Genomic DNA, 115343 nt, shown 5'->3' on the forward strand with positions numbered 1-115343 from the left:
TGGGTCGCCGCCTGCAGGCGGACGTTGACGCCATCGACCACCGGGTCGGCGGACGGATCGGAAAGGACGGCGGCGTGCTCGGGATGTTCCCGTTCTGTCACCGTGAGGAAGGAACTCTCGTCGTCGGCGTCGAAGTCCGGCCCGGGAATCTCCGGTAGCGCGAACATCCGGCGGGCGAAGACCTCGTCGGCGTCGTCGCGTTCCGGGTCGATGTCGGCGAGCATCGACTCGACCGCGACCCGGGCGGGTCCCCAGCGGTCCGGATCGTCGTACGCCTCGACGAACTGGGGTGCGAAGGTCTCCGCCGCCGTCAACGTCTCGGCAAGTGGTTCGGCGGAAAGGGAGGTACGCCTGGCCGCGAACCGCACCCAGGCGGGAAGCACCGCAGGCATGTGGCTCGCGAAACCTCTGTCCAGCAGCCCGGTCATGGGCAGCCAGCCGAGCAGGAAGACCTCGAGCTTCGTCGGGCTGACCCGGAGCGGGCGCCCGCGGTCGTGCTCACTTCCGTACGCCACCAACTCGAGGGCGATGGCCTCCAGCGCGTCGCTTCGCGCGTCGGCCTCCTCCGCCAGGGCCGCGGCCTCGGGTGAGGAGACGAACTCGGCGACGAGGTCGTGCTGGTCCTGCTCCGACCACGCCGGAACGTCGGGTCGCGTACCGCCGTCGGGCAACGCGCGGACCCGGGCCAGCAACAGCGCACGCAACTGCGGGAAGTTGTCGCTCACCGGCGGTTCGACCGCCTGGTCGGTCGCGGCCATCGCGTCGGCGAGCAGCGGCCGGAGCGCGGCCGGATCGGCGTCGGCCAGCAGCACCCCGGGGTCCTCGGCGGCCGTCGCCCGGACCCTTTCCACGAGGGGAACCGCGTCGGTGACCCAGATGTCCTTGGCGATGCCGCCGAGGTTGTGGTCGACAAGGACGACGACTGCGTGCGCGGGTTCGTCGGCGTAGGAATAGGACAGGATGACCTGGCTGGCATCTCCCAGTTCGTCGTCGACGGTGAAGCACTCCCGCACCTGCGCACGCCCGACCGTCGTCGCCCATGCCGGCGCGGGAAGGTCGTGTTTCGCGAGGTCGTCGAGGGCGGCTCGGGCCGCCGCATCGAGGCCGGGTTCGGTGACGGCGGCGAGACCGTGCAGGAGCGCCGCCGCCTCCGGCGTGGCCGCCTGCTGGGCGCGGGCGACGAGTGTGGGGCCGTACGCCGCGTTCCCGCTCTGCTGCCACCACGCCCCCGCCACACTGGAGGCGAACGCCTCCGCTTCGAGTGGCGACGTCAGGGTGGTGAGTTGCGCCGCCGCCTGGAGGACCTGGGAGACGAACGCCGCCGTCTGGTCGACTCGCTCGCTCGACGCGGCGGTACGACGCTGGGCACGGCGGCGGTCGGTGGGACGGCGCTGATCGCGCCGGCGACCTCGACTCTTCGGGCTCATGCGCGACCTCGCTTCGCTGCGAGCGCGCATGAGGCACATTGCGCGCTGTGCTGACCGATCCGCTCGCTCATGCGGCGAAGCCTTTCATGCCCGCCGCGAGACCCGCATCGGCCTCGCTGCACGGTGCGCCGGAGTCCCCACTGCCCGCACCGTGGGATGGCCGGGTCAGGCCGAAATACGACAACTTCGTGCGATTCTCGGTCAAGCGGGCAATCTGTGCTGGACTACCGCAAAGGTCACGGTCCCACGCTTCTTACGCAGGCACCCGGTTTCGCACACCGTCCGGCAGCCGTGGAGGTGGTTACCGCATGAACTCGTCGCCGTCGACGACAGACCAGACACCGCTGGGCCAGGAGATGGTCTCCGCGGCGGAGGAACGATTCGAACGGGGCCGCAAGACGCTCGGACTGTTCGTCGCGCCGGCCCTGCTCGTTGTCTTCCTTCTCCTCCCGCTCGGGCTCGACGACGCCCAACAACGGCTGGCCGCGGTGCTGGTGTTCGTCATCACCCTGTGGATCACGGAGGCCGTCCCGCTGCCGGTGGGCGGCCTGATCGGGGTCGTCGTCGTCACCCTGTTGGGAGTCGCGCCGGCAGACGAGGTGCTGGCGCCGTTCGGCTCGTCGACCATCTTCACCTTCATCGGCGCGTTCATCCTCGCCCAGGCGATGTTGCGGCACGGGTTGGCGCGGCGCTTCGCGTTCCGGATCCTCGCCGTCCGCGGTGTCGGCGCCTCGACGACGCGCACGGTCGTGGCGTTCGGGCTGATCACGTGTGCGTTGTCGGCGTTCGTCTCCAACACCGCGACCGTCGCCATGCTGCTGCCGACGGCGGTCGCGATTCTCGGCACCGTGGCGGGTGCGACTGGGCGTTCGCGGCGGACCGGCGACACGACCAACCAGAGCGGCGCGAACGCCGACGCCGCGGCTCCTGCGACAGTGCGCGAGGAGCTGCTGGCTCGGCGTACCAACCCGCGGGTCGCCGTCGCCCTGCTGCTCATGCTGGCCTACGGCGCGAGCGTCGGCGGCCTCCTCACCCCGGTGGGATCCCCTCCCAACCTGATCGGCCGCGGTCTGATCGAGGAGGCCACCGGGGAGCGGATCAGCTTCTTCAGCTGGATGGCGGCCGCGCTGCCCATCTCGGCGGTGATGTTCGTCGTGCTCGCCGTCGTCCTCCTCCTGCTCAACAAGCCGGAGGTGAAGCGCCTGGACGGCCTCGAGGAGTACGTCGCGGAGGAGCGGCGCAAGCTCGGCCCGCTGTCGGCGTACGAACGCAACACGCTGATCGCGTTCGGCACCGCGGTGACACTGTGGCTCCTGCCCGGCGTCGTCGGGCTGATCGCGGGTGACGACTCGCAGGTGTACACCAGTGTGGGCGACGTCCTCGACGAGGGCATGGTCGCGGTGCTCGCCGCCTCACTGCTGTTCCTGCTGCCGGTGAGCTGGCGCGAGCGCAGGTTCACGATGACGTGGAGCGAGGCGAGCCGGATCGACTGGGGGACGATCCTTCTGTTCGGCGCGGGCATCGTGCTCGGCACCCTGCTGAGCAGTACCGGTCTCGCGAAGACGATCGGCACGTCGTCGGCGGAGGTGTTCGGAATCGACTCGGTGGTGCCGATCACGATCTTCGCGATCCTGTTGGCGATCGTCATCTCCGAGACGACGAGCAACACGGCGTCGGCCACCGTGGTCGTGCCGATCGTCATCTCGGTGGCGGTCGGCGCCGGCGTCGATCCGTTCGTCCCGGCCTTGGCGGCGACCTTCGCCGCGTCGTTCGGCTTCATGCTGCCGGTCTCGACACCACAGAACGCGATCGTCTACGGATCGGGCATGGTGCCGATCACCACGATGGCGCGGTCGGGTGTGTCCTTCGACGTTGCCGGCGCCATCCTCATCGCCCTGCTTCTGCCGCTGATGGTCGTGGTCACCGGGATCGGCGGCTGACCTGGCCGTCAGCTCTGCTCGTCACCTCTGGTCGTCGGTGCTGGAGTCAGTCGTTGCCGTCCGGTGAACCAGGTTCGTCGGCGCTCTCGATGGACGCGACGAGGCGCGCGGTGCGTGTCTCGCCGAGATGATGGCCGGTGGCATGGTGCAGCGTCAGGGCAGCTTCGGCCGCCCGCCGGGCACGTGCGAGCTGTCCACTGGAGAGGTACGCCTCGGCGAGCACCGTCCTCGCGCGGGCCTCGTGCAGGCGGTAGCCCGACGCCTCGGCATCGCAGGCGGCGGCCTCGGCGGTGTGGATGGCCTCGGCTGCGCGACCGAGCCTGGCCTGCGTGGCGGCGATCCCGATCAGCACCATGACGCGTTCATAGTGATAGCCGCTCTCGCGGGTGAGTTCGGCCGCGCTTTCGTACTCGCGGAGCGCGTCGGTGTTCCGACCGGTGTGCAGGTGGGCGTCGCCGAGCAGGAGGTGCAGGTCCAGGGCCATCTGCGTGTCGCCGGTGGCACGCCACGTGCGTGCGCAGACCGCGATGTGGCGTGCGGCGTCGGCGGGCCGGTCGAGGTCGAGGTCGAGTTCGGCCAGGCTGAACGAGGTGGCGAAGACCCCGAACCGCGATCCGTTGCGCTCATGGATGTCGAGCGCACGTTGGAGATGCTCGCGGGCGAGGTCGACGTTGCCCCGCAGCCGATGAACCTCGCCGAGGTCGGTGTAGGTGGTCCCGGCGTCCGGACCGTCATCCGCCCCGGATCCGGCCAGCAGGGCGAGCACCTGGCCGTGCCTGTCGATCGCCTGGTCGAGCTGACCGGTACGGGTGTAGGCGATCGCGAGGTTGCCGAGATAGGTCAGCCCGTCGCGTCCGAGCGAGCGGGCCATGGCGAGGGCGCGTTCCCACCGGTCGACAGCAGGTGGGACCTGACCGATCTGCAGGTGGCTCACTCCGAGCAGGTTGAGCGCGAAGATCTCCGCCTCGGTCCAACCCGCCCGCTGGCTGAGCTCGAGTGCACGATCGCTTTCTGCCTGGGCGACCGGATGGTTCCCCATGTGGTAGGTGACCTGGGCGAGGCTGAGCTGCGCCGCGACCTGGCAGTGGAGGTCACCGTTGGCGGCCGCCGCCAGCGAGCCGAGTCGGGCGACCGCGAGCCAGTCCGCATGCTGGCTCCCCAGGTGGAAATAGCAGCGCAGCGCGTCGGAGAGCAACCATGCGTGGCGGTCGTCGGCGCGTTCGGAGGAGAGCTGGGCGGCGGCGACGAGGTTGGCGCGTTCGGCGTCGAGCCAGGCGAGGGCGCCGGACCGATTGCGCGGACCGGTGATCGGGTGGGTGGGGGTGCGGGTTGCTGAGCGGTTCGCCGGGTGGCCGGCGGTTCGTTCGGTCTCGGGCAGCCGGAGGAAGAGGGGATTGAGGAGCTCGACGCACGCGTACGCCTGGCCCACGTACCAGTCGAGCAGCCGGGCCACGGCGTCGTCGCGTTCGGGCTCGCTGGTCTCCTGCTCGACCCGTTCGGTCGCGTAGTGGCGCATCAGGTCGTGGAAGGCGAAGCGGTCGGCGCTCCTGCGTTCGATCAGGTGGACGTCGACAAGGTGGTCGAGGAGGCGGGCGGCCTCCTGACGCGTGGTATCCAGCAGTGCTGCCACTGCGTCGGCAGTGAAGTCGCCGCCGGGCACCACGCCCAGTAGCCGGAAGCACGCCCGCTCCTGCGCGCCGAGCTTGACGTAGGAGAAGTCGAAGAGGGTACGTACGGCGCTCTGCAGGTCGCCGTCGATCTGCAGGTGGTCGAGCCGGTTGTCCTTGCGGAGCTCGCTCACGAGGTCGGCGATCTCGCGGTGCGGGTTGGCGGCAAGGTTGGCGGCGGCCACCCGCAGGGCGAGGGGCAGTCCGGCGCACAGCTCGGCGAGGTCGGCCGTGGCGTCGGGTTCGCGGCTGGTCCGTTCGGACCCGAGGACATGGCCGAGGAGTACGACGGCATCCGCGGTCGGCAGCCGGCCGATGTCGAGGGAGTGGGCGCCGTCGACCGCGACCAGCCCGGCGAGGGTGCTTCTGCTGGTCACCACGACGGCGCAGTGGGGGCTCGCCGGCAGCAGTGGGCGTACCTGTTCGGGGCTGGTGGCGTTGTCGAGGACCACCAGGACCCGCTTGTCGGCGAGGAGTGAACGGTAGAGGCCCGCCGCCTCCTCGACGTCGACCGGAATCGCCTCGGCGTCGACGCCGAGCGACCGGAGGAACCTCGGCAGTACGTCGGCTGGTTCGAGCGGCGCGCCATGGGCGTACCCGCGAAGGTTGACGTAGAGCTGTCCGTCGGGAAAGCGGACGGCGACCCGATGGGCCCAGTGGATCGCGAGTGTCGTCTTGCCGACACCCCCACTGCCGGCGATGGCGCAGATGAGCACCGCGCTCCGCTTCCGTGACGGACGTCCGGGCGGGCTCGTCCCGGCGAGGAGAGCGTCGAGGTCGGCTAGTGCGTGGGCACGTCCGGTGAAGTCGGCGATGTCGGCGGGCAGTTGGCGGGGGAGCGGGAGTGACCGACCGGGCGTGGGTGGTGGTTCGCCGGCAGAACGTTCCGGCTCGCTCGGGGGCACCGGGACGACGTGGTCGAGGTCGGGATCGGATGTGAGGATCCGCAGCTGGAGGTCGCGTAGCGGCTTACCCGGCTCGATGCCGAGCTCGGCGTGGAGGGTGCGATAAAGCTGTTGGTACGCATGGAGTGCGTCGGCCTGGCGCCCGGCGCGGTAGAGGGCAAGCATCAGCTGTCCCCAGAGACGCTCGCGCAGGGGGTGCTCGTCGAGGAGTGACCGGAGCTCGGGCACCAGCTCGTCGTGGCGGCCGCGGAGCAGGTCCGCCTCGACCCGGGACTCGAGGACCCCGAGCCGCTCCTCCTCCAACCGGTCGACCTCGGACTGGAGCCAGGTCGTCGCGCTGACGTCGGCGAACGCCGGTCCTCGCCACAGCTCCAGCGCCTCCGCCAGCAGCGTGGCCGCGCGGTCGGAGTCGCCCTCGGCGAGAGCCATCGCCCCCTGCTGGGCCAGGTCGTGGAACCTGTCCAGATCGATGTCACCAGGCTGCGCGGCGAGCTCGTAGCCCGGTGACCGGGTGCGCAGCAGCTGGCTGTCGGTGTCGCCGAGGGCCCGGCGGAGCCGCATCACGTAGCCGTGGATCTGGTTGACCGCACCACGCGGTGGCTGGTCGTCCCACAGCTCGTCGATGAGTCGTTCGATCGAGACGGGGTGGCCGGTGTTCACGGTCAGAGTCGCGAGCAGGGACCGCCACTTGGCGGCTCCGAGGCGCCGCCACTCAACGCCGTCATGGACCTCGAGTGGTCCGAGGATTCGGATGCGCATCTCTCACCCACGCCCCCGCCCACGATCGCCTCTGTTGCCCGATTGTTACGTACGCCGGATGGCTCGAACAACTCGATACACCCATGGGCCCCTCGTCTTCGTGCGGCTCTACCGCGCCGACCCCGCCCGCAGCCGCGCCCCCGGTGGCACCGGCCTCGGCCTGGCCATTGCCAAGTACCTCGTCGAGGCACACGGCGGCCGGATCGACGTCACCAGCACTCCTGGGCGGGGGTCGACCTTCACGATCCGGCTCCCTCCCACCCCGTCGGATGCTCAACCGGGTCGGATCCGAGCGACGTCGACTGGCCGTCCTTGATCAACCGGGTTCGGGTTGACACCGAGCACGCTGCAGGACGGGCGAGCCGACGGGTGCGCTACCCTGACCGCGTGCGACTGGCTCTGCTCCTTATCGAGCCGCGCTGACCTCAAGCGGGTGCCCGCAGCGGCGAACTCGAGCGCGCACCGCGTCGGCGCGGCAACCCCTCCTGCGCGAGGGGTTTCTTCATTCTGGGCACCCGGTTCACCGGCGCCCAGGCGTGGCGGCGCGGCCGCCCGGTAGGGCTTGGCTTCTCGCCACGGCAGTCCAGCGCAGCCCACCAGCCTCAGCCTTTCGACGGAGCAGGAAACGATGAGCGAGACCAGCTCAGCCAGCCCGACCGGCCAGCCCGACGGGACCGGCCAGCCCCACGAGACCGGCCAGTCCGGCGGCGGCCCGGAGGCGTACGACTTCGGGACGATCCAGGCCAAATGGCTTCCCGTGTGGCAGCGGATGGACCCCTTCCGGGCGGACCGGCTCGCCGGTGACGACCCGGTGGCAGAGCCTGACCCGAGGGAGCGGCGCTACCTGCTCGACATGTTCCCGTACCCCTCCGGCGATCTGCACATGGGCCACGGCGAGGCCTATGCGTTCGGCGACCTGGTGGCGCGGTACTGGTTCCAGAAGGGCTACAACGTCCTGCACCCGATCGGGTGGGACGCCTTCGGGTTGCCCGCCGAGAACGCCGCGATCCGGCGCAACGCCCACCCGGCCGAGTGGACCTACGCCAACATCGACACCCAGGCCGAGTCGTTCAAACGCTACGGAGTGTCCTTCGACTGGTCGCGGCGGCTGCAGACCTGCGACCCGGCGTACTACCGGTGGACGCAGTGGCTGTTCCTGCGGTTCTACGAGCGCGGCCTGGCCTACCGCAAGGCGTCCCTCGTCAACTGGTGCCCCAAGGACCAGACCGTGCTGGCCAACGAGCAGGTGATCGCCGGCAACTGTGAACGCTGCGGCTCGGCGGTCACCAAGCGCGAGCTGACCCAGTGGTACTTCAAGATCACCGACTACGCCCAGCGGCTCCTCGACGACATGACGCTGCTGGAGGGCTCCTGGCCGGAGCGCGTCCTGACCATGCAGCGCAACTGGATCGGCCGGTCCGAGGGTGCGTACGTCGACTTCCGGATCGACGGCCGCGACGAGCCCGTCACCGTCTTCACCACCCGGCCGGACACGCTGTTCGGGGCGACGTTCTTCGTCGTGGCGGCCGACGCCAAGCTGGCGGCCGAGATCTGCACGCCGGACCAGCGGGAGGCGTTCGAGACCTATCTGGAACAGGTCAAGCGCGAGACCGAGATCGAACGCCTGGCAGCCGACCGGCCCAAGACCGGAGTGTTCCTGGGCGTCCACGCGACCAACCCGGTCAACGGTGAACGCATCCCCGTCTACGCGGCTGACTATGTCCTCGCCGACTACGGCACCGGCGCGATCATGGCGGTCCCGGCACAGGACCAGCGCGACTGGGACTTCGCCAAGGCGTACGACCTTCCGATCGTGCGGACCGTGCAGCCGCCCGCGGACTTCGACGGCGAGGCGTACGTCGGGGAGGGCCCGGCGATCAACTCCGCCAACGCCGAGGTGAGCCTCAACGGCCTCGACGTCGCCGAAGCCAAGTCGCGGATCATCGCCTGGCTGGACAAGAAGGGCCTCGGCAAGGGCGCCATCACCTTCCGGCTGCGCGACTGGCTGATCTCGCGGCAGCGGTTCTGGGGGTGCCCGATCCCGATCGTGCACTGTGCGGCGTGCGGCGAGGTGCCGGTGGCAGACGAGCAGCTACCGGTGGAGCTGCCCGACCTGCGGGGTTCCGACCTGGCGCCTCAGGGGACGTCGCCGTTGGCCGCGGCGGGCGGATGGGTCAACGTCGAATGCCCCAAGTGCGGTGGCCCAGCACGGCGTGACTCGGACACGATGGACACGTTCGTCGACTCCTCCTGGTACTACCTGCGCTACTGCTCGCCGCACTACACCGAAGGCCCGTTCGACCCCGAGGCAGTCCGCCGGTGGATGCCGGTGCGCCAGTACGTCGGTGGCGTGGAGCACGCGATCCTGCACCTGCTCTACAGCAGGTTCTTCGTCAAGGTGCTGCACGACATGGGTGCCGTCGACTTCACCGAGCCCTTCTCGGCGCTGCTCAACCAGGGTCAGGTCATCAACGAGGGCGCGGCAATGAGCAAGACGCTGGGCAACGGCGTGGACCTGGGCGAGCAGCTCGCGACCTACGGCGTCGACGCGATCCGGCTGACGATGGTGTTCGCCGGTCCGCCCGAGGACGACATCGACTGGGCCGACCTTTCGCCGGCTGGTTCCCTGCGTTTCGTCCAGCGGGCCTGGCGGCTGGCTGGCGATGTGACCAGTGAGCCGGGGGTCGACGTCGCGGCCGGCGATGTGGCGTTGCGCAAGGTCACGCACCGGACCATCAAGACGTTCACCGAGCATGTCGAGGCGTTCAAGTTCAACGTCGGAATCGCCCGGCTGATGGAGCTGACCAGCGCCATCCGCAAGGCGATCGACAGCGGGTGCGGTCCCGCCGATCCCGCTGTGCGCGAGGCGGTGGAGGCGCTGGCGGTGATGCTGAGCGTCGTGACGCCCTACACCGCCGAGGACATGTGGGAACGGCTGGGTCACGAGCCCACGGTCGCCTTGGCGGGCTGGCCGGCGTACGACGAAGACCTGGCAGCGGCCGAGTCGGTGACCGCGGTGGTGCAGATCGCCGGGAAGCTGCGGGACAAGTTCGACGTGTCGCCGGACGTCTCGGAGGACGAGCTGCGGGACCTCGCCCTCGCGTCGCAGAAGGTCCAGGCGGCGTTGGGTGGCCGCGAGATCCGCAAGCTCATCGTGCGAGCGCCCAAGCTCGTCAACATCGTCCCCGGGTGAGACCGCCAACGGTTCGTGGTGACCGGCGTAGGGCAGCCACCGGTTTGCCGTGGCCGCCGACCGGGCCTGCACGCTAGATTGGACGTTATGCGACTCGTGCTGCTCCTTAGACAGCCGCGCTGACCTGCAGCGGGTGCTTCTCGCACCGCGTCGGCGCGGCTCGTGGTCGTTCCGATCCGGAAAGCCCAGTCGAGGAGAAGCGAGCCCGATCATGACTGTCGAGGAGACGACTCCGTCCACTTCCTCCCCTTCGTTCCGATACAACGGCGAGTTGGCCGGTGAGATCGAGAGCCGTTGGCAGGCGTACTGGAAAGTGCACCGCACCTTCCAGGTGGCCAACCCGGCAGGCTCGCTCGCCGCGCAAGGCGAGGTTGACACCGTGGCAGGCGGCGCCGTCGCCACCGGGCCGACCAACGCCGACGACAGGCTGCCGACCGACGCCGACGCCACGGTCCCCAGCCGGGTGGACACGAGAAAGTTCTATGTCCTCGACATGTTCATCGGGCCTTCCGGTGCGATGCATGTCGGACATCCGCTGGGCTACGTCGGGACCGACGTCTACGGACGCTACCTGCGGATGTGCGGGTTCCGGGTGCTGCATGCGTTCGGCTTCGACGCTTTCGGACTGCCCGCCGAGCAGTACGCCATCCAGACCGGCCAGCACCCCCGCATCACCACCGAGCAGAACATCGCCACGATCAGGGCGCAGCTGAACCGCCTCGGCATGGCCCACGACGACCGGCGCAGTGTGTCCACCACCGACGTGGAGTTCTACCGCTGGACGCAGTGGATCTTCCTGCAGATCTTCAACTCCTGGTACGACGAGCGGGCCGACAGAGCGCGCCCGATCGCCGAGCTGGTGAAGGAGTTCCAGTCCGGTGTGCGCCCCACGCCCGACGACCGGCCGTGGTCCGAGATGACCGAACCTGAACGCAGGAAGGTGATCGACGCGCACCGACTGGCCTACCTGGATGAGGTGGAGGTGAACTGGTGCCCCGGTCTCGGCACAGTCCTGGCCAACGAGGAAGTCACCGTCGACGGCCGGAGCGAGCGCGGCAACTTCCCCGTCCACCCGAGGAGGATGCGGCAGTGGATGCTGCGGATCACCGTGTACGCCGACCGCCTGCTGGCGGATCTGGACCACCTCGACTGGCCGGAGTCGATGAAGTCCCAGCAGCGCCACTGGATCGGGCGTTCGGTCGAGGAGGAGGAGGCCGGCGGGACAACGGCGCCGAGATATCGGCTGCGGGACTGGGTGTTCAGCCGGCAACGCTACTGGGGCGAGCCGTTCCCCATCGTCTACGACGAACACGGTCCGGTCGCGCTGCCGGAGACGATGCTGCCGGTCGAGCTGCCGCCGACTTCCGACTTCGCGCCCAAGGTCTATGACCCGGACGACAGGGAGGCCGAGCCCGAACCACCCCTGTCCCGCCTGCCGGAGTGGGTGTCGGTACGCCTGGACCTGGGTGACGGCCCGAAGGACTACCGGCGCGAGACGCACACCATGCCGCAGTGGGCAGGGTCGTGCTGGTACGAGCTGCGTTACCTGGACCCCGACAACGATGCGGCATTCTGCGATCCCGCCAACGAAAGTTACTGGATGGGCCCGCAAGCCGCCGTTGACACCGGGGATGCCGACGCCGGCCGGACTGATCCTGGTGGCGTCGACCTGTACGTCGGCGGGGTCGAGCACGCCGTCCTTCACCTGCTCTACGCCCGCTTCTGGCACAAGGTGTTGTACGACCTGGGACATGTCTCCAGTCGCGAGCCGTTCCGCCGGCTGATCAACAACGGCTACATCCAGGCGTACTCCTACACCGATGCGCGCGGAGTCCACGTGCCTGCCGACGAAGTGATCGAGCGGGACGGCGCCTTCTGGTACCACGGCCAGCGCGTCGAACGCAGCCTCGGCAAGATGGGCAAGAGCCTGCGCAACATGGTGACGCCTGACGAGATGTGTGCGCGCTACGGCGCCGACACGTTCCGGATGTATGTCATGTCCACCGGGCCACTGCCGGCGTCGCGGCCGTGGGACCCACACGGAATCGTCGGCATGCACCGGTTCCTCCAGCGGGTGTGGCGGATGCTGGTCGACGAGGACTCCGGCGCCTGCACGGTCTCCGCGCTGCCGGCGTCGGTGGCCACGAGGCGCGTGGTGCACAAGGCGATCGACGCCGTAGGACGAGACATGAACGAACTGGCGTTCAACACCGCCATCGCCCGGCTGACCGAGCTGTCGCGCCATCTGGCCGGCCTGGCCACGGTGCCCCGCGAGGCGGCGGAGCCGCTGGTGCTGATGCTGGCGCCGTTCGCACCTCATCTGGCCGAGGAGTTGTGGTCGCGGATGCACGGCAGCGACGGGGTGAGGGGATCCGTCGCGTACATCCCTTATCCGGAAGCGGATCCGGCCCTACTGGTCCCTGATCGGGTGACCTGCGTGGTCCAGGTGGCCGGCCGGTTGCGTGACCGCTTCGAGGTGGCGCCAGACGTCTCCGGGGACGAGCTGCGGCGGCGCGCCCTCGCATCCACGAAGGTCCGTACCGCATTGGCCGGCCGCCAGGTCCGGACCGTGATCGTCCGCGCGCCGAAGCTGGTGAACGTCGTGCCGGCATGAGGGCAGCTTCGTGCACCGGGACGGGCGACGCCGAGTCAGGTTCGACCCTCAACCGCCGTGCGGGCCGACGGGAACATGGGAGTGGATCAGGCGTCGCCGTTCGCCACGTCGGCCAGGAGCTTGGCGGGTTGGAAGGCGTACGCCACCATCCAGTGCGGAGCGACCCTGAGGTAAACGATGTCGTCACCCCAGCTGGTCGGTGAGCTGCCGTAGTGCGCGGCCAGATGGTCCTCGATCGCCCGCCAGTCGGGATGGTCCTGCGGCACGAACTCCGCCGTGCCGTGCACGAACACCCCGAGGTCGTCGCCCCGGAGGTGCGCGACGCTGACCGCGGGACGCGCTCGCAGGTGGCGGACCTTCACCGCCGTGCCGGCCGTCGAGAACACCCACCGCCCATGCAGGAAGTGTCCGTCGAGCCCGGAGATCCGGGGCTCACCCCTGGCGGTCACCGTGGCGACCGAGAGGGTGCACATCCCGGTGAGGACGGACGTGAGCTGCGAGGCCGTCAGCGTGCGTTCGCCCGGCGTCACGATCGACCGCAGGTGTTCGCTGGAGCGGGGGAGCGAGGTGTCGAGGAGGGTCTGCAGGTCGTGGAGCTCGTCAGCTGTTTCGTACATCCTCCCGAGGATGGCAGAACCCACCGACGCCGACGGGTCGACCACAAAGTTCGACAGCTGGGGCCACCGCCTTCGAGTCCGGCGACGGAGCCGGCGCGGGAAGAGCGCCCCGAGTGGCCGTGGTCAACGATTCCACCGCGACCCTCCCGTTGCCGAGGAGACTGGGATCGGGTCACACGACCAGCACCCGACAAGGACTGACAGGTGCGGCGGTCAGGCTGGACCGCCGCACGTGACATACCCTGGGCCCCCGTGGACCTGCGTGGAGATTCTCGACGCGACGCGCTGGTGGCGATCGCCGATCGGTACCACATCGCGATCGAGGACATCGTGCCCGCTCCCGCCCCGGGCGCGGCCAACTACGTCTACTTCCTCGGCGATCACCTCGTGGTCCGGATCCCCCGCGGCGGAGGTGCACGCCTGGCGGAGTTGGCGAAGGAGGCCACCGTGATCCCGGCCGCGCGGCGGGCGGGGGTGCGGACTCCGGCCGTCGTGACCTACGACGACAGCTGTTCGGTCGTCGGCGTGCCCTACCTCGTGATCGAACGCGTCCGCGGTCGGGACCTCGGAGCTCTCGGCGTGTCGCCGACGGAGGCGGCCGGTGCGTACCGTCAGGTCGGGCTGAGCCTCGCCCGGCTGCACCGGCTCGTGCGAGGCAGGGTGGGGCCACTGCCGGGGCTGGGTGTCGACGACGAATCGGATCCGCGGCCCACCGTGGAGGCGTTGGCGGAGGTGGGGTACGTCGACGTCGATGCGGCACGCTGGCTCATCGGCTGGTTCGACCGGCTGGCTCGTTGGCGCCCGGCGGACGTGGAACCCGTCGTCGTCCATGGAGACGCGGCACCGACCAACATCGTCGTCGCCTCCGACCTGGAGCTGCTGGGTCCGGGCGCTGACCGCGGCGTGGATGGTGTCTTCGACACGGCCACGCTCGTCGACTGGGGAGATGCCGCGTGGGCCGACCCGGCGGTGGACTTCGCGAAGATCCCGTTGCGAGCGGTGCCGTTCGCGTTGGAGGGGTATCTGGCCGGCGTGGGTGCGCGGTCGCGGGCAGAGGCGTTGCAGGGCTGGGCGGCTCGGATCCTGTGGTACCACCTGAGCTGGGCGCTGCACGGTGCCCCCCAGGAACCGCGGACGGACGAACGCACCTGGACGGCACCGCCGCTGAGCCGGTTGCTCGAGGTGCTGCGTTTCTTCGCCCAGTCGCCGCCTGAGCCTTGGGCCTCTCTGGCCTGAGGATTCTGCCGACTGCCTCTCAGGACCTGCCGTCAAGTCCGAGGAGCGGTGACGTCGTGAGGTGGCTTGCCTGCCCCCACGACGGGCCGGGAGCTTGCCGGGGGCGTGAGGTGCCCGGCTCGGCCCGGCTCGGCTCGGCCCACGGCGTCCGGGAGATGCAGGCGCCCGGATTTTGTCCACAACCTGCGAAACAGCTGGTTCATCCACAGGTCTGGCAGCTTCCGCGGACGGCGGGCTCGCATCTCCCTACCGTCGTGGCGTGTTTCGTCGCCACACCACTCGTCGCCGGGTCCGGTCCGACACCGTTCGTGCGGTGCGCCGCGTCCAGGCGCTGTGGCGAGCGCCTGCGCGAGAGTTCCGGGTGGGTGGCTGGTTGCCGAGCCGGGCGGGCGGCCCGGTCCGTGTTCAGGGGGAGCCGGGCGGCGCACCCGACGGGAGGGAGGAGCCCGACGTGCCCGAGGAGCCCGACGTGCCCGATGAGCCTGAGCCGGATGAGCAGCCTGAGCCCGACAAGCGCTTCCCGTATGCCGATCGACTTCGGCATGACGACGGGTTGCTGGGTGACGACCGATTCCGGGATGACGACCGATTCCGGGATGAGGATCGGTTCCGGGATGAGGATCCGTTCCGGGCCGACGGCCGAATTCCGGCGGACGAGGAAATGGCCGGCGGGGAGCTGGGTGGCGTCGCCACCTGGGGTCTGCGGCGAGGGCACCTGGTGGTCATCGCCGTGCTGTTACTGGTCGCCGTCGGCGGTGTCGGCGTCATGGTGCTCCGCGAGCGACCGGTGCGCGAGAGCGTCACTCAGCGTCCGATCGCCACCGCGTCTGTGGTGGCATCGACCAGTCCAAGTGCAACCGCGACCAGCGCCTCGCCGACACCGCCGACGCTGGTCATCCATGTGGCGGGGAAAGTCCGCAAGCCAGGTGTGGTCCGGCTTCCGGCAGGCTCGCGGGTGATCGATGCCGTCTCGGCGTCAGGCGGCGCCCTGAACGGCGTCGACCTGGCCGCACTCAATCTCGCGCGCCCACTCGCCGACGGTGAGCAGGTCCTGGTGGGGGTCACCGCCCCTCCCGGCGTACCCGCCCCGGGTGCGCCTCTCCAAGGCGGTTCGGCGGCAGGCTCAGCCGGCACCGGCCTGCCCGCCACCCCGGTCAACCTCAACACCGCCACGCTCGAGGAACTGGACACACTGCCGGGAGTCGGCCCCGTGCTGGGGCAGCGCATCATCGAGTTCCGCACGTCGCAGGGCGGCTTCACCAGCATCGAAGAGCTGCGCAATGTCACCGGGATAGGCGAGCGGACGTACGCGGACCTTCGTGACCGGGTCACCGTGTGAGGCGTGCAGTGAGTGTCGTTCACCAGGTTCGCGGCCGCCTGGTTCGGAGCGTGACGAGGGCGTTTCGCCCGGGAAGGTCGAGCCGGCCCGGGCCGCCGGCCGCAGCTGGGCGCGGTGGGGCTCCGGCCCCGGCACGCGATCCGGCCGCATCGCGTCAGCCGGTAGACGCCCGGCTGGTGCCGCTGGCCGTAACCGCCTGGCTGTGCACGCTCGTCGTTCCGCTGCTGCCTCGCCGGCCGGTGGTCGTCGCGGCGGCGGTGGGTCTCGTCGTCGTGGCAATCGCGTTCATCGCCCTGGATCGGCGGCGGCGGTTCCACCGGCGTACCGCGGCGCTGGCCGTGGTCTGTCTGGGCGGCGGCGTCCTGTGCCTCGTGACGGTCGCCCACATCGCCGCGTCGCGAAGCGGCCCTCTCCCCGACCTCGCCGCTGACTCCGCCGTGGTGACCGCCGAGCTTCGGGTGGGGACCGATCCGCTGCGGAGGGAGTCCAACCGCGGATTCCGGTCCACCTACGTCGTGGTGGAGGCGGACATCATCCGGGTCGTGGCACGCGGTACGACCACCCGGCTGAAGGCGCCGGTCGTTCTCACCGGATCTGTGGCCTGGGCCGATGTCGACCCCGGCACCGTCGTACGCACCGTAGGAAGGCTCGCCGAGACCAGGCCCGGCGAACGAGAAGTGGCCCTCCTCGCCGCCCGGTCGCCCCCGGAGCTGGTCGAGCCTGCAGGCTGGCTCGACCAGGGGGCGAGCCGGCTGCGGGCCGGTCTTCGCGCCGCGGTTGCCGGGCTTCCGGAGGCCGAACGTGGCCTCGTGCCCGCCCTCGTGGTCGGGGACGTGTCGGGCATGCCCGAGCACCTCGTCGACGACTTCCGTACGGCCGGCCTTTCGCACCTGACCGCTGTGTCCGGAGCGAACTTCACGATCGTGCTTGCGTTCGTCCTCGGTCTCGCGCGTTGGGCCGGTCTTCGATCGTGGGGCCTGCCGGTGCTCGGAGTGCTGTGTGCCTTGGGGTTCGTCGTCCTGGCAAGGCCTGAGCCGAGTGTTCTCCGTGCAGCGGCGATGGGGCTGGTCGGCCTCGCGGGACTCGCGGCGGGATCGCGCCGGTACGGCGTTCCCGCCCTTGCCATCGCCGTACTCGCCCTGCTCCTCGTCGATCCGTGGCTCGGGCGGTCGTTCGGGTTCGCCCTCTCGGTCCTCGCCACCGCGGGAATCCTCGTGTTGGCACCGGTCTACACCGGAAGCCTCGCGGGCTGGCTGCCCCGGTTCGCCGCCGCGGCGGTCGCCGTCCCGCTCGCGGCTCAGCTCGCCTGCACACCGCTGGTCGCGGTCCTGTCCGGGTCGGTCAGCGTGGTCGCGGTCGTCGCCAACCTCGTCGCTGCACCGGCGGTGTTCCCGGCGACAGTCTTCGGGTTGGTGGCCACCATCCTGGCGCCGCTCAGCGTTGGCATCGCCTCGGTTCCCGGCTTTCTGGCCGGAGTGGCGGCCCGGTGGATCGTCGAGGTCGGGGCGCTCGCGGCGCGGGCACCCGGCGCGAGCCTGTCGTGGCCGGCGAGCGGGCCGGGAATCGCGGTACTGGTCGCGCTGTGCGGCGTCGGCGTTCTCGCCGCACCGGCACTGCTGAGGCGGCGCGGTCTCAGTCTCGTCCTCGCAGGCGCGGCCGCCGTGTGGATTGTCCATCCGGTCCGCATGCCCGTCCCCATGACGTGGATCACGGGCTGGCCGCCGCAAGGCTGGATTCTGGTCGCCTGCGATGTCGGTCAAGGTGACGCGCTGGTCCTGCGGTCCGGGCCCCGCACTGGCGTGGTGGTCGACACCGGACCCGATCGCGCGAAGATGGACGCCTGCCTGGCCGACCTCGGCATCACGCGGGTTCCGTACGTCCTGCTCACCCACTTCCATGACGACCACACCGCGGGACTCGCCGGAGTCGTGCGCGGTAGGACGGTGGGGGAGGTCGGTATCCGCCCACACGCGCCCGCCAGCGAAGCCGTACGTGTCGGTGACTCGGAGCTCGGAACCGGCGTTCGGGTCACCGAGGTCGTCGCGGGTGAGCGCCGGCGGTCAGGCGACGTGACCTGGACCGTGCTCAGTCCGCACCCTGCGACGCCAGGGGCTGGGCCGCCTCCGGGTGCCACGTCCGGAACTGCGCACGACGAGGAGGGTTCGGCGGAGAACGACGCGAGCGTCGTGGTGATGGCCGAGATCAGGGGCATCCGGATCCTCCTCACCGGTGACATCGAGCCGCCGAGTCAGCGGGCGCTGCTGCGGTCCGGCCATGACCTTCGCGCAACGGTGCTCAAGGTTCCTCACCACGGGTCGCGCTACCAGGACCAGGAGTTCCTGCGAGCAACTGGCGCGACCATCGCGCTGATCACTGTCGGTGCCGAAAATGACTACGGACATCCCGCACCGACGACCGTCTCGACGGTGGAGGCGTTCGGCGGCACGGTGGCGCGGACCGATCTCGCGGGCTCCATCGCCGTCGTCAAGGACCGTGGTGGGCTGGGCATCGTGAGCCGGGGAGCGGCCGACGAGGGCGTACGAACCGACGCGGGTACGGATGGTGGGGCTGCCAGCGCTGAAGTCGGGCACGCGGAGTCGCAGGCGGGCGCGGGCCGGACCTCCCGGTCGACGGGAGGTGAGACCAGGATTGTCGGACCTTCGTGGGATGCTGACGTCGATGGCAGCCAAATCTCGTTCCGCACCGGCCACTGGCGAAGCTCTCGGCGGGGTCACGCTCGTGCTCGGCGCCGAAGACCTGCTGGCCGATCGCGCGGTCGCGGCGGCAGTCGAGGCCGTCCGTTCGGTCGATCCAGGAGCCGACCTCACCGAGATCGACGCGGTGAACCTGGCACCCGGGAGTCTCGCCGAGCTCACGAGTCCGTCGCTGTTCGCATCCGCACGGATCGTGGTGGTCAGGTCGGTCGAGACGCTGCCGGCCGAATCCACCGACGCGGTCCTCAGCTACGCCGGCAGTCCGGAGCCCGATGTCGCCATGGTCCTGGTCCACCGCGGCGGGCAGAAGGGCCGGTCCGTTGCCGACAAACTCCGCAAGGCCGGCGCACGTGTCGTCGCGTGTGATCCGCTGAGGAGTTACGAGCTGCCCGGTTTCGTCCAACGTGAGGGCCGGGCGGCGGGCGTCCGCATCAACGACGACGCGGCGGGTCTGCTGGTGGACGCGGTCGGAAGCGACCTTCGAGTGCTCGCGGGGGCGACGGCCCAGCTGATCTCCGACAGCGCCGGAACGGCGATCACCGAGGAAGTCATCCGCCGATACTTCGCCGGTCGCGCAGAGGTCAACAGCTTCGCGGTTGCCGACGCGGCACTGGCGGGTCGCACGGCGCATGCGCTGGAGCAACTCCGCTGGGCGATGCGTGCCGGGGTCGCCCCTGTGCTGGTGACCTCCGCGCTCGCCTCAGGCCTGCGCGGTCTGGCCAAGCTCGCCGGTGCACCTCGGGGCCTGCGCGAGGGCGACCTGGCCCGTGAGGTCGGCGTGCCTCCGTGGAAGCTCAAGACGCTGCGCGCCCAGCTACGCGGCTGGAACTCCGAGGGACTTGCGTTGGCGATCCAGGCGGCGGCTCAGGCTGATGCCGACGTCAAGGGGGCCGCCGACGATGCGGACTACGCGCTGGAGAAGGCGGTCCTCGCCGTGAGCCGTGCACGACAGCACTAGCGGGACATCGCCCGGGTCCTGGTCCGTCTCCTCGACCAGAAGGGGCTGCGATTGGTCACCTCGGATCCAGATCACTGCACACTTGACCAGTGACCCTCCGGCGTACGGTGCACCGGTCTCGCTCCGTGCTCACCTCGGGCACGCCGGCAGCCGGGACGCGGGCCGGGTACGCCTAGATCCGGGAGCGGCTGGCGGACAGGAGCCTCAGCAAGTGCCGGCCGCAGTCGACGTGGGGAGTCGCGAGCCCGGCGTGACCTGGAAGAGACGCCGCCGCCTACACGGGGCCCGGGAGAGACGCGCCAGCTAGAGGTGACCTGGGGGGCACGGCCCCGACTAGAGGGAGCCGGCCCGCTTGAAGATGGCGGACTTCTTGTTGGCCGCGTGATTCTTGTGGATCACGCCCTTGGAGGCCGCCTTGTCGAGCAACCGGCCAGCAACGCGGGCGGAGTCCTGCGCCGTGGCGGCGTCGCCGCTGTCGGCGGCCTCGCGGAACTTGCGAATTGCCGTCTTCACCGACGAACGTACCGACTTGTTGCGCTGCCGCCGGCGCTCGTTCTGCTTGATCCGCTTGATCTGGGACTTGATGTTCGCCACTGAGTCAATGCCTCGATCGGACGTTGTGCTGATGGACGATGGGAGCGTGCCGGACCTGGCCGGACACGCGAACGGACAGCTTACCAGCCGTCGGAACCGGGCCTACACTCGCGAACCCGGGGGCGGCCGAGTCGGTGGCCAGCCGGAACCCAGCGCAGACGTGATCAGGTCGATGATCATGAAGGCCCGCGGGTAGAAGCCCCCCTGTCGTGGTCGGAGGTGGGGGCGCGCCCCGGCCCAGACGGTTCATGATCACCGGCATGATCAAGGGCCGCCGAGTCCGGCGGGCGAGCTGGCGGGTCTGGGCGCGCTGCCTGGAGGGAGTGCGGGCGTGCGGGTGTGCGGTGCGGGTGTGCGGGTGTGCGGTGCTGGGTGTGCGGTGCGGGCCGCCTCCCAGGACCGCCGGACCTTCCAACCTCCGGACTAACTCCCTACTCGGTCTCGGTGAGGGTGAGGGAGCGGAGCCGGTGGCCCGCGAACCAGGTCGCGGCCACGGTCACGGCGACGAGGAGCACCAGGGCGGTGCCCGCGCTCATGACCGACTCGATCGCGTCCTGCTTGATCACGCTGTCGGCGACCGCCAGAGCCCACTGCTGGATGCTGAGCGTTTTCGCCCCCGGTACGAATCCGCCGACGAAGCTCTCCCAGATCAGCGCGTAGACGAGCCCGAAGACCACCGCGTGCCGGGTGAGTACGGCCAGGAGCAGGAACACCGCGCTGTAGGTGAGGCCCGCGATCGCCGTGCCCACGCCGAACCCGAGAGCGACACCCCCGTCGAGACCCGACACGACGACCGCGGCGACGAACGTCGGTACGGCCGCGAAGGCGAGCAGGCAGCCAGCCGCGATGGCGAGCTTCGTCACGATGATGATCGGCCGCGACACGGGCTTGGCGAGAATGTAGACGATCGACCCCTCGTCGATCTCGGGCCCGATGACGCCGGTGCCGGCGATCAGGCCGAGCAGCGGCACCATGGTGCCGAGAGCGAACGCCTGCAGCAGCGGCGTACCCACCACCGAGTCCGGACCGGCGACGCCTCTGATGACCGCGGCAAGCGCCAGGAGGAGGACCGGCAGGATGAACAACAGCAGCACTCGGCGCTTGCCGAGGAGCGTGCTCGTCGTGAGTCTGGCGATGGTTGCGTTCATGGCATCCTCGTAGGTGGTCAGGCCGGGCGGGTCGGCGCTGTGGTGCTCACGCGCTGATGAGATAGGCGAAGACGCTCTCGAGGGACTCGTCGGACGGCGACACCTCGAAGAGCCGGACTTCGGCGTCCCGCGCCATCTGCGGCAGCAGCCAGGTGAACCGGGCGAAATCGACCGCCTGCACCCGGAGACACTGATCGCGTACGTCGAGTTCGACTCCCGCCGACGAACCGTCGGAGATGAGCCATGAGGCGAGCCGCCGGTCGTCGCTGGAGCGGATGACGTACTGATGTGGCCGGTCGGCCATCAGCCGGCGGATCTCCCGGAAGTCGCCGGACGCGGCATGTCGCCCCGCGACGACGACCTCGATGTGGGAGGCGACCTGCTCAACCTCCTCGAGGATGTGCGAGCTGAACAGCACGGTGCGTCCCTGCGCCCCCATCGAACGCAGAAGATCCATCAGGTGCAGACGCTGCCGAGGGTCCATGCCGTTGAAAGGCTCGTCGAGGAGCAGGACCGGCGGGTCGTGGACGAGAGCGGTCGCCATCTTGATCCGCTGTTTCATGCCCTTGGAGTACGTACCGACCCGCCGGCCCTGTGCGTACGCCATCTCCACCGTGGCGATCGCGGCTGCAGCGGCCGCCCGCGGGTCGGGCAGTTTGTGCAGCTTCGCGTTGGCGAGCACGAACTGCCAGCCGGTGAGGTTGTCGTAGAGAGCTTCGCGTTCGGGGACCAGGCCGATCCGCCGGTAGGCGAGATGGTTCCGCCATACGGCGGAGTCGTCCAGCGTGACCTTGCCAGCTGACGGCGCCAGGAAGCCGCCCATCATGTGGATCAGCGTCGACTTGCCGGCGCCGTTGGGGCCCAGGAGTCCGGTGACACCCGGACCGATGGTCATCGTGATGTCGTTGACCGCGACGACATTGCCGTACCAGCGGGAGGCACGGTCGATGTGGACGACGCTCATGCTGTTTCCCTTTCGCATGACCACTGCGGTGCCTCACTCCGGCACACCTCGTACCTCGGCGTACCTGCGTGGGGGCTCCTCGCACTCATGCGTTCGCCACCTTCCGGTATCGCAGGAGCAGCAGGCCGAACGAGCCGACGACGACCGCCGCCGCGGTGAGGACGAAGGCCAACAGACCGACGGTCGTGTCCGGTGGCGGAATCACGCCGGAGTACTCCGCCCCGAACGCGGTCACCTGCACGCCGTCGACCAGGGTGATCGGCGAGAGGAGTCCGAAGTAGCCGGCGAGTGTGGTGTTGTTCTCCGACTGCGCGATCCCAGATGCGATCGTGACACCGGAATAGCTGAGAACGAGGACCGTGATGATGGCCGCGACGCCGAATCCGCGCCGCGTCGTGAGGGACGCGATGACGCCGCCGACCCCGGCGAGCACGAGCGCGAGGACCACCACGCCGGCCAACCCGGCGGCGAAGTTCTTCGTCTGCTCACCGAAGGACAACTTCGCCAGCAGGGTGCCTGCGTACAACACGATCAGGGGCCCGAGCACGAGGATCGCGATCGAGGTCGCGAGAGCGGCGAACTTCGCGGTCACGTAGTCGAGCCGGGTGAGCGGCCGGGAGAAGTACAACGTGATCGTGCGGAACCGCAGGTCGCGGGAGAACAACTGCGGTGCCTGCGAGGCCACGAAGATGCCGATGACCGCCTGGGTGACGACGAAGTACCGCTCATACGGAAGTGGCAGGTCCTGGAGCCTGGCGAACATCATGACCGCGACGACGATGACGGCCGGCAGGAGCATCGCCCCGGCGAGCAGGAACGGCAGCACCTTGGACTTTGCCGACCGCCCGAGACCGTAGGTCGACCGGAGGCTCTGTACGTACAACGACCGCAGGATGTACGCCCGACCGAGGCGAGCCCCGTCGTAGTTCCGGTAGCCGATGTCGTGGATGACGCCACCAGGTGCGGGAGCGCCGACCGGACCGGCAGGTAGGGGCTCATGGGGCACTGGCATGCCGTGCTCCTCCGTCGCTGTGGGCTTCGTCGGTGTGCGTTGCGTCGACATGAGCCCTGTCGACATGAGCCCCGTCGGTGTGGGCCCCGCCAGGGTGGGCTCCGTCGACGTGGCTCGGTGCCTGCACTTCGTTGGCGCGGAAGACCTCCTCGATCCGGTGCCGGCGCTGTTGCATCCGGACGAGGCCGAGGTGGAGTTCTGCCGCCGTGTCGCGTACGACGTCGTAGATGCGTTCGTCGGTGGCGTCGATCACCAGCATCCGGCCGTCGGGGGAGACCGAGTGGCCACGGGCGGCGAGGGCCTGGCCGAGCCGGTCACGTCCGGTAGTGGTGCCCGCGCCGGAGTCGTGTGCACTCACCTCGACGAGGAGCATGGGGGTGGCGCGGGTGAAGTCAGCCGTCGAGGACGACCGCAGGAGCCGTCCACCGTCGATGATCACGACGTGGTCGCTGATCTGCTCGAGTTCGCCCAGGAGGTGCGAGGTGACGAGGACGGAGATGCCGAAGTCGGCACCGATCCGGCGGATCAGGGCCAGCATGTCGTCGCGGCCGGCCGGGTCGAGGCCGTTGGTCGGCTCGTCGAGGAAGACGAGGCTCGGGTCATGGACGAGTGCCTGGGCCAGTTTGACCCGCTGTCGCATGCCGGTGGAGTAGCCCCCGATGGGTCGGTAGCGCTCCTCGTACAGCCCGACGTGGCGGAGCGTGTCGGCGGTCCGTTCGCGAGCGCTGGCGGCCGGAAGCCCGGACATCCGCGCCATGTGGACCACGAACTCCGTTGCCGACACGTCCGGAACCAGGCAGTCGTGTTCGGGCATGTAGCCGACCCGGTCGCGGATGGCCGAACCGTCGGTGCTGACGTCGAGGCCGAGCACGCGGGCCGTGCCTGAGGTGGCCGGCGCGAGGCCGAGCAGGATCTTGATGAGCGTGGACTTTCCCGCGCCGTTGGCGCCGACCAGCCCCGTGACCCCTGGGCCGACCTCGATGCTGAGCTGGTCGAGGGCGGTGACGCGGGGGAACCTCTTGGTGAGGTCTTGGGTGGAGATGACGGTCACGGTCACGACGCTAGTGCACAGGGGCGCCTCTGACCGTCCATCTCCAGGACGAGGCGTGGCATTCCTGCCCGTAGGGGTTCCCCTGGTGATCCGGGCGAAGCGTCAGCCGACCCAGCCGCGGCGTATGGCGATCCAGGACAGGCATGCCTGCGCGTACCACGCCTGGTGCGTACGTAGATGCGGCGATCCGGGGACGGCCGGTTCGAGCGACGACCGGGTGAAGTAGCCGCTCAGCCCGGCGAGGGCCGCGTCGACCGCTTCGGGACCCACATCGGCGCCGAGGGGATGTGCGGCGAACAGGGCGTCGCCGTCGTAGCCGTCTCCGCGGGCGGAGATCAGCAGGGAGAGGAGGTCGAGCCAGGGGGCTCCACGGCTGGGCCAGTTCCAGTCGCAGATCCAGACCTGTCCGTCGTCGCCCATGATCACGTTGTCGTCGCGGAGGTCGCAGTGGACCACGGAGTCGCCGGCGAGGGCGTCCAGCGCCTGGTCCTCGAGGGTCGCGAGCTCGGCGACCTGTGGGTCGGGTGCGTCGGCGCCCGCGGAGGCGACCTGGCGCCAGTACCCGAAGTCGTCGGCCAGCCAGTCTCCGAGGGCGGGGACGACGAGATCTGGTGGTCCGGGCGTGAGGGCTTCCGCCATCGGTGTCAGTGCGGTGAGGACGCGGGCGAGTTCGGTGGCGTCCCACGGCCGGGCCGGTGGCTGGCCAGGCACGTCGTCGAAGCACAGCACGACCCAGCCCTCGTGCTCTGAGGTCCAGCGCACACGAGGCGTGGGCACGCCGTCGGGGAGCCGTGGGACGATTCGTGCCTCGGCCTGGTAGCAGTCGGCGATCACCGGGCTGTCCTCGGACGAGGCCGCCTTCACGAACGCGGTCCTGCCCTTGCCGTAGACCAGCCGGGACGCGAACCCCGGGGTGAAACCCGACCCCTGGTTGGCGACGGCGGTGACGGGCCCGCCGAGCCGTTCCTCGATGTGCGTACGAAGGAAATCGGGCAGGTCGGGCCACTCCGGCCGGAGCGCGGTTGCTCCGTGCGGGACCAGGGGTGCGGCTGGCGCGGTCATCGGTCGATCCTGACAGCCCGAGACCTCGCTCAAGTTCAGCGGGGTGGTCGGTCCCGGGTTCGTTCGGTCCGTCGCGACAGCGGGCCTGGGTCCGCGCTTGATCAAATACTGACTGCTTCAATCAGGGTACGGCCGATGGTTGAGGTGGTCGGGTTCTGGATCGCGCCCTGGCGCGCCACCAAGCCCACTCTCCCTCCCAGGCGACGGGGTGCGGGAACGGGGAGTGCTCGACGGGAGCCATGGTCTGCGCCGTCCAGCAGCACGACCCAGTTGACCTTGCGGTAGCGCCGCCTGCGGTGCCTGGCGTTCGTCGCATCTCGTCGTCTATCCGAACGTCGGGCCGAGCCGCCAACAGGCGCCGGCAGGGGCGACCACCGCGATGGTCACCAGCCTGCGTAGCGCACGCTCAGGGAAGCAACGGATATATCTGCTCCCACGTGTCTAGTCGAGCGTCATCGAGGGCGTCCTTCATCATGAGCGCAGGTGTCAACAGATTCTTGATGAAACGGAGCTGGCGTATTTCTTCGATGTCGAGCTCCGTCCATCTTGACGCCAAGGCCCGGGCTTGCTCTGGGGCGATCGGAATCTCGCGAAAGAGCAGTTCCGCGGTCTGCTCAGCGCGCAGCAGATCGATTTCCTCGTTGGGAGAGACCTTCTGGAACAGGGCAGCGGTGAGGTTGAGCCGCCGAACTGCAGTCTCCCCGGGGACCAGGGCGCCAGCCGCACTGGCAGACTCGAGTACGTAACCCAGCGCACGACTGCTGGACCTCCACTCCGCGGCAGTCAATCCTACGCATTCATCAATGATGCGTGTGGTCAGCAACTGCACGAGGCCAAGCCACTCTTCCGAATCCATGCTGGCGACATCGAAGTTCTGAGAAGCCAGGGCTGCCACAAGCTGCTTTCGGTCAAGCCGAACAAGCTCCTGGAACGGACTTCTCATGAGAAGATGATGCCCGCCATTCCAAATGCTTCCTTCCCGATCTGAACACTCCTTGCCGATGCGCTGGCCGGTAGGCCCTGTAAGAAGTGACCGCTGTGCGGGTTGATATCCAGCCCGAAATACCCTCCGGCGGACGAGCCGGCGATGTCTGCCTCTCCGGCTGCGCGTACTGGAGCACCTCGGCTGAGTACCGCATGCGATATCTCTTGTCCATTGACGAACTTCGGCTGGATCACAAGGTTGCCATCTTCCAGAACGGCCCACTTGACCGTCCCTGAGTTTACAGCTTCGTCGAACCCCGATGTTCCGGGCCGCGAAGGCGTCACTCCCAATCCGTCCGCGCGAGCGAGCTCATCATCGAGCTGGTCACCCATCTGGTTCGGGAAGGTGTCGCAGTTGTGGACGAGTACCGGCGTCTCACCCGCCAGCACATAGTACGCATGGGTGGTGTCGACCGAGAGGTCGTAGGTGATCTGCGTACCGGCGTACTCACGTACGGCTCCCACCCGGACGTCGCCGCGGCCGGATGTGAGAAGTCGCTCGCCGCGCCGGAGATCTCCTGCATCGATCCAGCGTTTGCTGGTCTTCGACCAGAAGGGGTGGTGGTCGGTTGTGGTGATCGTGTGCCTGCCACCGGCGGTGCGGACGGTGACGTCGACGAACTGCTTGTCGTGATCGGTCCGGATGGTTTGTGTGACTTGACGCTTCGCGGTCTTCCCGGTTCGGGGGTTGGTGGCAACTATCGTGTCACCTGGCTCGACTTTCTCGATCCGTTTGCTGGTGCCGTCGGCGAGCAGGACCATGGTCCGGGCTACGAAGCTGTTGCATCCTGGGCGTGTTGGGGGTGCTTTGCTCGGGCCGTCGGCGTTGTCGCCGGTCTTCTTGGCCTTGGATCTGAGGGCTTTCGCCTTGGCGGCTGCTCGTTCCGCTGACTCCTTGGCGGCTCGTTTCGCGGCCGCTCTGGCGGCGGCTGCTTTTTGCGCCGCCTTCTTCGCCGCCGCGGCGGCTGCGTCCTTGGCTGCCTTGGCCGCGTTCTTCGAGCCCTTGATGATGGCGCGTGCCCATTTGATTTCCTTGGAGAACGTGATGACGGCCTTGCCGGCGCGGTAGATCGCCTCAGCAATCTTCTTCGCTTTGAAGATCTTGCCCCACGGCAGCATCCCGACAACCAGCGATACACAGCCGACGATGTCGCCCTTGAGACAGTTGAGCAGGTCGTTGATGCCGAGGAACTCCATGAGGACCTGGCCGCCGGCCTCCAGGATCACGTCGGCCCAGCTCTTGCTCTGGATCTGCTGTGCCTTGGCCAGCTCCTCCGGGCTCGGCCCGTTGACCTCGTCCGGGCTCGTTCCAGGGTCAGTCTCAACGGACGAGCCGCCGCCACCTCCGCCGCCGTCTGCGGCCAGCATGGCTCCGGTCGGGTCGGTATGGGAGAGCGGGTTGTTGTTGACGTAGGCGTAGGACGAGATGGCCGTGAGGCTGTCGGGCATCGGGTCGGTGGCGGTGAACCGGCCGGTCCCGGGGTTGTAGTTGCGCGCCCGTAGGTAGTAGTTGCCCTCACCAAGGCTGGAGTCCTGGTACGCCCCGGCGAACCGCAGTGGATTCTTCGGACCCGCCGCCGTGTCCGCCTTGCTCTTCGGTGCTGCGGCCACTGACTTGCCGGGCTTGCTCTTTGTCGCGGTGGGCGTCGGGCTGGTTGTCGGGCTGGCCGACCGGTCAGGTCCGCTGCCGACCACGTCATCGAGCAGCCCACCGTGCGAGCCGTCGGACGACCTGTCGGACGAGCCTCCGAGCACCCCGCCCAGCAAGCTCCCGCCCGAACGGTCCGATGAGCCACCGGACGAGCCACCGGACGAGCCACCCAGAACGCCGCCGAGCAGGCCGTCGTCGTTGCCCTGCTTGTCGCGGTTGTCAGTCTCGCCTTCGGCCGCTTCGGTTTCCTCGCCACCGCCGAGCGTTGGCCCTTCGCGCGGGTTGCCGAACGGGTCGTAGTCGTAGCCCGCCTCCACCTGACCGGTCGGCGACAGCATGGTGGCGACGCCGCCGAGCCAGTCGTGGGTGTAGGAATGCGCGCCGGTCGACGGGTCGAGCAACGCCAGCGGCTCGTCGTCGGGACCGTAGCTGAAGCCGCGCTTTTCCAGCGTCTGCCCGTCGCGCCCCGTCACCGTGTCGAGCGCGATCTGCGGAAGAGCACCGTTGATGTCCCACGCCCAACGCTGCGTGGCGGCGTTCTGGCCACTGCCCATCGTGGCGGACACTCGTAGCCCGGTCGCTTCATAGGCGAACTTGGCGGTCTGCCCGTCGACGCTGGCCTTGGCGAGGCTGTGGTCGAGGTTGTAGGCGAAGGTGTCCTTCCCGGCCCTGATCTGGTTGCCCTGCTCGTCGTAGTCGTAGCCGGTGGCGTGGACACCCAGGTCGACGTCGAGTCCCAGCAGAGCACCGATGTCCAGACTGGCGCCGAAGTCGTCGAGGCCAAGCTCCAGAAGGGCGTCGATGTCCAGCTGCGCGTCGATGGCGGGGCCGGCTAGCTTGACTTGCTTCTGCAGCTGGTCGGCCGCGTCGTAGAAGTAGCGCGTGACGTCGTGACCCGCGCTGCCGGTGCGTTTCTGACTGGTCCGGTTGCCTACCAGGTCGTAGGTGTAGTCGATCCGGCCCGCGGACCTGCCGTCACAGGAGATCGCGCCGTAGCAGGCGGACGTGACCCGGTCTGCCTTGTCGTAGTCGTACGCCACCGACTCCGAAACCCCGCCACGCGTGGTCACCACCCTTGTCGGATTACCGACCTCGTCCAGGTCGAGGGCGAACCTCGAGACCGGATCCTGGACGCCCGGACCCGGTTCTGAACCGGGCGTACGGGTGGTGCCGATGTCGGTGAGCCGGCCAGCGTCGTCGTAGCTACGCCGCTCCACCAGCCCGGTCGCGTCCGGGAGCGTGGTAGACGTACGCCGCCCCGCAACGTCGTAGCCGAATCGCCACGTGGCAGGGTTGCCGCCGGCAGCACCGTCGTCGCTGGTCAGGCTGGTGATCCGGCTGTCCGCGTCGTAGTCGGCGGTGATCCGCGTGCCGTCCGGGTAGGTGCGGGAGCTGATGTTGCCCCGCGCGTCGTAGTCGTAGGAGAACCGCTCCTCCGCGCCCCCCGCCCACTCACGGATGACCTCCTGGATCTGGTCCTCGTCGTCGTAGTTCACGTTGCGACGGCCGGTCGGGTCGCCGTAGGAGGTGATCTTGTCCTCGGCGTCGTAACCCCAGGTGTAGACCGGACCGTCCGAGCCGAGTGCCCGCTTCACCCGGCGCCCGACGATGTCGTAGGTGTCGACGATGGTCCGCTCTGCCCGCTCCTCGTCAGAGAGCTCCTCGTGCCTGCCGATGGTGATCATCGACACCGGGTTGTTCTCGGGGTCGTAGCCGATCTCTGCCCGCCGGCCGAGCGGATCGGTGCTGCTGGTCACCCGACCGGCCTCGTCGTAGTCGAGCCGGGTCCGGTGGTGGTTCGGGTCGCGGACGGAGGCGAGCAGACCGTCGTCGTAGTAGTCGTAGACGGTGGAGCCGTGGGAGGGCAGGTGGCGTCGGTGCGACGCGTCAGGGGCGATCGCGGCACGGATCTGGTCGTCTTCCCGGTAGCTGTAGCGGGTGGTGTTGCCCTTGGCGTCGGTGACCGCTGTCTGCCGGTTGTTGGCGTCGTAGGTGAAGCTCGTGGTGTGGTCGAGCGGGTCGATCACCTTGGCGAGGTTGCCGGCCAGGTCGTACTCGTAGTGAGTGGTGAAGCGCTCCTTGTCGGCGCCATCGACGTTGCCGCGCTGCTCGGTCATGGCGACCATGAAGCCGTCGTCGTCGTAGGTCCAGGTGGTCTTGCCGCCGGTGGCCGTCGTGGCGCTGGTCTTGTTGCCGGCGGCGTCGTAGGTGAAGCGGGTGGAGTTCCGGCCGGAATCGGTGAGGCCGGTCTGCCGCCCGTTCCTGTCATACGTCAGTCGGGTGGTGCGACCCAGCGTGTCGGTGGCGGCCGTCACGTTGCCGGTGTTGTCCCGGCGGAATGCCGAAGTCTTGCTGAACGCGTCGACCGTCGAGGTGGTCCGGTCGAGTGCGTCGGTCTTGATGTCCTCGTGGACGACGCGGCCGTCTGGGTAGGGACGGGAGATCCGTACGAGGCTGTCGTTGCCGTCGTAGCGGTACGTTGTGGTGAAGTCCTTGCGATCCGCCCCCGGTGCGTTTCCGCGCGGTGAGGTGACCGACTGCAGCAGTCCCTTGGCGTTGTAGGCGTACGTCGTCACGATGTCGGGCTCGTCGTCCAGGTGTACACGGGTCTTGGTGCGTCGCCCGGCATCGGAGTAGGCGTACGAGACCTTCCGGCGCGGGTCCTCGACCGAGCGCAGCGGACCGTCGGCGAAGTAGCGGTATTCCGTGTCGACTCCGGTCGGGGTCTCCGTCTCGACAATCCGGCCCACGGCGTCGTACTCCGTACGCGACGAGTGGCGCTTGCCGGGCTCGCGCACGTCGACGATGCGGTCCTGGTCATCGAAGGTGAACCGGGTCGTGAACTCGTCCCGGTCGGCGTCTTCGCCGGTCCCGCGCGGATCGACCACGGCGATCCGCCGACCGGTGCCGTCGTAGGAGAACTCCGTCCGCCGACCCTCCGGTGAGATGATCGCGGCCGGCAGTCCGGCATTGGTGTCGTCTGCGGGCAGGTATTCGTAGCGGGTCACCTTGCCGCGCTGGTCGGTGCGCGTGAGGAGCAGTCCACGCTCGTCGTAGGCGTAGCGGATCTTGTGCTTCTCCGCGTCGACGCTCTCGACCAGCTCGTCGAACCTGTTGAAGGTGTTCTTCCACTTGTTGCCGCGCTCGTCGACGAACTCGATCGGGTTGTTGCGCTCGTCGTACTTCGTCCGCTGGTCGAACTTCATCGGCAGCGGCGCCGACCCGACCGTCTGGTTACCCCGCGCGTCGAATGCCGCTTCGTTCTGGTTCTGCCTGCCGTTGACCACGAGACTGCGGTTGAGCTTGCGGTCGTAGCGGTGGTTGTCGACATCGCCGTTGCCCCGTTGGCTGTGGATCAGCACGTTGTCGTGGTAGCCGTCGTAGGCGACCACGCCGTCGGCGTCGGTGGTCTTCGCCTCCTGCCTCACGGCGTTCCAGGCGAAGGTCGTCCGATGGCCCTGTGCGTCGAACTGCCGGATCACCCGGCCCGACGCGGAGTATTCGTTGCGGATCGCAACGACCCCACCGTCGTCCTCGTCGTGGCCCTCGTCGGTCTCAGGTTCCACCACCTCGGTCAGCAGCCCAGCCGCGGAGTAGTGGTACCGCCACACGTGGCCCCGCGCGTCTTCGACTGCGACCAGCCGGGAGCGCCTGTCGTAGGCGAACTCGACGTTCCGGCGATCCGGGAGGCTGATCCTGCGGATCAGGCCATCCTCGATCCGAGCCTCGGCCTGGCGACCAGAGGCGTCGGTGATCTCCACCCCTTCCGCGGTGTAGGCGAGCCGAACGCCAACCTGGCGGGCGTTGTGGATCGACGTCAACCGGCCCTGGCCGTCGAAGTCGTAGCTGATCTGCCCGGGGGTGACGAGCGTCCAACCTGCATCGGTCTTGCGCAGCGTCGAACGAACGCCAGCCGGGCGCTGGTAGCGACCGTCGGCCAACCGGTACTCCACGATCGCGCCGTCATCGGCACGCACCAATGCGCCACGGTCCGATGCCGCGACCTGCATGCCGTATGACCACGCCCAGCCGGGACCGAACAGACCATTCGCCGGGTTAGCCGAGGAATAGATCCGGGTGGAGACGAACGGCACCCCGAACGAGGCCATCGCCAGGTCCTGCTCCACCCGGCTGAAGGCTCCAGTCGCCGTGTTCACGCCCACGCCGCGCACAGCCTGCCGGGCATCGGTCATGCCCAGGGCGTTGCCGCAGCCACAGCCCGCGGCCTGCCTGTCCGGAATCGGTGGCGGCAGGATCGTGCGGCGCGGATTGGCCCGCTGCGTGGGTACCGACGGCACCTCGCGGTCGGGAAAGACGGCGGTGAAGGTGAGGAAGTACCGCTTGGCCGGGTCGAGATCCCACCCGTCGGACGCACCGAAGGAGCGGCAGTAGTCGCGCTGTGCGGCGCAGCCGGACTGGCGCAGGTCGTCCCTGGTCAGCGACGTCGACGCCTGCTCGGTCTGCGACTCGGCGTCGAAAAGCGTCACCCGCCAGGACGTCCACGGCGCGTCTTCATCGACGTTGAAGTACGCCAGAAGCGACGTGTCGCCGAGCACGTAGCCCGGCCGCAGCAACGTCCGGGTGAAGACCGGGGTGTCGGTCGCTTGCAGGTCCCCACCCTGGCTCGACACGCGCAGCCAGTCCTGAGTGGACAGCTCTCGCGGCTCACTGCTGGCGAAGATTCCACGTGGCACGACCGGCGTACGTTCACCCGGCGCGAACGGCTTGTCCGGTGTCGCCGACGCGGGTGCCGCCCGGTCCACTGGACCGGCTCCCGGCAGCGCCCGCGGAGCCACCGCGGCCTCCGCCTCCTGACGCGTCTGCCCCGGTTGCAGGACCGACGCGATCAGGGCCAGCGCACAGACGACGACGGTCAAACGCACATGGTCAACCCGGCCAGAGACGTGCCCCGTCACCCCCGCCACCCCCCATATCGGCCATCTGACGTATATCAGACGAAAAAGACTTGAAGTGATCTTCTATCTGAAAATCCACCAGCAGGCAACACAGGGCGCCGGAAACGATCAAGGACACCGGCCACGTCGAGACACGCCCTAGGCATACGTACGCACCTGCCTAGGCGCATCTACGTTCCACCGCGGCGGGAAGATACGTCACCGCTGCGGATGTCGGAAGCTCCCCGCCGACCAAGGATGGAGACACCAACGAGACAAGAGAAAGACGAGGGAGACAACGATGTTCGGTCATCCAGCTTTCAGCTTGACCGTAGCGCACGAGCGTCACCAGGCACTGATCGCCGAAGCGGATCGCCGCCGGCTCCTGGCGATTGCTCGTCAAGCACGAAAGGCGCGCAAGGCACGCAGGAAACAAGCCGACACGTGGGGCAACGTGCCGGCGCCGGACGGGGCCAGGGCCGGCGCTGTGGCCGGTAGCGTTCCCTCTGCTGGCGGTAGCCTGACGCCGTGCAGAGAGCGCGCGGCGGCGCCAGCGCGGTGATGGTGGGACGTGACCGCGAGCTGCGCCAACTCCAGCAGCTCGCGGCGTCCAGCCATCCGCAGGTGGCGATCGTCGCGGGCGAGCCGGGCATCGGCAAGACGCGGCTGATCCACGAGCTGCTGGCCGGCCTTCCCGCCGATCCGGTGGTGCTGGTGGGGCGCGCCGAGCCCGGCTCACTGGCGCGCCCGTACGAAGTGCTGTTGGACGCGGTGGACGGTCGGCCAGGCGTCAAGGAGGATCTCCTGGACGCACTGGCCGATCCCGCGCGCAGTCCGGTGGAGCGCCTGCACGCCGGCCTCGCCATCGTGAACGAGCTTGTCAACGACCGGCGGGCGGTCATCGTCTTCGAAGACCTGCACTGGGCAGACTCCGAGAGCGCGGCGCTTTTCGAGCGGATCGCCGGCCAGACCGGGCCGCGACTGCTGATCGGGACGTACCGCCCGGACGAGGTGACGAGCCGCCATCCGGTCGCCGGGCTTCTTGGCCGGTTGGAACGCCGGCACACCGTCGCCCACGTGGCGCTCGAGCGGTTCGGTGAGTCGGACACGGCCGCGCTGCTCGCTTCCGTGGCGGGCGCGCCGATCCCCTATCGCTCGGTGGCGGCGTTGCACCAGCGCACGGGCGGCAACCCCTTCTTCCTCGAAGAGCTCATCCGGGGCCACACCGGGGACGATCTCGCGTCACTGTGCGAGAGCCCGCTGCCGTGGAGCCTCTCGGAGGTGCTCCGGCGGCAGGTCGACGACCTGGAGCCGCGCGACCAGCGCATCGTGGAGGCCGCCGCCGTACTCGGTCATCGGGTTCCGTTCGACCTGCTTGCCGCCGTGACCGGGGCGGACGAGGACGAGCTGATCACGGCGCTGCGCGGGCTCGTCGCCCGAGGTGTCCTCGTCGAGTCCAGCGATGACGAGTTCAGCTTCCGCCACGCCCTGGTCCGCGAGGCGATCTCCGGGCAGTTGCTCGGCCGGCAGCAGCGACGGTTGCATGAGGCCGCACTCGAGGTTCTGCTCGCCACCGGTGGATCTGATCCCGCGATGATTGCCCGCCACGCACGTGCCGCCGGACGGTACGACGACATGGTCGAGGCGGCCCGTCGTGGTGCGGCGCTCTACCTGTCGATCGGATCGGCGTTCCAGGCTCTGCAGCTCGCCGAGATGGGCATGGACGAGGTGGGTGACGACGCGGAGCTGCTTGCTGCGGCGGCCCAGGCCGCCTGGCTGGCGGGCCTTCTCGACGACGCCGTGGGCTACGCCCGCCGGTGGCGTGACCTTGCGCCGACGGCAAGCGACCGCGCCGATGCGTTGTACCTGTTGATCCGCCTGGCCTGGGAGTCCGACGAGACCCGCGAGATGGAGACATTGACCCACGAGGTCGAGCAACTCGTCGCGCAGCTGCCGCCCGGGGCGATCCAGGCCCGGGCGATGACCGCGGTGGCCCAGTCGGCCGAGCTCCGAGACGACCTCGACGCCGCGGTGGAGTGGGCGGATCGGGCTCTGGCGCTGGCCGGCGAGTTCGATCTGCCGCGCGTGCGCCTGGCCGCCTTGGTCGAGAAGGGCTCCGCGCTGTCCGACCGGTCGGTGACCAACGAAGAGGGCCGCACGATACTGGCGGGGCTCGTCGACGAGGCGGAGAAGCTGGGTGAGTGGGTGCTCGCCGCCCGCGCGTTGAACTACCTCGTTCATGATGTTCCGCCGGCGTCGCCGAGCGAGCACGCCGACATGTTGGAACGCATGCGCATCGACGCCGAACGGGCCGGTTTCGAGTCGCTCGCGGTCGCGGCGTACTTCCAGGGCCGGGCGCGGCTGGCGATGCGTGAGGGCAATCTGGACGCGGCGATCGCGACGTTGGAACAGGGCCGGAACCGGGACCGCGGGTACCTCCGCGGCGGACGTCGGGCCGACCACCACGCGGTCTTCCTGGCCGGGCTGTATCTCGAGGCCGGCGAACTCGCCTGCGTCGACGACATCATCGCCGAGCTGCGCACGGAGGCCGCGTTCTCGGGCATCACCATCCCCGGCCTCGCGTTCCATGTCGCCTGCCGGCGAGGTGAACTCGCCACCGCCGAGCGGCACCTGGACGAGATCTTCGTGGCGCTCGCCGAACAGCCATGGCGCAGCGGTGAGCAGGCGCACGACCTGATCTCGGCGGCGTTGTCCGTCGGCCTGCCGCTGCCGCAGGTCGTACGGATGAGCCGCGCGCTGCTCGGGGGCGACGTCCGGGACGACGAGCGGACGTTGGCGGGGGCGCAGGTCGGCGAAGCGCAGGGGGAGACCGCCGCGGCACTCGCCGGCTACCTCGAGGTGTCGGAGTCGTTCGCCATGCTGCCGTCGATCCGGGGTACTGCCCACGTCGGCGCTGCCCGCTGCCTGCTCACGCTCGGCAAGCGTGACGCGGCCGTCCAGCAGGTCACCGCGGCCACCGATCTGCTCGCCCGGTGGGGCGGTTGGCGGGTGGCTCAGCTCGACCAGCTACGTGCCCAGCTGGACCTGGCGCCCACGGACGACCGTTCCGCGGTCAGCGGTGTGGCGGCACTGACCAGGCGCGAACGCGAAGTTGCGCTCCTCGTCGCGGAGGGCCTCACCAACACCGAACTCGCCCAGCGTCTCTACATCTCTCCCAGGACCGTCGCCGTGCACGTGTCCAACATCCTGCACAAGCTCGGCGTCTTCTCTCGTACCGAGGTCTCCAGCGCGATCAGCCAGGACACCCCACCGGCCCGCGACGACACGTAAGGTGCGCGCGCCGGCTCCAGCATGGTGACGGTGGGGCGTGTCCGTGAGCGGGTCCCTCAGTAGGACCAGGACGGCCGCAGGACTAGGACGGCCGCAGGTCCTCACCAGCGATCTCCAGCGCACGGTCCGCCAGGCAGCCGTCGACCATCCAGGGGCGCGGTCCGCCCCGAAGGAGACGGAGCAGGAACGACACGCTGTCGGCCACGTCGGTCTCCCCACCGGTGCCGGCATTGCGGACGCCGCCGTCGGCGACGCCGGTGCTGACCGGTGGCGCCACCTGGTCCGGGACGAGGAGCCTGCCCGCCCGCCGGCAGTGCCGGACGGCCATCGCCTCCGCCACCTCACCGGCCCACGTCCGGTAGGTGTCGTCGCCGAGTACCTGCGCGGCATCCAGCAGGTAGTGCCCGCTGCCTGCCAGGCCGTGGCAGCCGTCGGACCGAACCCGCCACCTGGCCTTGTGCACGGCGACCGCGGCCGCCACGGCGTACGCACCGATGCCTGGCTCGCCGGTGACGGCGTACTGGCGTAGCAGGAAGGTCCCGATCCCCGCCGGTCCTGCGGACCGGTGTGGCGAGGGTGCCGGATGGTCCAAGCCTGCCGGCCACCACGCGGCCCCGTCGGTGTCGGTCGTCGCGGCCTCGCAGAGAGTGTGGCCGGCCGCCACGGCAACCTTGGCGTACGACTCGTCGCCGGTCTCGTGTGCCATGAGGAGCAGGAAGTAGCCGATCCCGGCGACCCCGTGGGCGAACCCGTAGTGGCAGCTGCCGGCGAGCGCGGATCGGGCGTCGGCGGGGACCGGCCAGAGCGGGCCGTGAGCGCCGAGGTGCGCTGCCGCGACAACCGCGTCGGCGTAGCCCTGTGCGCGGTCGAGCAGTTCCTCGTCGCCCGTCAGCCGGCCGATGTGCAGGTGGGCGAGCCCGGCCCCGGCGAGTCCGTGGGCGACTCCCGGGAGCGGCCAGTCGGTCGGCAGGGACGAGACCATGGCGCGCGCCTCGGCCACCAGCGCGGGATCGTCGAGTGCGACACCGGCGTCGGCCAGCGCCCAGGCCGTGCCGGCGCGCCCGGTGAGGAGACCCGGCAGCGCACGCCCGGACTGACCCGGCGGGCGATGCGCGACCAACCGTGCGGACACCTCTCGGACGGCCGCCAGCAGCCGATCCTGGTCACGGGCGCTCATGGACGCCTGGATCAGCGTGCCCAGGACACCTGCCGCGCCGTGTCGCACAGTTCCGGGGTCGGTTCGTACGTCGGTCCCGCTGTCGGTCGGGTCGGCCCTGATGTCACTGTCTGGCGGTACCGCGGCGGCATCCCGCAAGTGGTCGAGCCCGTCGCTGACCAACTGCGCGACCGTGGGCAGGCGAACGCCGGAGTGACCGCCTGCCCCGGTGGACCGCCGCTCGGGCGACGCGAGGTACTTCTCCACCCGCGACAGGCTCCACCGGCAGTCGGGCGCCGTGGCGAGGAGGCCGAGGAGCGGTGGCGCGACGACCGCCGCGGACGGGTGGTCCCGCGCCACGACCGAGAGCCAGGCCGCCAGCCGGTCCCGGATCGGCCGGTCAGCGGGTACGTCGAGAGGCAGGTCGGGTTCGGTTCCGGTGGCGAGCAGGAAGAACAACGCGCCGAGGCTCCACAGGTCCTCGGCGACGGTCGCGGTGAGCGATCCGTCCACGCCAGCCACCTGGCGCGGGTCACGGCACTCGGGTGCCAGGTAGCTGGAGGGCCAGGGAGGCGGAGCCGGCTGCCCCGCGGGGACGGCGGCCTCCAGGTCGACGAGCGTCAACGCCCCGTTGGGTGCCACGAGCACGCTGCCCGGGCTCAGGTTCCGGAGCACGATGCCTGCGGCGTGGACGCCGGCGACGAGCGCGACCAGCCGCCGCGCCATCAGCAAGATGTGACCGGTCGGATTGACGACCGCTTCGCGGTGAGTCGCGTGTACCCAGTCGAGGAACGGCCGCCCCGGCGGGTGCTCGGTGGTGAGGAACCGGTCGCCGTCCTGGTCGAACACCTCGAACACCCGGGGGACCGGCACCTCACCGGCGAGGTGCCGCAGGGCCGCCGCTTCGAGCTGGAGGCGTTCACGCGCGTCGGCACCGGTGTGGTCGCCGCCGCTGTGCGCGCGGGCGTGCTTGACGAGTACCTCGCGATCGTTCGTACGGTCGAGGGCGAGATAGCGGCCACCGGTGACGGACTGGTCGATGATCCGCCGCAGGACGAACCGCCCGTGCAGCACCGTCCCCGGTTGGATGTGCGGGATCGCATGGACCGGTGGCGAAGGACCGAGGACCGCCACCGCGTCGAGGTCGACCGGCCGCAGGACGCCATCGTCGTCGAGGTCGTACGCATCTTCGAAGCGGCCATAGCGGTAGTGCACGAGGCTACTGGAGCGGACGGGGCGATCGGCCAGGATCCGCGGGCCGGGGAGCCCAGCGGTCGCGGCATGGAGTGCGGTCGCGAGGTGGGGGGCTTCCGCGTCGTCGCGGGGATACACCGTGAGGAACCTGCCGCTGACCCGTGGGTCACAGTCCTCGCCGGTCAACCAGCGGACGGCGGCCGTGCTCACCGCGAACCGGAAAGCCACGCCATGCTCGCGGAGCACCGGGACGGCGTGGGCGAGCACGGAGGTTGCCGACGCCGGTGTCGCCGACAGGTGGAGCAACCAGCCGTGGGTCCGCCCCTGGTGGCCAGCTGGCACGACGGCACACCACGGCGGGTCGATGCGGAAGTCCCAGTCGCCCTCGCCAAGGAGTTCGCGGACTGGGTGCACGAGGTCGGTGGACCCGGGCTCATTCGCGCAGCCGGACGCGTTCGGGACGCCAGGGCGGTCCGAGCCGGATGATGTAGCTGGGCCGGTGGATGTGGTTGGGCCGGTGGATGTGGTTGGGCACGTTGACGTGGTGCGGCCGGTAGCTGCATGCCGGAAGGTCGCCGTGCCGTGGCCGGTCAAGGCGTTGAGGGCACGCTGGACCGCTTCCGCTGTTCCCCCCACCGAGACCCCCTGCCGCGCGGACCTGCACAATGCGTACGCATATCACTACCAAGCGCGCACAACTGCGCGCAAGCCCGCCCGGATCTCGACGCGGCAACGAATGCTTGCGGACCGTCGTCAGGACATGCGTCGGCGGATCCACGCCGTCAGGGCATCGGCCACCACGCGCTGGTAGTCACGGATCGTCGGCAGCCCCGGTGGAACCGGTGCCCGGGACCTTTCCGTGAGAGCGCCCGTCACGGTGGCGAGGAGGGCGGTGACGTCGAGCGGATCCGCGTCCCTGGTGCAGGGGTGCCGGCTGAGCAGGTCGTCGACGTCGACGCTCGAACCGCTGATCACGAGGTCGAGTGCTGCGAGCGCGGTGTCGACCCAGCGGGCGCCTCGTGCCGCCCACGCCCAGTCGACGAAGACGACTCCCGTACCGGTGATGAGTACGTTGTCGGCGCGGATGTCCCAGTGCACGAGGGACTCGCCGACAACGGCGGCCCGGGCCCGCTGCTGGTACTCCCGCAGCAGGTCGAGGCGTGCCACCGCCCACGGGTCGAGGTCGGCGGGCGGCGACTCCCGAAGAACGGCCCAGCCGCCACGGAAGATGCCGGCGTCGCTCAGGTCCGGGGCCTCGGGCCAGGGTGTCGGCGTGAGCGCCGCCGTGAGATCGGCGAGAGCGCCGAACACGAGGTCGGTGTCCTCAGCCGTCCAGGGGTGCGCCGGCTCCCGCCCCTCGATGTCGTCGAAGAGCAGGGCGATCCAGTCGCCGTCGTCGTAGGCCGACCGCATACGCGGCGTCCACGGCAACGCGGGCACGGCCTCCATCGTCGTGCGCTCCCGACGCAGCAGGCCCGGGCTGTCGGGGTTGAGTGCACCACCCACGGCCTTGACGAATCCGCGCCGCCCGTCGGCGGTCACCAGCCGGGCCGCCGCGCCGGGGGAGAAGCCACCGCTCTGGGTCGACGCGGAGACGACCGGGGATCCGAGCTCGCGCTCGACCCACCGGCGGACCGGGGCGGGTACCTCGTCGAAGGAGATCCGCACGCCAGCTGCCCGGGTCGGAGCAGCGGAAGGATTGGTGCCCGGCAGGGAGGACATCCGTCGATGCTGACAAACCCCGCCGGACGCCGACAACGCATTTCTCGGTCGACGCGCGTCGTCGGCCAGCACAGTGTCGGTTGATCGAGGCGATTCCGGGCCGCCTGCAGCCGACCTGTCCGATTCGTCCAGTGTCGATCATCGCCGAAGCACGCCGTGAGCGCCGGGCCCGTTGTCCGGGCATGGGATGATGAGGAGCGACCCCCATCCACACTCGAATGGACCGTCCGTGCCCGCTGCTTCTCTGCCTTCCAGGTCCGGGCCAGTTCCCGGCACCATCCCGCAGCCCGGCGAGACCGATCCGGCGCTCATCCGGAACTTCTGCATCATCGCCCACATCGACCACGGCAAGTCGACGCTGGCCGACCGGATGCTCCAGCTCACCGGCGTGGTCGAAGGGCGGGCCATGCGGGCGCAGTACCTCGACCGGATGGACATCGAGCGTGAGCGCGGGATCACGATCAAGAGCCAGGCCGTACGCCTGCCGTTCCGGGCGAGTGCGGGTGCCCACGCGGACACGTCGTACGTCCTGAACCTCATCGACACGCCCGGCCACGTGGACTTCACCTACGAGGTGTCGCGGTCGCTCGCCGCCTGCGAGGGTGCGGTGCTGCTGGTCGACGCCGCGCAGGGGATCGAGGCGCAGACGCTGGCGAACCTCTATCTCGCCCTCGACGCCGACCTGCACATCATCCCGGTGCTCAACAAGATCGACCTGCCGTCGGCGCAGCCGGACAAGTACGCCGCGGAACTCGCCGGCATCATCGGCTGCGACGAGAGCGACGTGCTGCGGGTCTCCGCCAAGACCGGCGAAGGTGTCGAGCACCTCCTCAACGAGATCGTCGCCCAGGTGCCGCAGCCGAAGGGCGACGCCGACGCGCCGCCCCGGGCGCTGATCTTCGACTCGGTCTACGACACCTACCGCGGAGTCGTCACCTACATCCGCGTGATCGACGGCAGCATCGCCAACCGCGAGCGGGTCCTGATGATGTCGACGAGAGCGTCCCACGAAACCCTCGAGGTCGGCGTCATCTCGCCCGAGCCGAAGAAGTCACCGTCGCTCGGCGTCGGAGAGGTCGGCTACATCATGACCGGGGTGAAGGAGGTGCGGCAGTCCCGTGTCGGTGACACGGTGACGGTCACGAGCAACCCCGCGACGAAGGCGCTCGCCGGGTACCGCCACCCCAACCCGATGGTCTATGCCGGCCTCTACCCGGTCGACGGCGACGAGTACACCGACCTGCGCGAGGCACTCGACAAGCTGCAGCTCAACGACGCCGCTCTGCTGTACGAACCGGAGACCTCCGGCGCGCTGGGCTTCGGCTTCCGCTGCGGCTTCCTCGGCCTGCTGCACATGGAGATCGTCCGCGAACGCCTGGAACGCGAGTTCGACCTCGACCTCATCTCGACCGCCCCCAACGTCGTCTACCGCGTGGTCATGGAGGACGGCAGCGAGCACGTCGTGACCAACCCGAGTGAGTTCCCGTCGGGTGTGGGGGTGACGTCGAAGCAGGCTGCGGCGCCGAAGGGCAAGGTGGCAGAGGTGCACGAGCCGGTCGTGCGGGCGACGATCCTCACGCCGGCCGACTTCATCGGCGCGGTGATGGAGCTGTGCCAGTCGCGGCGGGGACAGCTGCAGGGCATGGACTACCTGTCGGCGGACCGGGTGGAGATGCGCTACACCCTGCCGCTGGCGGAGATCGTCTTCGACTTCTTCGATGCCCTGAAGAGCAAGACCCGCGGGTACGCCTCCCTCGACTACGAACCCACCGGTCAGCAGGCCGCCGACCTGGTGAAGGTCGACATCCTGCTCCAGGGCGAGACCGTCGACGCCTTCAGCGCGATCGTCCACAAGGACAAGGCCTATTCCTACGGCGTCACGATGGCCCAGAAGCTCCGTGAGCTGATCCCGCGGCAGCAGTTCGAGGTGCCGATCCAGGCGGCGGTCGGGTCGCGGATCATCGCCCGTGAGACCATCCGGGCCATCCGCAAGGACGTTCTGGCGAAGTGCTACGGCGGTGACATCACCCGCAAGCGCAAGCTGCTCGAACGCCAGAAAGAGGGCAAGAAGCGGATGAAGATGGTCGGCCGGGTGGAGGTTCCTCAGGAGGCGTTCGTCGCCGCCCTGTCGACCACGGACGGTCCCGGGTCGGGTTCGGCCAAGGCAGGGTCGAGTTCCGGCAAGGAATAGGCCTCAGCCTGGCTATTCTGTGCCGAACGTGCCACAGCCCGGTGCCACTCACTACGGTGGAGTGAGCCCGCTCGGGCCGTCGGACGAGCCATCGGTACGACTGCGGAATTGAGGCGGAGGCCTGCGATGACCAGTGACCTGATCTGGGGTACGAATCCAGCCCAGCCTGACCAGTCGAAGGTCGACGACCGCGCGCCCACGGTCGCGCGGATGATCCTCGACCGGATCGCGAGCACGCCCGAGGAGGAGGCCTACCGATACCCGGTCGGTGACCGCTGGGAGTCCGCGACCTGGCAGCAGACCGGTGACCGCGTACGGCGGCTGGCCGCCGGCCTCATCGCGCTGGGCATCCAGCCGGAGGAGCGGGTGGCGATCGCCGCCGCCACGAGCTACGAGTGGATCCTGGCCGACTTCGCGATCATGTGTGCCGGCGCCGCGACGACGACCATCTATCCCACGACCACCTCCAGCGAGGTGGCGTACATCCTCGGCGACTCGCGCAGCCGGGTCGTCTTCGCCGAGGACGACGAGCAGGTCAAGAAGGTTCGCGAGCATCGCTCGGAACTGTCCGAGCTGACGACGATCGTGACGTTCGCCGGAACTGCCGACGAGGGCGACGACGTGATCACCCTCGCCGACCTGGAGGAGCGGGGCAAGGACTTCCTCGCCGAGCACCCGACCGCCATCGACGAGGCCGCGGCCGCGATCGGTCCGGACAGCCTGGCGACCCTGATCTACACGTCCGGAACGACCGGCAAGCCCAAGGGGGTCCGGCTGACCCACGACTGCTGGACCTATGAGGGCGCCGCAGTCGACGCCGTGCAGATCCTGCGCCCTGACGATCTGCAGTACCTCTGGCTTCCCCTTGCCCATTCGTTCGGCAAGGTGCTCTTGACGGCGCAGCTGCAGATCGGGTTCCCGACGGCGGTCGACGGCCGGGTCGACAAGATCATCGAGAACCTCGCCATCGTCCGACCGACCTTCGTGGGCGCCGCACCACGGATCTTCGAGAAGGCCCATGGCCGGATCGTGTCGACGGTGGAGCAGGAGGGCGGTATCAAGGCCAAGCTCTTCGGCTGGGCGTTCGACGTCGGCCGCAAGGTGTCGGCGCTGCGCCAGCAGGGCAAGGAGCCCTCGGGGCTGCTCGCCGTGCAGTACACACTGGCCGACCGGCTGGTGTTCAGCAAGATCCAGCAACGCTTCGGTGGGCGGCTGCGCTTCTTCGTCTCCGGTGCGGCCGCGTTGAGCCGCGACATCGCGGAGTGGTTCCACGCGGCGGGCATCCTCATTGTGGAGGGCTACGGCCTGACCGAGACCAGTGCGGCGACGTGTGTCAACCTGCCGGGCAGGTTCAAGTTCGGCACGGTCGGGCCGGCGTTCCCGGGAACCCAGCTGCGCATCGCCCACGACGGCGAGGTTCTGGTCAAGGGGCCAGGCGTGATGCGGGGTTACCACAACATGCCGGAGCTGTCCGACGAGGTTCTCGACGCCGACGGCTGGTTCCACACCGGGGACATCGGCCAGCTCGAGGAGGGCGGGGTCCTTCGCATCACCGACCGGAAGAAGGACCTGTTCAAGACCTCTGGTGGGAAGTACATCGCGCCCCAGCTCATCGAGGCGGCGTTCAAGGCGCTCTGCCCCTATGCCAGCCAGATCGTCGTCCACGGGGAGAACCGCAACTTCACCTCAGCGCTGGTGACCCTCGATCCCGACGCGATCGTGGGCTGGGCGGCCGAGAACGGGCTCGAAGGGCGGGCGTACGCCGAGATCGTCGGCTCCGACGCCGCACGGGCGATGGTGCAGGGCTACATCGACCAACTCAACGCCAAGCTCAACCGGTGGGAGACCATCAAGCAGTTCGCGATCCTCGACCATGACCTCACCGTCGAGGACGGCGAGATGACGCCGAGCCTGAAGCTTCGCCGCAAGGCCGTCGAGACCCGCTACGCCGAGATCCTCGACTCCTTCTACGCCTGAGGCCCGGCACCTCCTGAGGTCCGCCAGTCCCGCCGTCGCCGTACGCGGGGAATGATCACGCTTCGTGAACATTCCCCACAATGCGCGGCAAATTCGACATGCATCGTGGGGACTTGGCATGCATCGTCCGGGCTGTCGGCCGCACCGATGGCCGTCGAAGGTGACCGGACGACGGACAATGGGTGGGTGCCTTCCACATTGCCCGACGGCGATCCGGCTCCCGCGGACGGAGCTCTTCCGGCGCCCGCCCTCGCGGAGATCACCGCGCGACCGTTCGGGATCTACGTTCACGTGCCGTTCTGCGCGACCCGGTGCGGTTACTGCGACTTCAACACCTACACGGCCGACGAGCTCGGAACGGCGCCCGGTGCCTCCCGCACGTCGTACGCCGACGCGGCGATCAACGAGGTCCGGCTTGCGCGCAAGGTCCTCGGTGATGCCGAGGTTCCCGTCTCGACCGTCTTCGTGGGAGGCGGCACGCCGACCCTCCTCCCGCCGGAGGACCTCGGCCGGGTCCTGCGGAGCGTCGACGCCGAGTTCGGCCTCGCCTCCGACGCCGAGGTGACGACCGAAGCCAACCCCGAGTCGGTCGACGATTCCTCCCTCGAACGCCTGCGTACGCAGGGATTCACCCGGATCTCGTTCGGCATGCAGAGTGCCCGTCCACACGTGCTCGCGACGCTCGACCGGCAGCACACACCCGGCCGCCCAGAAGAGTGCGTCGCCGACGCACGAACCGCGGGATTCGCACACGTCAACCTCGACCTCATCTATGGCACGCCGGGCGAGAGTGACGACGACTGGCAAGCCACCCTTGACGCGGCCGTCGCCGCCGGTGCCGACCACATCTCGGCGTACTCCCTCATCATCGAAGAGGGCACCCGGATGGCCGGCCAGATCCGCCGTGGTGTGCTCGCCGCCACGGACGATGACGTCCTGGCCGACCGCTACCTGCAAGCCGACGAAACCCTCAGCAGGGCAGGCTTGTCGTGGTACGAGGTGTCGAACTGGGCATGGTCTGACGACGCCCGCTGCCGCCACAATCTCCTCTACTGGACCGGCGGCAACTGGTGGGGCGTCGGCCCCGGCGCGCACAGCCACGTCGGCGGGGTCCGCTGGTGGAACGTCAAGCATCCCTTGACATACGCCGAACGCCTCGCCGCCGCCGCGAGCCCCGCGCACGCCCGCGAAACCCTCGACCCGGCCGACCGGAGGGTCGAACGGATCATGCTGGAACTCCGCCTCGCAGCCGGCCTCGCCCTCGACGTCCTCGGACCAGAAGGCGTCGAGGCCGCCCAGCGGGCAGCCGGTGACGACCTGCTGGAGGCCTCAGCTCTGGCGGCCGGTCGCGCCGTGCTCACCAGTCGAGGTCGCCTCCTTGCCGACGCGGTCGTACGCGATCTGCTGGGGTGGAGCACAGAGCCTGCCCGCACCTGACGACCGCGCCCGGCGACGTGCCCGGTTTCTGCGCGGTGATCACGGACCAGCGTCCGCCGGACCGCCCACGGTCACGAAGTCGATGAGCTGCTCCACCGGGCCCAACAGTGCCGGCTCGAGGTCGCGGTAGGTCCGGACACCTCCCAGGATCCGTCGCCAGGCCTGCGCGATGTCCGCCTGCTCGGCATGCGGCCACCCCAGCGCCGCGCAGATTCCGTGCTTCCAGGGTGTCGCCCGCGGAATCCGTGGCCAGGCGTCGAGCCCCAGCCGCTCTGGGCGTACGGCCTGCCAGATGTCCACGAACGGATGTCCGACGACGAGCACGTACGCACCGAACGGCCCGGCCGCCACCTCCGCGGCGATCCGGCTCTCCTTGCTGCCAGGCACCAGATGGTCGACGAGGACGCCGAGCCGCTGGTCGGCATCGGGCGCGAACTCGGTGACCACACTCGCGAGGTCGTCGACTCCTTCGAGGTACTCCACCGCGACGCCTTCGATCCGCAGGTCGTCGCCCCAGACCTTCTCGACCAACTCGGCGTCGTGGCGGCCCTCGACGTAGATCCGGCTCGCCCGGGCGACGCGGGCCCGCGCACCCGAGACCGCGATCGACCCTGACGCCGTGCGCCGTGGTCCACCCGCCGCCGAGCCTCCCGTGGCCGGCGGACGCAGAACGACCGGCCGCCCTTCCAGCAGGAACCCGGGCCCGTACGGATAGCTTCGCCGGGCACCGAACCGGTCCTCCAGCACCACGAGTGTGCGTTCGATGCCGACGACGGCGCCGCAGAAGCCGGTCGTCGCGTCCTCGACCACCATGTCGGGCTCGACAGAGACGTCGACCGAGCGTCCGCGCTTCGGCGCCCGCCAGTCGCTCTCGAGAACGTCAGGTCCGTAACGGTCAGCGGGAGGTGAGGATCCGGCCATGGAGAGCGAGGGTAGCCGCCTCACACGAGCGGCAGTGTCCGCCGTCCGCGAGTGTCGCGCAGTTGTGCGTACCCCCGCCGGATCGCCTCGGCCAAAGCCTCCCGCGACCATGGCCACTCGGCTGCCTCCCATGCCCGCTCGATCGGCACCCGTTCCTCGACCAGGCGGCGGATCGTCCCGGCGACGCCCACGAGGTCGCCGCGCTGCTCCCCGACGTACGCATGGTCCACGACCGTGCCATGCCCGGGCACGACCGCTGTCCGCGTCGTCAACAGTCCCGCCACCACGTCGAGCGTCGCACCCCACTCGAGCGGGTACGAGTCGTCGCCGTACGACGGCGGGCCGGACTCCTCGACGAGATCTCCCACGTAGACCACGTCGGCGTCGGGAACCCGGACCACGACGTCGCCGTCGGTGTGGCCGCGTCCCGGATGCACGAGCTCCACCACCCGGTCGCCGAGATCGGCCATCGCGACCGACGCGAAGGTCCGTCCCGGCGGCACTACCTCCAGTGCGGCCATCTCCGTGGCCCATTCGGCGGACCGCGCCGAGAGCTCCGCACGCACGCCGTCGGCCCGCGCCTCGAGCATCGCGGGCACGGACTCGTGGCCGTAGATCACCGCGTCGGCGAACCGGGCGTTGCCGAAGCAGTGATCGAAGTGCCAGTGGGTGTCGACCACCCAGCGCACCGGCGCGCGGGAGAGGCGACGCAGGTCAGCGCGCAACTCGTCGGCTTCGCCCAGGCTTGCCCGGGTGTCGACCAGCAGGATGCCGACGGCACCCACGACCGCCCCGATCGTGAGGTCGTACGACGGGTAGCGGCGGGCGAAGCAGCCCGGCCCGACCTCGGTCCATCCGTGCGTGTTCGTGTCCACGATCCACAGCCTCGCATCCGCTCAGGACGCACATTCGGGGCCTCTCCCCGTAGACTGGCACTCGGGTTCGGGGAGTGCCAGGCACATGCCGCTGCCCCGCCCTCAGGTCAACCGTGACGCGAGGAGGTGCGGGCTCCATGCTCGACGAACGGAAGCTGGCCGTCCTCCGCGCCATCGTCGAGGACTACGTGCACACCGAGGAGCCGGTCGGTTCCAAGGCGCTTGTCGACCGGCACCACCTGGGCGTTTCCTCCGCGACGGTCCGCAACGACATGGCCGCGCTGGAGGACGAGGGCTACATCGCCCAGCCGCACACGAGCGCTGGCCGGATCCCGACGGACAAGGGCTACCGGCTGTTCGTCGACCGGCTGAGCACGATCAAGCCGATGTCTGGCGCGGAGCGCAGGGCGATCTCGACGTTCCTCGAGGGCGCGGTCGATCTGGACGATGTCGTCAACCGGACCGTACGCCTGCTCTCCCAGCTCACCCGCCAGGTCGCGGTCGTGCAGTACCCCACCTTGTCCCGGTCGACCGTCCGCCATGTCGAGTTGGTGCTGCTGTCCACCACCCGGCTGCTGATCGTCCTCATCACCAGCACGGGCCGGGTCGAGCAGCGTGTCGTCGACGTCGGCAAGGCCCCTGAAGACGCGCTGCTGGGCGATGTCCGGGCCCGCCTCAACGCTGCGGTCATGGGGGCGCGGCTCGCCGAGGTGCAGTCGCTCGTGGTCGACCTGCCTGAGGCGTTCGCGCCCGACGACCAGCCGATCGTCGCCAGCATCGTGTCGGCGTTCCTCGAGACCCTCGTCGAACGCCCGGAGGAACGCATCGCGGTCAGTGGCACCGCCAACCTGATCCCGCTCGGGCACGAGTTCCACTCCTCGATCCGGCCGGTACTCGAGGCGCTGGAGGAGCACGTCGTGCTGTTGCGGCTCCTCGGCGAGTCGACCGCTCCCGCCCGCCTCACGGTCCGGATCGGGCACGAGAACCCCTACGCTGAGCTGGCCGCCGCCTCCGTTGTCGCGACCGGCTATGGTCCTGGGGACGAGACACTCGCCCACCTGGGTGTCGTCGGACCCACCCGGATGGACTATCCGGGCACGATGGGTGCGGTCCGGGCGGTCGCCAGATATGTCAGTCAGATCCTCGCTGAGGAATAGCTTCTCAAAGAGGCAGCGGGGTCTTAAGGAAGATGAGTCCCAAGGGAATGAGTCAGTGCAAGAGGCCACCCACAGCATGAGCCAGGACTATTACGAACTCCTCGGAGTCGGGCGCGACGCGTCCGCGGAGGAGATCAAGAAGGCCTACCGCCGGCTGGCGCGCACCCTGCACCCTGACGTCAACCCGGATCCGGAGACCCACGAGCGTTTCAAGGAGGTCACCCGCGCCTACGAGGTCCTGTCGGACCCGAAGAAGCGTGAGGTCTACGACCTGGGGGGCGATCCGCTCGGTGCGGCTGGACAAGGTGCGGGATTCGGGCAGGGTTTCTCGTTCACCGACATCATGGACGCGTTCTTCGGCGGCACGACCGCCCGCGGGCCGCGACCCCGGACCCGCCGTGGCCAGGACGCGCTCCTGCGCCTCTCGGTCGATCTGGCCGAGGCGGTGTACGGCGCCGTCAAGGAGGTCCAGGTCGACACGGCCGTCGTCTGCGGGAGCTGTTCGGGCAGGGGCGCTGCCCCAGGCACGACACCCACCAGCTGCTCGGTCTGCGAGGGTCGCGGTGAGATCAGCTCCGTCCAACGGTCCTTCCTCGGCCAGGTCATGACGAGCCGGCCGTGCCCCCGCTGCCAGGGGTTCGGCACGATCATCCCCACCCCGTGCCCTGAGTGCGCGGGGGAGGGCCGGGTGCTGTCCCGGCGTACCCTCGCCGTCCGGATCCCCGCCGGCGTCGACGACGGCACCCGGATCCAGCTGGCCGGCCAGGGTGAGGTGGGCCCCGGCGGCGGTCCCGCCGGCGACCTGTATGTCGAGATCCAGGTCGCCCCGCACGAGGTGTGGACCCGGCGCGCCGCCGACCTGCACTGCTCGGTGACGCTGCCCATGACGGCCGCGGCGCTCGGCACGACGATCTCGCTGGAGACGCTCGACAACGACACCGTCGAGGTCGACGTCAAGCCTGGCACGCAGTCCGGGCAGCGCCTGGTCGTCACCGGTCGAGGCGTACCTCATCTGTCCGGTTCGCATCGCGGTGACCTGGTCGTCCACGTCGTCGTGGAGACGCCGACGAAGCTCGACGCGGCACAGCGAGACCTGCTCACCGAGCTCGCCAGGCTACGGGACGAGGAGAAGGCGACCGGCCAGTTCTCGTCCGAACGTCGAGGCGTCTTCTCGCGGATCCGGGACGCCTTCAACGACAGGGGTGTCTGAACCGCCGTGGCACAACGATCAGCCGACTGTGTGTTCTGCGGCATCGTCGCCGGCACGATCCCGTCGGCACAGGTCCGTGAGACCGACCGGACCCTCGCCTTCCGCGACGTGAGCCCCCAGGCACCCGTCCACGTACTGGTCGTTCCCAAGGACCACTACGCCGACGTGGCCGAAGTCGTGGCCGCCGCTCCCCACCTGCTCCGGCTGCTGCTCGAGGAGTGTGTGGCGGTCGCCAGGGACGAGGGGATCGCCGACGACGGCTACCGGATCGCCCTCAACACCGGCGAGCAGGGTGGTCAGGCGGTCGCGCACTGCCACGCCCACGTTCTCGGGGGACGGCAGATGGCTGGTCAGCTGGGCTAGAAGAGCGCCCGTCGGCGGCGGGGCCCCGGGCCGTTGGCGGCGGAAGATCGCGTCGGATCGCCCCGGATCGGGAAAGTACGGAAGAAATACCCGTCCGCATCCGGTCCCGCGCGGGCTACCATGACTGTCGATTCACCGGCCAGGAGCCGGGTGTCAGCACGTTGGGACTACGGAGGAGAGGGCCGACCAAGGCCGCCCATGGGCAAGATCACCCCGTCACAGACCAAGATCGTCGTACCGTCGAGCATCTCCATGGTGAGCCTGCTCGGGCCGCGTGATGAGTTCCTCCGGGTCGCTGAGAAGGAGTTCGACGCCGAGATCCACGTCCGCGGCAACGAGATCACCGTGGTCGCGGAGCCTGACGAGCGGATCCTCGTCGAGCAGCTGTTCGACGAGCTGGTGGCCGTCGTCCGCTCCGGCCACGGCCTCACCTCCGACGCGGTCGAACGCAGCATCGCGATGCTCCGGGCCCGCGAGTCCGAACGTCCGGCCGACGTCCTGACGCTCAACATTCTGTCCAACCGCGGCAAGACGATCCGGCCGAAGACGCTCGGCCAGAAGCACTACGTCGACGCGATCGACGAGCACACCGTGGTGTTCTCGGTCGGTCCGGCCGGAACCGGCAAGACCTACCTCGCGATGGCGAAGGCGGTCCAGGCGCTGCAGGCCAAGCAGGTCAACCGGATCATCCTCACCCGCCCGGCGGTCGAGGCGGGGGAGCGGCTCGGGTTCCTCCCAGGCACCCTGTCGGAGAAGATCGACCCGTACCTCCGGCCGCTCTACGACGCGCTGCACGACATGATCGACCCCGACTCGATCCCGCGGCTGCTCACGGCCGGGACGATCGAGGTCGCGCCCCTGGCGTACATGCGTGGGCGCACCCTGAATGACGCGTTCATCATCCTCGACGAGGCGCAGAACACCTCGCCGGAGCAGATGAAGATGTTCCTCACCCGGCTCGGGTTCGGATCGAAGATGGTCGTCACCGGCGACATCACCCAGATCGACCTGCCGGGTGGCGGCACCTACTCCGGACTGAAGGTGGTGCGGGAGATCCTGACCGGTCTCGACGATGTGCACTTCTGCTCGTTGACCAGCCAGGATGTCGTACGCCACAAGCTGGTCGGACGGATCGTCGCGGCCTACGACGCCTACGAAGGGCGGAGCGAGTCCGACACCGCCGCCCGTCCGGTCGACGTACGCCGGCGGAAGCCCGGACCTCTGCGGCCCTGAGGGGACCTGGACGGACCCGTGCTGACGAACCCAGCCGACGAACGCGAGCTGAGGCGACGACCTGACGACCGGAGGAAACCGTACGGGCCCGTCAGCCGTCTCTTTCCCACCTGAGATCGACATCATCGAGGCATTTGCGTGAACCTTCCATGAGCATCGACATCGCCAACGAATCCGGCATCGACGTCAACGAACGCGAGCTCGCCCGGCTGGCCCGGTTCGCCCTCGACCGGATGCGGGTGCACCCCCAGGCCGAGCTGTCGGTCGTCCTCGTCGACGAGAAGACGATGGCCGAGCATCACCTGCGCTGGATGGACGAGCCGGGCCCGACCGACGTGCTGGCGTTCCCGATGGACGAGCTCCGTCCGGGCCGAGAGGGCGAGGATCCGCCGCAGGGCCTGCTCGGGGATGTCGTCCTCTGTCCGCAGGTGGCCGACCGGCAGGCCAAGGACGCCGGACACTCGCGAGAGGATGAGCTCCACCTGCTCACGGTGCACGGCATCCTGCACCTGCTCGGCTATGACCACGGCGAGCCGGAGGAGCATCGGGAGATGTTCGCGTTGCAGGCGCGGTTGCTCGGCGAGTGGCAGCCACTGCGGCAGGGGGCGGGCCGCTGATGGACGATCGCGCCCCTGGACGTGAGGCCCGATGAACGGTTGCGCTGATGGACGGTTGCGCTGATGGACGGTTGCGCTGATGGACGGTTGCGCTGATGGACGGTTGCGCTGATGGATGGTGACCGCTGATGGACTGTGAGCCGGAACGACGGCGGCGCTGATGGGTGGCGACACGGTTCTTCTCGTCCTCGCGGCCGTCCTGGTCTTCGTCGCGGGCGTCCTGGCCGCTGCCGAGGCCGCCCTCTCGACGTTCTCCAAGTCACGTGCCGACGGTCTCGTCGCGGCCGGGCGGCGGGGCGGTGAGCGCGTCCGCATGCTTGTGGAGGACAGCGCGCCCTACCTCAACACCGCACTGTTCCTCCGCCTCGCCTGTGAGCTGACCGCGACGATCCTCGTGGCAGAGGTGGTCATCGGCATGGTCCAACCGACGTGGGCGGCGGTTCTGACGGCGGCCGGCGTGATGATCGTCGTGTCGTACGTGGTCGTCGGCGTCGCACCACGCACGCTCGGCCGCCAGCACGCCAACCGGGTCGCCCTGGTCACCTCGGCGTTGCTGATCGGGCTGACGCGGGTGCTGGGACCGCTGCCGAAGCTCCTGATCCTGCTCGGTAACGCGCTCACACCGGGGAAGGGCTTTCGTGAGGGGCCGTTCGCCACCGAGGCCGAGCTCCGCGAACTGGTCGACATCGCCGAGGCCAGCCGGGTGATCGAGTCGGGCGAGCGGGAGATGATCCACTCGGTGTTCGAGCTGGGCGACACGATCGTCCGCGAGGTGATGGTGCCCCGGACCGACATCGTCGTCATCGAACGCCACAAGACCCTGCGCCAGCTGATGTCCCTGGCGCTGCGCAGCGGTTTCTCCCGGATCCCGGTGATCGGGGAGAACCTCGACGACATCGTGGGGGTGGCCTACCTCAAGGACGTGACCCAACGGGTCTACGACAACCGCCAGGCCGAAACCACCGAACGCGTGGAGCAGGTGATGCGGCCGCCGGCGTTCGTTCCTGATTCGAAGCCGGTCGACGGGCTGCTCCGCGAGATGCAGCAGCAGCGGACGCACCTGTCCATCGTGCTGGACGAGTACGGCGGCACGGCGGGGCTGGTGACGATCGAGGACATCCTCGAGGAGATCGTCGGCGAGATCACCGACGAGTACGACGTCGAGCCGCGCGCGGTGGAGCGCCTGGGCAGCGGCGCGGTGCGGGTCAGCTCGAGGCTACCGATCCACGAGCTGGGGGAGCTGTTCGACCTGGAGCTGGACGACGAGGACGTCGACAGCGTGGGCGGCCTGATGGCCAAGCACCTCGACAAGGTGCCCATCCCGGGCGCCAAGGTGACCGTCGACGGCCTCCGTCTGCTCGCCGAAGGGCCGGTGGGTCGGCGTAACCGCATCCCGACGATCCTCGTCACCCGGGTCGACGAATCCGAACGCGCGGCCGCCGCCGAGCGGTCGGAGGCCACCTGACGACAGGCGTACGACTTCGCCGGCAGGTCAGGCCGGCTCGACCTCCGGAGCGCCCGGGAGCGCGACGGTGACGACGAGACCACCATCGGGCCGTGGTCGAGCGACGACGTCACCGCCGTGCGCATGGGCGATGGATCGGACGATGGAGAGCCCGAGGCCGGCCCCTTTGGCGGTGACGAGGCGGTCGGTTCCGAGCCTGCGAAACGGTTCGAACAGCTGGGGGATGTCGTACGGCGGGATGACGTCGCCGCTGTTGCTGACCACGACCTCGACCCAGCCGTCGGGGTGCCGCCGGCTGGCGACGTCGACGAATCCCCCCTCGCTGAGGTTGTGTCGGATCCCGTTGTCGACGAGATTCTGGACGAGGCGTTCGAGCAGCACCGGGTCGCCGGCCGTGGGAGCTTCGGCTGCTTTGTCGCGCAGGACGATGCCCTGCTCGCGCGCGGCGCCGCTCGCGTGCGCGGTCACGTGGATCACCACGTCGGCGAGATCGACGGGGGTCCGTTCGACCACGTCGTTCTCGGAGCGCGCGAGCAGCAGGAGCCCGTTGATGAGCCGCTCGTGCCGGGTGTTGATCTCCAGGAGGGTCTCGCCGAGCTGTTGGACGTCGGGCGAGGCGTTCTTGCGGTGCATTGCCACCTCGACGAGGGCACGGTTGAGGGTCAGAGGTGTCCGCAGCTCGTGGGAGGCGTTCGCGACGAAGTGCCGCTGCCCGTCGAAGGACTTGTCAAGGCGTTCGACCATGGTGTCAAAGGTGTCGGCGAGCTCCTTCACCTCGTCGTCCGCGCCGCGGAGGGCGATGCGTTCGTGCAGGCTCCGGTCGGCTGCCTTGGCGTCGGCGATCCGCCGGGCGGTCTCGGTGACCCGGTGCAGCGGCGCGAGGACCCTTCCGGCGATCAACCAGCCGAACCCGGCGGCGGCGGAGCCGACCAGGCCGAGCGCGATCGCCCCCTGCGTGAGCAGCGACGTCAGCGTGGCGCGCCGGAGTTCGGCCTGCTTGGTCGCGACGTAGCGCGAGGCTTCGCTCGCGGTGAGCAGGTCGCCCTCACTGGTCCGGATGAACGCCTCGTCCGGCAGTCGAGTCCCCGGACCGGTGACGCGAGCGGTGAAGAGACCCGTCGCCTCCGGCATCCGCTGGCTGACGAGAACGTAGGTCACGGCCAGCAGGACGAGTCCAGCGGCGAAGAAGAGGCCGCCGTAGAGCAGCGTCAGCCGCAGCCGGAGTGTCGGGCGCAGCCAGCGCCGACGCCCGGCTGGGCGTGGGGCGTCCGCGCGTGGCGTGGCCGAGCGAGCGAGGCTGTGGGGGTCTGTCATGGGATCCGGTACCCCACTCCGGCGACGGTCTCGACCACAGGTGGGTTGCCGAGCTTGCGGCGGAGCTTGAGGACTGTGATGCGTACGGCGGAGGTGAAGGGGTCGGCGTGTTCGTCCCACACCTTCTCCAGCAGGTCCTCGGCGGAGACCACGGCTCCGTCGGCGCGAAGAAGCTCGGCGAGGACACCGAACTCCTTCCTCGACAGCGAGAGGTAGCGTCCGTCCCGGAACACCTGTCGGCGTGCCGGGTCAAGGGCGATGCCGGCGCGTTGCAGCAGCGGGGGAGCCGCCGGGCGGGTACGCCTGCCGAGGGCGAGCACGCGGGCGGCCAGTTCGGGGAACGCGAACGGCTTGGAAAGATAGTCGTCGGCGCCGAGCGTCAGCCCGGCCACGCGGTCGCCGATCTCGGCGGCGGCGGTGAGCATGAGGACCCGCGCGCTCGCGTCGGACTCCACGAGGGTCCGGCACACGTCGTCGCCGTGGACGATCGGCAGGTCCCGGTCGAGGACCACCACGTCATAGTCGTGGACGGCGAGCCGCTCCAGCGCCGCATCGCCGTCGAGTGCCACGTCGACGGCGTGGGCGTCACCGCGGAGCCACTCCGCGATCGCCTCCGCGAGCAGGCGTTCGTCCTCCACCACCAGTACCCGCATCGTCGCCCCTTTTGTCCGCGTTCCTTGCCCATGATGCCGCCCCTGCGGCCCGCCTGGCCCGACTCGATGGTGACTCACCCGGTATTTCCTCGCCGTTAACGGGTCCGGAAACGCCGCGGAAACCGCCGTCGGAGTGGACTGGCCGTCCAATGGGGCCGGCAATCCGCTGGCCGTACGGACGAGGGGAGTGATCATGCGAGGTCGAGTGCCTGAGCGACCCGCGCTGGGAGCGGTGATCGTGCTGCTTCTGCTGCTGGTCGTGGCCGGCTGTGCCGGCACTGGGGGTGGCTCGGGCGATGACACCGCTCGCGTCGCCTCCGCCGACGACGGTGCCGCGGATGCGGGAGCGGACGACCCCGGTGGCGCCAGCGGCGAGGACGCAGCCGGGATGAGCCAGGAGGAGCGGGAGGAAAAGGCGCTGAAGTTCGCCCAGTGCATGCGTGAGAACGGCGTCCCGATGGACGACCCGGATTCGAGCGGGCGGGTGCAGATCCGCGTCAACGGCGACGATGTCGACCGCGAGACGGTCGAGCAGGCCCAGCAGGCGTGCCAGAAGTTCGCCCCGTTCGGCAAGGACGGTCCGCGGCAGGACCCGAAGATGGCGGAGAACATGCGCAAGTTCGCGCAGTGCATGCGGGACAACGGCGTACCGGACTTCCCCGACCCCGACGGCGGCAGGATGATGCTGGACAAGTCGATCGCCGGCGATCCTGACTTCAAGGCCGCGCAGGAGGCCTGTGGCGAGAAGTTCCTGCCGAACCGTACGGGAGCGCCAGGTGGTTCCCAGTGAGCGGCACGACGGCAAGGGACGCCGCGACGCAGGGGCCCCAGGCACCGCAGAGCCCACAGACACCGCAGACACCGCAGAGCCCACAGACACCGCGGAGCCCGCAGACGCCGCAGCCGCGTGGCCGGCGCCGTGGCCGCGGGCGAAAGGTGGCGGGCGTCGTCGCCGCGGTGGCCGTCACGGGTGTGGTTGTCTCCGCCGCTGGCGGGATCGTGGCACGCGAGTTCGGCCTCGGAGATTTCGGCGCAGGCGCTTTCGGCAGTGGCTGGCTCGGCCTCGGCGGGTCCGGTTCGGGCTCGGATGGCGGCACCGCGGAGGCAGCAGCCTCCACCCTGCCGCCGGCCACCACGCAGGTCACCAGGCAGACCATGCAGAGCACCGAATCCGTCGACGGCGACCTCGGCTTCGGTCCCAGCAGCACGCTGACGAACCGCGTTCAGGGCACGGTGACGGCGCTGCCCGACAGTGGGCAGGAGATCGCCCGCGGTCGGGCGTTGTACAAGGTGGACGACCAGCCGGTCGTGTTGATGTACGGCGAGCTGCCGGCGTACCGAACGCTCGGTCCGGGAAGCGAGGGCGCGGACGTCAAACAGCTGGAGCGCAACCTCAAAGCCCTTGGCTACAAGGGATTCTCCGTTGACGAGGACTACACCGACAACACCGCGGACGCGGTCGAGGAGTGGCAGGAGAACCTCGGCCTGACAGAGACCGGCCGGGTCGACTTGGGCCGTGTCGTCTTCGCCGACGGAGCGGTCCGGGTGGACACCGTCAAGGTGGGGCGCGGCGAGCCGGTGGGCCCGGGACTCGCGGTCCTGGACTACACCGGAACCGCGAGTCTCGTGACCGCCGACCTGGAGCTGTCCGACCAATCGTTGGTGACGAAGGGTGCCGAGGTGAGCGTAGAACTGCCCGACGGTACGAAGGTGGCCGGGACGATCGACCAGGTGACGACGGTGATCGAGCCCGCCGCCGACCAGAACAGCGATCCCGAGACGAAGCTCGAGGCCGTCATCTCGCTCGAGGATCAGAAGGCCACCAGGGACCTCACGGCCGCAGCGGTCGACGTGGTGTTCACCGCGTCCGAACGCAAGGACGTGTTGACGGTGCCGGTCACCGCTCTGGTCGCCCTCGCCGAGGGTGGCTACGGCATCGAGGTCGTGACGGGATCCACCAGCCGCTACGTACCGGTGACGACCGGGCTGTTCTCCGACGGACGGGTGGAGATCGACGGCGCGGGCATCGACGAGGGCACCCGGGTGGGGGTGTCGAAGTGATCGAGCTCGTCGACGTGACCAAGCACTATTCCGGCGACGTCCACGCCCTGGCCGGTGTCTCGCTGCGGATCGGCACGGGGGAGCTGGTAGCGATCGTCGGCCCCTCCGGATCGGGCAAGTCCACGATGCTGAACGTCCTGGGCACTCTCGACCGGCCGACGTCGGGGTCCGTCGCGCTCGACGGCCGCGACGTGGCCAGGTTGCCCGACCGGGACCTGTCCGCACTGCGGGCGCGGCAGGTGGGCTTCGTGTTCCAGCAGTTCCACCTCGCCGCGGGAGTCCCGGCGCTGGACAACGTGGCCGACGGACTGCTGTACGCCGGAGTCGGGCGGCGGGAGCGGCGCCGTCGCGCCACAGCGGCACTTGACCGTGTCGGGCTGGCGCACCGGCTGGACCACGAGCCGCACGAGCTGTCAGGTGGGGAGCGGCAGCGGGTGGCGATCGCCCGGGCCGTGGTCGGGGACCCGCCGTTGCTGCTCGCGGACGAGCCGACCGGCAACCTCGACTCGGCTTCCGGGGCGGTGGTGATGACGCTGTTGCGCGACCTCAACGCCGCCGGTACGACCGTGGTGGTGATCACCCACGATCGGGAGATCGCCTCGAGCCTGCCCCGGCATGTGAGCATGCGCGACGGCCGCGTGATCGCCGACACCATCGGGAGGCGGCCACCCACCGGCGTGTCGGGGCCATCCGGAGCCCCCGGCGCGTCGGGGGCATCCGGAGCCAGCGGAGCGCCGGGCGGCAACGGCGTCCCGACCGGATCGGGGGTGTGGTGATGGCGATGCCCACCGAAGCCCGCGCTGAGACGGCGCCGCCTCGCCTCACGCCGGCCCGCCTGCGCCCGGGCGACGTCGTCCGGGTCGGCGGGGCCGGCCTGCGGTCGCGCCCCTTGCGGGTGTTCCTCTCCGCGTTGGGAATCGCCATCGGCATCGCGGCCATGGTCTCCGTGGTGGGGATCTCCACGTCGTCGCAGGCCGATCTGGACCGCCAGCTCGCGGCGTTGGGCACGAACCTGCTCACCGTCTCGCCCGGGCAGACCATGTTCGGGCAGGACGCGACCCTACCGACCGAGGCCGAGTCGATGATCGACCGCATCGGCCCGGTCACGTCCACGTCGGCGGTCGGTCGGCTCGGCGACGCCAAGGTCTACCGCTCTGACCTGATCCCGGAGGTGCAGACCGGAGGTCTTGCGACCTACGCCGTCCGGCTGGACCTCCCGGACACCGTCGGTGCACAGGTCCGCACCGGGACCTGGCTCAACGCCGCGACGGGACGGTATCCCGCCGTGGTTCTGGGATCGGCCGCTGCCGAGCGGCTCGGTATCGGCCATGCCGGACCGGACGTGCGGATCCTGGTCGGTGGTGAGTGGTTCACCGTCGTGGGCATCCTGGACCCGGCGCCGCTGGCGTCTGAGCTCGACTCGGCCGCGCTGATCGGCTGGGAGGCTGCGGACACCTATCTGGGCTTCGACGGCTATCCCACCACGGTCTACACCCGGTCCGACGACAGTCAGGTGGAAGCGGTGCAGGCGGTCCTCGCGGCCACCGCGAATCCCGCGGCCCCGAACGAGGTGGACGTCTCACGCCCGTCCGACGCCCTTGTCGCCCAGCGTGCGGCCGGCGATGCGTTCACCGGTCTGCTGCTCGGTCTCGGGGCGGTGGCGCTGCTCGTCGGTGGGGTCGGGGTCGCCAACACCATGGTGATCTCGGTCCTGGAACGCCGAGCCGAGATCGGGCTACGGCGGGCTCTCGGTGCCACGCGGGGACAGATCCGTACGCAGTTCCTCGCCGAGTCGCTGCTGCTGTCGATGCTCGGCGGGATCGCCGGTGTGGTCCTGGGTGTCGCCGTCACCGTGGGCTACGCCTTCTACCAGGCATGGCCGGCCGTGGTGCCCACCTGGGTCCTGGTAGGAGGAGTCCTTGCCACGCTGACGATCGGTGGACTCGCCGGCGTCTATCCGGCGATCCGGGCCGCGCGCCTCTCGCCGACCGAGGCGCTCGCGGCGCCATGACGCACGTGCCGGCCCGAACGTGCCGCTCCGTGCCGGACAACGAGGCGCGCGCGACCGGTGGCGGATGTGAGAGGCCGCGGGCCAGCATCCGCTACCGGCGCGCGGTGGCCTTCGCGAGCGGGCGTTCCTCCACTTCCTACGCCGAGAGACCGCCGTCGACCATCAAGGTCGCGCCGGTGACAAACGACGCCTCGTCGCTGCCGAGGAACACGATGGCGTAGCCGATCTCGCGCGGATCGGCCTGTCGCTTCAGCAACGTCGGTGTGCCGGCCGCAAGCGCCGCACGCGCCTCGTCCAGGCTCTCGCCGGTCGAGGCCGCACGCCTGCGGACGTGAAACATCGTGAGCGTCGGGCCCGGGCACACGGCATTGACCCGGATCCCCTCGGCCGCGTGGTCGTGGGCCATCGACCGGGTGAGCGCGAGCACGGCCGCCTTCGTCGCGTCGTACTGCGCCATCCCGCTGCGACCACGCAGGGCGTTGGCGGACGAGACGTTGACGATGCTTCCGCCGTCGCCGGAGGTGACCATCGCCGGCACCGCGAACTTCGAGCAGTAGCCGACCTGGAGCAGGTTGCCCTTGAGAATGGTGTCCCAGGAGCCGGTGTCGGCCTCCGTAACGGGACCGTAGACGCGGACTCCGGCGACATTGGCCAGGATGTCGAGGCGGCCGAACCTGCCTACTGTCTCGTCCACCGCCCGTCGCGCCTCGGCCTCCTCGTCCAGCCGGGCGCCGAGGGCGAGAATCCGGTCACCACCGGCGTCGATCTCGCGCGCCGCACGCTCGGCCTCGCCGGCGTCGACGTCGACCACCGCGACCGATGCGCCCTCCTCCCACAACAGTTGGGCAGTCGCCTGCCCGATGCCGCCTCCGCCGCCGGTCACCAATGCCACTTTGCCCGCAACACGTCCCATGCGGACGATCCTAGGAGTCCTTCGGGTGGACGAACGGATCCCGAATGCCGACGGGCCTGCACCGGCCACAGGCTCTCGGTCGCCCCTCTAGGATCGGTCCGTGACCAGTCAGGAGCTCGATCCCGAGGACGCGAAGATCGTGACGCTTGCCCGGGCCACCCGATCCCGGGCAGGGAGTGCGCAGGGGGCCGCGGTGCGTGACACCACCGGACGCACCTACACGGCGGCCACGGTCTCGCTGTCGTCCCTCCAGCTCTCCGCGTTGCGCCTCGCGGTGGCCATGGCGGTATCCAGTGGCGCAGAGGGCCTGGAGGCCGCCGCTGTCGTGGCCGAGGAAGCCGCCGTGGCCACGGAGGATGTCGCTGCGGTCCGCGACCTGGGTGGTGAGGGCGTCCCGATCCTTCTCGCGGGTACGGACGGCTCGGTCACGGAGTCCGTGTCCACCTGAAGCCCCGAGGTCGACCTGAAGCTCCTGCTGCCAGAGCTCCAGCCGCGAAGGCGTAAGGGAGAATCAACGGGGTGAGCGAGAGTACGCAGGAGTACCGGAGCGGTTTCGCGTGCCTGGTCGGACGCCCCAACACCGGCAAGTCGACCTTGACGAACGCCCTCGTCGGCCGCAAGGTCGCGATCGCGTCGGCCCGGCCACAGACGACCCGTCACACTGTTCGCGGCATCGTCAACCGGCCCGAGGCGCAGCTCGTGCTGGTCGACACCCCTGGGTTGCACCGGCCACGCACTCTGCTCGGGGAGCGGCTCAACGCCCTCGTCCTCACCACCCTCGGCGAGGTCGATGTCGTCGGTGTGTGCCTGCCGGCGAACGAACGCATCGGACCAGGTGACCGGTTCCTTGCCGGCGAGATCGCGAAGGTCCGCCGGCGGCCGACGGTCGCCATCGTCACGAAGGCCGATCTGGTGGACCGGACCGCGATGTCCGAGCAGCTGCTCGCGGTCTCGAAGCTGGCCGACGACACCGGCATCACCTGGGACGAGATCGTCCCCGTGTCGGCCACCTCGGGGTTCCAGATCAACCTGCTCACCGATCTCCTCATCAGCCAACTTCCGGCTGGTCCGCAGCTCTATCCCGAGGGGGAGCTGACGGACGAACCCGAAGAGATTCTCGTCGCGGAACTGGTTCGCGAGGCGGCGTTGGAAGGCGTGCGCGACGAGCTTCCCCACTCCATCGCGGTGGTCGTGGAGGAGATGGGGCTGCGCGAGGACCGACCCGACGACAAGCCGCTGCTCGACGTTCACGCCAACCTCTATGTCGAACGGCCGAGCCAGAAGGCGATCGTCATCGGTACGAAGGGCCGCCGGCTGGTCGACGTCGGCACCCGGGCACGCCACCAGATCGAGGCGCTGCTGGGAACGCCGGTCTATCTGGACCTGCACGTGAAGGTGGCGAAGGACTGGCAGCGCGACCCCAAACAGCTCCGCCGCCTGGGCTTCTGACCGTGGCATGGTGACGGTGCGGGCGAAGGACCGCGCGGTGAGGGAGAGCCTGTGAAGGTCGTGATTCCTGGTGGCACCGGTCAGGTCGGACGCATCCTGAGCCGCGCGCTGGTGCGGTCGGGCCACCAGGTGGTGGTTCTCAGCCGAGGCAGCGGCCGAGGACTGGCGCCGGGCGTCCGCCACGAGAGCTGGGACGGCCGTACGCAAGGAGCGTGGACCAAGGAACTCGACGGCTGTGACGCGGTGATCAACCTCGCTGGCCGCAGCGTGAGCTGTCGCTACTCCGAGTCCAACCTCCGGGCGATGATGGACTCACGGGTGGAGTCCACGCGCGCGGTGGGCGAGGCCATCGAGCAGGCGACGACGCCGCCCCGTGTGTGGCTGCAGATGAGCACCGCCACGATCTACGCCCACCGCTTCGACGCACCGAACGACGAGGCGACGGGCATCATCGGCGGAACCGAACCCGACGTCCCCGGCTACTGGGCGTTCAGCGTCGAGATCGCCAAGGCGTGGGAACGTACGCAGGATCAGGCCGACACGCCGCACACCCGCAGTGTCGCGTTACGCACTGCGATGGTGATGAGTCCGGACCGAGGTGGGGTGTTCGACGTCATGCTCCGGATGGTTCGGCTGGGTCTGGGCGGCCCCGTCGCGGGCGGCGCACAGTACGTCTCATGGATCCATGAGCAGGACATGGTTCGCGCGGTCGACCTCCTGATTGGCCGCGACGATCTCGCGGGACCCGTCAACCTGGCCGCGCCCGAACCTCTGCCGCATCGGGACTTCATCCGTGCCCTGCGTTCGGCGTGGGGAACCCGGCTGGGCCTGCCGGCCACCAGGTGGATGGCCGAGCTCGGCGCCTTCGTCATTCGTACCGACACCGAACTGTTGCTGAAGAGCCGCAGAGTCGTCCCAGGTCGGCTACGGGATGCGGGGTTCTCCTTCGACTTCCCGCACTGGGCCGGCGCCGCCGAGGACCTCGTCCGCCGGGTCAGAGCGGAACGGCCTGGTCAGACGTCGCGTTCCCAGCTGTCGTAGCGGGCGGCGATCCGGTAGCCGAGGGCTTCGTTGACGCCGATCATGTGGGAGTTCGACTCGGCGTTCCAGGTGTCCACCCAGCGCACCTGTGGCTCCGCCTCCGCGAGCCACGCCATCATCTCCGCCTTGAGCAGCATGCCGAGCCGGTGGCCCCGGTGCGCCCGCGCCACCGCGGTGTCGTACTGGCCGCCCCATTCGGGCAGGTCCGGGTGGACGCCCACGATGGTGTGACCGGCCAGCGGGCCGTCAGTGCCGAGGCGGGCGATGAGGCGGTACATGTGGACGCCTTCCGCGGCGCGGCCGGCCTCGAAGGCACGGATCCGGGCGCCGTCGAAGACGTCGTCGTCGACCTCCATGTCGCCGGTCGGCGCGTCGTTGATGGCTCCGGTCAGCTCGGCCACCGCGTCGAGGAGATCGTCCGGGATGGCCTCGGTCACCCGGAGCAGTGTGTAGTCACGGGCGGCCTCGCGGGCCTTCTCGCGCAGCTCGGCGATGCGCTCGTGGTCGACCGCCTGGAGGTCCTGGCGCCGGTGCACCTCGACCAGAACGTTCTTGAAACCCATCGTTCTGGCGAACTCCGCATGCCCCGAATCCGCCAATGTGCCCGTCCCCACCAGCCTCCGGTCGGCCTTGCGTACCCGCTCCAATGCCTCGTCGAGCAGGCGCGTCCCGTGCCCTTTGCGGCGTTCGTCCGGATGGACCACGATCCCGACGCCGGCGCGGTGGAGGTTCTCGCGGTACGACAGGTGCAGCGACAGGTGGCCGATCACCCGGTCCGCTTCCCAGAGCAGCCACTTTTCGCCGGGCTCGCCGTCCCAACCGTGGGTGAGGTGCGCGACGTACGAGCGACGGGGCCAGGACGGGTTCCACGGCTCGTCGACCGCCCGGACGGCGTCGTCGAGAGCGATCGAGGCGTCCACGGCGGCGTCGTCACGGGGGTCAAGACGCTGGAGATCCATAGCAGCCAAGGGTGCGGCCAGAGGCGGCCGGAGAGCAACGGGATTTCGACCCCGAATCCGCCGATCGACCAGGCCACTTGCCCGGTCCGCCGGAACGCCCGCTAAGGTGGGTCACCTCATGCGGTATGTGCGACTCCTCCTTCGCTGCCGCGGCGGGGCCCTCTAAGAGGCCGGGCTCCTCGCCGCGGAGTTCTTCGACGTCCTGGCCGCGCCGACACGTCAGCGAGAACCCAGCGAAGATCCCGAGGACTTTCCGATGCCCGATCGCCAGCAACACAGCCGTCAGTGTCCCAGCGCCATGCCCTTTCATCGCTACCATGCGTTCCCTCCCGTCGAGCTGCCCGACCGCACCTGGCCCGACGCCCGGATCACCCGGGCACCCCGCTGGCTCTCGACCGACCTCCGCGACGGCAACCAGGCACTCATCGACCCGATGAGCCCGGCCCGCAAGCGGCGGATGTTCGACCTGCTGGTCAAGATGGGCTACAAGGAGATCGAGGTCGGCTTCCCGTCGGCGAGCCAGACCGACTTCGACTTCTGCCGCCAACTGATCGAAGAGGACCTGGTCCCCGACGACGTGACGATCTCCGTCCTCACCCAGGCCCGCGAGGAACTGATCGAACGCACCGCTCAGTCGCTGGTCGGTGCCAAGCGCGGCACGATCCACCTCTACAACGCCACGGCGCCGCTGTTCCGCCGGGTCGTCTTCGGCGTGGACCGCGAGGAGTGCAAGGCGTTCGCGGTCAACGGCACCGAGTGGGTGATGAAGTACGCCGACCAACTGCTCGCCGACACCGACTTCGGCTACGAGTACAGCCCGGAGATCTTCGTCGACACCGAACTCGACTTCGCCCTCGAGGTCAGCGATGCCGTCATGGACATGTGGCAGCCCGAAGCCGGCCGCGAGATCATCCTCAACTACCCCTGCACGGTCGAACGGTCGACGCCCAACGTCTACGCCGACCAGATCGAGTGGATGAGCCGGCAGCTGTCCCGGCGCGAGCATGTCTGCCTGTCGGTCCACACCCACAACGACCGGGGCACGGCGATCGCCGACGCCGAGCTGGCCGTGATGGCCGGTGCCGACCGGATCGAGGGATGTCTGTTCGGCAACGGCGAACGCACCGGCAACGTCTGCCTGGTGACACTTGGGCTGAACCTCTTCTCGCAGGGCATCGACCCGCAGATCGACTTCTCCGACATCGACGAGATCCGCCGCACGGTGGAGTACTGCAACCAGCTACCGGTCCACCCGCGTCATCCGTACGCCGGTGATCTCGTCTACACCGCGTTCTCCGGTTCGCACCAGGACGCGATCAAGAAGGGCCTGGAGGCGCACGAGCGAGCGGCGGTTGCTGCCGGGGTGCCGGTGCGGGAGTTCGCCTGGGAGGCGCCGTACCTCCCGATCGACCCGAAGGACGTCGGTCGTACGTACGAAGCGGTGATCCGGGTCAACTCCCAGTCCGGCAAGGGCGGCGTCGCCTACGTGATGAAGGCAGAGCACCACTTGGACCTTCCGCGGCGGCTGCAGATCGAGTTCAGCCGGATCGTGCAGGACCACACCGACACCGAAGGTGGTGAGGTCCCGGCCGCGGACATCTGGCGGATCTTCGAGGCGGAGTACCTCAACCCTGGCACGGATCTCGCGCTCGACTCGGTGCACAGTTCGACGATGACGAACGGGCGCGACGCGTTGACGGTCGACGTCCTGGTCGCGGGGGAGCGGCGCACGCTCTCCGGTGAGGGCAACGGCCCAATTGCCGCGTTCGTCGACGCGATCGGTCAGGTGGGCATCGACGTTCGGGTCCTCGACTACAGCGAGCACGCGCTCGGCGCGGGAGGCGACGCCACCGCGGCCGCCTACGTCGAGTGCGAGGTGGGCGACGAGGTGTGCTGGGGTGTCGGTGTCGACGCCAACATCGTGAGCGCCTCGCTCAAGGCCGTCGTCTCAGCCGTCAACCGCGCCCGCCGCTGAACCGCGCCGCCGTCAACAGTCCCCACGATGCACGGCAAATTCATCGTGCATCGTGGGGAAATGGCAGGACTCGTACGCCGGCGACGCGACCGTGGCGGCCGGACTCAGGATGGCGGCGTGAGTGTTGTCCAGGACCGGAGCACATCACCCACGGCGGCGTCGTCGACGCTGGCCAGCGCTTCGGCGTGGGCTTGAGCGAGGACGTCGGCGACCAGGACCCGTTGGCGGCTGCCGGCCGACGCGATCGCGGCGTGCACCATGGCGAGGCTCATCAGGTTGTCGCGTGCCTCGCCCATCGGCGGCGTGCCGGAACGCAACGCCTGAACGAAGTCCCGCAACGAGCCAGCGATTCCGTCGAGTGGATCCACTTCGCCGGTGTCGCTGACCGGCGCGGTCGCCCGGCCCTCGACGATCTCGAGGGTCGGGGGACCGTCGCCATCCCACAACGTCGTCCCGTGCTCACCGCTGGCGCGCCACGCGGAGTTCCAGGACGTCTCCAACCCCTCGCTGCACCAGCTGCCGGTGTAGACGAAGCGTGAGCCGTCGTTCATCTCGAAGATCGCGGTCGTCGCGGCGTCGCCGGTGTACCAGCTCCACGCGGGGTTGTACTCATCGCAGTAGACCGCGACCGGCTCGGTTCCGGTGAGGAACCGCACGCTGTCGAAGGTGTGGATCGCCATGTCGAGCACCAGCGGATGGTCCATGGCGTCGCGGAAGCCACCGAAATGCGGGGCCTTGAAGAACTCCGCCACCAGGATGCCGAGCCCGCCCAGCTGCCGGATCATCCGCCGGAACGCGAACAGCTGCGGGTTGTAGCGGCGGCTCTGGCTGACCATGAAGAGGCGGTCGTACACCTGGGCCGCGGCTACCAGGTCCAGCGCCTCGGACAGCGTGGCCGCCAACGGCTTCTCACCCAGCACGGGCAGCCCGCGGCGCAGCGCCTGCATCGTCACCGCATGATGCGCCTCGGGAATCGTCACGTCGACCACGAAGTCGGCCGCGGTCTCGTCGACCAACTCCTCCAGGGTGCCAGCCACCGGAACGCCGCTCAGCCCGGCGTCGTCGAGTGCGGCCTTGGCGGCTGTGACATCGAGGTCGGCGACGCCGACGAGTTCGACGTCGTCCGCTGCCTGGAGGTTGCGCAGCCAACCGCGTCCCATCGCACCGACGCCGACAAGGATGGCCCGCAGGGGCGCGTTGCCGTCTGAGGAGCTCGTGCCGGACGAGCCGCTGGCGGGATTCGTCACGACTGCCCCTCCGCCTCTTCGTCATACCAGCCGAGCGGGCTGTTGCGCAGCTTCGGGACGTCCCGGCCGTCGCCGGTCGGCGCCGCCCAGGCCACGGCGTTGCTGATGACCCGTCGTACCTCGAGCTGGTGGTAGACGGGGTAGGCCTGGTCGCCGGGGCTGAAGTAGAAGATCCGCCCGTTGCCGCGGTAGAACACACAACCGCTGCGGAACACCTCACCACCGGTGAACGAACTGACGAAGACGAGCTCGTCCGGATCCGGGATGTCGAAGACCTCGCCGTACATCTCCTGGGCGGGGATCACGATCGGGCTCGGCACTCCGCGGGCGACCGGGTGATGCGGTTTCAGTGTCCACACGAGCTCCCGGTCATCCCCCGCTCGCCAGCGCAGCGTGCAGGTCGTGCCCATCAGCTGGCGGAAGATCTTCGACAGGTGTCCGGAGTGAAGGACGACGAGGCCCATGCCGCCGAGGACATGGCGCTGGACCCGGGAGACCACCTCGTCACTGACCTCGCCGTGAGCGGCGTGTCCCCACCAGGTCAGGACGTCGGTGTCGGCAAGCACCTCTTCGGTGAGTCCGTGCTCGGGGTCGGCCAGGGTCGCGGTCCGCACGGCCGCGCCCGCTCCCAACTGGTCGCGGATCCCTGCCGCGATCGCGCCATGGATCCCTTCGGGATAACGCTGTCGTACGGCTTCCTCGGTCGTCTCGTGGACGTTCTCGTTCCATACGGTGACTCGGATGGTGCGCTCGCTCGTGCCCATGTCTCCCACAAGGTGATCAGCTGGCATCGGTCGTCTCGGGTCATGCGCGCCGGCCGCCATGGTCGGCGCGGGGTGGAGCGATAGTTTGCCCCTTGGTCCATCGTGCCGGGATCAACCCACCTCCCGACACCTCGCCCTCGATGCTGGCCAGAGCCAGCTCGACCGCCGTGCGGGTCATCTCCTGGACGGGCAGCTCTGAGCGCGCGACGGGAAGGTCGCTCGCGAGGTCAGGTGTCGCGCCGATCACGACCAGCGACATGTCGCGCGGGATCGAGTAGCCCGCCTCGCGCAGGATGGCGGGCATGGCGGGAACCTCGTGGTGCAGGATCACGGCGGTGGGCGCCGGATCGGCGGCGAGCAGGGCCTGAGTCCGGCGAACGAGTGTGCGGTGCGAGGACGACGAGCGCATGACGGTCAGGTGCACTCCGGCTTCCCGAGCTGCGGCACGGGCACCGGCCAATGCCCGCGGGGCGTAGTTGAGCCCGGCGCGAAACTCCGCATCCGAGGAACTCACGAACGCCAGTGCGCGGTGACCCGCGCGCACGAGTTCCCGGACGGCCAACGCGGCCGCGCCTTCGAAGTCGTAGTCGGACCACGGCAGGCCGCCGCTGGCCCGCGGGCGTCCCAGCAGCGCGGCGGGGAAGCCGAGTTCGTCGAGCACGGGGATCCGCGGGTCGTCGGTCAGCACCGACATCACGACGACACCGTCGGCCAGCCGGCTGCCGGCGACCCGGCGGAGTCCGGAGACGCTCTCCTCCGCCGACAGCAGCAACAGGTCGTGGCCGTGGGCGCGGGCAGCCGCGCTGACGTGGTGGACGAAGCGACCGCCGATCGCGTGGTAGGGCACCGTCTCCCGCGGGAAGGACAAGGCGAGGACCCGCGTCCGTGCGCCACGGAGTGCCCTGGCTCCCGCGTGCGGGCGGTAGTCAAGGTCGCGGATCGCCTCCTCGACGGCCTGCCGGGTGGTGGCGGAGATGCTTCGGCGGTTGGTCAGGACGTAGGAGACGGTGCTGGGTGCGACACCCGCCCTGCGGGCGACGTCGGCAATGGTGACCACCGATGCTCCCTCCGGCCGTGCGGGCAAACTCAACATCTCATTTCGGGTCCGCGCCGCCTCATCCTCTCACTGACCACCGGACAGCAAGGCGACGGAACACATCGTCGAATCAATTCGATGACGTTCGACGATGCGGGCCCTGTCGGCTCGGACGCTACGGCGGCCTGAGAAAACCTGTCAAGCGGTCTCAATCCGCTGTGAGGCAAGGCGAGTGTGTCCGGTAATGGACACGAAGGCAGCACTCACGGCTGCAGCCTTGACAGTACTCCGCTGCTCCGGACTACTGTTTCGGCCACGTTTCTATGTCGAATCGAATCGACGATTGGCTGGCGGCCGACGCAGGCCGCCGATCGCATCCTTGGAGGTCGTGACGATGGCGGCTCGCGACACACTCAGCCGGCGGGGATTTCTCTACAGCGCCGCGTTCGCAGTCGGCGGGGTGATGCTCAACGCGTGCTCCGGCTCTGGCGACACGCCCGGTCGGGACTCCGGCACCACCAAGGCCCCGACCGGCAAGGCGGCCAAGGGTTCGGAGCCCAAGCCGTTGCCACCGCCGGCGAAGCTCAACGAGGCACCCAGCCTCGCCGAGCTGGTCAAGGCGGGAGACCTGCCGCCGGTCGCCGAGCGACTGCCGGAACATCCGTACGTCATCCCGCACCGGTGGGCCACGACGGGCAAGTACGGCGGAAGCATGCGGCTCGTGTCAGAAAGCACCGACGGCTGGGACATGAAGGAATACATGTACGGCCACTCGCCGCTTCGCTGGCTCAACGACGGACTCGACCTCGGACCGGGCCTCGCGGAGAGCTGGGAGAGCAACGAGGACGCGTCGGAGTGGACGTTCCACTTCCGTGCCGGTCTGAAGTGGTCGGACGGCGAGCCGTGGACCACCGAGGACATCATGTTCTGGTGGGAGGACATGGTCCTCAACGAGGAGTACGCCGAAGGCATACCGGACGAGGCGCGCTCGGGGACGGGAAGTATCGCGAAGCTCGCGGCGCCGGACGACCTGACGCTCGTGATGACCTTCGACGCGCCCGCCCCGATGGTGCCGGACATGATCGCCAACTGGGTCAACCGGGGAATCGCCGCGTCGTGGATGGAACCCAAGCACTACATGAAGCAGTTCCATCCCAAGTACAACAAGAGCGTCCCGGAGAACTGGGCGGAGATCTTCGACGCGAAGCGCAACGCCACCACCAACCCCGAATCGCCGACCATGACCGGTTGGCTGCTGAAGTCACGTCGGGAGGGACGGTCGGCCACGTTCGAGCGGAACCCGTACTACTGGGTGGTCGACAAAGAAGGCAACCAGCTGCCCTACGTCGACACGCTGAACTTCGGCGTGGTCGACAATCCCGAGACCATGAAGCTGCAGATCCAGAACGGTCAGTTCGACTACGTACACGGGGCGTTCGCCGGTCTGAACCTCGGCGACGTGTCGGGCATCAAGGCCACGCAGTCGAAGAACCAGCTGGACATGATCCTCTGGGACAGCGGCTCGGGCACCGGATCGATCTTCTTCTTCAGCCAGGACTACGAAGACCCCAAGATGCGCAAGCTCATCCGGATGAAGGAGTTCCGGCAGGCCCTCTCGCTGGCCTACAACCGCGCCGAGGTCCGGAAGTCGATCTACTTCAACACCGGTGACCTGACGACGGGCGGTTACGGGCCCAAGACCCGGGAGTTCCACCGCGGCGACGGTATGGCTGTCTACAAGCAGTGGCGTGACTCCTGGGTCGACTACGACCCCGACCGGGCCGAGGCCATGCTGGACGAGATCGGCGTGGTCGACAAGGACGGCGACGGCAAGCGCGAGATGCCCGACGGCACCAAGCTCGTCGTACGACTGGAGTACCCCGCCGACGCCGATCCAAGCGGCGAGCACATGCAGAAGAACAACATCCTGAAGAAGAGCTGGGACGCGATCGGCATCGACACCCGGCTCAGCCCGGTCTCGCCGGAGGCGTTGGACGACCAGTGGGCGCAGGGCAAGCTCATGAGCAAGACGGCGTGGGAGACGAGCACCCTCACCTTCGGCGCCGACCTGCTGTGGCTCATGCCCATGGAGCCCTCCCGCTGGGCGCCGCTGCAGGGACAGTTCTACTCGGTCCGCGGAACCCCGGTGGAGAAGCAGCAACTCGACGTTGATCCGTACAAGCGGACTCCACCTCGGATGGAGCCCGAAGAGGGCGGACCCATCGAGCAGCTGTGGGATCTCGCGGACCGTGCACGCGTGGAGCCGGACGCGGTCGCACGCGACGGGATGTTCTGGGACATGGTGAAGATCCACGTGGAGGAAGGACCGTTCTTCCTTGGCGCGGTCGCGAACTTCCCCAGGGTCGAGCTCGTCAAGCAGGGCTTGCGCAACGTACCCACCCGCGAGCAGACGGCACTCGGCGGTCTCGTCAACGACTGGCACCACCCGACTCCCGCGGCGTACGACCCCGAGGCGTGGTACTGGGAGAATCCTGCCGGCACATCCTGAACCAGGCAGGGCGATCACGCGAAGGCAGGCGTGGGGGAGGCTGGAACCGGGCCGGCTCATCGCGCGACGCGTTCGAGCCTCGGCGAGGTCTCGTGCAACCACTCGAGCCGGGCTCGGGGCCGGGACAGAGTGCGTTCGACAGGGACGGCGCTTGTCGAACGCATTCTCGGTCCCGGTCCCGGCAGAGTCGACATGCACCACTACCGCCGCCGACACTGTGGCCGCGGTCGAGGTGAGATCGTCCGTTCGGTGAGGTCCGAAGGAACGACGGTCAGTTGGTCGCTGCGCCAGCGGCAGGCGTGCCGCCGGACTGCGTACCCAGGAAGAACTGGACGCTGCCCTGAGCGTCCACCTCGGCATCGAGGACCATCTGGTCGAGCATGGTCGACGCGCCTGCCTCAAGGAAGACGCGGGCACCCTGCTCCTCGACTACCTGGTCGCCGTCGGTGGGTTCCGGGGCGACCGCGAGGCTGAGGCTCTGCTGGTCCTCAGGCTGCGCGGTGATGCGCAGTCCTGCGCTTCCGGGAAGCTCGGGGCTGTTCGTCAAGGACTGGATGACGAGCGCAGCGTTGTTGGTGAGCGCAAGCAAAATTGCTCCTCGGATTCGAGTGTGTGGAGATGGTGAACAGGCCCCACTCGAGAACGGCATGCGCGAACCGCACACTGCCGCGTAGGGGCCCTGGCCGGCTGGGCAGGTGGTGAATCACTCCCTGGTGCGTTGACTGCCGGTCATTCCACCCTTGCCCCTCATCGGCGCACAGTCAAACCCAGGGCCCGAGTTGGCGGGTCGCGGAAGCGGGATGATGGGGGAGTGACGACTACCAGTCCCCCCGAATCAGTCGCGTCTGCGCCCATATCCCCACGGTGGGGTATTCCCACCGTGGTCGCCGCGCTGTTGGGGTTCGTCGTACTGTCGTTCGGCGTGTCGGTCGCACTGGTTGCGCTGGGAGCCGATCCGGTTACTGCCGGAATCGTCGCGACTCCGGTCGGTTGGCTTGCCTTGGCCGGGTTGCCGATCGTGATGTCGCTGCGGCGTGGGAACGGGCCGCGTTCGGACCTTGCGTGGCGGTTCCGCCCGGTCGACCTCGGAATCGGCGCGTTGGGCGGTCTGGTGGTCCTCGTCGCCGCCGTGGTGTTCGTTCTCGTCTATGTGCAGCTCACCGGCGAAACTCCCACCTCGTCGCTGGGTGTCGCCGCAGGCGAAGCCCAGGCCGACTGGCAGGTCGTGGCTCTGGCCACGCTCGCGCTCGCCGCCCCGTTCGTCGAGGAGTTGCACTTTCGAGGGGCGTGGTGGTCGGCGCTCCGGCGGCGCGGGCTGGGTGGATGGCCAACCCTCCTGCTGACCGCGGGGCTGTTCGCCGTCATCCACCTCGAGCCGACGAGGGTCGCGCTGTTGTTCGCCGCCGGGTTGGCCGCCGGGTACGTCCGGCTCGTCACCGACCGGCTCGGTCCCGCCATCGTCGCGCATCTGCTCATCAACGGCATCGCCGTGATCGGGCTGCTGAGTCTGCTCTGACAGCGGGCCAAACCCCGTGCGGTGCCTGCTCTGCCACGGGGGCTGGCGACAGGTAAGAATGGCGGCGTGACCCTGTACGTCGACGAAGCGATCGTGCTGCGTACCCAGAAGCTCGGCGAGGCCGACCGGATCATCACCATGCTGACCCGGCACCACGGTCGGGTACGCGCGGTCGCGAAGGGCGTCAGGCGGACCACCTCACGCTTCGGCGCCCGCCTCGAGCCGTGTTCCTACGTCGAGGTCCAGCTGGCGGTGGGGCGCTCGCTCGACGTGGTGACGCAGGCGGAGACCCGCCGTCCCTACGCCGAGGCGATGTACGCCGACTACGGCCGCTACACGACGGCCGCGGCGATGCTCGAGACGGCCGAACGGTTCACCGCCGAGGAGCGGGAACCCGCCACCCAGCAGTTCCTGCTGCTCGTGGCGGCGCTCCGGGCGCTCGCCGAGGTGGCGCATGATCCGGGACTGATCCTCGACTCCTACCTGCTGCGATCTCTGGCGGTCGCGGGCTACGCAGCGTCGTTCGATGCCTGCGCACGGTGTGGGATCGGGGGACCGCACCGCGCGTTCTCCCCGGCGGCGGGCGGCATGGTGTGCGCCGACTGTCGGCCCGCGGGGGTCGCGCTGCCGGCCGCGGAGACGGTGCGGCTCCTCGCGGCTCTGCTGACCGGTGAGTGGGAGGTGGCCGACGCCAGCGACGCCCGTCACCGCCGCGAGGCGACCGGCATGGTGTCGGCGTACCTCCAGTGGCATCTGGAACGCGCCCTCCGATCCCTCCCGCACGTCGAGCGATTGGAGCCGCCCGGGACCATGAGCACGGAGCCGCGCGGGACCATGAGCACGGAGCGGGGCGGGACCATGGATACGGCGCCGCGCGGGACCATGAGCACGGAGTGGGGCGGCGAGCGAGTGGGTGGAGTGGTCGGTGAGGAACGAGGTCGCGAGGGAGGGGCGTGCCGGGTGCCGGGGCGGGGTAGTGACGCGAGCATGGACACAGGCGTGGGCGCAGGATGAGCCCAGGAATGCGGCGTCGCCGCCGTCCGCCGGTCCGGCCACGCCCGCCGGTCGTCCCACCCGACCGGCACCCGTCCGGCGCCCGGCCGCCGGAGATCCCGGTCGATCTCCTGCCGCGGCACGTGGCGCTGGTGATGGACGGCAACGGCCGTTGGGCGAAAGCGCGTGGCCTGCCGCGTACCCGTGGGCACGAACGCGGCGAAGGCGCCCTCCTCGACGTGATCAAGGGTGCGATCGAGATCGGCGTGAAGACGCTCTCGGCCTACGCGTTCTCCACCGAGAACTGGAGTCGTTCCGCTGACGAGGTGCGGTTCCTGATGGGTTTCAACCGGGACGTGATCCACCGTAGGCGCGACGAACTCGACGCCATGGGCGTACGCATGCGCTGGGCGGGCCGGCGGCCGCGGTTGTGGAAGAGCGTCATCGCCGAGCTCGAGGAGGCCGCGGAGCGTACGCAGGACAATGACGTGATCACGTTGCAGTTCTGCGTCAACTATGGCGGCCGGGCGGAGATCGCCGATGCCGCGCGGGCGCTCGCCATGGATGTCGCGGCGGGAAAGGTTCGCGCCGACCGGGTGGACGAGCGGATGCTGGCGCGCTATCTCTACGAACCGGATCTCCCCGATGTCGACCTGTTCGTGCGTTCCTCGGGGGAGCAGCGGACCTCGAACTTCCTGCTCTGGCAGTCGGCGTACGCGGAGATGGTCTTCCTCGACACGTTGTTCCCGGACTTCGACCGGCGGGATCTGTGGCGGGCTATCGAGATCTATGCCCAACGGGACCGGCGTTTCGGTGGGGCCGAGCCCAACGTCGTCGACGGGAGCTCCTGACGTCGGACCGGCCCCCTCGGTGATCATGCTCCGGGCCGCCGCCGATGTGGTTGAGGGGCCCTCGTCCAGGGCCGGCACACTGTCGTCACGGGCCGGTCGTCGCTACGGGCTGGTCGCTGTCACCGGGCCGCGCAGGAGCCGCAGGTGCCGAAGACCTCGACCGTGTGGGTGACGTCGACGAATCCGGCCTCGCCAGCCACGCGGTCGGCCCACCGCTCGACTGCCGGGCCCTGGACCTCCACGGTGCGCCCGCAGGACCGGCACACCAGATGGTGGTGGTGTCGGGAGGTCGCGCAGCGGCGGTAGACGGTCTCGCCGTCGGCGGTACGGATGGCGTCGACCTCGCCGGCGTCCGCGAGTGAGGCGAGGGTGCGGTAGACGGTCGTCAGTCCGACCGTCTCACCGCGCGATCGCAGCAGGGCATGGATGTCCTGCGCGCTGCGGAAGTCGTCGATTCCGTCGAGGACCTCGGCGACGGCAGCGCGCTGGCGGGTCGCCCGCAGCTTCGGCCCGGTGGTCACCTGGATACCTCCTCGATCGCCGGTCGCGGGTCCATTCTCGCCGACGGTCTCACGCCAGCGACGAGGCGTCCCGGAGAGCACTAATGCTCGTCGTAGTGCGCGCCGTGGACGGCATGGCGGTGCCCATCGTGGACGTAGTCGATGTGATCGTCATGGTCGATCGCAGGATGCCCGCAGCCGGGGCCGTGCTGGTGGAGGTGATCCTCTGCCTCTCGATGGGGCCGCCGGAGCAGGGAGCGCAGCCCAGACGCCAACGCCATGACGACGAACACCGCGATCGCCGCCAGCACGATCGTGCCGCCCGAGGGCGTGTCGGCGTAGTACGACGCACCGACGCCACCGACGCTCACGACCACGCCGATCACCATGGCAGTCGCGACGGTTCCGGCGAAGCTGCGGCCGAGGCGCTGGGCGGAGGCGACCGGCACGATCATGAGCGCACTGACGAGGAGGAGCCCGACGACCCGCATCGACACGACGACGGTCACGGCGACCATCACGGCGAGCACGACGTTGAGCCCGAGCACGGGCAGGCCACCGGTCCGGGCGTACTCCTCGTCCGCCCCGACCGCGAAGAACAGCCGGGCACCACCGATCGTCGTGACGAGCACGCCGATCGCGAGCGCGGCGAACACGACGAGGTCGGCCGGCGAGGTGGTCGTGATGGACCCGAACAGGAACGCGTTGAGGTTGGCCGGCGTGCTCCCGGGTGACTTGGCCATCAACACGACGCCGCCGGCGATGCCGCCGTAGAAGAGGACGGCCAGGGCGACGTCGCTGCTGGTGCGCCCCTTGGTCCGCATGAACTCGATCGCGAGCGCGCCGGCGATGGTCGCGGCGAGCGCGGTCCAGATCGGTGCGGTGTTGGTGAGGAGACCGACGCCCACGCCGGTGAGGGCGACGTGGCCCATGCCGTCGCCGATCAGTGCGAGCCGCCGCTGGACGAGGTAGACGCCGACCGCCGGTGCGGTGAGGCCGATCAACAGTGCGGCGAGCAGCGCCCGCTGCATGAAGTCGAACTGCAGGATCTCCATGGTCACCGGACGCTTCCGAGGCTGAGGACAGCCTCCGTCGGTGGCCCGTCGTAGCGGACCCGGCCATGGTCGACGACGACCGTACGCCTGACCAGGGCCGCGACCGGCGCCATCTCGTGGGTGGCGAGGAGCAACGTGACCCCGCCGGCGACCAGCGTGGACAGGGTGGCGGCGAGGATCTCCTGGTTGGGTGCGTCGACACCGGCGAACGGTTCGTCCATGACCAACAGGTCGGGCTGGCTCGCCAGGGCGCGGGCGATCAGGGCGCGGCGCTGCTGGCCGCCGGAGAGGGTGGACATCCGCTCGTGTGTCTTCTCGACCAGCCCGACGGTCGCGATCGCGTCGGCCACGATGCCGCGGTCACTTCCGGTCAGCCAGGGCCGCCACCGGTGGCTGACCAGGCGGCCGGTGCTCACGACCTCGCCGACGGTCGCGGGGACACCGCCGCCCACGGTCTGCCGTTGCGGGACGTAGCCGATCCGAGCTCGCTCGCCGAACCGCTCACCTGGAGTGCCGAAGAGCTCGAGCGAGCCGGCGGCGAGGGGGACGAGCCCCAGGATGGTGCGCAGCAGGGTCGACTTGCCGGAACCGTTCGGGCCGAGCAGCGCGACCACCTCGCCCGGGTGGACCTCGACGTCGATCCCACTGAGGACCGGCACGCCTGCGTAGCTCACCGCGCCGCCGAGGATCCGGACGACGGGACCTCCGCGCGCGGCGGTGCCCGCGGGCGGTGTGACCCGCGGCGCGGTGGTCGCGGACGACGGGTGGTCGTCGGGGGGCACTAGCAGTCCTGGCCCTTCTCCAGCGTGGCGAGATTGGCTCGCATGACGCTCAGGTAGTCGGTGCCGGCCGATTCGTCGGTGAGCCCTTCCAGCGGATCGAGGACGGCAACGTCGGCCCCGGTCTCCGTCGCCAGCGTGTCCGCGATCGACGGGTCGACCAGTGTCTCGTAGTAGATCGTACGGACGTCGTGGCGGCGGACGAACGTCGCGACGGCACTGAGCTCGGCGGGCGACGGCTCCTGCTCGGGTGAGAGCCCGGCGATGCCTTCCTGCTCGAGGTCGTAGCGGGCGGCGAGGTACCCGAACGCCGCGTGACTCGTCACCAGTTCACGGTTCGTGCACGTCGCGAGGCCGGTGGCGAACTCCTCGTCCAGGGCCTCCAGGTCCGCGCGGAGGGCGCCGGCGTTGCGCTCGTACGCCTGAGCGTGGTCGGGGTCGAGGGCGGCCAGGCGTTCGGCGATCCCGTCGCCCACCCCGGCGAGGCGTACCGGGTCGAGCCAGAAGTGGGGGTCGGGCGCTCCTCGGGCCTCGTTGTCCGCGTGGTCTTCTTCCCCGTCCTCGTGAGCGTCCTCATGTACGTCCGAGGCGGCCGGTCGGGTCAGCCTGGCCAGGGTGGTGACGTCGAGGCTGTGGTCGCCCGCCACCTGCGCGATGCTGTCGTCGACCGCGGGTTGGAACCCGTTCAGGTAGATGACGAGCCCGCCCTCCTCGAGCGTCGCGACGTCTCGGGGCGTGAGCTCCAGGTCGTGCGGCTCCGCGCCGGGTTTGGTGAGGTTCGTGACGTCGGCGTGGGATCCGGCGATCCGTTCCGCTGCGTACTGCAACGGGTAGAAGGCCGCGATCACCGCCAGTTTGTCGCCGGCTCCGGGGGCCCCTTCGGTATCGGTTCCGCAGCCGGTGACTCCCCCCAGGACGACGAGGAGGACGCCCGCGCAGGCTCCGACCAGCACTCCGCGGCCCCGGGACCGCCTCCACCCTAAGAACATGAGAATCATTGTCAATTAGGGCGAACGGTATGTCAACCGCGCCCGCGCCCGCGGCACTCAGGGCAGGAGGCTCAGGACCAGCGCCACGACAGCGAGTCCGAGGGCGACGACCCTGAACACCCGGCGAAGGCGATCGCCGTGATGCCAGGCGAGATAGGCCACCCAGCCCATCACCAGGACGAGGGCGGCCAGGCACACCGAGCTGTAGGGCCGAGGAGCCGTCAGGCCGCCGAGAAGCAGCGCGACCGGGATGAGCGCGACGAGCCACCGCGGCAGGGTGTGCAGGCGGACGAGGAGGGGATAGCTCACCTTCTCGACGCGCGCCCGGAACCCGCTCGATGCCGGAGCGGCCGAGGTGGTGCGCGACTGACGTGGCGAGTGGGGCCCGCTGGACACGGTTCTCCTGACATCAGGTCGGGTCGGGCGCCTGGGCCGGCGCCTCTCACCCCGATCTTCCCCCACAGGCTGTCCGAACCCTGCGTCAGGTGCTGCAACGTCCCGGTAACCTGTGCAGTTCCGCGTACCCCGCCGACACCCAGCCGGATGGAGCGACCACGTGCCAGCCGACCGCATCGACACCCTCGTCAGTCTCTGCAAGCGTCGCGGTTTCGTTTTTCCCTGCGGGGAGATCTACGGCGGTACCCGGTCGGCGTGGGACTACGGCCCACTCGGCGTCGAGCTCAAGGACAACATCCGGACGCAGTGGTGGCGGTGCATGGTCCGCTCCCGCGACGACGTGGTCGGGCTCGACTCGTCGGTGATCCTGCCGCGGGCGGTGTGGGAGGCGTCCGGGCACGTCGAGGCGTTCGTCGATCCCCTGACCGAGTGTCAGAGCTGCCACCGCAGGTTCCGGGCCGACCACCTCGAGGAGGCCCATGCGGCCAAGCACGGGACGCCGCCCGCCGGCGACCTGGCCGACGTCGCCTGCCCGGTGTGCGGCACGACCGGTGCTTTCACCGAGCCGCGGATGTTCAACGGCCTGCTCAGGACCCATCTCGGTGCGGTCGACCCGGGTGACGAGCGGTCCCACGGCGGGGGATCCGGCGCCGGCACCGGTCTGCACTTCCTCCGGCCGGAGACCGCGCAGGGGATCTTCGTCAACTTCGCGACCGTCATGGCCTCGGCGCGTCGCAAGCCGCCGTTCGGGATCGCCCAGACGGGTAAGAGCTTCCGCAACGAGATCACGCCGAGCAACTTCATCTTCCGTACGCGGGAGTTCGAACAGATGGAGATGGAGTACTTCGTCGAACCGGGAACCGATGAGGAGTGGCACGACTACTGGCTCAAGACCCGGTGGGACTGGTACGTCGGCCTCGGCATCGATCCCGACAACCTGAGGTTCTACGAGCATCCCAAGGAGAAGCTCTCGCACTATTCCAAGCGGACGGTCGACATCGAGTACCGCTTCCGCTTCGGTGGCGAGGAGTTCGCGGAGCTCGAGGGGATCGCCAACCGCACCGACTTCGATCTGACGACGCACGCGAAGCACTCCGGCGCCGACCTGTCCTACTTCGACCAGGACAAGGGCGAGCGTTGGACGCCGTACGTCATAGAACCGGCAGCCGGGCTGACCCGCGCATTCCTGGCGTTCCTGCTCGACGCCTACACCGAGGACGAGGCGCCGAACGCCAAAGGCAAGCTGGAGAAGCGGACCGTCCTACGCCTCGACCGCCGGCTGGCTCCGGTGAAGGCGGCGGTCCTGCCGTTGTCCCGCAATGCGGACCTGTCGCCACGGGCCAGGAAGCTGGCGGCACAGCTGCGTACGTGCTGGAATGTGGACTTCGACGATGCCGGTGCGATCGGACGCCGGTACCGTCGGCAGGACGAGATCGGTACGCCGTACTGTGTGACAGTTGATTTCGAGACCTTGGAGGACCTCTGCGTGACGGTGCGTGAGCGCGACTCGATGGCGCAGGAGCGGGTGTCCCTGGACCGGGTCGAGGGATACCTCGCCGAGCGTCTCGCCGGCTGCTGAGTCCTCCTTTCCTCTGCTGTGGTGGCACGACTGCTGTGATGACACGACGAGCACATATCTGCCGGGTTGCGGGTGTGGGTCTGTTGGTGTGGGTCCTCGCGCTCGTGACGGGCTGCGCCCTCCAGGCATCTGGTCCTGCGCTCCGGCTCCCGCCCGACAAGTCCGAGAGCACGCCGCACAAGGGCGACACGTCGCCGCGTCGGGTCGCCCAACCCATGTCCAGCGCGCCGGCGAGTGTGAAGCCGAAGAAGCGCAAGTCGGCGGCCCCGACGGTCACCATGTCGCCGCTGCCCCAACCTGAGGAGACGTTCGCGACTCCGCGGATGCCGAAGGCACCGGCAAAGTCCGACACCGAACTCACCCGGATCGCGTACCAGCTCAAGACCGAGGTGTGGAAGTCCGCGGGCGTGGTCGATCCGAAGACCACCAAGGCCGACTGCACCGTGTCGGAGAACGACATCATCCAGGTGGGCACCTACAACTTCAGCTGTGACGTCTCGCTGTGGGGCTCCTCGACGCGGTTCGGCGTCCGCGCGAAGGTGAGCCGCTCGGAGGTCCAGGCGAGCTGGACGGCCAAGCGGCTGCCGGTCTCGGAGCAGAAGGCGATCTACGAAGCGACCCGGCAGTCGTTCAAGCCGGCTCGCGTGACCTGCGACATCATCGGCCTCGAGCTCGTCGAGGTCGGCAACCGGAACGCCTTCACCTGCTGGGTCACCGACGTCTACAACGAGGCGGTGACCTACCGCGGAGAGCTCCTGCCCACGGGGGCGCTCGCGTTGCGGCCCGAGTCCTGAGTCCCGAGTCCTGAGTCCCTGAGCTCCGGCATCCGGGGACGGGACACAATGTGGGCATGCGAGCAGCAACCCCGGCGCTGACTGTCGGCCCGCACCGTGTGGACCCGCCGGTCGTCCTCGCTCCCATGGCCGGCGTGACGAACGCGGCGTTCCGGACGCTGTGTCGGGAACAGGCTGAGGCGGCAGGGACCGCGGGGCCGTCGCGGAACGGGAAGGGCGCTGCGCCGGCGGCGGGGCTGTACGTCTGCGAGATGATCACCTCACGCGGGCTGGTCGAGGGCGACGAGTCGACCCGGCGGATGCTGGCGTTCGATCCGGGGGAGGCGGTCCGGTCGGTCCAGCTCTACGGCGTGGACCCGCGCTACGTCGGCGAGGCGACCCGGATCCTGTGCGGGGAGTACGACGTCAGCCACGTCGACCTCAACTTCGGCTGTCCTGTGCCCAAGGTGACCCGCAAGGGTGGCGGGGCCGTCCTGCCCTGGAAACGCGGCCTCCTCGACGCCATCCTCCGGGCTGCGGTCGGGGCGGCGCGGCCCTACGGCGTGCCCGTCACCATGAAGACCCGCAAGGGGATCGACGACGACCACCTGACCTACCTCGACGCGGGCCGGATCGCCGAGCAGGCCGGGTGCGCGGCGATCGCCCTGCACGGGCGTACGGCCGCGCAGCACTACAGCGGCGAGGCCGACTGGGACGCCATCGGTGCGCTGGTCGCCCACGTCGGCATCCCGGTGCTCGGCAACGGCGACATCTGGGAGGCCGCGGACGCGGTTCGCATGGTCGAGCACTCCGGCTGCGCGGGAGTGGTGGTCGGGCGCGGGTGTCTCGGCCGGCCGTGGCTCTTCCGCGACCTGGCGACGGTCTTCGCGGGCGAGCCCACGACGGTGCTGCCTGCCTTGGGTGAGGTGTCCCGCGTGATGCGGCGGCACGTCGGGTTGCTCGTCGAGGACATGGGCGAGGACCGGGCCTGCCGGGAGTTCCGCAAGCACGTCTCCTGGTATCTCAAGGGTTTCGCCGTACGCCAGCACCTCCGCAGCGCCCTCGCCCTGGTCTCCAGCCTGGCCGAGCTCGACGCGTTGCTGGCCGAGTTGGACGCCGATCAGCCGTTTCCGCAGGCGGCTCTGGGGCTGCCGCGCGGGCGGCAGGGGAGTCCGCGGCCGGTGACCCTGCCCGCGGGCTGGTTGTCGGACCGGGACGGCGTGGGCGCCGACCTCGCCGCCGCAGAGGTCGCCATCTCGGGCGGCTGAGTTCCGGCGGCTGACAGCCCGCCGCCGGCGCTTTTCTCCAACCTTCTGCCTTCGCATGTCAGATGTTGGCCGCGCCATGATCGGCTAAGGCCTCGCCGAGGCGTTGATCGGCGCCCATCCTGGAGGACCCGACCCGAACGCCGAAGCGCATCCGAACGAACACCGTGCGTTCGCGACGGGCTTTCCGAAGAAGCCGAAGCGACGCGGAGGTGGAAGCGTGTCCCCAACGAACGACCGATCCGACGGCCTTGGCAGGCGGACGTTTCTCGCCGGCAGTCTGGCCGCCGGGTCCCTTCTCGGGGCCGGAGTACCGGCACATGCCGCGGAGAAGGTACCGCCGATCTACGCCCGCATGTACCCCTTCACCCTGGGGGTTGCGTCGGGGGACCCCAGCCATGACGGGTTCGTGTTGTGGACCCGGCTTGCTCCCGAACCCCTTGCCGACGACGGACTGGGCGGCATGCCGGACGCCACGGTGCCGGTGCAGTGGCAGGTCGCGAAGGACGACCGGTTCAGCGACATCGTCGCGTCGGGCAGCGTCACGTCCCGCCCGGAAGATGCGCACAGCGTCCACATCGAGCTCGACAGCCTCGATCCGGGACGTGACTACTGGTACCGCTTCAAGGTGGCGTCGCACCTCTCGCCGGTCGGGCGGACCCGGACCGCACCCGAGCCGGGCGTACTCGCGCAACATCTGACGGTGTGCATGGCGTCCTGCCAGCACTACGAGTCGGGTTTCTACGCCGCCCATCGCGGCATCGCCGACGACATGCCCGACCTCGTGCTGCACCTCGGCGACTACCAGTACGAGTCGGCGGGTGTCGCCGGTCGCCCGCGTCTGCACGCCGGGCCGGAGACCACCACGCTCGCCAACTACCGGCAGCGTTATGCGCAGTACAAGACCGATCCCGACCTGCAGGCCGCGCACGCGGCGGCACCGTGGCTCGTCGTCCTGGACGACCACGAGATCGACAACAACTGGGCCGACGAGGTGCCGCAGGATCCGCACCTGCAGCCGCCGGAGGTGTTCCTGCCCCGGCGAGAGGCCGCGTTCAAGGCGTACTGGGAGAACATGCCGCTGCGCCGCAGGTCGATCCCGGTCGGCATCGACATGCAGCTCTACCGAACGGTCCAGTGGGGGCGGTTGGCGTCGTTCCACATGCTCGACACGCGGCAGTTCCGCGACGACCAGGGATGTGGGGACGGCTACAAGGACTGCCCGGCGTCGGTCGATCCGGCGCGGTCGATCACCGGCGCGGAGCAGGAGGCCTGGCTGATCGAGAGCTTCCACCGGACGCGGGCGCGTTGGGACGTGCTCGGTCAGCAGGTGTTCTTCGGCCAGCGTGACAACAACGCCGACAGCCTGGTCAAGGTGACGAGCCAGGACGCGTGGGACGGCTACGTCGCCTCGCGGCAGCGGATCACGCAAGGCTGGGTTGACGCGGGAGTGCGCAACCCCGTCGTGGTCACCGGCGACGTCCACGCCAACTGGGCGAGCGACCTGAAGCTCGACTACGACGACCCGACGTCGGCCACGGTCGGCTCGGAGTTCGTGACGACGTCCATCTCCTCCGGCGGTGACGGCTTCGACTCTGACCCGAACGAGCACCCGTTCCTGCAGATCAATCCGCACCTGCGGTTCTACAACAACCTGCGGGGTTACGTGCGGTTGACGGTCACCCCGGACCAGATGCAGGGCGACTACCAGGTCGTGCCGTACGTAAGCCAGCCGGGCGCTACGCCCTTCACCCGCGCGTCGTTCGTCGTCCAGGACGGAGAGCCGGGGCTGCACCAGGTCGCGGACAACCCGACGCCGGTGCGTGCGGCCTCCGCGCCCGACACTCCACAGGAGTGGATCGACTACACCGTCTACGAGGAGACCAGGCGCTACACCTGAGTGGGCCACCCCGCCGTCCCCGCGATGCACGGCACATTCACCGTGCATCGCGGGGAAGTGCCGTGCATCGTCCCCGTGCGTGGGCTGCCCGGTCGAGCTCGAGACGTCGGACGTCCGTAAGTGGACGCACCGCAGCCAACCGGTCATCTGGTCGTCGCCGGCGCCTCACGATCACGCCATGTGCTGGGGATCTTGCCCGCCGATGCTGAGCACTCCGAGCCAATCTCGCGGAGGTGCTCAGTGCCCGAACACGATGGGCCCCAGCATGACCACACGCCCCATGACGTGGGTCGCCGTATCCTGCTGATCGGTGGACTCGCCGCCGGAACTTCTCTCGCGTTGCCCCAGGTGGCGAACGCGGCGCGGCCGACCGCCGTCACCCTGGACCCGTTCACCCTGGGAGTCGCGTCGGGTGACCCGGGCCCGGACGGATTCGTCATCTGGACCCGGCTCGCCGTCAACCCCGTCGCCGAAGACGGGCTCGGCGGCATGCCGGACGCCGCGATCGACGTGCAGTGGCAGGTGGCGGCCGACGAGCGGTTCCGTCGGGTCGTCCGGTCGGGTTCGGTCAGCGCCCGTCCGTCGTCGGCGCACGCCGTGCATGTGGAGGTGACACGGCTGGAACCCGGCCGTGAGTACTGGTACCGCTTCCGGGTGGGTCGCTTCGTGTCCCGTGTCGGGCGGGCGTTGACCGCTCCGTCGCCGGACAGCCTGGTGTCGTCGCTCGCGATGGCGTTCGTGTCGTGCTCGCAGTACGAGCACGGGTACTTCACGGCGTACAAGAGACTTGCCGAGGATCGCCCCGACCTCGTACTGCACCTTGGGGACTACCAGTACGAATACCAGGCCGGCGTGTACGTCGCACCGGGCGGGAACCCGCGCGACCACGAGGGCCCGGAGACGGAGACGCTGGCCAACTACCGGCAGCGGCATGCGCAGTACAAGGCCGACCCGGACCTGCAGGACGCACACGCGGTCGCACCCTGGCTCGTCGTCTGGGACGACCACGAGCTGGACAACAACTGGGCCGACGAGGTGTACGAGAAGCCGGAGATCCCGCAGCCGAACTTCCTTGCCCGGCGGGCGGCGGCGTTCCAGGCGTACTACGAGAACATGCCGCTGCGCCGCTCGTCCGTGCCGCGCGGAATCGACCTGCAGCTCTACCGGCGGATCCGCTGGGGTCGGCTGGCGACGTTCCACCTGCTCGACACCCGGCAGTACCGCGACGACCAGGGCTGCGGCGACGGCTACAAGGACTGCCCCGCGGCGGTCGACCCGTCGCGGTCGATCACCGGCGCGGAGCAGGAGGCCTGGCTGATCGACGGGTTCCACCGGTCGCGCGCACGCTGGGACGTGCTCGGTCAGCAGGTCTTCTTCGCCCAACGCGACAACAACAACGGTCCGGCGAAGGTCACCAGCATGGACGCCTGGGACGGCTACGTCGCCTCGCGGCAGCGGATCACGCAAGGCTGGGTTGACGCCGGCGTCCGCAACCCGGTCGTGCTCACCGGCGACGTGCACGCGCACTGGGCGAGCGACCTCAAGCTGGACTACGACGACCCGACCTCGACCACGGTCGGCTCCGAGCTCGTGTGCAGCTCGATCACGTCCGGCGGCAACGGGGCGGACTCGATCCCGGGCGACCATCCGTTCCTGCAGATCAACCCGCACCTGCGGTTCTACAACAACCTGCGCGGCTACGTGCGGACGACGATCACGCCGGAGGAGATGCGCGCGGACTTCCGTTGCCTGCCGTACGTCCAGGAGCCGGGGGCGGAGGTCTTCACGCGGGCGTCGTTCGCGATCGAGGACGGCAAGCCTGGCCTGCACCAGGTGGCCGACCGGCCACCGAGCGCGGCCGTTCGGGCGCGGTCGGCCGACGCTGATCCCGCGCAGGTGATCGCCGACACCGTGGCGTGGGAGACCGAACGCCCGTGACGTGGGGGAGCGGGCCGATCGCTCCCGTTGGATGAGGGCGCCCTCACGCAAGGGGCGCCCTCATCCAACGGCGGTTGGTCGGGACGTCGGTTGGTCGGGACGGCGGTTGGCCCGACAACGGTCGGTCAGACGGCGGTAGTGTCGACACCGTGGGAAGGACCGCCCGTCGCACCGACACCGGACTCTTCGGGCCGGGGTCGGTCACCTGGCGGGTGCACACCGAGCCCATCCTCTGGGTCGCCGGACTCCGGGCTCTCTACCTGCAGTCGCTCTATCCGCGGGTGATGCGGGCGACCTACCAGAACTCCGCGCTCTTCGACCGCAAGCGCGCGTGGGCGCGGTTCCTGCGTACGGCCGAGTTCGTGACGGTCCGCACCTACGGCACGTCCGCCGAGGTCGAACGCGCGGCGGCCCGCGTCCGCGCCATCCACGCGGCCCTCACCGGCTACGACCCCGACACCGGTGAGACCTTCCGACTCGACGAACCCGGGGGCCTGCTCTGGGTCCACTGCGCGGAGATCGACTCCTACGTCGACATCGCGCGGCGATCCGGAGCACTCCGCACCGACGCCGACGCCGACACCTACGTGGCGGAGAGCCGCCGTGCCGCCGAGGTGATCGGAATACCGCGTGAGGACGCGCCGGCCTCCCGCGCTGCTCTTGCGGACTTCTTCGCCGAGATCCGCCCGAAGTTGTACGCATGCACCGAAGCCCGGCGCGGCCTGGTCCACAGCTTCCATCCGCCGCTGCCGTGGAAACTGGCGCCCCTGCGACTGGGCGTTCCGTCGCTCAACGTCCTCGCGTTCTCCTCGCTGCCGGGGTGGGCGCGGCGGCTCTACGGTGTACCCGCGCTGCCGGCGAGCGACCTCGCGACCACGGCCACCTTGCGGATGGTGCGCCAGGCGACCGGCATTCTGCCCCGACCGGAGATTCCCACCCAAGCCTGACCTTCTCCTTTCGGGCCGCCGGTTGTTTCCGCACTGGCTCGTCGAAAAGATCCGGCAGCGCATTCTCCTGGCATTACTGTCGTAGCTGCTGAGCCGTTGTGTGCACCCGCAGCCGCGGCGCAGAGGGGGTTGCGTGTCATGTACACCTATGACTTTTCCCACGGCAACAAGGACATGAAGGACCTTCTCGGCGGGAAAGGCGCGAACCTCGCCGAGATGACCAGGCTCGGCCTGCCCGTACCCCCAGGATTCACGATCACCACCGAAGCCTGCCGCGTCTACCTCGAAACCGGAAAAGAACCTCTCGAACTCCACGACGAGGTGACCGCACACCTTCATGCGGTGGAAAGAACGCTGGGCAGGACTCTCGGCGACCCGCGCGATCCCTTGCTGGTCTCCGTACGCTCGGGTGCGAAGTTCTCCATGCCCGGCATGATGGACACGGTTCTCAACATCGGCCTCACCGACGATTCCGTCCACGGCTTGGCCGCACGCGCTCATGACGAACGCTTCGCGTGGGACTCCTATCGCCGGCTCCTCCAGATGTACGGAAAGACGGTACTCGGTATTGACGGCGCCCGATTCGATGCCGCACTCGACAAGGCGAAATCGGAACGAAGGGCCGCCCACGACATCGACCTGGACACCGACGCCTTGAGAGATCTGGTGGCGGCGTACAAACGCATTGTCGAAGACGAGACCGGACATGAATTCCCGCAGAATCCACGTGACCAACTCGACGCCGCCGTCCGAGCGGTATTCGACAGCTGGAACGCGCCACGCGCGGTGACCTATCGCCGGCAGGAAAGCATTCCGGCCGACCTCGGCACGGCGGTCAACGTGGTTGCGATGGTGTTCGGCAACCTGGGCGGGGATTCGGGCACCGGTGTGGCGTTCACCCGTGACCCGGCATCGGGCGCGCGCGGCATCTACGGCGACTATCTGCCCAACGCGCAGGGTGAGGACGTCGTGGCCGGTATCCGGAACACCCTGCCGCTGACGGAGCTGGCCCACATCGATCGCCGCTGCTACGACGAACTGCTGGCCATCATGTCGACGCTCGAAGGTCATTACCGTGACCTGTGCGACATCGAGTTCACCATCGAACGGAGCAAGCTCTGGATGCTCCAGACCCGGGTGGGCAAGCGGACCGCGGGCGCGGCGTTCCGGATCGCCACCCAGCTCGTCGACGAGGGACTGATCGACGACGACGAGGCGTTGCGCAGGGTCGATGGCGAGCAGCTGGCCCAGCTGATGTTCCCGCGCTTCGACGGCGGCGCCGAACGGCACCGGATCGCCCGCGGGATGAACGCCTCGCCAGGTGCGGCCGTCGGCCGGGTGGTGTTCTCCACGGCGACGGCGGTGGAGAGGGCGCGCGCCGGCGAGGACGTCATCCTCGTCCGCCGCGAGACGACACCGGACGACCTCGACGGCATGATCGCGGCGCGCGGCATCCTCACCAGCAGAGGCGGCAAGACCTCGCACGCTGCGGTCGTCGCACGCGGCATGGGCAAGACGTGCGTGTGCGGTGCGGACCAGCTCGAGGTCGACACGTCGGGGCGGTTCTTCACCGCACGCGGCGGCGTCGAGGTGCGCGAGGGCGACGTGATCTCGCTCGACGGAACGACCGGAGAAGTCTTCCTGGGCGAGGTGCCTGTCGTCGACTCGCCGGTGATGCGGTACTTCGAGAGCGAGCTGGACCCCGCCGGCGGCGAAGCCGACGACCTGGTTCGAGCCGTCCACCGGATCATGACCATCGCGGACGCCCGGCGCCGCCTGGACGTGCGGGCGAACGCCGACCTGCCACCCGACGCGATCCGCGCCCGCTCGATGGGTGCGGGCGGGATCGGCCTGTGTCGTACGGAGCACATGTTCCTCGGCGAGCGACGCGGGTATGTCGAGCGGCTCATCCTGGCCGAGACCGACCAGGAACGGGAGGAGGCGCTGGCGGCGTTGCTGCCGCTGCAGCGGGAGGACTTCGCGGGCGTACTGGAGGCCATGGACGGACTGCCGGTGACCGTACGCCTGCTCGACCCGCCCCTGCACGAGTTCCTGCCCGACCTGACGGAGCTCTCGGTCCGGGTGGCGATGGCGGAGTCGCGCGGCGGAGAGCCGGGTGGGTCCGGTGGCCCGGCCAGCTCCGACCGCCGGATGCTCACCGCGGTCCGCAGGTTGCACGAACAGAACCCCATGCTGGGCCTGCGTGGCGTCCGCCTCGGCCTGGTCGTCCCCGGGTTGTACGCGATGCAGGTGCGGGCTTTGACGGAGGCGGCCGCCGCCCGTGCCCAGGCCGGCGGCGATCCCAGGGTCGAGATCATGATCCCGCTGGTCGGCGCCGTGCAGGAGCTGGAGCTGATGCGCGAGGAAGCTCTCCGCGCGATCCACGAGGTCCTGGAACGCTGGGGCCTCACCCTGCCGATCCCGATCGGGACGATGATCGAGCTCCCGCGTGCGGCGTTGACGGCGGGTCGGATCGCCTCGGCTGCGGAGTTCTTCTCCTTCGGTACGAACGACCTCACGCAGACCGTGTGGGGCCTGTCCCGTGACGACGTGGAGAGCGAGTTCTTCCCGGCGTACCTCGACCGGGGGATCTTCGGCGTGTCGCCGTTCGAGTCGCTCGACGTCGAGGGGGTCGGTCGGTTGGTGCGCCTGGCCAGCGCGGAGGGCCGGGCGACACGGGCCGACCTCGAGATCGGCGTGTGCGGTGAGCACGGCGGTGACCCTGTGTCGGTCCACTTCTTCCACCAGGTCGGCCTGGACTACGTCTCCTGCTCGCCGTTCCGGGTGCCTGTCGCCCGGCTGGAGGCGGGGCGGGCGGCTGTCCTCGCAGAGACTGACGCCTCGACCGGAACGGCTTGAGGCACGGTGAGCTCACGGGCGACCGGCTGACTAATTCCTCAGGTGACTCGCGAGTCAGGCGACTTCCCTTCGAGCTCGTCATCTAAGGTCGGCGGCGATGCCTTCCCCACCTGCACGTTCGACCGCCGAAAGCAGCCTCGGCTACGGCCCGGCCGACATCGAGCGCTGGGTCGTCGAGCCGCCCAAGAGCGCCGGACGTACCCCGTTCGCCCGCGACCGAGCCCGGGTCCTGCACTCCGCTGCGCTGCGCCGTCTCGCCGCGAAGACGCAGGTCATCGGGCCCGGAACGGATGACTTCGTACGCACCCGGCTCACGCACACGCTCGAGGTCGCCCAGGTCGGGCGCGAGCTGGGGCAGGCACTGGGCTGCGACCCTGACGTCGTTGACACGGCAAGCCTCGCCCACGACCTCGGACATCCACCGTTCGGCCACAACGGCGAGGCCGCCCTCGACGAGGTGGCGAGCCAGATCGGCGGATTCGAGGGAAACGCCCAGACGCTTCGCCTGCTCACCCGGTTGGAGGCCAAGAGTTTCGCTGGGGGACCGGGCGAGGCAGGGGCCGGATCCGGGAGGAGTGCCGGCCTCAACCTGACCAGAGCCACGCTCGACGCGGCCACGAAGTACCCCTGGGCACGCGGCGAGGGGCCGGCGGAGATCAGCGGCAAGTGGGGCGTGTACGCCGATGATCTCGAGGTGTTCAGCTGGTTGCGGAAGGGGGTCGCCGGCGAGCAACGATGCCTGGAGGCGCAGGTCATGGACTTCGCCGATGACGTGGCCTACTCCGTCCACGACGTCGAGGACGGCGTGGTCTCCGGCCGAATCTCGCTGACGCGTCTCACCGACGCGGCCGAGCGCGGCACCGTCTGGAACGTCGTCCGCGACTGGTACCTCCCCGGCTGCGACGACGCCGAACTGGACGCCGCCTATGGCCGACTCCGGCGGTTCGGCTATTGGCCGGATGGGGACTACGACGGCCGGCGCCGCTCCCTCGCGGTCCTCAAGGACATGACCAGCCAGCTGATCGGCCGGTTCTGCGTCGCCGCCGAACGCGCCACCCATGCCGCCTTCGGCACGGGGCCGCTGACCCGCTACCACGCCTCCCTCGTCGTACCGCACGAGACCAGGGTCGAGATCGCCGTCCTCAAAGGGATCGCGGCCCGCTACGTGATGCGTTCAGGTGAGCGGATGGCGCTCCTGTCCGAACAACGCGACATCGTCCATGGACTGGTGGCGGCGCTCCGACTGCAGGCGCCCCGCGGGCTCGACCACGCGTTCCAGGACGACTTCAGCGCGGCCGCCGACGATGCCGCCCGGCTGCGGGTGATCATCGACCAGGTGGCCTCGCTCACCGACGCCTCCGCGGTCGCACTGCATGCCGAGCTGACGCGGTAGGTTCGGCTGCATGGCAGACAACACCTCTCAGACGTTCGTCATCGTCGGCGCCAGCGTGGCCGGGGCGAGAGCCGCCGAGGCCCTGCGTTCGGAAGGTTTCGACGGCCGGATCGTGCTGGTCGGCGAGGAGGCGGAACTTCCCTACGAACGACCGCCGCTGTCCAAGGGTGTGCTGCTCGGCAACGACGAACCGTCCGCGGTGTATCTCCACGAGCAGGGGTGGTACGACGAGCAGCGGATCGAGCTGCGGCTCGGTGCCCGCGCGCTGCTGATCGACCGGGACGCGCACGAGGTGGAGCTTTCCGACGGGTCCAGGTTGTCCTACGACAAGCTGCTGCTGGCGACCGGTTCCTCCGTACGCCGGCCGAAGATTCCAGGCGGCGACCTCGACGGTGTCCTGTACCTGCGGACCCTCGCTGACTCGAACCGGTTGCGTGCGGCGTTCGCGGCCGACCGCCGGGTCGTCGTGGTGGGTGCCGGCTGGATCGGCCTCGAGACGGCAGCTGCCGCCCATGCCGCGGGTGCCGCCGTGACCGTGATCGAGCCGCAGCCGACTCCGCTCTTCGCGGCACTGGGGCGTGAGATGGGTGAGGTGTTCGCCGACCTGCATCGTGAGAACGGCGTCGACCTCCGCCTTGGCCAGAGTGTGACCGCGTTTCGCGGTGACGGTCCTGGCGGCGCGACGGTGACGGCTGTCGTCACCGGCGACGGTGAGGAGGTGCCCGCCGATGTCGTGGTCGTCGGTGTCGGCGTCACCCCCAACACCGAGCTGGCGGAGTCCGCTGGTCTCGACGTCGCCCACGGTGTGGTCACCGATGCGCGGCTGCAGACATCCGATCCCGACATCTTCGCGGCCGGTGACGTCGTCCGGTGGCAGTCACCGGTCTTCGGACGCACGCTGCGGGTAGAGCACTGGGCCAACGCGCACGACGGCGGTCCCGCTGCCGCCAGGTCCATGCTGGGCTCGGACGCTGTGTACGACGCGATCCCGTTCTTCTTCTCCGACCAGTACGACCTCGGGATGGAGTACGCCGGCGACGTCGGGCCTGATGGCTATGACGAGGTGGTCGTACGCGGGGACGCGAGGGCGCGGGAGTTCGTCGCCTTCTGGCTGCGGGGTGGCCGGGTCGTGGCCGGGATGAACGTCAACGTCTGGGACGTGCAGGACGACATCCAGGCCCTCATCCGCTCGGGCAGCGTTGTCGACCGCGCCCGCCTGGCCGATCCGCAAGTTCCCCTCGGCGACCTGACCAGCTGAACTGACCAGCTGAACTGACCTGTCCACTGGACAGGTCGCCGGGCGACCACGGTTTTCGCAGGCTGCGGGATTAGACTGCCAACTGGCCAGGGCAGCCGGCCGCCTGCGCCTCGATCCCGAGGTTTGGTGAATGCCCGTCATCGTGCATGGGACCGCTGATCACTCGAACTCTTCTGCGGACGACCAGCAACGCAGGCGCCTGATCGCGTACCGCGAGAGGACTCGAGATGATCAACCTCCTTGCTGCCGACGATGTCAAAGCGATGGCGAGGCGGCTGCGCACCGCGCTTGCCGCCGACGGCACGACGATCAGTCACAGCGCAGCCCTGGAACTCACCGCCCGGCAGCTCGGAGCCCGGGACTGGAACACGCTCGTCGGGTCGCTGCCCGATGCCGCCCGGACCGACCGGCGTAAGCCGAAGCCGGGCGATCCCGTCGATGCGGTGCCGATCATCCGCATTTTCGACGTTGATCAGGCGTACGCGTTCTACTGCGATTACCTCGGCTTCGGGAGGGACTGGGAACATCGCTTCGAGGATCACCGGCCGATGTACGCCCAGGTCTCCCGCGGTGACGTCCGGCTTCATCTGAGTGAGCACCACGGCGACGGGAGTCCCGGCATCGGCGTGCTCCTCACGACCCTGGACGTCCGGGCCCTGCACGACGAGCTGCAGAGCAAGGACTACCCGCTGAACCCGGCGATCGAGTCCGAAGAGCGGGGTCTCACGCTGGCAGTCATCGACCCGTTCCACAATCGGCTCGTCTTCCACCAGCCGGTCGACCAACCGGCCCGGGTCGACACCGTCGCCGCACCCTGGCGCCATCGGCTGCGCGTCTCCTGTTCGCCACCGGTTGCGTTCGAGATCTTCACCCTTCGGATGGGCGAGTGGTGGGGCCCGGGTTACAACGCCCATCCCGAGGCGTACACGGGTGTGCGGCTAGAGCCGCGGGTCGGTGGTGCCGTGGTGTTCACCTTCGACAGGTATCCCGATCAATCCTGGGGTCGGGTTGCGGCGTGGGATCCGCCGCGGGTCTACGCCCAGGACTTCTGGCTGGCGCAGGATCCGGACTACCCCAGCCGGCTGACCGTCACGTTCACTGACGATGCCGACGGCACGGTCGTCGACTTTGAGCATGGCGGCTGGGTGCCGGGCAACGCCGCCTGGCGGAACAAGTTCGCCGAGTGGCCGATCATCCTGCGCAAGTACATCCGGTTCGCCGATCAACCCGCGTGAGCGCCGGCCACCTCGGTGGCCGGTGTGGCGGGCCGCCGAGGTCGTTAGGGAGCGCCGGCTTCACGTGCGGCACCGGGCGATCTTTCTCACTGCGGGAGGTGTTCGTTCCGTTCGACAACTTCTAGCTGCGGTATCGCTGGGTGACTGACGTGATGTGCCAGCGGCCGTCAGATCGGCGTTGGGCCCTGTAGCTGTGGGGGTTTTTGGCGCGGTCGCGGTTGTGATGGTCGCAGGCAGGTGCGATGTCGTCGAGTTTGGTGCTGTGGTGGATCGCCCAGGGGTGAGCGTGGTCCATTTCGCACCACGTGGCGGGGATGGGGCAGGTGTCGTAGGCGCAGGTGTCGTAGGTGGCGAGGACGGCCTTGCGCATCCAGGGTGGGACGAGGCGGACGGTGGAGCCGAGGTCGAGGACCCGGCTGGGTGCGTTGAGCACGATGCGGGTGAGTTTTGAGGTGCTCGCCAGCCGGCGGATATGCGGTGCCGGGAGTGGGTGGCCGGTCGACAGGAGTAGTCCGGGTACCTCGCGGTTGGTGCGGCGTCCGCAGGTGGGACAACCGTTGCCGGTCCAGCCGTAGCCTCGGCCCGCTTCGCTGGCGCTGGCGACGGGTCCGTTGTCGCTGTCAGTTTCACCTGTGCCGGGTTTGTCTGCTGTGTCGGTGTCGCCTGACCGGTGTCGCCTGACCCGCTGTCCTGGTGCTCATCGCTGTCGTCGGTGAGGGTTTCGGCGTTGACGAGGACGAGGAGTTCGGCGGTGACGGCGTCGGTGAGGACCTCAGTGGCGGCGATGATCGCGGTCGCCATCGAATAGGAGATCGTCCCGGCAGCGAGTGAGTCGACGGTGGCGGAGAGCCGCCCGAACTCGCGCCCGTTCCGCCGGTGGGTCGCGGCTGCGGAGCCGTTCATCCGGCCACCGGTGCGCAACCATGCGGACGTGCCGGAGAACCCCGCAGCCTTGGCTTCGCCGAGCCGGTCGACCACCGCGATCCGCCGGTCGGCAGCGAGCCGAACCAGGTCAGAGACCCGCAGCAGGCGGTCAGCCTCGACTATTGCCTCCAGGCCTGAATCGGGAACTGGCAGTTTTGTTGGCTGATCGGCATACTTCCGGCGCGGTACTCGCCTGTGGTCGCGGTCGACACTGCTCAGGCCCGTCCTCATCAGGTCGGGCCCATAACCACACGCAAAAGGAATTGTGTCGCATAGCGGGTGAGGTTTGCCGACAGCGCACAGTCCGGTGTGTTCTCTGCCAGCTGCGGATAACCCTACGAAACAAGGCGACCGGGCTTCAGCTCCGTACGGATCTGTGGCACGGTTGACCAACTCGGCGGGCAACGGCGCTCGCCGAGCCGAAGCTCTGGGTACGCATTGGACAATGCGGGCGGTTGCCCGCGGAGATCACGGGGGCGGCTGTCAGGACCGGATTGGCGGAGACCTCGTGAGAACGACATGAGTGCCGAGACCATCCCTGATGTCGTACGCCTGCTGACCGATCTCGTCTCCATCGACACCGCACACCCGGTGGGCAACGAGGGCAAGGCCGCTGCGCTGCTGGCCGAGATCATGGGCCGCAACGGATTCGACGTCGAGGTCGAGGAGATCGAACCGGGACGCGCCAATCTTGTTGCGCGGTTGGAGTTCGGCTCGGCGACGCCCACGCTGATGTTGAACTCCCATCTCGACGTGGTCCCAGCCGGACCGGGATGGTCGATGTCGCCGTTCGCCCCGGTACGGAAGGACGGCCGGCTCTACGGGCGCGGCACGGCCGACGCCAAAGCCAGCGTGGCCGCGATGGCAGTCGCCGCTCTCTGCCTGCGCGAACCCGGCGAAGCGGGGCAACTCTCCGGGACGCTCGTCTACACCGCCGTCATCGACGAGGAAGCCGGAAGTACGGGGGTACGACGGCTGCTGGAAAAGCACCACGCGGACGGTGCGATCGTCGGCGAACCGACAGGGGGCCGGCTGTTCACCGCCCACCAGGGTTCGGTCTGCCCGGTCGTGGAGATCACCGGACGGGCCGCGCACGCAGGGGCGCCGGACCAGGGCGCCAACGCGATCGTGCACGCGGCCGCGCTGATCGAGTTGATCGGTGACTACGCGGGTGTCCTTTCCGGACGTGACCACTCGCTGGTCGGTGCGCCCACGGTGACGCCGGTCCTTGTGGAAGGCGGCGAGGCGTCCAACTCGGTGCCGGAACGGTGTCGGCTCACCTTCGATCGGCGACTGGTGCCCGGCGAGACCGAGAAGGACGCGCTCATGGAGATCGAGCAACTCCTCACGCAGTTCAACACCGACTACGCACCCGTCAATGCCGAGGTGGTGGGCTTCGCGCCGACCACCGGCGGCCCGTCCGAAACGCCGACCGGCCATCCGTTCGTCGTGAGCTGTCAACGCGGCCTTGTCGACGCCGGCCTTGCGGTGGAGGTGGGCGGGTTGGGCGTGAGCTGCGACATGTCCCATTTCCGGGCGGCCGGGATTCCCTGTGTGGTCACGGGTCCGGGGGCGGTCGAGGCGATGCACATCGTGGATGAGTACGTCGACCTCGAGGAGGTGCGCCGCTCCGTTCGGACCTACGACGCACTGGTGCGCGAACTCCTCCGACCAGGCTCCTCCTGGTGGCGGTGACTCCGGACCGAGGTCAGCTGAGCCGGCCGGCCGCGACGAACACGCAGACCGCGCAGATCGCGACGTTCGCCGCGACGTTGCGCCACTCCGCCGAGTTGGCCTGCGTGATCGCCAACCTGCTGTGCGAGATCATCGCGCCCACCATGACGAGGGCGAGGCCGACCGCGGCCCAGCCGGTGAGTGACGGCGCGATGTCCACGAGGCGCGGGACGATCAGCCCGACCACGGCGATGAGTTCACAGATCGCCGTCAGCCGTACGACCGGCAACGGAAAGGCCGCTGCTCCGGTCTGTCCGGTGGCGAGCAGCCGTTCGGTCGACATGGTCGATTTCGCGATGCCGGAGACCAGGAACAGTGCTGCCAAGAGGATCTGAGCGATCCAGAGCGCCGTGTTCATCCGACGAGTCCTCCCAAAACCTGCGACCGGGCGCGGGTGCCCGGTCTTCTCAGGCAGAGGACGAGACGGTGGAGGCATCTGTGACAGCGCTCCGCCGATGGGGCAGCCGCCCTATCCGTGGTCGAGCACCACGAGATCGAACAGGTCGAGGTGGGGCAGCGTGAAGGTGACCGCGCCAGCAGCCGTCCTGGACGTCTCGAGCGGCATTCCCCGGCGGAGCGAGGTCGCAGCCGCCACGGTGGCGACGCCGGGAAGCTCGACCTGGATGTCGTGGATCGGCAGTGGCGGCCCGAACGCCCGCCCCCGCTGGCCCGAGTAGTTGATGAGGTGGACCAGCGTTCGGTGCGGGTCGTCCTGCGTACTCACGACGATCTCGACATGGGCAGGAGCGTCCGTCGAAAGCTGCCGGCCGCCACCCACCTCATCGAGTGCGTGCACCAGGATGTCGCGGTGCTCGGGCCGGCCGAGGTCGTCGTAGAGCCCACCGATCGGCCAGGGAATGTAGGCCGTCCGCCCGGAGCCGTGACGGTGCCAGAGCAGCCCTGGATGGTCGGTCTCGACGTCCCAGTAGCACTTCTCCGGCGGGCCGTAGCGCGACGGCGGCACCAGGCCGAACGAACACACCGCATCCGGCCTCGGCTCGACATAGAGGTAGGCCCGGTCCAGGAGCACCAGGTCGCCCTCGGTCGCTCCCGGCAGGTCGCCCGGATCCGTCACCCGCAGGTAGGCCGACCGCATCGCTCCCGGAGCTTCTCTCCGGTCGATGACGGTGGCGGCACCGAGGCTCCGCAGCGCGATTCCCGGACGGAGGGCCCCGGCGGCGTCGAAGCCCCCGGTGTCGTACGTCGCCACCAGCCCCCCGCCGGTCTCGACGTAACGGTCCAGCACCTTGGCCTGGTCGTCGGAGAGCACCGCGACGTTCGGCAGGACCAGCGCCTTGTAACGCCGCAGGGTGGAGTCGAGGGCGTCCATGACGAGCAGGTGATCCGGCACGATGTCGAAGGGCACGTGGGACTCGACCAGCGCCCGGTAGACGCCCCGGAGCTCGCCGCGCACCTTGTCGACGCCGGACGGCCCGCCGTAGCGTTCTCCACTGCGTACCGACGACACCACGCCCACCTCGGCGGCGGATCGGACATCGGTGTAGAAGCGCGCATTGTCGCGGTGGAAGCAGAAGACGTCGCGGACGATGTCGAAACTCGTCGCGGGCAGCCGGTCAGGAGTGCCGACCAGGTAGGCCGACGGGTTGCCGCCGTGCGCGATCGTCTGGGCGAAGTACAGCCCGAGGTGCCCCTCCTGCTCGGGAACGAACCGGTACGGCATGTCGATGAACATCACCGAGTTGACCCACACCGGCTTGTTGGGCGCCGCCGTCCGACTGGTCCGCAGGAACTCACCGGTGCCGTAGATCCACAGCGGCTGCGGCCGGTCGACGGCGTTGTTGGCCTCGTAGAACGCGATGTCGGGATCGTGGGCGAGGATCAGCGCGGCGTCGGGATTCTTGCCGGTGATGAGTTTCCGCACCCGGCCGGCGAGGTCGCCGAGCGTCTCGCGGGTGTACTCCAGCCACTTGACGTACGCCGGATCGTCCCAGTCGGCACGGGTCGGCAGCGGCCGGCCGTAGCGTTCGTCAAAGCGCCGTTGACAGTGCGCGCAGTGACACGGCCCGTGGTTGCGGCCGGTGTAGTCGCGCTGGCTGAAGTTGAACCAGTTGAAGAAGAAGCCGTCGACCGGATAGGTGTCGAGGATCTCGCCGAGAATCTCCTCCGACCGCTCCTGGTAGTACGGAGCGCTCGGGCACGTGCTCCAGAGCCCGTTGTAGATCTGACGTTCACCGGTCGCGCTGACGAAGCACCAGTCGGGATGCTGCTCGGCGAGGTCGGCGTGCACCTTCGAGAAGTCGACGCGGGACAGCACCCGGACCCCGCGGGCGTGGGCGGCCTCGACCGCGTCGCCGATCAGGTCGCCGCTGGACCGCTCGGCCAGCCATGGGCTCGGATGCTGGAACGCCAGCCGCGACGGATAGAACGACACGATGCCCGCGGTGTTGAGCAGCCACGTGTCGGCCCCGATGTCCTGGATGTGGTCGAGTACCTGCTCCACGTCGAGGCCCGCGTCGATCTCGCGGAGGTTCGTCTGATGCGTACGAAAGGGCTGATGCCACCAGCGGCTGGTCGTCGACATGGGCCCCATCCTGCTACGCACGGACGGCGAGGACGGAGCACGACGTTCACAATCGGTCATCGCCGCACCGACCGGCGGGCGCTCAGAGGACGCCGGCGACCTCGGCGAAGTGGCAGGCGACCGGATGACCGTTGCCCCGGTCGACGAGGGCAGGCTCTTCGCTCGCGCAGACCTCCTGCGCCTTCCAGCAGCGGGTCCGGAAGCGACACCCGCTCGGCGGATCGATCGGGCTCGGTACGTCGCCGGTGAGGATGACCCGCTCCCGGCGCCGCTCGACCGCCGGGTCAGCCGTGGGCGCGGCCGAGAGCAACGCCTGCGTGTAGGGGTGGGCCGGCCGGGTGTAGAGATCGTCGCGCACTCCGGTCTCGACCACCTTGCCGAGATACATCACCGCCACCCGGTCGGAGATGTGCCGGACCACGGAGAGATCGTGGGCGATGAAGAGGTACGCAAGACCCAGCGTGTCCTGCAGGTCCTCCAGCAGGTTGACCACGCCCGCCTGCACCGAGACGTCCAGCGCCGACACCGGCTCGTCGAGCACCAGCAGCCTCGGCTCCAGGGCCAGGGCGCGCGCGATGCCGATCCGCTGCCGCTGCCCGCCGGAGAACTCGTGTGGGTAGCGGTTGCCGTGCTCGGGGTTGAGCCCGACCAGCTCCAGCAGCTCCGCGACCCTGGCCGGCCCGCCGCCACCACGCCAGCGGCGGTGCACCTTCAACGGTTCGGCGATGATGTCGTTGACCGGAAGCTTCGGGTTGAGGGAGGCGTACGGGTCCTGGAACACGATCTGGACGTCGCGCCGCACCTCCTGCATCTCCCGCCTGGGCAGGGTGGTCAGCTCCTTGCCGGCGAAGCGGACCGAGCCCGACGTGGGCACGTGCAGTTGCAGGATCGCCCGGCCGGTCGTCGACTTGCCGCAGCCGGACTCGCCGACGATTCCGAGCGTCTCGCCCGCGTCGACGTACAACGACACCCCACTCACCGCGTGGACCTGCCCGACCACGCGGCGGAGGAAGCCGCTGCCACGCACTGGGAACGTCATCACCAGGTCGGTGACCTCGAGCAGGTGGTCGCCCCCGGGTTGTGGTGTCGGATCCTCGGCCCGGCGGCCGACCACCGTGGCTGCGTGCGCGGGAGTCGCGGTCATGAGCCGGCCTTCCGCGTGAGCATCGCAGCGAAGCGAGGAGCGGAGCGCGGGGGGCCGGCGGGTAGCACAGTCATGGGGTCGACGCCTCGCTTTCGGTACGGAAGTACGCGGTCGGATCGTCGCTCCCGGCCAGCGTCGACCAGTGGTGGCAGGCGGCCCGGTGCCCGTCGTCGTCGGTCGCGGTGAGTTCCGGCTCCGACGTACGACAGACCTCGTCGGCCAGCGGACAGCGCGGCTGGAAGGGGCAGCCCGAGGGCAGGCTGATGAGCGAGGGTGGACTGCCCTTGATCGGGCGTAGCCGCTCGCCGCTCGCCCCGTCCAGCGCGGGGATCGAGCCCAGAAGCCCTGCGGTGTAAGGCATCCTCGGCCGGTAGAACACGCTGTCGGTGTCGCCGATCTCGACCGGGCGCCCTGCGTACATCACGAGCACCCGGTGAGCCATGCCGGCGATCACCCCGAGGTCGTGGGTGATCAGGATGATCGCGGCGCCCACGGCGTCCTTGACCTCGAGCAGCTTCTCGAGGATCTGGGCCTGCACCGTCACGTCGAGGGCGGTGGTCGGCTCGTCGGCGATGATGACGTCCGGCCGGTTGATCACCGCCATCGCGATCATCACCCGCTGCCGCATACCGCCGGAGAACTCGTGCGGATAGGCGCGCAGCCGGGTCCGTGCCTGCGGGATGCCCACGAGGTCGAGCATCTCCTCGGCCCGCGCGAACGCCTGCTTGCGGGACATCACCTGGTGGGAGAGTACGGTTTCGGCGAGTTGGTCGCCGATCGTGCGTACCGGGTTGAGTGCGGTCATCGGGTCCTGGAAGACCATCCCGATCGCCCGGCCACGCAGGCCGCGCCGGCGCCGCGGGGACATCGTGAGGACGTCCTCGCCACGGAAGTGGACGCGGCCGGTGATCCGTGCCGACTTCGGCAGCAGTCCCATGACCGCCATCGACGACACCGACTTGCCCGACCCGGACTCGCCGACGATGCCGAGGACCTCGCGTTCGTGCACGGCGTACGACACGCCCCGCACGGCCCGGACCAGGCCGTCGTCGGTCGGGAAGCTCACCGTCAGGTCCTCGACCCGCAGGATCTCCTCCCGTGAGGGCAGGCGCGTGTCGGCGAGTCCGGTGACCACGTGCGGGTCCTGTGGCGCATCGTCGGAGCCGAAATCCAGTACTTCGCTGCCGCGATCGAAGGCACTCGTCATCTACTCACGCACCCGGTTCTGTCGGGGGTCGAACGCGTCCCGCAGGCCGTCGCCGATGAAGTTGACCGCCAGCGCGATGGCGATGATGAACGTTCCCGGCCACCAGAAGAGCCACGGGCGGGTCAGCATCGCGGCGCGGTACTCACTGATCTGCGTGCCGAGTGACGCGTCGGGTTTCTGGACGCCGAAGCCGAGGAACGACAGCGCCGTCTCGAGCAGGATCGCGCTCGCGATGGTGAGCGTCGCGCTCACCACGATGACGCCGATGGCGTTGGGCATGATGTGGCGGAAGATGATCCGCAGCGGGCGGGTGCCGGCGGCGCGTGCCGCCTCGACGAACTCCTTCTCGCGGAGCGAGAGGAACTCCCCGCGCACGAGGCGGGCCAGTTGCGTCCACACCACCAGGCCCAGGACCACGCCGAGCATGATGATCCCGGAGTTGCCCGCCATCCGTCCGACGACGGCGGCGATCACGACCAGCGGGATGGTGATCATCACGTCGGTGAAGCGCATGAGGACGGTTTCCCACCGCCCGCGGAAGTAGCCGGCGAGCGCGCCCACCGTGCTGCCCACGACGGTGGCGACCAGACCCACGATGAACGCGATGGTGATCGACTGCTGCGCGCCGCGCATCGTCAGCGCGAAGTAGTCCTTGCCGACGTTGTCCTGGCCCAGCGGATGCTCGCCGAACCGGAACCCTTCTCCGCCGAGGAATCGAGGGACCACGCTGAGCGTCGGCCGGCCACCGTCGACCACCGGGGCGGTGGCGGAGTACGGCGTGTCCCACCATCCGGGGATCGGGCCGACACCGATGGAGCTGAACGAGAGGACGAGGATGGCGCCGAGCAGGACCATTCCGGCGAGGGCCGCGCGGTGCCGGAAGAACCGGCGCCGGATCATCTGCCCCTGCGTCCGTGCGACGACGGCCATACCCTGCGCCTCGTCGGGGCCGGCGCCCGAGCCCGGCCCGGTCGGCGGGTCCGCCTTGGTCACTGTCGTCATCGGCGCCTCCTCTGCTCCATTCGTACGGCCTGGTCAGGACAAGCGGATGCGGGGGTCGAGGTAGGCGTAGGCGATGTCGGCGATCATGTTGAACACGACGATGGCCGTGCCGCTGACGATGAAGAACGCCATCACCCGAGTGGGGTCGACCTCCCGTAGCCCTTCGCTGAACAGCCGCCCCATGCCCTGCCAGCCGAAGACCTCCTCGGTGATGATGGCGCCGCCGACGACGCCGGCGAAGTCGAACGCCATCAGGGTGGTGATCGGGATGAGCGAGTTACGGAACGCGTGCCGGACGATGACGCTGCGCTCGGTGAGACCCTTCGACCGTGCCGTGCGTACGTAGTCCTGGTTGAGGATCTCGAGCATGCTCGCGCGCGTGTACCGCGTGTAGGTCGCGAACGAGATCAGCACCAGCGCCATGCTCGGCAACGCGATGTGACCCGTGGCGTCCCAGGTCAGCTGCCAGAAGTCGCCTTCGAAGTTCGGGGTCCGCGCACCGATGGTGGAGATCGGCCGCCCCAGCACGAGGTCGCTGTAGCCCGAGAACGCACGCAGGAAGTGGTCGAAGAAGATCAGCCCGGCCGAGAACAACCCGGTGAGCACCGCGGCCGACATTGCCTGCCGGCGCTGCAGTCCGCCGAGGACGTAACCGATCGCCGCACTCACGACGACCGTCACGAGCGCCAGTCCGATGAGCAGCAACCAGGTCGGGTCGGCGAGGACCGGATCGAGTGCGAGGGAAAGGACCGAACCGAGGACCGCGGTGGTGAGTGCGGCGACCAGTGGGTCCCTGGCGCGGAGTCCGGCGAACAACGTCGTGGCGCCGAGGCCCGCCGCCAAAGACACGACCAGGACCACCGCGAAGCCCAGTCGGGGATCGGCGAACCAGCGGGTGAAGGACAGGTACGCGAGAATCCCACCGGTCGTGGCGGCCGCGACCGCGAACGCCGCCGCCCGGCGCCGTAGGTCACCCCCCAGAACCGCCGCCCACCCCACCCCCGCGACGAGCGCGAGGACGACGATGACGGCCAGGGGGATCGTGGGATCGCGCAGCCAGTTGTTGAACTCGATCGCGGCGTACTGCTTGAGCATCACGGCGACCCAGAACGACGGCAGCGAGAAGAAGAGGAACGACGCGAAGGTCACGGTGTAGTCGAATCCGGTGTACTGCCGGAGCGCGGTGACGATGCCGACCATGACACCGCAGATGATGGCGAGCACGGTGGCCGCGAGCACGAGCTGCAGCGTCGCCGAGACCGCCTGCCCCAGCAGGGTTCCGACCTCGACCCCGTTGCGGGCCGTGCCGAAGTCACCCTGGGCCACTGCGGTGAGCCAGCCGACGTAGCGCAGCGGGATGGGGACGTCGAGCTGCATGCGTTCGGTGCGTTCGGCGATCTTCTCTTCCCGCTGCGGGGTCTGGTCCTGCCGGAGATCGGCCAGCGGGTCGCCGGAGAGCGCCGTCAACGTGTAGACGAGGAATGTCGCGGCCAGCAGAACGAAGAAGGAGATGATCAGTCGGCGGGCGATGAAGGCGGTCACGGCCTGCTGCTCCTCTTCTGCATCCCACGCGTATGTTCGGCATCCCACGCATATCTTCGGCATCTCAGACGTACGGGGACGGAAAGCTTGGAGCTCCGTCCCCGTACGCCTGTCTCACATTGAGTTCTGCGGCTGTGTCGTCAGCGTCAGGACATGGACCACTCGTCCATGTTCCAGGTGATCGACGCCTGGGACGGGTTGGGCGTGATGTTCGTCAGCGTGTCCGTCCACGCGGACAGGGCCGGCTGCGAGTAGAGCGGAATCGTCACCAGGTCCTCCCAGAGGATCCGCTCGACCTCGCCGATCAACCTGGCCTGCTCCTCGGAGTCGAGCGTGGCGTTGAGCTCCTTGATCAGCTTGTCCACTTCCGGGTTGGAGTAGCAGCCGTTGTTGTTGCCCTTGCCGGACGGCGTGCAGGCGGTCGGCGTGGTGAAGGTCGACGCCCAACCGCTCACCAGCGACGACCCGGCCCAACCGAACAGTGCGACGTCGAACCGGTTCGTCGCGAGGTCACCGTCTGCCTCGAAGAAGTTCTCCGCACCAGCGTCGACCACCTTGAAGCCAGCCTTGCCGCAGGAGTCCGCGATCAGCTCGACGACCTGGGTGCGGCGCGGGTTCGGCGTGTTGTATCCGACCTTGACCTCCATGCCTTCGTTGCCCGTCTCGGCGAGCAGTGCCTTCGCGCCCTCGATGTCAGGCTCGGCGTACGCGTCCATCTGCGCGGCCTCGACGACCCCTTCGTAGCGGGCATCGAACGGCGCGACGTTGCGGACGTCCATCGGCTCCGCGTCGGCCTGCTCCGGCTTGATCAGGTTGTCGACGATCAGCTTGCGGGGTACGCACTTCGTGAACGCCTCGCGCAGCTTCCGGTCCGAGAAGGGGTTGTTCTTGTTGAAGTTGAAGTCGAGGTGGTCATAGAGGTACTGCGTACCTGTCTCGACCTTGACGCCCTGAGCCGACTCGAGCTGGTTCAGCAGGTCGGGGTTGGTCTGCGGCTCGATGATGTTGACCTCACCGTTCTGCAGAGCCTGCACCTGCTCGTCCTGCACGATGAAGCGGATCACGACGTTCTTCACCGCCGGCGGGTCGCCCCAGTACTTGTCGTTGGCGGTCAACGTGATCGACTGACCGGCGTCCCACTTGCTGAGCTTGTACGGACCAGACGACGGGATCAGCGACTCCTCGGCCAACTTGCCCGGCTCCATGACCCAACCGGAGTTGTAGAACTCGGCCGCCTTGGCGAGGGCTTTGTCGTCCTGGCTCTTGACCGCGTCGATGAACTCCTGCTCGCTGAGCCCACCCTGCTTCGCGACCACGTGGGCCGGCATGAGGTCGGCGGCGCCGGGTCCACCCTGACCCTCCCAGTCGGCGAACGGCTCGGAATAGCGGAACGTGAAGTCCTTGTCCCCGGCGGCGCAGTCGGGGACCTCGATGAGCTCGACGCCGGTCGTGCCGGAGGTCGAGAACAGGTCCTTGCCGACCTTGCCGGAGTTCGCGGCCCAGAACAGCAGGACGTCGTCGCAGTCGATCGGCGTGCCGTCTGACCAGGTGGCCTTCGGGTTGATGGAGTACTCGATCGTCAACGGGTCGTCGGAGGTCTTCTCGTACGTGCCGAACTCGGTGTTGGGAGCGACCTCGCCCTTGTCGTCGAAGTACCAGAAGCCGGTGAGCACGCGCTGCAGCACGATGTTGTTCTTGCTGGCGTTGTTCTCAGCGGTGTTGCCGTTGTAAGCGTCGATTTCCTGTTCGAAGGTGTGGGTGATGGTGACCGCGGCCGGCGCCTTCGGGCCCGCGCCCTCGTCGCCACCGGTGTCATCCCCTCCGCCACCACCCCCGCCGCAGGCAGCGAGGAAGAGCGCGACCCCTGCACCCAGCCCCAGAAGTCGGCTGCGTCTCCGATTAGTCCGCACGGCATAGCTCCCTGTGATTGTTCGGTAGAGGCATCCGATGCCGCCGCGATGTGCCCGGCGCAGTCGGGTGGCAAAAGATGACCACCGGGCCATGGATGCTGGCAAGTGGTTGCGGGCGGAGTGTTACGGAAACGATGCCGGCGCACCCCAGGTGAGCTGTCATCGCCGCCGGCCGTGTGCCGCGCGTAGCCGGCGGGTCCGCCAGCCGTAGACTCGCGAACATGGCCGGCCGGATCCGCGACGACGACATCGCGCTGGTCCGCGAACGGACGCGGATCGACGAGGTGGTGTCGCAGTACGTCACCTTGCGGCCCGCGGGTGCGGGGTCGATGAAGGGCCTGTGTCCCTTCCACGACGAGAAGTCTCCGTCGTTCAACGTCCGCCCCCAGCTCGGCGCGTTCCACTGTCTTGCCGGTGAGACGGAGGTGCTCACATGGGACGGTCCGCGGCCCATCCGGGGGCTTGCAGGTGGCGTGCATCGGGTGCTGGGCCGGCACGCCGACTGGGTTGAGGCGCCCTTCCGGTCGTACGGCGTCCAGCGGTTGTTCAAGATCACGCTGACGCGGAACCAGCAGGTCAAGGAGCTGTACGCGACCGACGGGCACCGCTGGTTCGTCCGATCCGGCAAGACGTTGCAGTCGACCCGCGAGGCGTTGACGACGGACCTTCGTCCCGGGCACCGACTTGCGTACGTCTATCCCAGGTCGCGGATCCGTCAGACCACGCCCTCGCCGTTCGGTATCGCGCACGGAATCACGTACGGTGACGGAACTCTGAACGGCACGGGCGCCATGGCGAAGCTGTGCCCGCCCAAGGACCACGAGCTCCTCAAATGGTTTCCGAACAGCTACGTGAGCGCCGACGGCGACAACCTGCTCGTGCATCACCTGCCGCGGTTCTTCAAGTCCCTGCCGTCCCTCGACGAATCGGTCCCGTATCTGTACGGCTGGCTGGCAGGGTACTTCGCGGCGGACGGGTGCGTGGCCAAGGACGGCACCGTGATGGTGAACTCCGCCAAGCGGGAGAACCTCGAGTTCGTGCGTACCGTCTGCACGCGCCTGGGCATCGGCACGTACGGGATCACGATGCAGATGCGGGAGGGGTTCCCCGGACGCGAGCCGAGCGCCCTCTATCGCGTCCACCTCGTCAACGACGATCTCACCGACGAGTTCTTCCTCCTTGACGAACACCGGCGGCGCTTTCAGAGCACGCACAAGGAGTACGTCCGGCGCGGCTGGGTGGTCCGTTCCGTCGAACCGACCGACCGGGTGGAGGAGGTCTTCTGCGCCGAGGTCGAGGACGGCCACGCCTTCGCGCTCGCCGATAACATCTTGACATCGAACTGCTTCGGCTGTGCCGAAGGCGGGGATGCCATCTCGTTCCTGCAGAAGATCGAGGGCCTCGGCTTCGTGGAGGCGGTTGAGCGCCTCGCCGCGCAGGCGGGCATCACCTTGCGGTACGAGGACGGCGGTCGGCCCGAACGCAAGGAGCACGGCAGCAGGGCCCGGCTCATCGAGGCGCACAAGGCGGCCGCGGACTACTACGCCGAGCAGCTGCACGACTCGCCTGATGCCGCCGCCGGGCGGACGTTCCTGTCCGAGCGCGGGTTCGACAAGGCGGCGGCCGAGACATTCGGGATCGGGTTCGCGCCACGCGGACCCGGAGCGCTGCTCTCGCACCTGCGCGGCCGCGGGTTCGCCGACGAGGAGCTCGTCACCAGCGGTCTCGTCGCCACCGGTGCACGTGGCCGCTACGACCGGTTCCGCGGCCGACTCGTCTGGCCGATCCGTGAGCTCGCCGGCGACGTCGTCGGATTCGGGGCCCGCCGGCTCTTCGACGACGACCGGGTGGAGGCGAAGTACCTCAACACCCCGGAGACACCGATCTACCACAAGAGCCAGGTGCTGTACGGCGTCGACCTGGCCCGCCGCGAGATCGCCCGGCGACAGCAGGCCGTGGTCGTCGAGGGTTACACCGACGTCATGGCCTGTCATCTCGCCGGCGTGCCCACCGCGGTGGCGACGTGCGGTACCGCGTTCGGTGAGGACCACGGGCGGGTGTTGCGGCGGCTGCTCCTCGACCACGACGAGTTCCGTGGCGAGGTGATCTTCACCTTCGACGGCGACGAGGCCGGTCAGCGGGCGGCGATGCGGGCCTTCGACGGTGACCAGCAGTTCGTGTCCCAGACCTACGTCGCGGTCGAGGCGTCCGGCATGGATCCGTGCGACCTGCGCCTGGCACACGGTGACGCCGCGGTCCGCGACCTGATCGCCCGTCGGGTGCCGCTCTACCGCTTCGTCCTCGGCAACGTTCTGCGCCGCTACGACCTCGACCGCGCCGACGGCCGGATCGACGCCCTGCGGGCGACCGCCCCGCTGTTCAGGTCCGTCCGAGACAAGGCCAAGGCCGGTGCGTACGCCCGCGAGCTGGCCGGCCTGCTCGGGCTGGAGGTCGAGGAGGTCCGCGCCGAGGTCGGGCGAGCGATGGGTGCGGGCGAGAACGACGGTCGGAAGGGTCAGGGCCGGGGGACCGCCCGGGTCCGGGGTGCGGCTCCGCCGGAGCGCCCGAACGTCCCCGCCACACCGCTGCCCGACCGCGACGACCTGCGCCTGACGGTGGAGCGGGAGCTGCTCAAGCTGGTCATGCAGTCTCCGACGCTCGCCGGTCCAGCGTTCGACTCGCTCGAGGACGAGGTGTTCACCCATCCGGGCTACGTGGCCGTGCGCCATGCGATGGCGGCGGCCGGCGGCGCGGGGACCTCGGCCGGCGGTGACGCCTGGGTGGCCGGGGTCGGTGACAAGGCTGTCGACGACGGCGTACGTGCCCTCGTGACGGCGCTGGCCGTCGAACCCCTCAGGGCCACGGCGGGACCGGACCAGCGGTACGCCAGCTCGCTGCTCGCCAGGGTCCAGGAGCTGGCGGCGGCCCGGCAGATCGCCGACGTGAAGTCCCGCCTGCAGCGGATGAACCCGGTCGAGCAGACCGAGGCCTACAACAAGCTCTTCGGCGAACTGGTCGCGCTCGAGCAGCACCGTCGGGCCCTGCGTGACCGCGCCATCGGTGGCCTCGACTGACGCCTGTCACCGGCGGCTGGTCGCCTGATCGGCGCGGCGGCTAGGTTTTGGGCATGCCGAAGGTTGCCGGGATCGACTCGTCCACCCAGTCCTGCAAGGTCGTCGTCTGCGACGCGGAGTCCGGTGCGGTGCTCGCGGAGCGCGCAGCACCCCATCCGGACGGAACCGAGTGTCCGCCCCACGCCTGGTGGGCCGCTCTCCAGGAGGCGGGCGACGGGCTGCTCGACGACGTGGCGGCCGTCGGCGTCGCCGGGCAGCAGCACGGGATGGTCACGCTGGACGAGTCCGGCAGCGAGGTCCGGCCGGCGCTGCTCTGGAACGACACCCGCTCCGCCGGGGCCGCCACCGACCTGATCGACAAGCTCGGCGGACCGCAGGCGTGGGCCGACGCGACGGGATCCGTACCCCTCGCGAGCATGACCGTCACCAAGCTCGCCTGGCTGGCCGAGAACGAGCCGGCGAACGCCGACCGGGTGGCCCAGGTCATGCTTCCCCACGACTACCTCACCTGGCAGCTCTGCGGGCGTCCGACCACCGCCGCCACCGACCGCGGAGACGCGTCCGGCACGTTGTACTGGTCACCGGTCACAGGCGAGTACCGGACCGACCTGCTGGAGCTCGCCTTCGGTCGTACGCCGGAACTGCCCACGGTCCTCGGCCCGGCAGAGACAGCGGGGGAGACCTCCAGTGGTGCGCTCGTGTCGGCCGGCACGGGCGACAACATGGGCGCTGCCCTCGGCCTCGGCATCGGCGCGGGCGACGTGGTCGTGTCGCTCGGCACCAGCGGCACGGTCTTCGCGGTACACGACCGGCCGACCACCGACGGGTCGGGCATCGTCGCCGGCTTCGCCGATGCCACCGGCCGGTTCCTTCCGCTCGTCTGTACCCTCAACGCCGCGCGGGTGATCAACGCCACCGCGGCGATGTTGGGCACGGACATCGAAGGCTTCAACCGGTTGGCGCTGGCCGCCGCACCTGGCGCCGGTGGCCTGGTCCTTCTGCCCTACCTCGACGGCGAACGTACGCCCAATCTGCCTGACGCCGCGGGTTCCCTGCACAACCTGCGCCGTTCCGCCATGACCCCGGAGAACCTCGCCCGCGCCGCGGTCGAGGGGATGCTGTGTGGCCTCGCCGACGGGCTTGACGCCCTGCGTGACCAGGGTGTGGTCGTACGCCGGATCCTGCTGATCGGTGGTGCCGCCCGCTCACCGGTCGTACAGGCGGTTGCGCCGCTGGTCTTCGGGGGCCCGGTCACGGTGCCGACGCCGGCCGAGTACGTCGCACTGGGTGCGGCGCGGCAGGCGGCCTGGGCATTGGCCGGGGGCGCGGCACCGCCGGAGTGGACTCTCGCGGAGAGCGTCGCCGAACGTACCCGGGACGTCGACCCGGACGCGGGCGCGCAGATCCGTGCCGCCTACGCGAACGCCCGGACGGCCCTGCACGGATAGTGGCGACGGCGCGCGCGGGGGGTCCGTCCGTGATTGGTCCCCTTCCCGAATGGGGATGGTGCCGTTCGGGGAGGGACGATGGCGATAGTTCCGGGCGGCGCTGGTGCGCGTCGCCGTCTTGTCGTACGACAACGGCTCCGTGAGCGCCGACGCGATCTCGGGCTCACGCAGAAGCAGGTGGTCAGCCGGTTGGCCCGGCTCGGCATGCTCACGACCAACAAGGCGCTGAGCAGCCTCGAGCACGGCACCGGCCTCGACGTCGCGAAGCTTCCAGAGCTCGCGCGAGCACTCGAGTGCACCATCACCTATCTACTCGGGCTGACGTCCGACCCGGGCCGGTGGGAACCTGATCCACGACCCGCACCCCAGCGGCCGGCGCCGGTGCGCCAGGAGTCCCGGGTTCCGCCGGTACGCGAGCAGGCCGTGCGTGAGCAGTCGGAGCGGGATCGATCGACTCGTGAGCAGGCCGCGCGTGAAGAGGCCGTGCGTGAGCAGGCAGAGCGGGAACGATCAGCGCGTGAGCAGGCCGCGCGGGAACGATCAGCGCGTGAGGAGTCCGTGAGGGAACGATCAGCGCGTGAGGAGTCCGTGCGCGACTCCACGGTGGACGAACACTCATCCACGCGGGAGCCGATCCGCGAACCGTCGTCGGTTTGAGCAGGCGCCGCCGACCCGGCGCCGCCCGTCTTGACCCGCCTCGTCGACAGGTCTAGTTTGTTCGGGACCTGAACGAATAGGCGGTTGTCAGACCTGGGAGGCGGCTGGGTGACAGATGCGCCGACGCGCCTCCTCGGGAGGGCGGATCAGGGCGCCGTACGCAGGGCCAATCTGGCGGTCGTCGTGCGGGCCCTGCGCTCCAGTCCTCGCACCCGAGCCCAGCTGACCGCGGACACCCTGCTCACCAAGGCCACGGTGTCCAGCCTGGTCGGCGAGCTTTCCACCCGCGGTCTCGTCCGCAGCCATGAGCCCACCAAGGCCGGCCTGGTCGGCCGCCCCGGGCAGCAGGTCGAGCTCATCGGAGAGCGCGTGCTGGCGGTGGGGCTCGAGCTGAACGTCGACTACCTGGCCGCGGTCGTCCTGGACCTGGCCGGGGAGCGTCGGGCCAAGGCGCGTACGGCCCTCGATGTCTCGGCGAGCGTCGAGGACACCGTGGACGCCGCGGCCGACCTGATCGCGAGGGTGACAGCGCAGGCGGAGACCGCGGGCAACGTGCTCGCGGGCGTCGGGGTCGCCGCTCCAGGGCTGGTCGACGCCGCCTCGGGGCAGGTCCGGGTCGCACCGAACCTCGGATGGCGTGATGTCGCCCTACGTGACCTGCTCCGGCGACGGCTGCCCAGGACGCGCGTCATGGTCGACAACGAGGCCAACCTCGCGACCCTCGCGGAGTACGCCGCCGTCCAGGACGTGGCGGCCACCGACCGGGACCTCATCTACCTCACGGGCGGCATCGGCATCGGCGGTGGGATCGTCGTCAACGGCGAGGTGGTCCGGGGGAGTGCGGGCTACGCCGGTGAGGTCGGACACCTCGCAGTCGCACCGGCACCGGACGGCGAGCGCTGCGGCTGCGGTCGGCGTGGCTGCCTGGAGACCGTGTGCGGACTCGGTGCCCTCCTGCGGCTGGCCGCCGACGAGGCGGATCCCGTTCACGATCACGGCCGCGATCTCGACGAACGCCTGGACCTGCTGATGTCCCGCGCCACCGCGGGCGACCCACGCACCCTCCGGGCGTTCGCGCAGATCGGTCGTGCGCTCGGCCATGGCGCCTCGATGCTCGTCAACCTGGTCAACCCCCGCGTGCTCGTGCTCGGCGGCTACTTCGCCCGGGTCGGCGAGTTTCTCCGTGAGCCGGTCGAAGCCGAGCTCGCCGAGCGGGTCGTCGCGCCCGATCTTGGCGGCTGCCGGATCACGCTGTCCCGCCTGGGCCTCGCCGCCGCCGCGACAGGCGCGGCGCACTCAGCCCTGCAACCCGTCCTTGACGACCCCACCCTCGTGCCTGCCCTCTCACCCCGGCGTGGGGCGCACGCAACCCTAGAGAAGGAGATCGGATGAACGACTACACACCGACCCCCGAGGACAAGTTCTCCTTCGGGATGTGGACCGTCGGATGGCAGGGCGTGGACGTGTTCGGTTCCGCGGTCCGCGAGCCGCTCGACCCGGCCCACGGCGTGCGCAAACTGGCCGAACTCGGTGCGTACGGCGTGACCTTCCACGACAACGACCTCTTCCCGTTCGAGGCGAGTGCCGCAGAGCGTGACCAGGCGGTCGCGAGCTTCCGCAAGGCGCTCGACGAGACCGGGCTGGTCGTGCCGATGGCGACCACGAACCTGTTCGGGCACCCGATCTTCAAAGACGGCGCGTTCACCGCCAACGACCGGGCCGTCCGCCGGTTCGCGATCCGCAAGGTGATGGACAACATCGACCTGGCGGCGGAGTTGGGTGCCACCACGTACGTCTGTTGGGGCGGCCGTGAGGGCGCGGAGTCCGGGGCGGCGAAGGACATCCGCGCCGCGCTCGACCGGATGAAGGAGGCCTTCGACGTCCTCGGGCAGTACGTGATCGACCAGGGCTACGACATCCGGTTCGCGGTCGAGCCCAAGCCGAACGAGCCGCGCGGCGACATCCTGCTGCCGACGATCGGGCACGCGATCGCGTTCATCAACGAACTGGAGCACCCTGAGATGGTCGGCCTCAACCCCGAGGTCGGGCACGAGGAGATGGCCGGAGTCAACTTCGCGCACGGGATCGCGCAGGCGCTCTGGCACGGCAAGCTCTTCCACGTCGACCTCAACGGCCAGCACGGTCCGCGGTTCGACCAGGACCTGCGGTTCGGGGCAGGCAACCTGCGCGGGGCGTTCTGGGCGGTCGACACCCTCGAGACCGGAGGATATGACGGTCCGCGACACTTCGACTTCAAGCCGCCACGGACCGAGGACATGGAGGGTGTCTGGGAGTCCGCGCGTGGGTGCATGCGCAACTATCTGATCCTGCGTGAGCGGTCACGTGCGTTTCGTGCCGACCCGGAGGTGCAGGAGGCGCTTCGTACGTCCAAGCTGGACGAGCTGGCGCGGCCGACTCTGGCCGCGGGCGAGACCTACGCGACCCTGCGCGAAGAGGATTGGGGCGACGCGGCCGTCGATGCCCTGGCCAACCGTGGCATGGGCTTCGAGCGGCTCGACCAGCTCGCGATGGACCACCTGCTCGGCGTCCGGTAAGCAAGGGCTCGGCATCCGGTAAGGAGAAGAGGACCACGTATGGGTGACAGCAAGCCGACGCTCGGCGTAGGCATGGTCGGCTATTCCTTCATGGGGAAGGCACACTCGCAGGCCTGGCGTACCGTGAACGCCGCCTACGACCTGCCGTACCGCATCGAGATGGCCGCCATCGGTGGCCGGAACGAGGACAAGGTGCGCGCCGCCGCGGACTCCCTCGGCTGGCGGTCGTACGAAACGGACTGGCGGCGGATCGTCGAGCGCGACGACATCGGCCTGGTCGACGTCTGTACGCCGGGCGGCAACCACGCTGAGCTCGCCATTGCCGCGCTCGAGGCGGGCAAGCACGTCCTGTGCGAGAAGCCGCTGGCCAACACGGTCGACGAGGCGCGCGAGATGGTGAAGGCGGCGGAAGCGGCATCGGCCAAGGGCGTGAAGTCGCTGGTCGGCTTCAACTACCGGCGGGTGCCGGCGGCCGCCTACGCCCGCCAACTCGTCGCAGCCGGCAAGCTCGGCAAGATCAGGCAGATCCGGGCGGTCTACCTGCAGGACTGGCTCACCGATCCCGAAGCGCCGCTGGTGTGGCGGCTGCAGAAGGAGCTCGCGGGTTCCGGAGCGCTCGGTGACATCGCCTCGCACATCGTCGACCTCACGCAGTTCATCACCGGGCAGAAGGTGACCGGTGTGAGCGGGCTGACCGAGACGTTCATCAAGGAACGCCCGATCCTGCTGGAGACCGAGGGCCTGGGTGGATCGGGTTCGGCAACGGAGCGGGGCGAGGTCACGGTCGACGACGCCTCGCTGTTCATCGCCCGACTCGACGGTGGTGCGGTGGCGACGTACGAAGCGACCCGGTTCGCCACCGGACGCAAGAACGGCCTGCGACTCGAGATCAACGGTGAGAAGGGCTCGCTCGCCTTCGACCTCGAACGCCTGAACGAGCTCGAGGTCTACTTCAGCGACGACGACCCCGCCACGCAGGGCTTCCGCCGCGTCCTCGTCACCGAAGCCGACCACCCCTACATGTCGGCGTGGTGGCCACCCGGTCACATCATCGGCTGGGAACACACGTTCACCCACGAGGCGCGCGACCTCGTGACGGCGATCGGCGACGGGAGCGATCCGGCGCCGAGCTTCGCCGACGGCCTGCAGGTGCAGCAGGTCCTGGAGGCCGTACTCGCGAGCGCCGAGTCCGGCTCGACCTGGGTCCCCGTCACGTCGTAGAAGTCGTAGAAGGAGAAAGACATGCCGCGTCCTGTCACGTTGTTCACCGGCCAGTGGGCCGATCTGCCGTTCGAGGAGATGTGCCGGCTCTCGTCCGAGTGGGGCTACGACGGTCTCGAGATCGCCTGTTGGGGCGACCACCTGGACGTCTGGAAGGCCGCCGAGGACGACAAGTACGTCCGGGACAAGCTCGACACCCTGGAGAAGCACAACCTCAAGTTGTTCGCGATCTCCAACCACCTCAAGGGGCAGGCGGTCTGCGACGACCCGATCGACCAGCGCCACAAGGACATCCTGCCCGCCAAGATCTGGGGCGACGGCGATCCCGAGGGTGTCCGCCAGCGGGCCGCCGAGGAGATGAAGATGACCGCGCGGGCGGCCGCCCGGCTCGGCGTCGACACGGTAGTCGGGTTCACCGGCTCGTCGATCTGGAAGTACGTCGCGATGTTCCCGCCGGCGTCGGATGCGCTGATCGACGCGGGCTACCAGGACTTCGCCGACCGCTGGAACCCCATCCTCGACGTCTATGACGAGGTGGGCGTGCGCTTCGCCCACGAGGTGCACCCCAGCGAGATCGCGTACGACTACTGGACGACGGTCCGCACGCTCGAGGCGATCGGCCACCGGCCGGCGTTCGGGCTCAACTGGGACCCGAGCCACTTCGTGTGGCAGGACCTCGACCCGGT

General features: G+C 69.2%; 83 protein-coding genes and 3 pseudogenes (2 of these 86 running past the window's edge). 50 read left to right on the forward strand and 36 right to left on the reverse strand.

Annotated features, from left to right (window positions below; translation table 11 throughout):
• On the reverse strand, positions 1-1427 hold the 5' portion of the coding sequence (locus ABNF93_RS09885) for a hypothetical protein (RefSeq protein ID WP_349327590.1). Its footprint begins 244 nt before the window's first position; 1427 of the gene's 1671 nt are visible here — the first part of the coding sequence; it begins with the start codon at positions 1425-1427; its stop codon lies beyond the left edge, outside the window.
• 47 nt (positions 1428-1474) lie between these two features.
• Between ABNF93_RS09885 and ABNF93_RS09890 the strand changes: the two genes are divergently transcribed.
• Positions 1475-3367: an SLC13 family permease gene (locus tag ABNF93_RS09890; RefSeq protein ID WP_349327591.1), complete on the forward strand. Its 1893-nt coding sequence runs from the start codon at positions 1475-1477 to the stop codon at positions 3365-3367.
• Between the two features lie 46 nt (positions 3368-3413).
• Here the strand turns inward: ABNF93_RS09890 and ABNF93_RS09895 are convergent, their stop codons facing one another.
• Positions 3414-6698, reverse strand: a complete 3285-nt coding sequence (locus ABNF93_RS09895) for an AfsR/SARP family transcriptional regulator (protein WP_349327593.1) — start codon at positions 6696-6698, stop codon at positions 3414-3416.
• Positions 6699-6756: 58 nt separating this feature from the next.
• Here ABNF93_RS09895 and ABNF93_RS09900 point away from each other — a divergent pair, with 58 nt between their 5' ends.
• The 3 genes from ABNF93_RS09900 to ABNF93_RS09910 all read left to right on the forward strand — a co-directional run bounded on the left by ABNF93_RS09900 (position 6757) and on the right by ABNF93_RS09910 (position 12505).
• A complete protein-coding gene (locus ABNF93_RS09900) occupies positions 6757-7014 on the forward strand; it encodes an ATP-binding protein (RefSeq protein ID WP_349327595.1) in 258 nt (85 codons plus the stop codon).
• A gap of 312 nt (positions 7015-7326) precedes the next feature.
• A complete protein-coding gene (gene leuS, locus ABNF93_RS09905; protein WP_349327597.1) occupies positions 7327-9891 on the forward strand; it encodes a leucine--tRNA ligase in 2565 nt (854 codons plus the stop codon).
• 211 nt (positions 9892-10102) lie between these two features.
• Positions 10103-12505, forward strand: coding sequence for a class I tRNA ligase family protein (locus tag ABNF93_RS09910; protein ID WP_349327599.1), 2403 nt, complete (start codon positions 10103-10105; stop codon positions 12503-12505).
• An 86-nt stretch (positions 12506-12591) separates the two neighbouring features.
• Here ABNF93_RS09910 and ABNF93_RS09915 read toward each other — a convergent pair whose 3' ends face one another.
• Positions 12592-13122, reverse strand: a complete 531-nt coding sequence (locus tag ABNF93_RS09915; protein WP_349327601.1) for a pyridoxamine 5'-phosphate oxidase family protein — start codon at positions 13120-13122, stop codon at positions 12592-12594.
• A 252-nt stretch (positions 13123-13374) separates the two neighbouring features.
• Here ABNF93_RS09915 and ABNF93_RS09920 point away from each other — a divergent pair, with 252 nt between their 5' ends.
• From ABNF93_RS09920 to holA, 4 genes and pseudogenes are all read left to right on the forward strand, one after another.
• Entirely contained in the window at positions 13375-14358 is a 984-nt protein-coding gene (locus ABNF93_RS09920) for a phosphotransferase family protein (protein WP_349327603.1), read from the forward strand.
• A gap of 313 nt (positions 14359-14671) precedes the next feature.
• Positions 14672-15697, forward strand: a complete 1026-nt coding sequence (locus tag ABNF93_RS09925) for a ComEA family DNA-binding protein (RefSeq protein ID WP_349327605.1) — start codon at positions 14672-14674, stop codon at positions 15695-15697.
• An 821-nt stretch (positions 15698-16518) separates the two neighbouring features.
• Positions 16519-18018: pseudogene (locus ABNF93_RS09930) on the forward strand (ComEC/Rec2 family competence protein); the annotation flags it as partial.
• 358 nt (positions 18019-18376) lie between these two features.
• Entirely contained in the window at positions 18377-19369 is a 993-nt protein-coding gene (gene holA / locus ABNF93_RS09935) for a DNA polymerase III subunit delta (protein WP_349327607.1), read from the forward strand.
• A 333-nt stretch (positions 19370-19702) separates the two neighbouring features.
• On the opposite strand, the gene rpsT is transcribed toward holA, so the two are convergent.
• From rpsT to ABNF93_RS09975, 8 genes are all read right to left on the reverse strand, one after another.
• Positions 19703-19963 (reverse strand): 30S ribosomal protein S20, encoded by a 261-nt coding sequence (gene rpsT, locus ABNF93_RS09940; protein WP_349327609.1) that lies wholly within the window; start codon positions 19961-19963, stop codon positions 19703-19705.
• 431 nt (positions 19964-20394) lie between these two features.
• Complete coding sequence (locus ABNF93_RS09945; protein ID WP_349327611.1) at positions 20395-21111, reverse strand: ABC transporter permease; 717 nt, start codon at positions 21109-21111, stop codon at positions 20395-20397.
• 46 nt (positions 21112-21157) lie between these two features.
• Positions 21158-22075 carry an ABC transporter ATP-binding protein gene (locus ABNF93_RS09950; RefSeq protein WP_349327612.1) on the reverse strand — a complete coding sequence of 306 codons (918 nt, stop codon included), beginning with the start codon at positions 22073-22075 and terminating at the stop codon, positions 21158-21160.
• A gap of 85 nt (positions 22076-22160) precedes the next feature.
• A complete protein-coding gene (locus ABNF93_RS09955) occupies positions 22161-23087 on the reverse strand; it encodes an ABC transporter permease (RefSeq protein WP_349327613.1) in 927 nt (308 codons plus the stop codon).
• The gene (locus ABNF93_RS09960) at positions 23071-24138 is read right to left on the reverse strand and encodes an ABC transporter ATP-binding protein (protein ID WP_349327614.1); all 1068 of its coding nucleotides are present in this window, start codon (positions 24136-24138) and stop codon (positions 23071-23073) included. The genes ABNF93_RS09955 and ABNF93_RS09960 overlap by 17 nt, the downstream gene beginning before the upstream one ends.
• Positions 24139-24240: 102 nt before the next feature.
• A complete protein-coding gene (locus tag ABNF93_RS09965; RefSeq protein WP_349327616.1) occupies positions 24241-25200 on the reverse strand; it encodes a phosphotransferase family protein in 960 nt (319 codons plus the stop codon).
• 406 nt (positions 25201-25606) lie between these two features.
• A complete protein-coding gene (locus tag ABNF93_RS09970; RefSeq protein WP_349327617.1) occupies positions 25607-26143 on the reverse strand; it encodes a hypothetical protein in 537 nt (178 codons plus the stop codon).
• Positions 26140-32712, reverse strand: a complete 6573-nt coding sequence (locus tag ABNF93_RS09975) for an RHS repeat-associated core domain-containing protein (RefSeq protein WP_349327619.1) — start codon at positions 32710-32712, stop codon at positions 26140-26142. The genes ABNF93_RS09970 and ABNF93_RS09975 overlap by 4 nt, the downstream gene beginning before the upstream one ends.
• Positions 32713-33258: 546 nt before the next feature.
• On the opposite strand from ABNF93_RS09975, the gene ABNF93_RS09980 reads away from it, so the two are divergent.
• The gene (locus ABNF93_RS09980) at positions 33259-36021 is read left to right on the forward strand and encodes an AAA family ATPase (RefSeq protein WP_349327620.1); all 2763 of its coding nucleotides are present in this window, start codon (positions 33259-33261) and stop codon (positions 36019-36021) included.
• Between the two features lie 82 nt (positions 36022-36103).
• Here the strand turns inward: ABNF93_RS09980 and lanL are convergent, their stop codons facing one another.
• Complete coding sequence (gene lanL, locus ABNF93_RS09985) at positions 36104-38785, reverse strand: class IV lanthionine synthetase LanL (RefSeq protein WP_349327622.1); 2682 nt, start codon at positions 38783-38785, stop codon at positions 36104-36106.
• A gap of 339 nt (positions 38786-39124) precedes the next feature.
• The gene (locus ABNF93_RS09990; RefSeq protein ID WP_349327624.1) at positions 39125-40093 is read right to left on the reverse strand and encodes a phosphotransferase; all 969 of its coding nucleotides are present in this window, start codon (positions 40091-40093) and stop codon (positions 39125-39127) included.
• 229 nt (positions 40094-40322) lie between these two features.
• Here ABNF93_RS09990 and lepA point away from each other — a divergent pair, with 229 nt between their 5' ends.
• The 3 genes from lepA (at position 40323) to hemW (ending at position 45698) form a co-directional block, all read left to right on the forward strand.
• Positions 40323-42284, forward strand: coding sequence for a translation elongation factor 4 (gene lepA, locus ABNF93_RS09995; protein WP_349327626.1), 1962 nt, complete (start codon positions 40323-40325; stop codon positions 42282-42284).
• A 126-nt stretch (positions 42285-42410) separates the two neighbouring features.
• Positions 42411-44261, forward strand: coding sequence for an AMP-dependent synthetase/ligase (locus tag ABNF93_RS10000; protein WP_349327627.1), 1851 nt, complete (start codon positions 42411-42413; stop codon positions 44259-44261).
• Positions 44262-44447: 186 nt separating this feature from the next.
• The gene (gene hemW / locus ABNF93_RS10005; protein WP_349327629.1) at positions 44448-45698 is read left to right on the forward strand and encodes a radical SAM family heme chaperone HemW; all 1251 of its coding nucleotides are present in this window, start codon (positions 44448-44450) and stop codon (positions 45696-45698) included.
• 39 nt (positions 45699-45737) lie between these two features.
• On the opposite strand, the gene ABNF93_RS10010 is transcribed toward hemW, so the two are convergent.
• Positions 45738-46619 carry a DUF3097 domain-containing protein gene (locus ABNF93_RS10010; RefSeq protein ID WP_349327631.1) on the reverse strand — a complete coding sequence of 294 codons (882 nt, stop codon included), beginning with the start codon at positions 46617-46619 and terminating at the stop codon, positions 45738-45740.
• A 20-nt stretch (positions 46620-46639) separates the two neighbouring features.
• On the reverse strand, positions 46640-47494 hold the full coding sequence (locus ABNF93_RS10015) for an MBL fold metallo-hydrolase (RefSeq protein ID WP_349327633.1): 855 nt from the start codon (positions 47492-47494) through the stop codon (positions 46640-46642).
• Between the two features lie 137 nt (positions 47495-47631).
• Here ABNF93_RS10015 and hrcA point away from each other — a divergent pair, with 137 nt between their 5' ends.
• From hrcA to ABNF93_RS10045, 6 genes are all read left to right on the forward strand, one after another.
• Positions 47632-48651 carry a heat-inducible transcriptional repressor HrcA gene (gene hrcA / locus ABNF93_RS10020; protein ID WP_349327635.1) on the forward strand — a complete coding sequence of 340 codons (1020 nt, stop codon included), beginning with the start codon at positions 47632-47634 and terminating at the stop codon, positions 48649-48651.
• A gap of 76 nt (positions 48652-48727) precedes the next feature.
• A complete protein-coding gene (gene dnaJ, locus ABNF93_RS10025; protein WP_349327637.1) occupies positions 48728-49861 on the forward strand; it encodes a molecular chaperone DnaJ in 1134 nt (377 codons plus the stop codon).
• Positions 49862-49867: 6 nt separating this feature from the next.
• Positions 49868-50224, forward strand: coding sequence for an HIT domain-containing protein (locus tag ABNF93_RS10030; RefSeq protein WP_349327638.1), 357 nt, complete (start codon positions 49868-49870; stop codon positions 50222-50224).
• Positions 50225-50422: 198 nt separating this feature from the next.
• Complete coding sequence (locus tag ABNF93_RS10035) at positions 50423-51457, forward strand: PhoH family protein (protein ID WP_349327640.1); 1035 nt, start codon at positions 50423-50425, stop codon at positions 51455-51457.
• A gap of 149 nt (positions 51458-51606) precedes the next feature.
• Positions 51607-52074 (forward strand): rRNA maturation RNase YbeY, encoded by a 468-nt coding sequence (gene ybeY / locus ABNF93_RS10040; RefSeq protein WP_349327642.1) that lies wholly within the window; start codon positions 51607-51609, stop codon positions 52072-52074.
• Between the two features lie 160 nt (positions 52075-52234).
• Positions 52235-53539: a hemolysin family protein gene (locus tag ABNF93_RS10045; protein WP_502877567.1), complete on the forward strand. Its 1305-nt coding sequence runs from the start codon at positions 52235-52237 to the stop codon at positions 53537-53539.
• Between the two features lie 27 nt (positions 53540-53566).
• Here ABNF93_RS10045 and ABNF93_RS10050 read toward each other — a convergent pair whose 3' ends face one another.
• A complete protein-coding gene (locus ABNF93_RS10050; protein WP_349327644.1) occupies positions 53567-54853 on the reverse strand; it encodes a sensor histidine kinase in 1287 nt (428 codons plus the stop codon).
• Complete coding sequence (locus tag ABNF93_RS10055) at positions 54850-55506, reverse strand: response regulator transcription factor (RefSeq protein ID WP_349327646.1); 657 nt, start codon at positions 55504-55506, stop codon at positions 54850-54852. Before ABNF93_RS10055 ends, ABNF93_RS10050 begins: the two co-directional genes overlap by 4 nt.
• A gap of 193 nt (positions 55507-55699) precedes the next feature.
• On the opposite strand from ABNF93_RS10055, the gene ABNF93_RS10060 reads away from it, so the two are divergent.
• From ABNF93_RS10060 to ABNF93_RS10075, 4 genes are read left to right on the forward strand one after another with little or no spacing between them, the layout of a single operon-like run.
• Positions 55700-56296, forward strand: a complete 597-nt coding sequence (locus ABNF93_RS10060; protein WP_349327648.1) for a hypothetical protein — start codon at positions 55700-55702, stop codon at positions 56294-56296.
• Complete coding sequence (locus ABNF93_RS10065; protein ID WP_349327650.1) at positions 56293-57567, forward strand: peptidoglycan-binding protein; 1275 nt, start codon at positions 56293-56295, stop codon at positions 57565-57567. The genes ABNF93_RS10060 and ABNF93_RS10065 overlap by 4 nt, the downstream gene beginning before the upstream one ends.
• The gene (locus ABNF93_RS10070; protein ID WP_349327652.1) at positions 57564-58343 is read left to right on the forward strand and encodes an ABC transporter ATP-binding protein; all 780 of its coding nucleotides are present in this window, start codon (positions 57564-57566) and stop codon (positions 58341-58343) included. Before ABNF93_RS10065 ends, ABNF93_RS10070 begins: the two co-directional genes overlap by 4 nt.
• On the forward strand, positions 58343-59578 hold the full coding sequence (locus ABNF93_RS10075; protein ID WP_349327654.1) for an ABC transporter permease: 1236 nt from the start codon (positions 58343-58345) through the stop codon (positions 59576-59578). Before ABNF93_RS10070 ends, ABNF93_RS10075 begins: the two co-directional genes overlap by 1 nt.
• A gap of 136 nt (positions 59579-59714) precedes the next feature.
• Here ABNF93_RS10075 and ABNF93_RS10080 read toward each other — a convergent pair whose 3' ends face one another.
• On the reverse strand, positions 59715-60491 hold the full coding sequence (locus ABNF93_RS10080; protein ID WP_349327655.1) for an SDR family NAD(P)-dependent oxidoreductase: 777 nt from the start codon (positions 60489-60491) through the stop codon (positions 59715-59717).
• Between the two features lie 100 nt (positions 60492-60591).
• Between ABNF93_RS10080 and ABNF93_RS10085 the strand changes: the two genes are divergently transcribed.
• The 3 genes from ABNF93_RS10085 to ABNF93_RS10095 all read left to right on the forward strand — a co-directional run bounded on the left by ABNF93_RS10085 (position 60592) and on the right by ABNF93_RS10095 (position 62981).
• Positions 60592-60939 carry a cytidine deaminase-like protein gene (locus tag ABNF93_RS10085; RefSeq protein ID WP_349327656.1) on the forward strand — a complete coding sequence of 116 codons (348 nt, stop codon included), beginning with the start codon at positions 60592-60594 and terminating at the stop codon, positions 60937-60939.
• A 62-nt stretch (positions 60940-61001) separates the two neighbouring features.
• Positions 61002-61940, forward strand: a complete 939-nt coding sequence (gene era, locus ABNF93_RS10090; RefSeq protein ID WP_349327758.1) for a GTPase Era — start codon at positions 61002-61004, stop codon at positions 61938-61940.
• Positions 61941-61991: 51 nt separating this feature from the next.
• Positions 61992-62981 (forward strand): TIGR01777 family oxidoreductase, encoded by a 990-nt coding sequence (locus tag ABNF93_RS10095; protein WP_349327657.1) that lies wholly within the window; start codon positions 61992-61994, stop codon positions 62979-62981.
• Here ABNF93_RS10095 and ABNF93_RS10100 read toward each other — a convergent pair.
• A complete protein-coding gene (locus tag ABNF93_RS10100) occupies positions 62954-63940 on the reverse strand; it encodes a GNAT family N-acetyltransferase (RefSeq protein WP_349327658.1) in 987 nt (328 codons plus the stop codon). The two genes, ABNF93_RS10095 and ABNF93_RS10100, sit on opposite strands and share 28 nt — an antisense overlap.
• A 298-nt stretch (positions 63941-64238) precedes the next feature.
• Here ABNF93_RS10100 and leuA point away from each other — a divergent pair, with 298 nt between their 5' ends.
• Entirely contained in the window at positions 64239-65915 is a 1677-nt protein-coding gene (gene leuA, locus ABNF93_RS10105; protein WP_349327659.1) for a 2-isopropylmalate synthase, read from the forward strand.
• A gap of 104 nt (positions 65916-66019) precedes the next feature.
• On the opposite strand, the gene ABNF93_RS10110 is transcribed toward leuA, so the two are convergent.
• From ABNF93_RS10110 to ABNF93_RS10120, 3 genes are read right to left on the reverse strand one after another with little or no spacing between them, the layout of a single operon-like run.
• Positions 66020-67162 (reverse strand): Gfo/Idh/MocA family protein, encoded by a 1143-nt coding sequence (locus ABNF93_RS10110; protein WP_349327660.1) that lies wholly within the window; start codon positions 67160-67162, stop codon positions 66020-66022.
• Positions 67159-67926, reverse strand: a complete 768-nt coding sequence (locus tag ABNF93_RS10115; protein ID WP_349327661.1) for a ThuA domain-containing protein — start codon at positions 67924-67926, stop codon at positions 67159-67161. The genes ABNF93_RS10110 and ABNF93_RS10115 overlap by 4 nt, the downstream gene beginning before the upstream one ends.
• 40 nt (positions 67927-67966) lie before the next feature.
• Positions 67967-68983, reverse strand: a complete 1017-nt coding sequence (locus ABNF93_RS10120; RefSeq protein ID WP_349327662.1) for a LacI family DNA-binding transcriptional regulator — start codon at positions 68981-68983, stop codon at positions 67967-67969.
• 373 nt (positions 68984-69356) lie between these two features.
• On the opposite strand from ABNF93_RS10120, the gene ABNF93_RS10125 reads away from it, so the two are divergent.
• Entirely contained in the window at positions 69357-71471 is a 2115-nt protein-coding gene (locus ABNF93_RS10125; RefSeq protein ID WP_349327759.1) for an ABC transporter substrate-binding protein, read from the forward strand.
• Positions 71472-71742: 271 nt separating this feature from the next.
• Here the strand turns inward: ABNF93_RS10125 and ABNF93_RS10130 are convergent, their stop codons facing one another.
• On the reverse strand, positions 71743-72060 hold the full coding sequence (locus tag ABNF93_RS10130) for a Fe-S cluster assembly protein HesB (RefSeq protein WP_349327663.1): 318 nt from the start codon (positions 72058-72060) through the stop codon (positions 71743-71745).
• A 291-nt stretch (positions 72061-72351) separates the two neighbouring features.
• Here ABNF93_RS10130 and ABNF93_RS10135 point away from each other — a divergent pair, with 291 nt between their 5' ends.
• From ABNF93_RS10135 to ABNF93_RS10145, 3 genes and pseudogenes are all read left to right on the forward strand, one after another.
• On the forward strand, positions 72352-72987 hold the full coding sequence (locus tag ABNF93_RS10135; RefSeq protein ID WP_349327664.1) for a CPBP family intramembrane glutamic endopeptidase: 636 nt from the start codon (positions 72352-72354) through the stop codon (positions 72985-72987).
• 66 nt (positions 72988-73053) lie between these two features.
• A pseudogene (gene recO, locus ABNF93_RS10140) lies at positions 73054-73779 on the forward strand (DNA repair protein RecO); the annotation flags it as partial.
• Positions 73780-74009: 230 nt separating this feature from the next.
• Positions 74010-74831, forward strand: a complete 822-nt coding sequence (locus ABNF93_RS10145) for an isoprenyl transferase (protein ID WP_349327666.1) — start codon at positions 74010-74012, stop codon at positions 74829-74831.
• A 119-nt stretch (positions 74832-74950) separates the two neighbouring features.
• Here ABNF93_RS10145 and ABNF93_RS10150 read toward each other — a convergent pair whose 3' ends face one another.
• The 5 genes from ABNF93_RS10150 to ABNF93_RS10170 all read right to left on the reverse strand — a co-directional run bounded on the left by ABNF93_RS10150 (position 74951) and on the right by ABNF93_RS10170 (position 78727).
• Complete coding sequence (locus ABNF93_RS10150) at positions 74951-75352, reverse strand: Fur family transcriptional regulator (RefSeq protein WP_349327667.1); 402 nt, start codon at positions 75350-75352, stop codon at positions 74951-74953.
• Between the two features lie 80 nt (positions 75353-75432).
• The gene (locus ABNF93_RS10155; protein ID WP_349327760.1) at positions 75433-76386 is read right to left on the reverse strand and encodes a metal ABC transporter permease; all 954 of its coding nucleotides are present in this window, start codon (positions 76384-76386) and stop codon (positions 75433-75435) included.
• Between the two features lie 2 nt (positions 76387-76388).
• A complete protein-coding gene (locus tag ABNF93_RS10160) occupies positions 76389-77168 on the reverse strand; it encodes a metal ABC transporter ATP-binding protein (protein ID WP_349327668.1) in 780 nt (259 codons plus the stop codon).
• Positions 77168-78154 (reverse strand): metal ABC transporter substrate-binding protein, encoded by a 987-nt coding sequence (locus ABNF93_RS10165; protein ID WP_349327669.1) that lies wholly within the window; start codon positions 78152-78154, stop codon positions 77168-77170. The genes ABNF93_RS10160 and ABNF93_RS10165 overlap by 1 nt, the downstream gene beginning before the upstream one ends.
• A gap of 57 nt (positions 78155-78211) precedes the next feature.
• The gene (locus tag ABNF93_RS10170) at positions 78212-78727 is read right to left on the reverse strand and encodes a DUF6703 family protein (RefSeq protein ID WP_349327670.1); all 516 of its coding nucleotides are present in this window, start codon (positions 78725-78727) and stop codon (positions 78212-78214) included.
• Here ABNF93_RS10170 and ABNF93_RS10175 point away from each other — a divergent pair.
• From ABNF93_RS10175 to ABNF93_RS10220, 10 genes are all read left to right on the forward strand, one after another.
• Positions 78711-80129, forward strand: a complete 1419-nt coding sequence (locus ABNF93_RS10175; protein WP_349327671.1) for a glycine--tRNA ligase — start codon at positions 78711-78713, stop codon at positions 80127-80129. The two genes, ABNF93_RS10170 and ABNF93_RS10175, sit on opposite strands and share 17 nt — an antisense overlap.
• Positions 80130-80167: 38 nt before the next feature.
• Positions 80168-80923, forward strand: coding sequence for a hypothetical protein (locus ABNF93_RS10180; RefSeq protein ID WP_349327672.1), 756 nt, complete (start codon positions 80168-80170; stop codon positions 80921-80923).
• A gap of 56 nt (positions 80924-80979) precedes the next feature.
• The gene (gene dusB, locus ABNF93_RS10185) at positions 80980-82170 is read left to right on the forward strand and encodes a tRNA dihydrouridine synthase DusB (RefSeq protein WP_349327673.1); all 1191 of its coding nucleotides are present in this window, start codon (positions 80980-80982) and stop codon (positions 82168-82170) included.
• 217 nt (positions 82171-82387) lie between these two features.
• A complete protein-coding gene (locus ABNF93_RS10190) occupies positions 82388-84067 on the forward strand; it encodes an alkaline phosphatase D family protein (protein ID WP_349327674.1) in 1680 nt (559 codons plus the stop codon).
• A 285-nt stretch (positions 84068-84352) separates the two neighbouring features.
• Positions 84353-86005, forward strand: a complete 1653-nt coding sequence (locus ABNF93_RS10195) for an alkaline phosphatase D family protein (RefSeq protein ID WP_349327675.1) — start codon at positions 84353-84355, stop codon at positions 86003-86005.
• A gap of 149 nt (positions 86006-86154) precedes the next feature.
• Positions 86155-86952: an oxygenase MpaB family protein gene (locus tag ABNF93_RS10200; RefSeq protein WP_349327676.1), complete on the forward strand. Its 798-nt coding sequence runs from the start codon at positions 86155-86157 to the stop codon at positions 86950-86952.
• A 138-nt stretch (positions 86953-87090) separates the two neighbouring features.
• A complete protein-coding gene (gene ppdK, locus ABNF93_RS10205; RefSeq protein WP_502877568.1) occupies positions 87091-89811 on the forward strand; it encodes a pyruvate, phosphate dikinase in 2721 nt (906 codons plus the stop codon).
• A gap of 97 nt (positions 89812-89908) precedes the next feature.
• The gene (locus ABNF93_RS10210) at positions 89909-91204 is read left to right on the forward strand and encodes a deoxyguanosinetriphosphate triphosphohydrolase (protein WP_349327678.1); all 1296 of its coding nucleotides are present in this window, start codon (positions 89909-89911) and stop codon (positions 91202-91204) included.
• A gap of 10 nt (positions 91205-91214) precedes the next feature.
• Positions 91215-92462, forward strand: coding sequence for an NAD(P)/FAD-dependent oxidoreductase (locus ABNF93_RS10215; RefSeq protein ID WP_349327679.1), 1248 nt, complete (start codon positions 91215-91217; stop codon positions 92460-92462).
• 227 nt (positions 92463-92689) lie between these two features.
• Positions 92690-93697, forward strand: coding sequence for a glyoxalase superfamily protein (locus ABNF93_RS10220; RefSeq protein ID WP_349327680.1), 1008 nt, complete (start codon positions 92690-92692; stop codon positions 93695-93697).
• A 121-nt stretch (positions 93698-93818) separates the two neighbouring features.
• Here the strand turns inward: ABNF93_RS10220 and ABNF93_RS10225 are convergent, their stop codons facing one another.
• On the reverse strand, positions 93819-94130 hold the full coding sequence (locus ABNF93_RS10225) for an HNH endonuclease signature motif containing protein (RefSeq protein WP_349327681.1): 312 nt from the start codon (positions 94128-94130) through the stop codon (positions 93819-93821).
• A gap of 260 nt (positions 94131-94390) precedes the next feature.
• On the opposite strand from ABNF93_RS10225, the gene ABNF93_RS10230 reads away from it, so the two are divergent.
• Positions 94391-94528: a hypothetical protein gene (locus tag ABNF93_RS10230; protein WP_349327682.1), complete on the forward strand. Its 138-nt coding sequence runs from the start codon at positions 94391-94393 to the stop codon at positions 94526-94528.
• A 612-nt stretch (positions 94529-95140) separates the two neighbouring features.
• Entirely contained in the window at positions 95141-96316 is a 1176-nt protein-coding gene (locus tag ABNF93_RS10235) for a M20 family metallopeptidase (protein WP_349327683.1), read from the forward strand.
• 13 nt (positions 96317-96329) lie between these two features.
• On the opposite strand, the gene ABNF93_RS10240 is transcribed toward ABNF93_RS10235, so the two are convergent.
• From ABNF93_RS10240 to ABNF93_RS10270, 7 genes are all read right to left on the reverse strand, one after another.
• Complete coding sequence (locus ABNF93_RS10240; protein ID WP_349327684.1) at positions 96330-96713, reverse strand: DoxX family protein; 384 nt, start codon at positions 96711-96713, stop codon at positions 96330-96332.
• A 111-nt stretch (positions 96714-96824) separates the two neighbouring features.
• Positions 96825-98897, reverse strand: coding sequence for a beta-galactosidase trimerization domain-containing protein (locus ABNF93_RS10245; RefSeq protein WP_349327685.1), 2073 nt, complete (start codon positions 98895-98897; stop codon positions 96825-96827).
• A gap of 82 nt (positions 98898-98979) precedes the next feature.
• On the reverse strand, positions 98980-100041 hold the full coding sequence (locus ABNF93_RS10250) for an ABC transporter ATP-binding protein (RefSeq protein WP_349327686.1): 1062 nt from the start codon (positions 100039-100041) through the stop codon (positions 98980-98982).
• Between the two features lie 70 nt (positions 100042-100111).
• On the reverse strand, positions 100112-101248 hold the full coding sequence (locus ABNF93_RS10255; protein ID WP_349327687.1) for an ABC transporter ATP-binding protein: 1137 nt from the start codon (positions 101246-101248) through the stop codon (positions 100112-100114).
• Complete coding sequence (locus ABNF93_RS10260; protein WP_349327688.1) at positions 101249-102250, reverse strand: ABC transporter permease; 1002 nt, start codon at positions 102248-102250, stop codon at positions 101249-101251.
• Between the two features lie 33 nt (positions 102251-102283).
• Complete coding sequence (locus ABNF93_RS10265; RefSeq protein WP_349327689.1) at positions 102284-103792, reverse strand: ABC transporter permease; 1509 nt, start codon at positions 103790-103792, stop codon at positions 102284-102286.
• 146 nt (positions 103793-103938) lie between these two features.
• Entirely contained in the window at positions 103939-105702 is a 1764-nt protein-coding gene (locus ABNF93_RS10270; protein ID WP_349327690.1) for an ABC transporter family substrate-binding protein, read from the reverse strand.
• A 221-nt stretch (positions 105703-105923) separates the two neighbouring features.
• Here ABNF93_RS10270 and ABNF93_RS34885 point away from each other — a divergent pair.
• The 8 genes and pseudogenes from ABNF93_RS34885 to ABNF93_RS10305 form a co-directional block, all read left to right on the forward strand.
• Positions 105924-106109, forward strand: a pseudogene (locus tag ABNF93_RS34885) (CHC2 zinc finger domain-containing protein); the annotation flags it as partial.
• A 384-nt stretch (positions 106110-106493) separates the two neighbouring features.
• Positions 106494-108776 carry a DNA primase gene (dnaG, locus tag ABNF93_RS10275; RefSeq protein ID WP_502877573.1) on the forward strand — a complete coding sequence of 761 codons (2283 nt, stop codon included), beginning with the start codon at positions 106494-106496 and terminating at the stop codon, positions 108774-108776.
• 53 nt (positions 108777-108829) lie between these two features.
• Positions 108830-110224 (forward strand): xylulokinase, encoded by a 1395-nt coding sequence (gene xylB, locus ABNF93_RS10280; RefSeq protein ID WP_349327692.1) that lies wholly within the window; start codon positions 108830-108832, stop codon positions 110222-110224.
• A 78-nt stretch (positions 110225-110302) separates the two neighbouring features.
• Complete coding sequence (locus ABNF93_RS10285) at positions 110303-110881, forward strand: hypothetical protein (protein ID WP_349327693.1); 579 nt, start codon at positions 110303-110305, stop codon at positions 110879-110881.
• 108 nt (positions 110882-110989) lie between these two features.
• Positions 110990-112273, forward strand: coding sequence for an ROK family protein (locus ABNF93_RS10290; RefSeq protein WP_349327694.1), 1284 nt, complete (start codon positions 110990-110992; stop codon positions 112271-112273).
• Positions 112270-113436 (forward strand): xylose isomerase, encoded by a 1167-nt coding sequence (gene xylA, locus ABNF93_RS10295; protein ID WP_349327695.1) that lies wholly within the window; start codon positions 112270-112272, stop codon positions 113434-113436. The genes ABNF93_RS10290 and xylA overlap by 4 nt, the downstream gene beginning before the upstream one ends.
• A 39-nt stretch (positions 113437-113475) precedes the next feature.
• The gene (locus ABNF93_RS10300) at positions 113476-114657 is read left to right on the forward strand and encodes a Gfo/Idh/MocA family protein (protein ID WP_349327696.1); all 1182 of its coding nucleotides are present in this window, start codon (positions 113476-113478) and stop codon (positions 114655-114657) included.
• 21 nt (positions 114658-114678) lie between these two features.
• On the forward strand, positions 114679-115343 hold the 5' portion of the coding sequence (locus tag ABNF93_RS10305; protein WP_349327697.1) for a sugar phosphate isomerase/epimerase family protein. Its footprint extends 346 nt past the window's final position; 665 of the gene's 1011 nt are visible here — the first part of the coding sequence; it begins with the start codon at positions 114679-114681; its stop codon lies beyond the right edge, outside the window.

The sequence above is a fragment of the Actinopolymorpha sp. B9G3 genome, assembly GCF_040120725.1.
In the GTDB taxonomy this organism is placed as follows: domain Bacteria; phylum Actinomycetota; class Actinomycetes; order Propionibacteriales; family Actinopolymorphaceae; genus Thermasporomyces.

Bases quoted from the DNA above. Each gene is read 5' to 3' on its own strand.
- ABNF93_RS10255 (WP_349327687.1), bottom strand. From the start codon at position 101,248: ATGACGAGTGCCTTCGATCGCGGCAGCGAAGTACTGGATTTCGGCTCC.
- ppdK (WP_502877568.1), top strand. From the start codon at position 87,091: ATGTACACCTATGACTTTTCCCACGGCAACAAGGACATGAAGGACCTT.
- ABNF93_RS10035 (WP_349327640.1), top strand. From the start codon at position 50,423: ATGGGCAAGATCACCCCGTCACAGACCAAGATCGTCGTACCGTCGAGC.
- ABNF93_RS10055 (WP_349327646.1), bottom strand. From the start codon at position 55,506: ATGCGGGTACTGGTGGTGGAGGACGAACGCCTGCTCGCGGAGGCGATC.
- ABNF93_RS09945 (WP_349327611.1), bottom strand. From the start codon at position 21,111: ATGAACGCAACCATCGCCAGACTCACGACGAGCACGCTCCTCGGCAAG.
- xylB (WP_349327692.1), top strand. From the start codon at position 108,830: ATGCCGAAGGTTGCCGGGATCGACTCGTCCACCCAGTCCTGCAAGGTC.
- ABNF93_RS10235 (WP_349327683.1), top strand. From the start codon at position 95,141: ATGAGTGCCGAGACCATCCCTGATGTCGTACGCCTGCTGACCGATCTC.
- ABNF93_RS10215 (WP_349327679.1), top strand. From the start codon at position 91,215: ATGGCAGACAACACCTCTCAGACGTTCGTCATCGTCGGCGCCAGCGTG.
- ABNF93_RS10115 (WP_349327661.1), bottom strand. From the start codon at position 67,926: ATGGGCACGAGCGAGCGCACCATCCGAGTCACCGTATGGAACGAGAAC.
- ABNF93_RS10300 (WP_349327696.1), top strand. From the start codon at position 113,476: ATGGGTGACAGCAAGCCGACGCTCGGCGTAGGCATGGTCGGCTATTCC.
- hrcA (WP_349327635.1), top strand. From the start codon at position 47,632: ATGCTCGACGAACGGAAGCTGGCCGTCCTCCGCGCCATCGTCGAGGAC.
- ABNF93_RS10170 (WP_349327670.1), bottom strand. From the start codon at position 78,727: ATGCGGTCGGCTGGCACGTGGTCGCTCCATCCGGCTGGGTGTCGGCGG.
- ABNF93_RS10000 (WP_349327627.1), top strand. From the start codon at position 42,411: ATGACCAGTGACCTGATCTGGGGTACGAATCCAGCCCAGCCTGACCAG.
- ABNF93_RS10250 (WP_349327686.1), bottom strand. From the start codon at position 100,041: ATGACCGCGACTCCCGCGCACGCAGCCACGGTGGTCGGCCGCCGGGCC.
- ABNF93_RS09970 (WP_349327617.1), bottom strand. From the start codon at position 26,143: ATGAGAAGTCCGTTCCAGGAGCTTGTTCGGCTTGACCGAAAGCAGCTT.
- ABNF93_RS10165 (WP_349327669.1), bottom strand. From the start codon at position 78,154: ATGTTCTTAGGGTGGAGGCGGTCCCGGGGCCGCGGAGTGCTGGTCGGA.
- dnaJ (WP_349327637.1), top strand. From the start codon at position 48,728: ATGAGCCAGGACTATTACGAACTCCTCGGAGTCGGGCGCGACGCGTCC.
- ABNF93_RS10260 (WP_349327688.1), bottom strand. From the start codon at position 102,250: ATGACGACAGTGACCAAGGCGGACCCGCCGACCGGGCCGGGCTCGGGC.
- ABNF93_RS10240 (WP_349327684.1), bottom strand. From the start codon at position 96,713: ATGAACACGGCGCTCTGGATCGCTCAGATCCTCTTGGCAGCACTGTTC.
- ABNF93_RS10080 (WP_349327655.1), bottom strand. From the start codon at position 60,491: ATGGGACGTGTTGCGGGCAAAGTGGCATTGGTGACCGGCGGCGGAGGC.
- leuA (WP_349327659.1), top strand. From the start codon at position 64,239: ATGCCCTTTCATCGCTACCATGCGTTCCCTCCCGTCGAGCTGCCCGAC.
- ABNF93_RS10210 (WP_349327678.1), top strand. From the start codon at position 89,909: ATGCCTTCCCCACCTGCACGTTCGACCGCCGAAAGCAGCCTCGGCTAC.
- ABNF93_RS10155 (WP_349327760.1), bottom strand. From the start codon at position 76,386: ATGGAGATCCTGCAGTTCGACTTCATGCAGCGGGCGCTGCTCGCCGCA.
- ABNF93_RS10075 (WP_349327654.1), top strand. From the start codon at position 58,343: ATGGCGATGCCCACCGAAGCCCGCGCTGAGACGGCGCCGCCTCGCCTC.
- ybeY (WP_349327642.1), top strand. From the start codon at position 51,607: ATGAGCATCGACATCGCCAACGAATCCGGCATCGACGTCAACGAACGC.
- ABNF93_RS10125 (WP_349327759.1), top strand. From the start codon at position 69,357: ATGGCGGCTCGCGACACACTCAGCCGGCGGGGATTTCTCTACAGCGCC.
- ABNF93_RS09965 (WP_349327616.1), bottom strand. From the start codon at position 25,200: ATGACCGCGCCAGCCGCACCCCTGGTCCCGCACGGAGCAACCGCGCTC.
- ABNF93_RS10045 (WP_502877567.1), top strand. From the start codon at position 52,235: ATGGGTGGCGACACGGTTCTTCTCGTCCTCGCGGCCGTCCTGGTCTTC.
- xylA (WP_349327695.1), top strand. From the start codon at position 112,270: ATGAACGACTACACACCGACCCCCGAGGACAAGTTCTCCTTCGGGATG.
- ABNF93_RS10010 (WP_349327631.1), bottom strand. From the start codon at position 46,619: ATGGCCGGATCCTCACCTCCCGCTGACCGTTACGGACCTGACGTTCTC.
- ABNF93_RS09955 (WP_349327613.1), bottom strand. From the start codon at position 23,087: ATGCCAGTGCCCCATGAGCCCCTACCTGCCGGTCCGGTCGGCGCTCCC.
- ABNF93_RS09990 (WP_349327624.1), bottom strand. From the start codon at position 40,093: ATGTCCTCCCTGCCGGGCACCAATCCTTCCGCTGCTCCGACCCGGGCA.
- ABNF93_RS10180 (WP_349327672.1), top strand. From the start codon at position 80,168: ATGACACGACGAGCACATATCTGCCGGGTTGCGGGTGTGGGTCTGTTG.
- leuS (WP_349327597.1), top strand. From the start codon at position 7,327: ATGAGCGAGACCAGCTCAGCCAGCCCGACCGGCCAGCCCGACGGGACC.
- ABNF93_RS10060 (WP_349327648.1), top strand. From the start codon at position 55,700: ATGCGAGGTCGAGTGCCTGAGCGACCCGCGCTGGGAGCGGTGATCGTG.
- ABNF93_RS10100 (WP_349327658.1), bottom strand. From the start codon at position 63,940: ATGGATCTCCAGCGTCTTGACCCCCGTGACGACGCCGCCGTGGACGCC.
- ABNF93_RS10145 (WP_349327666.1), top strand. From the start codon at position 74,010: ATGCGGCGTCGCCGCCGTCCGCCGGTCCGGCCACGCCCGCCGGTCGTC.
- ABNF93_RS09895 (WP_349327593.1), bottom strand. From the start codon at position 6,698: ATGCGCATCCGAATCCTCGGACCACTCGAGGTCCATGACGGCGTTGAG.
- ABNF93_RS10220 (WP_349327680.1), top strand. From the start codon at position 92,690: ATGATCAACCTCCTTGCTGCCGACGATGTCAAAGCGATGGCGAGGCGG.
- ABNF93_RS10050 (WP_349327644.1), bottom strand. From the start codon at position 54,853: ATGACAGACCCCCACAGCCTCGCTCGCTCGGCCACGCCACGCGCGGAC.
- ABNF93_RS10285 (WP_349327693.1), top strand. From the start codon at position 110,303: ATGGCGATAGTTCCGGGCGGCGCTGGTGCGCGTCGCCGTCTTGTCGTA.
- ABNF93_RS09910 (WP_349327599.1), top strand. From the start codon at position 10,103: ATGACTGTCGAGGAGACGACTCCGTCCACTTCCTCCCCTTCGTTCCGA.
- ABNF93_RS09915 (WP_349327601.1), bottom strand. From the start codon at position 13,122: ATGTACGAAACAGCTGACGAGCTCCACGACCTGCAGACCCTCCTCGAC.
- holA (WP_349327607.1), top strand. From the start codon at position 18,377: ATGGCAGCCAAATCTCGTTCCGCACCGGCCACTGGCGAAGCTCTCGGC.
- ABNF93_RS09950 (WP_349327612.1), bottom strand. From the start codon at position 22,075: ATGAGCGTCGTCCACATCGACCGTGCCTCCCGCTGGTACGGCAATGTC.
- ABNF93_RS09900 (WP_349327595.1), top strand. From the start codon at position 6,757: ATGGCTCGAACAACTCGATACACCCATGGGCCCCTCGTCTTCGTGCGG.
- dusB (WP_349327673.1), top strand. From the start codon at position 80,980: ATGCGAGCAGCAACCCCGGCGCTGACTGTCGGCCCGCACCGTGTGGAC.
- ABNF93_RS10245 (WP_349327685.1), bottom strand. From the start codon at position 98,897: ATGTCGACGACCAGCCGCTGGTGGCATCAGCCCTTTCGTACGCATCAG.
- dnaG (WP_502877573.1), top strand. From the start codon at position 106,494: ATGGCGAAGCTGTGCCCGCCCAAGGACCACGAGCTCCTCAAATGGTTT.